The organism is Streptomyces sp. NPDC058239 (assembly GCF_042882185.1).
GTDB lineage: Bacteria > Actinomycetota > Actinomycetes > Streptomycetales > Streptomycetaceae > Streptomyces.
The window spans coordinates 1-88,138 of the sequence record NZ_JBHVWS010000015.1; the positions used below are offsets into that span (position 1 = coordinate 1).

The window sequence follows — 88,138 nt, forward strand, 5'->3', positions numbered from 1 at the left end:
GCGAATTCCCCGGTGCAGCGTGCAGGAGCCCCCGCATCAACTGAGCTGCTCAGTCTCATCCCACCCGCGCCCAACACTTACGGGACAGCTCTTAGGCGCGGCCGGCTTCATTCCCCTCTTCGGCGACGCCGCCAAGCTGCCCAAGCAACTCGACAACATAGCCGATGCTCTGAAGCTTGCGAACAAGATCCCCACTTCGCAATTCTCCAGCAAGCTGGACAGCATCTCCGGGCATCTACAGATGAGTGACCTTACTGCGGCTAGGCGTGAACTTCAGGGAGAGGTGGTCGCCCGGAAGGCAAGCGGGACGCCATGGGATCATGTCCACGAGGTTCGGGACGCACAGAACGGCCTGCTCAAGACAATCGGTTCCATCAACAAGAAGCTGTCTCATCCCAAGACCAGCAGTGCCGATCGGGATCTCCTCGTCGCGGACCTGGGACGAGCCAGCAGAATGTTGGACCACTCAGAGCAGTTCGTCCCACGAGGATGAGTGGAGCATGAAAATCACACATGACGAGTACATGCGGCAGCTGACCGCGCGGGCGAAGCACGGAAGTATTCCTCTGCACGAGGTCAAGGGAATCGCCCGAACTATTACCGAGGGCCGGGCCGGACGCGATCTACATAGTCTGTTGTACGCGGTGGCCCGAGCGGGTGGGCCCGCGTACGAGTCTCTGGTTGCCAGCTATCTCATCTATCCCGAGGACCCCGAGGTCTCGGCGCTTGCAGTGCAGACGCTTGCGGGGCATTGGCGGGTAGGTGCGAAATACTCGAAGCAGATCCTCGAATTGCTCAGCTCCCCCGAGTGGGACCTGAGTGACGACGCATTCATGGCCGCCATTTCGGGAACAGGGGAGATCTTGCACGACGGGTTCCAGGCCGAGCTCCTCCACGCTCTGCTGAAGCTCGGGGAGGAAGGACGAGGTGAGTACGACGACGATCTCATGCAGAGAATTTCAGTAGAGGCGATCGCCCGCGCGTTGGGCTTCAGCCACGCCGAGTCGATGAGACCGCCTGAGGGAGTCACGCGTTCGGAGTGGTCGCAAGGCCTACTCAGGGCCGCACGCGACAGACTGAACGAGGCTGCGTATACGCCCAGAACTCCCTGATATCGAGCGGGTTCCGGCAGGAAGGTGTCCTGCCGGAACCCGCGGGCGTCTGTCACCGTGGGTAATTCTGCGCAGCGTAGCCACCCGTCTCATTCAGGCACAGCCATCAGGTTGGGTTGCGTGATTTCGCGCTCGAGCGGTGGCGCTCCGAGTCGAGTGACCGCGGGGACTTCCTTCGGCTGCGTCATGTGCGAGATGGTGGCCGACTGGTCCCCGTTCGGCGACCGGCACTCTGACGCTGTCGCGCTGGCCAAAGCGCACCAGCGCGGTTCCCAGGCAGCAGTCGGCCGACTACGACGACGAGTCGGGTGTTGGCATCGATGACGACCTGGTGATTGGTGGAGTACCGGTAATTCTTCGGCTGCTCGGCGGAGATGCTGCCGTGGGCGGTGGGGCGCTCTGCCTCACCGGTATCGGCTGCCTCGGCGGCGGGTTCGCGGTGGCGGGCGGCGTGGCCATTTGGGACTTTGTCGAACGGGTCCCTCTTCCCCGCTTCGGCTGGGCGCACGTAGACCTTGCGGGGGATGGCCGACCCCTTGGCCCACCGGCCTGCTTCCTCGAACTCCTGATCGGTTGCGCCTGCCTCTTCCGCGCCAGGTGGTAGAAGATCCAGGACGAATTCGTCGACGACCCCAAGAACGCAGTGGCGGGACCGATGAGCCTCCGCGACCAGGAGGGGGAGGACGAGATCGTCGACGCCGAGCTCGCCGCGATGAGCTTGTCGATCTCGGCGATCTGCTCGTTCAAGGCCCGATCCGGTCGGTGGCCCACGCGGCCAGGAGCGCCCCACGCTTGATGCCCTGTCGGCCAGCCGCGTGAGCTGTTTTAGGCTCCACCAGGCGCCTGGTGTGAACGCCCAGTACATCCGGCTGGTGGGAAGCAGGGGCGGACGCAGATCAAGAACGAGTCGGTTCCGAAGGACCCGGCCGTCTGCACAGCTCCACTGAGCGGGCAATGAGCGGGGCGGCAGCAGGAACAGCGCGCAGCGGGCATCGGTATCCCCCAGGACCGGGCCCCACTGCTTCCGGGGAATGCCCTGTTCGTATCGGTGTTGCAAATAGTCGGCGCAGACTTCCGGGCTCACTTGCACTGCCTGGACATCCATCCCGACTACCAGAGGGCGGCTCTGAAGCCATCTCAGGACGGGGGAGGTGCGGTTCTGTCGTTCGGGCATGCCCCTCGGTAGCAGCTTCAGCGGGTCAGCCGGGGAGGTATGGGGCCGGCGTCCCGGGAATTCCTGTGGCTTTCCTTCTGCTGGCTTGTGGTTTCGTCCGGGAGGGATCGGCGTCCTGGAAACGTCCTTCAAGCGCAGGATATCCCGCGGATATCCGCCTATTGCAGTGCCCAGGCCTGTTTGTGCTGTGAGTGGTTCCACGCCCTCATCGCCGCACAGCAGACCTGTTGCGAAGGCCAGGCCGACCAATCCGCAATCGGAAAGGTTCGTGGCGGTGCGAAGCTCATCAAGTGCCCGGGCCACGTCGCCCCGAGGATGAAGGCTGGACTGGGCGATAGTCGAGATCAATTCGGAGTCTGGCACGTTGTAGCGCAGGCCACGCCAAACCAGCCGAGTGAGGGCATCCGGACGGTCCGCCAGCGACGTGCGCCGTGTCAGTTGCACAGTTCCGCCGGCGAGGACGCAGTACACGAGCGCACGGTCAACGTGTACGCCCGCGGTGATGCGTGCATTCCGCAGATGCCCGTGGACAGAGGCCCTGCTGACACCCAGTTCAGCGGCGATCTCGGCCACGGCGAGACCGGCAGCACGGTACCCAGCGATCTCCCGTTGCCGGGCGGACAGGCAGAGTTCCGGGCGCGGTAAGGGGCGCATCGTCCTCGGCTGAGGGACCGGGGCGGGCGGGGGAGGCGACATGGCGTTCCTGGGCAGGGTGAGGGTGGTTGACGGGAAGGCACACGCCCCACGGCCGGTGCCGTCCGCGTGCGTGGTGCAGGTGGCGACGTCCGTGCGGTGCTCACCGGCCACGCTGCGCCTGCCCGTCGACTGCGGAGCCGGCCGGGTCCTGGCGGGCGGGCTGCTGCACTTTCGAAAGACGGTGTCGGTCCCCGGTCGCCATCCAGATCCCGGTGATGCCTGCGAGGAGCAGGCTCAGCAGGAGGGCGGCCACGAGCGGAACCACCATCAGCGTGGTGATCACGTTGTAGGCGACGTGGGCGATGACGAGCGGTGTTGCTTTCCGGTAGCGGAGGAAGAGGAACACCGCTGCGGCGCCGAGCGGGATACCGGCGGCCATTGGCCAGCCGACGTAGGCGTGGGGCAATACGCGCATCAGCACACTGACGGCCACACATTCCCAGACCGGGCGGCGGGCCGCGGCAAGCACGGTTGCGGCCGTCGCAGTGACGAGAAGTTCCTCCACAACACCTGACCAGATCCCCAGCGCCAGGTGGGCGCCCAGAGTCGGTGCACCGGCGGCAACGGACTGGCTGCTGTGCAGCACCGGGCCGGGGAGCAGCGCGAGCCACCTCCACAGGAGCATGCACGCGATCAGACAGGCCGCGTAGGAGAACCCGACGAACCAGGCAGTCGCCCACTGACGCTCTCGCGACCGGATTGCCGGCTGGCCCCCGCCTGAGCCGTCACCGGCACGGGCCCTGATCTCTGCTGCCAGCATCACCCACACCGCGAGCTGCGCCAGCAGGCCCACACTCCGTGTGGGTTGCCCGTCTGCGCTCAGCAGGCCGTGCTCGTCCACGGTAAACAGAAGCGCAGCTATGAGCGGCACAGAAATCCAGACCGGTGACCGCATGGGCAGGCCCACGTTCTTACGTGTCGTCAGCAGGTGGGTGGTCCAGGTGATGGCACCGACGAACCCGGCCGCTTCTATGAGAAGTCCGGCCGTAGCCGTCCAGTGAGGGGTGTTGCCGCCGGCCAGGTTCACGAAGGCGATCACGGCACTCCATGCCTGACCGGCGCCGACGAGAGCGTAGAGCGTGACCACGGTGCTGTATGCCCGGGAAGGACTCGTGGCCGCGTTGATGAGGAGGCCGGCGCGCCGGGACGCCTGGGAGGTGGGAGGAGACGACGACATGGTTCCTTCTGAGACGTGTGTGTATGGAGTTCGGCCGGGCTGCCGGGTCGTGCGGTCCGTCACGGACAGGAGAAGAAGAGCCGGCGCTGGGAGATGGCAGAGTCGGGCGGGGGTAGCGGAGCATGTGCGGTCGAGGGGTACCGCGATCCCGTCCTGGAGGTGCGGAGGTCGGAGAGCTCCTCCGCGTGGCCTGAGCCTGGTGTGCAGTCGACGGTGACCGTACGGTTCAGATCAGCCCCTGCCGCATCGCGTACGCCACCGCGTGCGACCGGTTCCGCAGTTGCAGCCTGGTCATCACCGAGTGCAGCACGTTCTTTATGGTGCGCTCGGAGTAGGCCAGCTTCGTCGCGATGTCCGCGGTGTCGTACCCCTCCGCGACCAGGCGCAGCACATCCACCTCGCGCGCCGCGAGACCGGTGAAGTGCAGCCCGCGCGGACCGAGCACCTGACCCTGGAGGCGGCCCACCTCCTCCAGCAGCCGTCCCAGCAGGTCGGACGGGAGATGCCCCTCGCCCCGCGCCACCGTCCCGATGACCTGCACCAGATGCTCCGGAGTCGCCTCGGAGCGCCTGACCACACCGGCGACACCGCACTCCACGGCACTCACCAGCTTCTGCTCGTCGATGTCCGTGGTGACCAGGACGGTACGTGAGGTGCTGGTGCGCTGGATGCGGCGCAGGAGGGTCAGTGTCTTCTCGTCGACGGCATCGGTCACGACGACCACAGCATCGGGAACCTCCGGGGCGTCATCGACGCCTGGGTGGGTGTTGAGGACGGTGACCTCGGGCCGGTTGTACAACTGCCCGGTTATTCCGGCCAGGGAGACGGGGTCACCGGCATGGACGGCGACGGACACTCTCTGCACGGTGGAGGTCATGTTGGCTTCCTTATGTTCGGCCGGGTCAACGGTCGGGTCAGGACAGACGGCTGAAGTGGCTGCGCAGGCGTTCGACGTCGGAATCGCTACGCAGGCTGCGGAACGCGGCCAGCGACAGCGCGAACCAGTCGACGGCCTCTACCGGTGTGCCGTGCTCCTCGGCGTTCAGCCCGAGAATCTCGTGCGTGCGCGCGGCCCACCAGGGGGCACGGCAGGCGATGAATTCCTCGTGGGCATGCAGAGCGTGTGCCCGGGCAGCATCGAGGTCCCCGGTGCAGGCGAGTGCCAGGGAGAGGAACGCCTCGGCGCGGGCGGCCTCGTAGGCATCGCTGACGGCGGTCAGGATCCGGTGAGCCTCGGTGAGCCGGGCTGCGGCCTCGGCCGGGAGGCCGTGTTCCTGTTCCCACCGGCCCAGTTCGACATCAGTGAGACCCACGCCGCGCTGGCAGTCTTCGGCGTCCCAGATGTCGCGGGCGGTCAGCAGGTGCTGCCGGGCATCGGCGGGAGTGGCTCCAGGCATGCAGCCCAGCTCGTGAAACGCCTGAGCAGTCATGTGAATGTCCTTGTCCGCCACCGCCGAGCGGAGCACGGACCAGAACTGCGTCCGGGCCCAGGTGTGTTCGCCCATCTCGCGAAGCCCGGTGCCGAGAGCAATCGCCATCACACGGGCAGCGGCACGGTCGTCGCATTCCTGCGCAGCCTTCAGACCGAGCTCGTGGACCTCGATCCACCATCCGTAACGGCGGTGAACCTTCCAGGCCGGCTGCATCGCGTGGACGAGCGAGCACGCCTGCCAGTACATGCCCGCTTCCATGGCGGCACGGACAGCGGCCATGACGTTGGGCATCTGGTTCTCCATCCACGCCATCGACTCGGTCTCGGACGCGAACTGGACCGGCGTGGGCGACGTGGTGTACCGGCGGGGGAACACGGCGTGGCTGGGGGTCACAGGAGCCTCGACGGAACAGGCGGTGACGAGCAGCCAGTCGAGCAGAGCCGGCAGGACGGACTCCTCGGTCTCTCCCTCCGTTCCGGCCCGGTCACGTACGTAGTCCCGTGCGGCGGGCTGGAAGGAGAAGACCGGTCCACGCCCTTCCTCTGCACCGTCCTTGGTCAGGAAGGTCGCCTGGGTCAGGGTGTTGAGCAGGGACCGGGCGGTGCGGAGGGAGGCGCCGCCCAAGGCGATGGCGAGGCCTTCGTCGATCGTGATCGTGCGGGGCAGGAGCGCGAAGCGGCGGCACGCGTTCTGGGCCCGCGGGGGAAGGGCGTTGTAGGAAGCCTTGTGGGTCATGGTGATCGTGCCCTCGGTAGTGGGTAGGCGGCATGGGGAGCGGCAGCATGCTCCGGTGGCGGCTCGCGCGACCGCGGTGGGCCACGGCCCGCGCGCCGGGGCGTCGCAGGACCTGCGGTCATGCGGGTCACCGCGCGCGAGACGACACGCGGCTCCGTCAAGGAATCGCTGATTCCGTTTCGTCCGCCTCAATCCCGTTGCGCTGCCTCGGGACCGCGGAAACGGCGGTCTGCAGAGCGCGCTGCCGTTGATCGGCGGCAGCAATCGCGAGTGCCGTGCCGATCAGCGGCACATGGCTGAAGGCCTGCGGGACGTTGCCCACCTGGCGCTGGAGCCGGGAGTCCCACTCCTCCGCGAGCAGGCCCAGATCGTTGCGCAGGGACAGCAGCCGCTCGAACAGCTGGCGGGCCTCGTCGATCCGGCCGATCATCGCCAGGTCGTCCGCCAGCCAGAACGAGCAGGCCAGGAACGCGCCCTCGTCGCCCTCCAGGCCGTCGACGCCCGCGTCCTCGCCCGAGGTGGGGTAGCGCAGTACGAAGCCGTCCTCGGTGGACAGTTCGCGCTGGATCGCCTCGATCGTGCCGATGACGCGCTTGTCGTCCGGGGGCAGGAAGCCCATCTGGGGGATCAGTAGGAGCGAGGCGTCCAGTTCCTTCGAGCCGTAGGACTGGGTGAAGGTGTTGCGTTCCGGGTCGTAGCCCCGCTCGCAGACGTCGCGGTGGATGTCGTCGCGCAGTTCGCGCCACCGCCCCAGCACACCGGGGGCAACGTAGGCGCCGCCGGACTCGATGAGCTTGATGGTGCGGTCGACGGCAACCCAGGCCATCACCTTGGAGTGGACGAAGTGGCGGCGCTGCCCCCGTACCTCCCAGATGCCCTCGTCCTGCTCGTCCCAGCAGTCTTCGAGGAGGCTGACGAGCCGCAGCCACAGGTCGGTGGACGGGACGTGCGGTGTCGGATCCGGCTGCCGGGCCAGGGACAGGAAGTCGATGACCTCGCCGTACACGTCCAGCTGGAGCTGGCCCGCCGCGCCGTTGCCGACCCGGACCGGGCCGGAGTTCTCGTACCCGGGCAGCCAGTCCAGCTCGGCCTCGCCCAGCTCGCGCTCGCCCGCGATGCCGTACATGATCTGCAGGTTCTCCGGGTCGCCAGCGACCGCCCTCAGCAGCCACTCGCGCCAGGCGCGGGCCTCCTCGCGGTAGCCGGTGCGCAGCAGGGAGGAAAGGGTGATCGCGGCGTCACGCAGCCAGGTGTAGCGATAGTCCCAGTTCCGGGAGCCGCCGATGTCCTCCGGCAGGGAGGTGGTCGGCGCGGCGACGATGCCGCCGGTCGGCGCGTACGTCAGGGCCTTGAGGGTGATCAGCGAGCGGACCACGGCCTCGCGGTAGGGCCCGTGGTACGTGCACTGCTCGACCCATTCGCGCCAGAAGTCCCCGGTCGCGTCCAGCGAACCCTCCGGGTCCGGCAGGGCCGGCGGGCCGTGGTGCGAGGGCTGCCAGCTGATCGTGAACGCGATCCGGTCACCCGGCGCCACCGTGAAGTCGGAGTACGTCGTCAGGTTCTCGCCGTACGTGTCGGCGGGGGTGTCCAGCCAGACGGAGTCCGGGCCGGCGACGGCGACCGTACGGCCGTCGACCTTGTGCACCCATGGGGTGACCCGGCCGTAGCTGAACCGCATGCGCAGCTCGGAGCGCATCGGCACCCGGCCGCTGATCCCTTCCACGATCCGGATCACCTGGGGCGCCCCGTCACGAGGCGGCATGAAATCGGTCACTCTGACCGTTCCGCGTTGTGTGTCCCATTCCGATTCCAGGATGAGGGAGTCCCCGCGGTATCGGCGGCGGTCCGCGGACGGCGGCTCCGTCCCGTCCTCCCGCGCCGGTCCCAGGCGCCAGAAGCCGTGCTCCTCGGTACCCAGCAGTCCCGCGAAAATAGCGTGCGAATCGAAGCGGGGAAGGCACAGCCAGTCCACTGTGCCGTCCCGGCAGACCAGGGCGGCGGTCTGCATGTCTCCGATGAGTGCGTAATCCTCGATGCGCCCGGCCACGTGCGTCCTCGATTCATTGTGGGTGTGTGGTCATGGGGGAGCGGGTGTCGATGAGACAGGGGCCCGGTCTACATGGGGGGATTCAGCCAGTGCGCGGTCGGCCGGGTGACGAGCCGTGCGGCCTTGTACGCGTCGGCGAGTGACACGATGGCGGTGCTGCGGTAGGCCATGTCGCCGCGGGATATCACCAGTGCCGCGTCCGGTGTTGCGGGGTTCGCCAGGTAGAGCGGCAGCAGAAGCTGTAGTTCTGCCTTGCCCGGCTGCCACGCGGGGACCGCTGTCCCCGGGTTGCGTTTCGCGATGTCGATGGCGCGGTTCACCGCACCCTCGAGCGCGAGTTCCAGACCGAGGGGGATCTCCCTGAGTGCGGCCGGGAACAGACCGGAAACCATGGGGGTGAACTGGCGGGCGACGAAGGTCACGGGCAGGTCCCAGTCCAAGACGTAGGCGTGAGGGTCCTGCGAGTACGCGGTCGCTTGGGGGAGTTCGGTGTACGCGTCCAACTGAAGTGCGCCCGCCACCCGCCATCCGGCCAAAAACCAGTCCTGTCGGTCGGCCTGGCGGTTCGGCCGGAAGAGGCCGTAGATGTCTTCGTGCCGTGGTGTGACGAGCCGCGTGTTGAAAATGCACGTCTGGCTGTCGGAGCTTGGCACGACCGAGTCCGTGACCAGAGACTGCTCGAAGGTCCAGGTCACGTAGTGCTTGAGCACCGCGAGCGAACCCCGCTCGGCGGGCGAGAACCTGTCCCAGGGCTCATCCACGGCCATCCGGGCGAGCTCGTCGAACGAGTCCGCGGACCCGGTGCCCGCCTGCCGCTCCTCTGCGGGACGGACGTGGCCGAGATAGGCGAAGACGCTCAGCTGGCCACGCATTGACGAGTTCCCCCTCCCGCCGAGCGCGGAACTCCCGGCGCCGGAGGGCGTGCTGCCGGCGGGGAGGCTGTGCGGATAGCCGGAATCCGTAGCGGTGATCGACGGGGTGGTGCGCAAGGGTGACACAACAGCCTTTCGAGGCGGAATGGGTGCGGTGTGGACTGCCGGGCGGATGCTCGCCCGGTCAGGCCGTGGTGAACGGGTGTGAACGGGGTCCGGGGCGGACTGCGCCGGCAAAGTGCCCGGATGCCTCTTTCTTCTGCTTCACGTGTTCCTGACGGGTGGCGGGGTACCAGCGACGCCCGACATCGCAGGCGCGTCCTTGACCAGGGCCCGGATACCGGGTATCTCACGGGACTCGTGCTGCAGCAGATGGGCCGTGCCGCCGTCGGCGGTCCGCACCGTGCGGACCGGCTCCCACGCGAGATGTTCCGACAGATGCAGGGCCAGCTGGGACGGAGCGACCCGCATCCGGACCCACGCGTGTCCGGTGCGGGCGGCCCGGTCGCTGGCCCACGACGTGATGACCCAGCTGAGCCGGTCCGCGGCCAGTGCCGGATCCGTGATTATCCGGACCAGGCCAACAGCACGCTGCGCCGCTTCGCGGGCAGTCCAGCCGTCATGGGATGTCTGATCGACGATCGTCGCCGTGGCGACGACCGCCCCGTCACAGGTCAGAACGAACGGCACTGCGGCCGCCGTCTCGGCCGCAGTAAGGGGGCAGTAGCGGATGAGGCCAATCCCTTTGTCCTCGGCCCACCGGACCCGTGCCCTCCACAGGGCGGTGACCGCCGACCGGTCGTCCGGCAGCATCTCGCGTATCTCGTACACAACATTCCTTGGGAATTTCGCTCTGGACAGGGGTTGACGGGCGGCCCCCCCGCTCGTTCAGGGCGTCGTCAATGCGGGCCGACCAGGGACCGGGGCGTTGGCAGTCCACTGCGGGGATCCTGTCGGTGATGACGGAGCTGACCGCATGGGTGCCGTTCTCCACGGCCGGCCTCGGGCGGACCGCCACCCGGCGGGGAGCGCTCTGCCGGGTAGTGGGCGTAGCGTCTTGTTTGTCACACAGACCCTCCAGCCCGCTGGGAGAGGGGCGGGTGGGGAGCGCAGGGGCGCGACCAGTGCTCATGTCATTGTCCTCAGCCGGGTCGCCCATAGCTCCGGCGCGGACATCTCGCGCTGACTCGGAAGGAGGAGCCCGTCGCGCCATACCTGGTTGAGGCGCTGGATGCCCACGCTCTGAACCGCCGCTTCCACCAGCTTGCAGCCCACCGTGTACGGGAACTGCCGCGCCGCATACATGTCGGCTACACGTGGATCTCCGGCAACCCGGAGGTAGTGGTCGGAGCGGGGCGCGGTGTCGGCGTCGACCGGAGTACCGAAGAGTTTCCGGGTCATCTGCCGGTCGGCCCAGCGGGCGTGGCCCTCCTCCAGGATCGAGATCGCAAGGCGGGGCGGGGCCGAGCGTGAATCGGCCCACCGTGTGCCGTGCTTCGAGGCCCGGTTCTGTGCGTGGTGCACCAGTTCGTGAGCAACCACCTGAGTCAGGTACGTCTCGTCCGTGGACACCCCGCTGTGCAACAGCCCCTCCGGCGTCAGGATTGTCTCGGAGAGCAGGTCCGGCCCAGACAGCGTTGCGCCCATCACCAGGTCACGCAGGAGCGGCGCCGTTCGCCGGAACGCAGACCGAGCGGCCGCTTCCCTGCGCACGACAGCCAGCATCTTCCACCACGGCTGCCGAGCGCGGAGTGCCGTGAATGCCTGGTTCATCTGGGACACCTGTTCGGACTGCCAGGTCTGCGGGCTGACAATCCGGAAGATCACCAAGTGCGGCAGGTCCAGTTCCGTCGTCGGTTGCACCAGCGGCACGACCTCGGTGAGGATCCTGTCGACGCGGTGCTGGAGAGTTGCGTTGGTCCCCGTCTCGTCGAGGACCTCGATGTCCGTCATGCTGCTGCTCCCGTACTGATGGCCTGGCCGCTGCGGCGGGTCGCAGAGGCCCGTTGGAGGGTCGTCTCCGGGGACCTGTACTCAGGTCCCCAGAGACGACCGGTCTGGGGTGTGGCGGTGGATGGTCAGTGGTGTGCGTGATCCGGGTGCAGGGCGATGGCCGCGTATGTGCCCGTGGCGTGGTCCGGGAGGTGTGCGTGCGGGTTGCCCTGGTGGTAGCGGGACAGGGCGACTACTCCCGGTCTTCTCAGAGGCCATGGGGCGAGCAGTTGTGCGATCTCGGTCCCAGAACGCGGATGGAAGGGGAGTTCGGCCTTTGAGAGGTGACGGGCGGCGGCTGCTGCTTCGCGCTCGCAGAAGTCGGCCGTGACGTGGGTCATGGAGATCGCGCTGCCCGGCGGAGCCCAGGCCCTCACCTGATTGAGCACGAAGCCGGCTTCCGCCGCGCTCGTCGCACCCAAGGCGCCGCCGTGGGCGAGTATGCCCACCGGTTTCCCGGGGTCCAGGCTCTGCACGGCCGGGGCTTTGAGCACACTGAAGATGTTCCGGAAGTCCGCGTGTACGAAGGGGTGACTGCGCGGGCGTGCCGTCGGGCACGTTCGCGTGTGACGGGCCATCGCCATGTCGGAGTCGACGTGGACGACCCTGGCTCCGGGTACGGAAGCGCACACGGGTTCGTGCAGTTCGTCGGATGTGGTGCCGGTGGGCAGCAACCCGGAGCCCAGGTCCAGGAACTGCGTGATGCCGTACTCCGACGCGAGGGCCGCGACGGTCAGGTGCCCGTGGACGCGGTTGATCAGCACGGCCGTCTCCAGCCACGGTGCCACTGCTCTCACACGGTTGGCGACCTGCCTGTCTGCAGGGTAGTTGTGGCGTCCGCCCAGCAGGTAGTTGGCGATGCGGGCCGAGGACGGGCGGCTGGCCCAGCTGTGAGTACGGTCCGGGCCGTGGTGAAGGGTGGCGGGACCGGTGCTGGAGCGTTGCCCGGCGGTGTCGGCGAGTTGCTGGCACGGGTCCGGTGTCCGGGTTGCATATGTGTGCCTGGTGGTGGTCATGCGGCTGCCCCGGTCGCGGGCAGCGGGGAGGGGAAGCGCTGCGACCACTGGTCGTGCTCGGTGCCCAGAGTTTCCTGTCCCAGCCGCAGTATCTGGATGTCTCCGGTGCCGGCGGGCGCGTACGTGTGCTCTGCGTCGCGGAAGAGCCGCTCGATCGGGCGGCTGGTCATGAGACCGGCCGCACCGTGGACATCCATGGCAGTGCGGGCCGAGTCACGCACCAACTCGACGTTAACGAGCTTGGCGTTGATGAGGAGTTCGTCGCACGGCTTGCCATGGTCCAGGAGGCGCACGGCCTCGTACGCGATGCTCCGGGCAGTGGTGAGGCGTGACGTCAACAGCCCCAGCTTCTCCCTCACCGTCGGCAGTTCCGAGAGAGGACGGCCGTAGAGAACGCGCTTCTGGGCGTAGGCGATTGTTTCGTCCACGAGGGCCTGGTGAATTCCGAGTGCCACCGCGGTTAAGTTGGGCCGGCCGTAGAGCACGCTGGAGGAGTAGGCGACATCGAGGCCGTCTCCAGGGGCGCCGAGCAGGTTCTGTGCCGGTACCCGGCAGTTCTCCAGGATGAGCTCGCCGAAGGAGAACCCGCGCAGTCCCATGGAGGGTATGTGCTCGCCGACGGACAAGCCGGGCCGGCCGGACTCGACCAGGAACGCCGACAGGCCCCTAGGCCCCGCCTTCTTCGAGGTACGCACCACAATGCCGTGCAGGTTCCCGACGTGGGAGTTACCGATGTAGCACTTGCGGCCGTTGAGCACGTAGTCGTTGCCCCGGCGCTGCGCTGTGGCCTGCATGCCCAGGACATGGCTGCCGGAGTCCGGCTCGGTCACCGCGATGGTCGGCAGGACGGTCCCGGCGGCGATCTGCGGGAGCCAGGTCTCCTTCTGCTGATCGCTTCCGAAATGGAGGATCTTCGCCATGCCGAGCTGGGACGCCTGCACCGCCGCGCCCATCGCGGGGGACACCTGGGCGATCTCTTCGATGATCAGGGTCTTGGCGACATGGCCGACGCCCATCCCTCCGTACTCGGGGTGAATGGTGGCACCGATCCACCCCTGCCGGGCCATCAGGGACACCAGATCCCGCTCGACGGCGCCGCTCTGTTCCATCTCCGCCACCCGCGGAGCGACTTCGCACTCGGCGAAGGTGCGCACCGCCTGGCGAAGCTGTTCGTGCTGCGGTGTCAGATACAACCCCGACATCGTGGGCTCCCCTCCCTGTTCGGTGACGTTCGTTGTTCGGTCGCGCTGGTGGTCCTCACCGCGGCAGGTATCCGGCCCGCCTGTGGATGAAGTCCAGGACGGCGTCCCGGTGGGACTTGATGAGCGCGAGCATCGCCTGGCCCTCGCTCTTGGGCTGACTTTCGCGCCCGACGAAACACACCGTGCCCAGCACGACGCCCTCATGGATCAGAGGTGCGCCGGCGTAGCTGCGGATGCCGATCAGGTCGGCCACCGGGTTGGACGCGAAGCGCGGGGCGACGTAGACGCTGGGCAGGACCAGCGCGTTTCGTCTCCGCGCAACCTCGGGGCAGTAGCCGTGGTCGAGGGGCATGCTGCGGCCCACGGCCGGCAGCTCGCCCCCCGGAGGGGTGGCCAGCCCGAAGAACTGCTGGTGCCGCGTGCCGAAGATGTTGACCATCGCGTACGGGACGGCTGCGGCAAGGCTGAGGCGCACGGCGAATTCGTCGAGCTTGGGATCGGGGCCCGTGAGACCGAGGGCGTGCAGCAGCTCGGACCTGCGCTTGTGATCCGGCTGTAGGGCGGGCGTGGTCATGCGTGCGCTCCGAGGCTTGGGGTGGTGGCATGGGTACGGGACACCTGGGTTTCGATCCGCAGTTCGATCAGGCAGATCAGCACGTCCAGTGCGGATGCGTAGTTGCGGGCGTCGCAGATCAACACGGGGACGGATTCCGGGAGCCGCAGGGCATCGCTGACCTCGTCCGTGCTGTAGCGCAGAGCGCCGTCGAACTGGTTGACGGCCACGACGAAGGGGGTGCGGCGCTGTTCGAAATAGCCGATGGCAGCGAAGGAGTCCGTGAGACGGCGGGTGTCGGCCAGGACCACGGCGCCGACGGCTCCGTGGCAGAGGTCGTCCCAGGTGAACCAGAACCGCTCCTGACCTGGGGTGCCGAACAAGAACACTTCAGTGTTGAGACCCTCGAGGCTGATCTTGCCGAAGTCCATCGCGACCGTCGTTGTGGTCTTGGCCCCGATTCCGGTCAGGTCATCGGTGTCCTGACCCGCGATGGTCAGCGACTCTTCGGTGATCAGCGGCCTGATCTCGCTGACTGTGCCCACCAGCGTGGTCTTGCCGACACCGAAGCCGCCCGCGATCACGACCTTCAGCACCTTCGGTGCTGCATGACTGCGTTCGGACTCAGACCAAGCGTCGTAGGCCGGCAACGACTGCCTCCAGGAGGTGATTGTCTTCGTGCGGGGCAATATCGGCGGGAGCGGTGAGGACCAGCGCTCCGAGGTCGAGAAGGTCGCAGACCAGGACCTTGGTGACCTGGACGAGCTGGCTGCGCAGTCCCGCGAGCTCGACAATGGACCGAGGCGAGATGAGGCAGAGCAGCCGCATGGCCTCGGCCTCGGAACCGATGTCGGCAAGACCGGTGGCAGGCCCCGGGCTCAGCAGGGACGTCAGCTGCAGTGCGTACTTCGGGCGTGTGCGGCCCGCGGTGATCGTGTACGGACGCACATCGTCCAGGGCACTGTCGTGCCAGGCGCTACGGCGGGGAGCCACGTCACTGCTCCTGCCCGCCGGGCCGGGCCCTGGTGCTCAGATGCTCGTCGAGGCTCTTGATCAGGATGGTCATTTCCCAGCCGATGGCACCCGGATCCGCATCTTTCCCGGCGATGACTCCCAGGCGCGTGCCGACAGTTGAGGTGTGGCCGGCGGATCCGGCGCTCATCACGAACAGCGTCTCGGTCTCGCCCTCGATGACGAGCTGCCGCACACCGTCTCGCAGAATCCCGCGAGCGAGCGAGTACAGCCCGCTGATGGCTGCGGCCAGCCTGCCCTCCGCCCCGGTGTCGGCTTCGTCGAAGTAGGAGGTGTCGGTCCCGTCGTCGGCGTAGGCGATCGTCAGGCCATCGGGGGCGACGAGCACTACGTGGTGGGCATGGGGAGTACGAGACAGGAATCCGGCCAGCAGCCCGTCGAGCGTTGTGCCGCTGGTAGGAACGGTGTCGGGCATGAAACTCTCCTGGTTCTCGTGAGTGGGGGGAACGGGGGCAGGCGTCAGTCGCCGGCCGGGCGTGTGCGTTTGAATCGCGCCATCAGATCGGGACTGGGTGGACCGACTGGCTCCCGCGGTACGTCCAGGGCCGGTGCCGGGACGTGGCCGGCCGGAGCGGCCTCGCGGCGCGGAAGTGCGGGCCTGACGCCGCCATCACCTTGGTCAGGACGGCCGTGCGAATGCCCGGTGTCGTCCCCGCCGGTGGTGCACTGGGTCTGCGGGAGGCGCCGGGGAAGCCCGGCCACGGGATGCTCCGGACCTGCCGACACTGTGAGACCACCTTGCGCGGGCACCGCGGCCGGCGTGTGAGAAGGGGCTGCTGCGTGGCTCGTGGCCGACTGCTCCGCCGGTGTGACGAGCAGCCTTCCAGGAAGGACAACAACTGCGCGTATGCCGCCCATCACATCCGGGTACAGCTCGATGACGACGCCGTGCCGCTTGGCCAGCAGCGCGGCGACCAGCAGACCGATCTGCCCTTCTCTGAGGCGACTGCGCGGGTCGGCCCCTTCCGGGCGCGCCAGCAGATCGTTCAGAGCGGCGCGCTTCTGGGCGGTCATGCCCGGGCCGCGGTCGACGATCTCGATGGCCAGTCCGTCCGTCACATGGCTGGTGCGTACCTCGACATCGGTCGCCGAGAACCTCGTGGCGTTCTCCATCAGCTCGGCCAGCAGATGCACGACGCTCGGGCTCACATAGCCGGGCAGGGCGACGGGCTGATCCGAATGCACGATCTGCACACGGGGGTAGTCCTCGATCTCGCCGGCCGCCATGCGGAGCACGGTGGCGACCAGGACAGGCTCGACAGTGCGCGTCGGTAGGTCTCCGCCCAGCACCGCCAGACTCTCCGCGCCCCGGCGCATCCGCGTCACCAGGTTGTCGATGCGGAACAGCTCACCCAGCAGGTCGGGGTCCTCGACCTCACGTTCCACTTCGTCCAGGACGGCCAGGGTGCGGTAGATGAGCGAGTGCAGGCGCGCAGAGATGGGCCGGAAAATCTCGGCCAGCTCCGCCTCCTGGTTCAGCAGATGATGCTGGTGGGCGGCCGCGGCAATCACTGCCTGCCATGCCACGGTCTGGCCGCGCGCCAGCGCCTCGAAGACATCGGCGTACAGGTCGCCGGTCTGCTGGAGCGGCGGCGGCGGGGCGTGATGGACGCGGACGCGTCCTTGCTCCACCTCCGAGGCCGCCCAGGCGATCTGCTGCCGGCCTATTTCGATCAGTCCGGAGATCTCCTGCAGGGCCTGCTCGGCCCGGGCCCTCCCAACCTGGGCTTCCTTCAAGCCCTTTTCGGCCTCGGCACGCTGCGACTCTGTACGCGCGAACGCATCGCGGGCACCGCGGGAGCGCAGGTACATCCGCCATGTCGCGGCGCTCGCCGCCGAAGTCCCGGCCGCGACGGCGACCGGCATCGGCAGCAGACCGAGACTGTCGGCCGCCCACGCGCAGCCCACCACAGCCGCGGTCAGAGCACTGGACGTGGCTGCGGGAGGAAGAGGGAACCCACTCCCGGAATGCAGCGCCCTGTCGGCTTTGCTCGCGGTCCGGCGGCGGCGTCCTGAAGCCGGCCGTGTGCGGAACACATGCTCAGGCACAGGTCACCTCGAGGGGACGGCCCCCGGCAAATACGGACCAGAGTGCGGCCGCGGACTTCGGGGATCGCGAGCGGCTCAGACCGTGGTGCAGTGCCGAGCGTGCGGTCACCGGCGCATAGTCAGAAGAGCTGTGGGACGGGAGGAGCCAGAGACGAGCGGCGCACTGCACGCGGGAAGAAGTCTGCTCAGGGTCAACGCACCACCACTGCCCTTGCGAGAGGCAGGCCGAGTGCGGAGCACCCCAGGTGTCGGCGGTGCCCGCCTCGACCGGAATCAGCAGAACGCCGTGCGGCCTGCAGTAGAGGATCGGGCCCACGGGCTCCCCCTCCATCCGCAGTCTCTCGACCGCGGGCAGCCCGATCCCCGCACTTGTACGGACGGTGTCGTGGCGGGGCGGCAGCACCGCCGGGCGGGGCTGCTCGGCAGTGGCGATATGCCAGGACAGGTTCGTGCTCAGAAAGGGAGACATCGGGACTCCGGTCAAGGCCTTCACCATCGAAGGGCGCGGCAGGTAGTGAGCGGAAGCCGCTGGAGAAGCAGCGGGAATGACGGAAGGGAGGCCACCGGAGCCGGCGAAGGGGCCGTAACCGACGGGGGACGGTGGTAGGTGGTTCGGGAGTGGATCTCGTCTGAAACCAAGCCTGATCTCCCCGCCGCGAAAGCGGTACGCCAAACCTTGGCCACGTTGTGGCCATGTCGAGGGCAGCCGACAGCGAACCTCCGCGTCCCTGCGTTCATTTCAGGGGTCACAAGAGCGGAGAAAAGGGTCGATCGGGTAGCGCCCCACGCGCTCCCTGGCGGTATGCGGGGAGCGTGGCCATAACGTGGCCATCTTCATTGAAGTGCTCGACAATGCTTGTTGAGTTGTACTCGCAAGGGCGCTGTTTGTGTCCTTTGTGATGCGTTTCTCGTTGCGGGACTCATTTTGTAATCGAGGTCCGAGCCGGGGCTCCGGGCACGGTCGGAGAAGTACTGGGCAGGGTTTGCCGGTGAATCGGTGGCTGCACGCCCACATCGGCAGTGGTGAACAGCGTGTGGGGCGGAGCGTTCCCCGGTGAGACCTGTTGCTGTCCATACGGGGGCGTGCACGGAGCCGCTGATGGGTGATTCCGGCCTCCAGACCGGCCGGGCCGAGATCACGGCAGCCGATATGGCCACAACATGGCCAAGGTTTGGCGTACCGCTGCCCTGCCTCTGTCGGGGAGGGTTAGCAGCGGGTCGATTTCCCGGCCCACGCCACACGGCGTCTCGAAGAACAAGGAGACGAAGGTGCCGTCGACAACAGCCGAATTCATCCGGGGCCGGAAATTGGGACAACTGGTTGACCATCACGCCTTCGCTCTCAAGGCCAGGAGTGAACCTCTGGCGTGGGCCCGCGAGACGGTTCGCTGGCTGATGAAAGACCGCTCTGACCAGGGACGGATCGACGACACTGTTCTGGTCGCCACCGAACTCCTCACCAACGCGATCCGGCACGCGGGCGGGCCGGTGTCCTTCACCCTCGACCTCTACGAGGAGGGCGTCACCGTGGGTGTCGTCGACTGCGGAACCGATACCACTGCCATTCCAGCAGCTCCTGTCAGCCTCTTGGCCGACCTGAACGAGGGGGAGGCCGATGCCATCGACAGGCTCGACCTACCTGAAGGCGGACAAGGTCTGTTCTTGATCTCTGCGTTCGCCAATGCATGGGGTGTCGAGCTTGTCCCGGCCGGCAAAGTTGTGACTGCAGCCCTCTACTTGCGCGGGAGCAGTGCGTGAGCGATTCCGATCTTGGCGTCCGCCACCTGTGCCGGGGCATCGTCACCAACCCGCTCGGCCTCCACTGCAACATGTCCACTGGCCGCGCGCCGCACGACGAGTCGGAACACATCAATCAGTTCCTGGGGGGCCTTAGCCGCGCGGTTGAGCGGGGGGCGACGCTCTTCGACACCTCCGACTCCTATGACTACGGGCACACGGAACGGGCCATCGGCAAGTTTCTGCGTCAGCATCCGAAACTGCCCCTCCAACTGAGCAGCAAGGTAGGGCAGTTGCGCGGCAGTGCTGAGCACCCGTATGCGGGCCGGCACATCCACCACCAGCTTGAGCAGTCGCTGGAAAACCTCTACGCCGAGCAACTCCACCTGTACACGTTGGACAGCTTTGATTTCGGGCCCGATGACCGGTACTTGGGCAACGCCATCGACGTGATGCGCACGCTCCGTGAAGTGGAGTCCATCAAGGCGATCGGTATGCGCGGGCCGTCTGTCAGCTACGTCGCATCCCCCGAGGAATGGGCGGCAGAGGCTGAACGGTTCCTGTATCTGTTCCGACTGATCAAGCCCGATGTGGTCTGGACGCGATTCAACGCCTTCACCCCAGCCGTTTCCATCGAAGGGGATGACTTGTTCACCTTCACTGCCAGGCACGGCGTCGGCCTGGTGCTGGCAGCCCCCTTGGGCCTTGGTCTTCTTACGGGGAAGGCGTCGTCGCGGGCAGAGCTCTCCCCGAGGCACGCACGACTCATACCTCCACACATGAAACAGGTCGATGAGGGACTCCAGGGGCTTCGCGGCCACTCCGGCGACGCTCCAGGCGCTCTGACCCAGCTGGCCCTCCGCTCTTCCTTGCAACGCGGGGAACAGTGCGTGGTCGTTGTCGGCTTCGACAACGAGCAGCAGGTCGAGGAGAGCTACCGCTGCCTGGGGCTCCCGCTCACGCCAGAGGAGCTCGGGGCCGTCGACGACGCCTATGCCGACTTCCGGACTCGCCTCCACGAGAAAGTGACACGCTCGCCCACCAAGGAACTGCAGGCATGACACCGCACCCCAACAGAGCCGTCGCAGTGGGCGGCGCTGGTTGCCGGGGGTAGGCGACATCAGTTCAGGTCTTCGCCTTCCTGGGGGAGGAGAAGCGAGTTCGGGGTATGGACTCCCCTTTGCCTCGGTTCCGACACGGGCAAGCCTGTGAACCAGCGCGTCTGGCCGTCGCCGATGTTCCCGCACATGGGCGCTCACTCGCAGGGGGTATCGAACGGCAGCGCTACGGGTTGCTGGAAGAGGTGCTCCAGGATTCTGCCGGTGTCGCGCTGGGGGCAGGCTCCGCACTTCGCCGGCCATCCACCGGTCGAAGTACGACGAGCGATGGAGACATCAGCGAGGCAGCGGTCCCCGGTTTGCCCAGCCAACTCCTGTCCCGCCTATGCGAAGTGGCTGCTGAACGTCTTGCTCGTGGTCCAGCACCGCTCCTGCACCATCCGGCGGAACAACGTCATCCGATTCCCCCGTCAGTCCAGCCCGCCTGGAAGGGAAGCATTGTGCCCGGACCGGGTACGCAGGGCAACGCTCCGTACGACGCGCCAACGGTAGGCCGGTGAGGAGCTGGTGGTGCGCCAGAGCTCGACGAGATCCACACGGTTGATCTCCAGGGACACGGGGGCGAGGGTTCGCAGGCGGGCGACGCTCTCGATCACGGGCGCGGCGGGCCGTTCCCGGTTGTTGTACTGGATTCCCAGATGGGGCCGGAAGGCAGCGGTGGGCTTGCCGCCGGGTACTCCGGCTTGATGGCCGATCGCGCAGAGGGCGGCATGCAGACGGACGAGCGGCGACCAAGGGGTGAGGGTGAAGCGTACAGCCCCGCGTGAACCGGCAAGGGGATGGGCGGCGATTCGGAAGCTTTCCTCAGGCAGCTGCTCGGCCAGTTCAGCGAGAAGTCGCAGCTGCTGGTTCGACACCCTGTCGGTGCTGCCGACACGGGTCAGCGTCACGTGCAGACCGTCCGCAGGAACGGGGTCCATGCTCAGGTGCGCGAGTTCGTTCTGACAGTGCCTTGTACGGTCGAGCAGGTGGAGGGCCTCGGGGAACGTGAGCATCCAGTAGTAGGCGCGGCGTCCCTTGCCCCATCCGGGACGCTCCCAGTGGTTCGTCATCTGCTTGACCACAGTGAACGCATGCCAGTCGTGATCGACGAGCAGCCCGGGATCGACGAGGTCGGGGGGCGGGTGCAGCGGGAACGCCGAAGGATGGACATCCAGTTCGGGCGTCACGACTCTCCTTACTGCTGTGGCGCGAGCTCCGGGCCCGGGCCACTGATGATCGGTTTGGCTTGAGGGTGTGAGCGCCAGTTTCGAAGCTCCTCGGCATACTGGCTTACATCAGCCTCAGCCTGCCAAGGCCTCGCTCGCTCGTACAGTTCATTTGCCCTTTGCCACACGGAAGTGATGGGCGCGGTGGTTCCTGCGTGAAGCGCACTCTGTCCGAGAGCCATGGCCTGTTCAATCTCCGGCTGTTTGTGCTGAAGGAGGGCCGTGGCGACGTCGAGACGGACCAGGGCGCGGCTCCACTCGGAATCGGAGTTCTCGATCAGGCTGTCAATCAGTTCTGCACAGGACAGAACCTCGGCTGTGTCATCGAGGGACAGCCGAGCGGTGATCACGTTGGCCAGGGTGCGGGCCGGGCTGTAGGGCGCGAAGGAGATGCATGAAGTGATCCCAGAGGGAAGGCCAGCCAGCCTGTCGGAAAGGTCCAGGGCTTTGCCGATGGCTCGCTCCGCGCCCCTTCGGTCGCCTAGACGGGCCAGAGCACGTGCTCGTCCGTTGGCCAGGAGCCGGATGGCTTGATGGCTGGTCGGCGCCATTTCGATTCCGGCTGCCGCCGCAGCGTCGGCTTCGGAGTATCGACGCTGGTAGTAGAGGCTGAGCGACCGGGTGCCGGCAGCCCACATCTGCAGCTGTGTATCGCCGATGTGCTTCGCAAGGACCTCGGCCTCCGTGCAATATGCCTCCGCTACGGTGGGCCCTGATCCGGCGTTGACGGCCATGTAGGCCAAGAGGCCCGCAGCACGGCTGGTCAGCCCGAACAACTCGGCCCGGACCGCCGGTAGATGTTGCCCGCTCAGCAGAGTGTGGAGCGTACTTCGGATCATTCGAGCCTCACCGGCGAGCGCCTGAGGGCCACTGGTCTCGTAGCGGTCCACGATCCCCTGCAATTGCCCACGGAAGTGTTCCAATAACGCCGCATCCACACTGGACCGGGTCAGTGACTCAGTCTGGGCAGCGACTGACAACGGGTCGTCGAACATGCCTGTCTGGGAGGAAGCAAGGGGCCGCGAGCTCTGCCGAACCGCTGGCAAGGGCACGGCCGCCATCAGCATCTTGCTGTCCGAGGTGTGGAACAGCTTCGCTACGGGTTGCTGGAAGAGGTGCTCCAGGATTCTGCGGGTGTCGCGCTGGGGCAGGCTCCGCACTTCGCCGGCCATCCACCGGTCAAAGGTGCGACGGGGGACAGAGATCTCCCCGAGGCGGCGGTTCCCAGTTTGTTCAGCCAGTTCCCGCCCCGCCTTCGCAAAGTGGGTGCTGAACGTCTCGCTCGTGGTCCAGCGCCGCTCCTGCACCATCTGACGGAACAACGTCGGCCGCATAGCCTGTACCTCCGGGACGTCGGCGGATCAGTCGTGCGGGCCCGCCATTCTCTGCAGCTTTCTCAGTACTGAAGGCATCAGGGACCAGGCCGAAGAGCCTGATGCACGCGAACCCGAGAAGATGCTCCAGGACCATCTGGGTCTCGCGCCGGGGGAGCACCTCCAGTTCGCCAGCCATCCACCGGTCGAAAGTACGCCGGGCGACCGCGGCCCCAACCGGTCGGCCGGTACCTGTCACAAGCGCCACTTCGCGGGCCGCTCGCGCGAAGTGCGCGGAGAAGACAGCCCAGCTATCCCAGCGCTGCTCCTCAAGGAGTACCCGGAACAGTGTTGGGCGGGTCAAGACGACAGTCCTCCTGGGACAAGCCAACCGAGACAGCGACAGCCACGACAGGCGACAGCTTCTGCACGCACTGTGACCTGGCTAGGATGCTCCTAATCAACTGTGCTTGACAACTAGCTGAGCAAAATTGCTTGCACTTTTGGTTGTGATACGAGGCGAGCGACGGCACACTGTCGGCATGTCGACTAAAGCGCCCCCGACCTCCATGGTCCGGTCCCAACTGGGCGCCCTGCTGGCCCAACTACGGGTTGAAGCCGGGCTGCGCCAGAGCGAGGCCGTGACCAAGGCCGGCGTCCTGGACAAGGGCGGGCTGAGCAGAGTCGAGGGCGGTACCCGAGGAATCACTCAGCCCACCGCCGAGCGCCTCCTGGACTGCTACAACGTCACCGGCGAAGGAGTACGGAACGAGATTCTTGAGCTCATCCGTCTTGACGCGTCACTGAGGCGGAAGCCGCAGTGGTGGAAGAGGCACAACGACGTACTCAGCCCGACCGCCTTCGACAACTACCTTGGCCTGGAAGCGGTGGCCAGTGAGGTCAGGAACTACGAGCCGCTGGTGATTCCGGGCATTCTTCAGACTCCCGAGTACGCCAGCGCCGTCGTACCTGCACTGCGTCCGGATCTGACCGAAGCCCAGGTCCGGCGGTTCGCTGAGATCCGGGCCGCACGCCAGCGGCGCATCCTGGCCGCCCCCTCGGACCAGGGCGACGGACCTCGGCTGACAATTCTCGTGGACGAGCGGGCGGTCGAGCCTCCCGCAGCCGGGCCGGCTGTCATGAACCGTCAGTTTCAACACCTCATCGACGCGGCCGACCACCCTCGAATTACGCTTCGGATGAGCCTCAAGTCCGTCGGCCTCCACCCAGGACTCACGGGCGGCTTTGTGATCATGAAGTTCCCCTCGCACGCGGTCCGGGACGTTGCGTGCGCAGAACTCATGAGCCGCTCCGTCTACCCGCAGGACGAGGACGAAGTCTCCCGCTACCACAACGCATTCGACTGGCTGTGGCAGCGGGCGCTCACCCCCACCGAGACCCAGAATCGTCTCAGAACAGCGATGGAGGAGCTTCAACAGTGAACCCCAGCAAGACCGTCACCACAGGTACCCCTTGCAGCAGCGACGGCGTCCGGTGGCGCAAGTCCTCATACAGCGGCGGGTCCGGAAACTGTGTCGAGTTTGCCTTGGCCCGACCTGGCCAGATCTTGGTCCGGGACAGCAAAATTCCCGGTGGTGCGGTGCTGTCATTCCCTGCTGCGGCGCTGACAGCCTTCCTGACCGTCGTAGTCCAGGAGGAGAACCCACCCGCATAGCCATTGCAGCGCCGTAACCTGGCCACACACAGGTGGTCGAGCAACGAGCACAGCTCTGACGGCTTCGTCCTGACCGTGGACGAGGACGGCTCAGCAACCCTCGTCGTCCCGACGGGGCAGCGCGTAACGGTGCTGACAGCCGCTAGCTGAACCACGAGAGCTTCGGGCACGTCCGGCAAACGGTCTTGCCCGAAACTGCTGCGGGGCGGTGCGGGCCCGATCAGGTTGGCCCTCAGCAGAATCGCGCCCCGGAAGACCTGGCCCGGCGAAGGGACTCAACCCAGTCGTGGTTGTGGGCGAGGATGCTGCCGTGTGCAGTAACCCGACGGCCGGCGGTCGGCGATGGGCAGTGCGCAGTAGCGAACACAGAGCCGCATCAACAGCGAGCGACGGGGAACCTCCTCCTCCTGCCGCAACGGGCCGCGCCTCGGCAGCGCTCCGCGCCCCACCCCGGACCACATCGGGCAGCGATATGGCCACCGACCCAGTCGGTCGGCGGCCATATCTGAGCGAACTGCCCGGCGGCAGGAGCCGCCCACGGCCATCTACGTCCGTGCCAGGTGCTGGTGCGCGCCGGCTTCGACCGCAGTCACACACTCGGTGAACGCCTCGCGTGGCTTCTCCCACGGGTCGGGGACGTCATTGTCGCCCAGGTAGAGCTTCAGTTCCGGACCAGACTTCCAACCGGCCAAGTCCCGCAGGGCCTCCAGGATCCTGGCGTCCATGGCAAGCACCACGTCCGCCCAAGCGAGGAGGCCCTCGCTGACCTGGACCCCACGATGGCCGCTCAAGTCGTAACCGTGCTCGGCCGCAACCTCGATCATGACGGGGTGGGCATCGCGGCCTACGTGCCAATCGCGGATGCCGGCAGACCGTACTTCGACAGCGTCACCGCCCCGCGCGGCGAGCACGGCGGCCGCCAGCGGTGCCCGGTAGTGGCAGCCCATGCACACCGTCAGAATCCGCCGGGGCCGGTCAGCGGTCACCGGGACTCGACCTTCTCAACCTCGATGGCCAGGACCCCGAGCGCTTCCTTCTCGGCCGGGAAGATGTCCCGGATCGCGCGCAGCTGCTCCTCGGGGGTGGTCGTCGGGTTGATCGCGGCCGCGTTCTCGTGGTCGAACATTTCTGTGAAGGACGTGTACCGGGTAACGCGCTTCACCCGGGTGAGCGTCGCCTCGTTGCGGCACGTGAAGCGGATCTGGTCACCCTGTGGGGCTCGAAAAGTCGTCGCTGCAGGTCACGCGGCGTATTGATACTCGTTGATGACGCCGCCGAGGACCCTGGTGCGGAGCAGGCTTCGGTCGTCGAGGTCGTGCACGATTGCGGGCTGCTCGGTCGCGCCGGGCGGTAGCTGTTGCCGGGATCGGTGCGGCCTGTGTCCGTTGTAGTGGTCCTGGTAGTCAGTCAGGACCTTCCTGGCGTGGCTCTCGCCCAGGATCAGAACGTGGTCGAGGGCCTCGCGGCGGATGGTGCCGATCACGCGTTCGCAATGCGCGTTCATGCGCGGTGCCCGGGGCGCGCTGAGCAGCACCTGAGTGTCCTCGGCGGTGAAGACGGCATCGAAGGCGTCGGTGTACTTGCTGTCGCGGTCGCGTAGCAGGAACCGTGGCCCGGTGCCCCGCTCGCCGAGGTCGGCGGCGATGTTCCGGGCCTGTTGTGCCGCCCACTGCGCGGTGGGGTGTGCGGTCACCCCGGTGATGTGCAGTCTCCGGGTGCCGTGCTCGATGAACGCCATCGCGTACAGGCGCTTGCCCCAGGCCGTGTCGATATGGAAGAAGTCCGCGGCAAGGATCCCCTGAGCCTGCGCCGTGAGGAAGTCGCGCCAGGTGGGGCCGGAGCGGCGCGGGGCCGGGTCGATGCCTGCTGCGTGCAGGATCTCCCAGACCGTGGAGGCCGCGATGGGGTGCCCGAGTCGGGCCAGTTCGCCCTGGATGCGGCGGTGGCCCCAGCGGGGATTTTCATCGGCCAGGCGCAGCGCGAGACTCTTGAGTGCGGCGGCCGTCCGGTGCGGGAGCCGCGGGCGGAGTAGTCCCACTTCCTGGCGATCAGTTTGCGGTGCCAGGCCAGCAAAGTGCCGGGGGTGACGGGGAAGACGGCGGCCCAGCGGCCACGCGGTATCAGCGAGCTGAGGGCGGCGAGCCAGAATCGGTCGGCCGGCTCATAGCGCACCCTGCCCTCCACATGCCTGCGCAGGATGGCATTCTCGTGCCGCAGCACCAGCAGTTCGGCATCCTTGGCGGAGTCTCGACGCAGTAGGACCGCGGGGACGGACAACAGCGCGCGGGCGGTGCGGTAGAGCAGGGACACGATCATCAGGGCAGCATTACAAGTCCCCACCGACGACCCTGGAGGCGGGTGCTGACCAGCAGCGATGACTTTACGAGCCCCACAGGGTCTCGCTTTGGCCGGCCGTGCCGGAGCCCGGGACTCAAGCCACTCGATCCCTTCCCCGAACAGGCGGCACCGTGGACAGCCGTTTGCGTAACCTGCAGCTCGGTCAGCCGTGTGCGGTACCCCAAAGTGAGGGCGAGCGCCGGCCGCCGCATCTGTCTCCGCGACGCGGCCTGACACCTCACAACAGCCCCCTGGACCGCGCCCCGTACGAAGCGCTCGTCACCGCCGTCCTCGCGTGGAAGGACTCGCACCTCGAACCCCGCAACTGGTACCCAGGCGGCCGGCAGCGGCGGCTCGCGACGGCCCCGCAGGCCGCGGCCTCGGCCGGGTGCCGGTCCCCGTCCGCGCCTGCGCGGGGACGCTCCGCCCGGCGACGCCGTGTGACCCGCCTAGGGATGGCCTCCGTTTGACAGAGCTCAGGGCGACATAGTTACTTAAAGTGCCAAAATAGTTACTTTGTGTGATCGATGGTGATCGTGCCGTCCCCCTACGAATCTGCCGCTGCCCTCCACCCCACGCGAGGAGCCCCACCGTGACCACGACCCCCACCCGTCCCACCGCCGTCCCGTCCATCGAGCAGCTGCCCCAGCCGGAGCTGCGCGGGTCCACCGACATCCAGGGCAACATCCTGGCCGCGTTCAACAAGGACTTCATGGACTTCCGCTACCTGCGCTTCCCGGACGCCGCCAAGGGCCGCGGCTGGCTCTCCGCGATCCTCAACACCGTCGCCACAACCAACGAGACGGAAGACTTCAACGAGCAGTTCTCGCTGGCCCGCCGGGCCTTCGGTCGCGACCCGTCGATCACCACCGTCCGCTGCGGGGTCTCCCTCACCTTCGAGGGCCTCGTGACGATCGCCAACAAACCCGATCAGATCAAGAAGGACCTCAGCACCTTCACGTCGTTCTGCGCGGGCGCGGCCGCACGGGCCAAGGACCTCGGGGACACCGGCGAGAGCGCCCCCAAGGCCTGGTTGTTCGGGGCCGGCACCGGCGACAAGGCCGTGCACGCGGTCCTCATCGTCGCTGCGGACACCGAGGCGCTGCTGAAGGAGAAGCTGAAGAACCTCGACACGGTCGAGCAGACCCACCAGATCACGCGCGTCCATGCGGACGAGGGCCGCACCCTGAAGGGCGATCTGAAGGGTCACGAGCACTTCGGCTACAAGGACGGCATCTCCCAGCCCGGCGTCAAGGACTTCCACCGCGAGGACGCCAGTCGCGAGGGCTTCCGCGACAACCACGCCGGGACCGAGCTGATCGAACCCGGCGAGTTCGTCTTCGGCTACAAGAGTGAACAGGGCGACCGGAAGGCGCCGGCGTGGATGAAGAACGGCTCCCTCCAAGTGGTGCGCCGCCTTCGCCAGGATGTCGCCGGCTGGAACAAGGCCGTGGTGGACGGCGCCAAGAACTTCACCGGCAACATGGACGCCAGCCGGCTCGGTGCCTGTCTGGTCGGCCGGGCCAAGGACGGCACACCGCTCGCCCCGCCGTGCAGCGCCGTGACCGGCCTCGGCTCGGACCGGAACGGTTTCGACTACGCGAACGACCCCATCGGCCGGCACACCCCCTGGGCCGCGCACATCCGCCGCACCCATCCGCGTGCCTTCGCCGGAATCGTCGACAAGAAGCCGAAGAGCCACCGTCTGATGCGCCGCGGCATTCCGTACGGCCCTGAGTTCAAAGGCGGCCCGGACGACGGCAAGGACCGCGGGTTGATGTTCGTCTGCTACGGCACCTCGCTGGAAGAGCAGTTCGAACTGGTCCAGCGGCACTGGTCCAACGACGACGCGTTCACCCCCGGGGAAAGCCAGTCAGACGAGGTGGTCGCCAACGGCTTCGACAAGGTCACCGGCCTCGCCGGCAAGGCCTCGATCGAGCTCGCGGACGGCACCTTCGGCACGGTCGACATGAAGCGCTTCGTCCGCACCGCGGGCGCGCTCTACGCCTTCACCCCCTCGATCAGCACGCTGCGGCTGCTCGCCGAGGGCGAGGACCTTCCCAACAAGTCAATCGGCTCCTGAGCGGCGAGGAGAAGCCATGAACGAGAGACCCACCGTCGAGGGCACGCTCAACGACCGCGCCCGCCAGCAGACTTGCTGGCAGCTGGCCCGCGAGCTGCTGCTGGTCGGTCCGGACGACAAGGACCTGAAGCTTCGCTACCTCGACGTCCTGATCAAGGAGGGCATCCCGGAGACCGACGAGCCCAAGGACGTGCTGATCGTCGGCGCCGGGATCGCTGGTCTGGTTGCCGGGAAGCTGCTCAAGGACGCCGGGCACAACGTCACCATCCTGGAGGCCAACGCCAACCGGGTCGGCGGGCGGATCAAGACCTTCCGCTCCACCGATGACGAGCAGGACGGCCCGTTCTACGACCCGGTGCAGTACGGGGAGGCCGGAGCGATGCGGCTGCCCAGCTTCCACCCGCTCACCCTGGCCCTGGTCGACAGACTCGGCCTGAAACGGCAGCTGTTCTGCAACGTCGACGTCGATCCCGACACCGGCAACCAGAACACGCCCGTCCCGCCGGTGGTCTACGAGTCCTTTGAGGACGGCAAGGTCTGGAAGTACGGCGAGGACAGCCCGGACTTCCGCGAGCCGGTCAAGCGCTTCAACAGCTGGATCCGCACCAACCGGATCCAGGCCCGCCGCAGCGAGTACGCCGCCGACCCGAGCAGCGTCAACGAGGGCTTCCACCTCACCGGCGACGAGGTGCGGATCACAGCCGGCGAGATGGTCAACCAGGCGCTGGAGCCGGTCCGCGACTACTACTCGTACATCGAGAACGGCAAGCGGGTGCGCAAGCCGTTCGCCGAGTGGCTGGACGGCTGGGCCCGGGTGATCCGCGACTTCGACGACTACTCGATGGGCCGCTTCCTGCGCGAGTACGCGGGTTTCAGTGACGAGGCCATCGAGGCGATCGGCACGATCGAGAACATGACGTCGCGGCTGCACCTGTCCTTCTTCCACACCTTCCTGGGCCGCAGCGACATCAACCCGGACGCCACCTACTGGGAGATTGAGGGCGGCAGCTGGCAGCTGCCCTACGCCCTCGCCGATGAGCTCCAGGACGAGCTCGAAATGGGCGAGCGGATGATCCGGATGGAGTACTGGGACCCGCGCCGCGACGGCGGGGCCGGCCAAGACGTCGGGCCGAACGGGCCCCAGGTCGCCGTCCACACCGTTCCCGAGGGCGACCCAGAGGCCGAACCCACGGTATGGAAGGGCGACTTCGCGATCGTCACCGTCCCGTTCTCCGCGCTGCGGTTCGTCCAGGTCTCGCCCCCGTACTCGTACAAGAAGCGCCGGGCGATCATCGAGACACACTACGACCAGGCCACCAAGGTGCTGCTGGAGTTCTCCCGCCGGTGGTGGGAGTTCACCGAGGCAGACTGGAAGGACGAACTCGACTCCATCGAGCCCGGCCTGTACGAGTACTACCAGCGGACCGGCGAGGAGGACGCCGAAGCGGCCGCGCTGGCCGCCCACAACGGGCACCGGCCACCGCCCAATCTACCGAGGGTACTGCTCGGCGCCCACCGGAGCGTGGACTCCAGCCGGATCAGCCAGGAGCAGTTGGAGGTCTTCCAGCACACTCCGCTGCGCCGGGCGATCGTGCGCCCCGCCACCAACTGCTTCGGCGGCGGTTCGACCACCGACAACCCGAACCGCTTCATGTACTACCCCTCGCACCCGGTGCCCGACAGCGACGGCGGCGGCGTGGTGCTGGCCAGCTACAGCTGGTCGGACGACGCGGTGCGCTGGGACTCGATGGCCGACGCCGAGCGGTACGTGTACGCGCTGCGCAACCTCCAGTCGGTGCACGGCCGGCGGATCGAGGTGTTCTACACCGGCTACGGCCAGACCCAGAGCTGGCTGCGCGACCCGTACGCCTTCGGCGAGGCGGCGGTGTACACCCCGCACCAGATGACCAGCTTCCACCTCGACGTGGTCAAGCCGGAGGGCCCGGTGCACTTCGCCGGCGAGCACGTCTCGCTCAAGCACGCCTGGATCGAGGGCGCGGTGGAGACCGCCGTCCGCGCGGCAATCGCCGTACACGAGGCACCCACACCACCACCCCGCGCCAAACCGGAGATCCGACCCGAGGCGCGGACCGGCCGCGCACGCAGAGCGGAGGTACTGAGCTGATGAGCGGCAACAGCGAATGGACGGTGGGCCGTTACCTGGCCACGAGACTTGAGCAGTTGGGCATCCGACACCTGTTCGGGGTGCCGGGCGACCATCTCGGCCCGTTCCTGACGATCATGCACGCCACCACCGGGGTGCGCTGGGTCGGCACCCCGACCGAGATCGGTGGCGGCTACGCCGCCGACGCCTACGCCCGGGTGCGGGCCGCCGACGCCGACCTCGCCAAGGGCGAGCAGGGCGTCGCCGCAGTCGCGGTCACCTACGGCGTGGGCGCGTTCAGCCTGCTCAACCCGATCGGCGGCGCCTACGTCGAGTACGTGCCGGTAATCGCGATCAACGCGGCGCCGTCGTACGAGCAATGGATCAACTACCAAGCGGTCGGTCTGCTCACCTCGCACATGAGCCAGCGCCGGGAGAGCAATCTGGAGGTCTACCGGCAGGTCACGGTGGACGCGCAGGTGATCTCCAACCCCGGGCTCGCGCCCTCGCAGATTGACAGCGCGATCACCGCCGGCCTGACCGAGCGCAGGCCGGTTTACCTGGAGGTGATGGACGACCTCTGGAATGCCCCGTGCGCCGCACCGCAGGGCGAACTCCGCCGCCAGGAACGACCGTTCACAAAGAAGAACGAGGAAATGCTCGCCAAGGCGGTGGAGGCCTCGGTGAAGCTGGTCGAACGGCTCGGCACGCCGGTGCTGTGGGCGGGCGAGGAGATCGAGCGCAACCGGCTGGAGCGGGAGCTGGTCTCGCTGGTGCAGCTGACCGGCATCCCGTTCTGCACCACCGTCGGCGCGAAGTCCGTGGTCTCCGAGAACACCCCGGGCTTCACAGGCGTCTACAACGGCAAGGCGAGCCTGCCGGAGGTACGCAAGGCCTTCAAGGCCGCCGGGTGCCGGATCGGCCTGGGCACCTGGTCGACGTCGAAGAACCTCGGCGGCGAGAAGTCGATCGGCGACGACTGGATCGTGGCCGCCCACGAGGGCGTCAGCGTCGGCGCGCAGTACTTCCCGGACGTCCAGCTGGCGCGGTTCGTCCCGGCACTGCGGGACGCGCTGGGTGTCACTTTCGGCAAGCGGGCGTTCGAAACCGACCTCTTCGCGCTGGCACACGCCAAGGACCGGCAGGTCCCAGCGAGCACGACCGCCTTCCTGACCAGCCTGAGCAGCACGGACTACCCCGAGGAACTCACGTACGACGGGTTCTTCCAGCACATGAACGCCTTCCTGCTGAGCCAGGCGCAAGGCGACGGCCCGGAGGCCACCTCGCCGTTCACGGTGGTCTCGGACGCAGCGTTCGCACTGCTGGGCTCGATGAATCTACAGATGGCGGAGCGGGCGAGCTTCGTGGCACAGAACAGCTGGCTGTCCATCGGCTACTCGGTCGGCGCGGCCACCGGGGTGGCGCTGGCCCGCCAGCAGCCGCTCAAGCGGCCGCTGGTGTTCGTCGGGGACGGCTCGTTCCAGGAGATCTGCCAGGAGCTGTCCACGCACGTGCGCCACCACCTCCGGCCGGTGGTCTTCGTCCTGGACAACGAGGGCTTCTACGGCATCGAGCAGATGCTGGTCAGCCCCTGCTACTACAAGGAGAAGCCGTCCGACGGGGCTGACTTCTACAACGTGCTGCACCCGTGGCAGTACGAGAAGCTGGCGGAGGTCTTCGGCTCGGAGAAGGACCGGATGCACGGGCGGGAGCTCACCACCCACACCGAGCTGGAGTCACTGCTGCTCGACATCGCCGATCCGGGCAGTGACATCAACCACGCCCCGATCCTGGTCCGGGTCCGGCTCAACCGGCACGACTACCCGCGGGCCCTCCAGTACAAGATCGACGAAAAGTGCAAATAGCCGCCGTACGGCGCACCGGCCCCGGTCCAAGGATCGGGGCCGGTGCGCGCTGCGTCCGTGCTCAGCGAACTGATGGTCCGCGCCCCCTGGCGCAGGACCGGCACCGCCCGCCAGCTCCACGACGAACTGCTCGCGGCCCGGCCCGAGTTCGCCAAGGCGAACAGCTCCCCGAGTGGCTCGACGCCGTCCGCCAAGACGACCCGCCCGGCCTCCGCACCCTCGCTGCGGGCCACGATCGCGACGTTGTCGTCGCCGGCCTGACCCTGCCCTGGAGTTAGGCGTCGTCAAGGGCCACGTCAACCGAATCACGATACTCAAACGCCAGATGTTCGGCCCAGCCGGCTTCGCCCTACTCCGTCAACGCGTCCTGCTCTACTCGTGAAGCACAGGTCAGACCACACGGTCAAGGAGCCCGAAGCCCTCCGGGAACAGTTCCAAGAACTCCCGCCGCACGGGGTCGGACTCCGCTTCGGCCATCGTCCCGAGCAGGTCGATCAATTCGCTCCGCTGGCCGCTCGACAACCGTCGCCCAGGCGATCGCACTCGCTGAGGGTGCCGTCCAGGAGCACGTAGTCGGGGTTGTGCTCGCGCAGGGTCTTGAGCATGCCCGGCGCCCGGCCGGCCAGGAGGTGGACGACCGCGGCGGTGTAGGCGTGGGCGGTGCCCACGGATATGCCGAAGCCGGCCGCGATCTCGGCGAGGCTGTCGTGCCTGCGCAGGCAGGCGAGAGCGACGAGAGCACGCTGGTGTGGCGGGAGGTTGCAGCGACGGTCACCCTCACGGGTGACGATGAGCATCGTGACCCACTCGACCAGCACATGAGGCAGGTCGAGTGCGGCAGGATAGGGAACCAACAGGGCTCCTGGCCGGCAGGTTGAGACTTCGAACACCTCACCCAACGGCTGCTGGCGAGGAGGGCGGCTGGCGTCGCCACCCAGACCTGCGCCGTCGGGATTCGGCGTACAGCTGCCTGTGCCGGGCACACCGCGAGAAGCGGACAGTCGACAATCGGTGCTCGCTTGCCCGAGGTGTCGACGCGGAGCCTGTCTCGGCAGGGGCGCTCATCCATCGAGAGCGGCGTGGCAACGGGACCGGAAGGTTCCAGAAGACTGTCCAGCAGACAGATGTCGGTCGTGAAGGCAGCTACCTCGTCGTTGCCGTCCGGGAGGGGCGTCGCCTGGCCGTTGTCCGGTACGTAGAGAAGGTCGTCCCAGTAGCGTGCCACGTGCGCGGGGCGGTTCCTGTGGCCGATCAACGGGACGGCGTCGATGCCCAGAGTCCGGAAGAAGCGGACCTTCTCCAGCGCGTTCCCGACGGAGGAGACCAGGTACCCGACCCTGAGCCCGCGGGCGGTACAGATCTTGACCAGAACGTCGTTGAAGGTGGTCTTCCCCGAGTTCATCAGGCCCACGACCTGAGCCAGTCCGTCGATTGTGAAGACACCGAGGCCGTCTGTCAGGCATCCGGCTTCACTGTCCGTGCGAGAAAAGACCATCCTCTCCACACGGCCAGTGAAGTTCTCCGTACGGTATCGCTCGCTTGTACTGAGCCGCTGATCCATCTCCTTGGCCGCTTGGCGGAAGTCGTCCTCCGTAAGTTGTGGGAAGGGACGCCTGGTTCTGTGCGTCTTCGGTTCCAGACGACGCTCGGGTACGGTCTCCTCCAGCCAGTCAGGAATCCGGAACCGGACGATGCTGCCGTCCGCTCGCTTGAGCCGCACCCGCATCCCCGGTGACGCGGGTTCATGACCCGCCTCCACCTTGTAGGCCACGGGCACCGACATCGCATCCCGGTACGCCTGCTCCCGCTCCGGCAGCGTAGAACTTCCCCGACGACGAAGCACGCTGCCGTGGACCACGCGCGTCCCGGCACCCTCGTCAAGCTCGAACAACCGCAAGTGGGCAGGCACCTTGCAGTAGTCATTGAGACGCAGCCTCCACTGTCCGCCCCGCGCCGTAGGCCCCATGCGGCGACGCACGTTCCGCACGACCGTCTCGGTGCCGGCACCCGGCAGGGTGTACCCGTCGAGCAACTTGCGCATCAGGGTGGCCGGCTGGCCGGGCGCGTACTCGGACAGGAAGAACAGCCCGAGCTCGACCCGGAAGAACTCACGAACCGACAAGAAGGGCTTGATGGCCTCGGCCACGCCTGACGACGACGCCTTGCTTTCCAGCGCTTCGAGCCAGCCTTCAATATCCCGGCTCATCGGCGTCGCCGCCCGTCATGCGCCAGTGCGGCGGCGACGAACGCATTCTCACTCATGATCTCGATGCCCTGTACGCGCCCTTGCAGCGAAGTGGCGAGGTCATCCACGTAGTCGGGCTGTTCAAAGCGGTGCTGTGCGATGACGAGGATCCGCCGCTGCGACGCAGCACGTGGGTTCCAACGAAACGAGCGCCCGAGAAGTGTGGCGCTGGCGTGATCCTTCACGTCGGCGGCCCACCACTCACCGACTCCCATCTTCCCGGTACCTTCGAAGTCGATGGCCACGTCCACCGCGTCCATGCCCCACCAGGGGCGCAGGCGCTGTCCGAATTCCGGCTCCAGGGCAGCAAACGTCCGTTGCTCGGCCAGCCCGGGATCGTGGAAGAAGCGCCGAACAGCCCTGTTCTGCACAAAGTATTCGGACATGGTCTCCACAGTTCGGGCAACCGGACGTCCCGTGCAGCCCGGCGTGCCGCAGTCACGCTGACCGGAGACCGGGTTCTCGCAGCCATCGCAGAAGCTGAGTACGACGGCGCTGCTGGCCGGCTGAGCCCGGTAGCACTGACTGAACCAGTGCTTCACCCACGGCTGCCCGTTGGCGTCCTTGGCGGGGAAGGCCCGTAGCAGACCCAGAAGATCGATGTCGGAGGCGACCGCGTGCTTCGTCAGAAAGCCCCGGAGCTGAACGTAGTTGTCCTGGACCTCCCGTTCGGTCTCCCCGTTTCGGTCGGCCACGGCGATCATCAGCTCTTAGCACCGATTCTCGACCAGTTCCGCTTCGGGGTCCTTGGACAGCAGGAGCCGCGCGGCTTGTTCGGCAAAGGCCGACGGCCGACCGTTCTCGATCAGAAGGAGCTCGGAATCGCTCTGAGCGATACACAGAGACAGGGGCCATTGCCCGAGAGGCACGCGGCACAAGCGGAAAACATCCGCATGCGAGCCCACCTCGCGGCAGCCGTCCTCCAACGCCCTCCAGAGCAGGCGCGTTACACCGGCCTTCCATGCCGAGGGAAAGCCCGTGGGGTCGCCGGACGGCTGAGCTGAGCTCCACAGCGCTTTCTGCTGGTTGGCCTGAATCCCCGCCAGACCCGCTGCCAGCAGTTCGAGCGTCATGTAGTCGTCGGCCAGGTCGGGAGACACCTGCTTCAAACGTGACAGCCGTGCCGGATCCCCCGGCAGCGTTGCGGGGGCGGCCAAGAGAACCCCTCAATGATCACCAAATGCCACTGAATCATAGCAGAGAGTAGTCGATGGCTGCTGTCGGAACCGCCTGTGCGGCGCATGGTTCCGGGGCTTCTTGTGGCAACGCGGGCCGACTTGTCGAGTCTCGAAGGCCACCGCAAATGGGCTGTGAATGCCGGGGAGCGGCTCGTACGTGTGCCGAGAAGACCGCGATCTCGAACGGCCAGCCGGTTCCGTCCCCAGGGCTGCTGAGAGAGGACGTCCCAGCAGGTATTGGGGCTGGGGGATGACCGAGGGGCAGGGATGCGGGAGATCGGGCTGCACTACGGCCGGTGTCATCAAGCCGGGAGGCAAGGCGGAGACCACTACCGTGCAGGAGACCTTGGACGAGACGGGTGTCCCCTGCGCGGTCCGGCAGCACCTCGGGAACCGGCTTCACCCCGTGACCGGAGTGCTGTGCGAGTACTTCCCTTGCGAGTACCTGGCGGGCGAAGCAAGCAACACCGACGCGGACGAGAACATCGACGTCATGTGGGTCCCCAGAAACTCGGTGCCCCGCTTCATCCCCGTCGATACGATCTTCCCACCCATCCTGGCCGTCCTGGAGGAGCAGACGTGACGCAGCAGAACACGGACGAGCGTCCGGGCATCGCCGCGGCCATCGTTGTCCACGAGAGGTGCGTACTCATGGTTCGGCGCCAGGTCAGCGAAGGCCAGCTCTCGTGGCAGTTCCCGGCCGGTGAAGTCGAGCCGGGCGAGGCCCGCGAAGACGCCGCCGTACGAGAGACCCAGGAGGAGACCGGGCTGGAGGTGGCCGCCGTGAAGCTGCTGGGCGAGCGGATCCACCCGAAGACGGGTCGGATGATGTCGTACACGGCCTGCGAGGTGATGGGCGGCACCGCCCATGTCGCGGACACCGAGGAGCTGGCCGAGCTCGCTTGGGTCGCCCATGGCGAGATCCCGCAGTACGTGCCGTACAGGGTGTTCGAGCCGGTGCAGGAATACCTCGACGCAGCCCTGACTGCAACCCGAGAGGGATTCGGTCAGCAGTCTCATGTCCATGGCAGGCACCCTAATCAGGTGCACTGACAAGGGCGTCGCCTATTCAGTGGCGAGGGGCGTCGGAGCACTCTTTGGTTCTGTGTCGGCGATACTGAGTGGAGGCAGGGCAGCTACACACGGCAGAGTGGCATGGTGACTGAGCTGAGGGCACACACCCTGACCTGGGCGGAAGTAGATCCGTCGCGACACCCATTCGAGCTGGACGAGGGTGCGGCGCGGGAGTTGGCCGGTCTTGTCGCACCCCTGCTGCCCAGCCCCGAGGCGGCCGACGAATACCGCGGACGCTCGCTGGCCCGCGTCACCGAGTTCCTGGTGGACCGGTACGGCCGGTGGGCCTGCGGGTGGAACTGGTCGGTGGGTGAAGGCGACACCGACGGCGGGATCGTCGGCGTGTGGTGCTGCACGTCTCATTCGGTGTCGACGGCGGACGCGACCGCTCCGTTGGTCGTCGCGGCCCTGCTTGAGTGGCGTGATTGGCTAGAGGATCTGACAGAGCGTTTTGCCGCCCTGGCGCTGCCTTCGAGTTCGGCCGTGTCCTCGGCCTCGGTGGATCCCTGGCATTGGGAGCGGGCCTGCACGCGGCTGGTCACCGCGGTGGCCGACCGCACGCAGGCCGAGAGCGGCTGGTACGGGCACTGCGAGCAGGTGCTCGGATGGTTCCTCGCGTACAACGGCATCGATGAGGAACGAGCCAAGGAGATCGTGGAGGGCGCGGTCGGCGGCCGGTTCGGCAGTTGGATCGCACCTGACGTTCCGGTGATCGACGCGGTGAGCTCGCGGTTCGCCAGAGGCGTGGGCGGAATCAGATGACTTCCGGGCCCGGCCAACCGAAGGACAGCCTTGCCGACTGGCTGCTCATCCGGACGGAGATCTCCTGGCCATCCTGGCGCGACGCATGCCCCGTCTCTGGAGCACCGGCCCGCGACGGCTTCCGGAATTTCTTTCTTCATGGCAACGCGAGGCGGGCAGGACAGCGAGGGAACCGCGCGAGTACTGACCGCCCTCGACTTGGCCTTCGCCGACGCGGAGCAGGGCAGGCCGCTGACCTTCGCCCTCATGGCGAAGTGGCAGCGGACCGTGCTGGGCCACGACCTCGTTGGTTTCCGCACTATGCCGGCCTTCGCGAAGGGCGGACGGGAGCGCTACGGCCTCGCACCCGATACGCGGGCGCGATTCGAGCGATGTCTGTCCGAGAGCTCTCAACCTGGTCTGCCCCTCCCCCCACGCGCCGCCCGCACCTACCTCGACATCCTCTTCTTCCATCCGTTCGAGGACGGCAACGCCCGCGCGGCCATGCTGGCGTTGGCCTTCGTCCTGGCACGCGAAGGCGTCCTCCTCGACCAGGTTCACCCATTGCAGACCACGCGCTGGGCCGACGACGCCGAAGGCGCGGCCGATCTGGCGGTGCTGCTCGGAATCCTGATCACCGCGGCGGAGCGGCGTCCGTCCCACGGGAGGCAGTCATGAACGAACGCGACGTCCTGCTCAACGAGCTCGCGCAGGGGCTGCGCCCTATGTCAGAGGGCATCGAATGGTTCGACGGCCTTGGCCAGGAAGAGCAGTCCGAGGTGCTGCTGTTCCTGCGCCATCACTGCGTCCAGGCTCGCGCCGTCGCTGAGGACGCACCGGAGAGCATCTGCCGTGCCGGGCTGCGCCCGACGCATACGCCCGCAGTGCTGATCTCACGAGGCCGGATCGACGAGCAACTGGGAAAGATCGCCAGCCTCACACCCCTCGACGAACGCCGCAAGGCGTTCAGGCTGCTGGTCGCAGTGCTCTCGATCGCCGACGCGCGGCGCCGCGAGCGCTTCTCCCCCAACGGCTGCAGTCACTGGTGGCACAGACTGTCCGTCGTCTGACAACCCAGCGCCGTACCTCTGAAGACCACTTCCCGGTTAAGCGCTTCTGGGGAGCGGATCAGTCCCACCAGAAGTCCCAGTAATGGGCCCCGGTGATCCGCTCGGCGTATGCGGCCAGCGTGTACGGCCGGCTGCCTTGCCAGATGTTGTCCGGGCAGAAGGCGAAGTGCTCGGCCGCGACCAGGAGAGCCTCATGCTCGTCCACCGGTGGCGCGGCGATGCTGAGGTGCAACGTGGAGAACCCGACCGCGACGACACGGGCGCCGAAGCGGTGTTCCCAGTCACGGAGGACGGCGGAGAACTTCGCGGTGTCGTTGTCGTAGTTGCAGGGTCCGTCCCAGCCCACGACCGCCAGCGCCTCCGCACCGGACGCTGCGGCGACCAGCCCCAGACGTGTCTGTGGGCGGTCGGCGAGGAACGCCTGCGCGTACTCGGAGGCCAGATGGTCGGGGTTGATCGCGGTCTCCCGGCTGGGCGCGAGGCCAGGCCAGGTCTGTCCGAACGGAGCCGTGACAGCGAGGCGCCTGTCGGTGTCGAGCATGTCGTCGTCTTCGTCGACGGCCGTGTAGGTCGCCCACCACTGTGCGAGGAGGCGGGCAGGGTCGTGGCTTGCCGGGGAGGACATCTGCTCGGGGAAGATTCCCCCAGATCCCCACGGGCGGAATTGGCCATCGCTCGGATCCAGCGAGTGAAGCAGCAGCGGCCACAGACCAGCGCGTGTGTGTTCGGCGTACACCCGCGTCCACAGCTCGCCCGTGGCCGAACCGTCACTGAGCCATAGAGGCTGCGCTTCCCCATCTCCCTCATCGGACGTGATCATCCGCCCAGGCGGAAGTGGGGAGTCGATGACGAATCGGGGCTCGACGTGCACGGGTGGATGCTAGCTGCGGAGGATTTCCGTAGGACTGGGTGGGGGCGGCTTGCGGTGCTCACGCCTCACCTCGACGAGCCCCTGGCCATACTCTGCTGCTGTCGAACCGCGAAGGAGACGTATGAGGCCCTCACCCGGCGTAGGCATTCACCCTGACCTTCCCGGCACTCTCGTTCACTTCACGGGACGCCCTCGAAGCATCGACGACCGTCCCCCGGCTCATGCGATTGGGACTGCCGAGGATCGACTGGTGGGCATCCTCCGTGAAGGGAAGATTCGCGGGAGTGTGCCGTACCGCCAGAGCCAGGCTGTGGTCTGCCTGGGCGAGCCCTCCGATGCCGCTCGTCGGGTCCTGCTTCGCGACGGCATTGGCCCGCGCGGGCCGTACGAGCCTTGGGCGCTTCTACTCGACCGCGAGGCTCTCAGAGGACGTTCTGAGCAGCTATGACCGTCTTGTGGTCGCCTGATCGTGTGCGTTTGGGTGGTTCAGGCCGGTCGCGCAGCTTGGTCCTGCTGGGCTATTCGGGTGAGCGACCGCAAGCCCTACAAGAGCGACTTGTCCGATGAGCGGTGGGCGCTGATCGAGCCGCTGATTGCGGCCTGGAAGGCCGACCACCCGTCCCCGACGGGACATCAGGGCCGGTACGAGATGCGGGAGATCGTCAACGCGATTCTTTACCAGGGTAGGACCGGCTGCCAGTGGGACTACCTCCCGCACGATCTGCCCCCGAAGTCGGCCGTCTACTACTACTTCGCGGCCTGGCGCGACGACGGCACGGACGTGAAGATCAATGACCTGCTGCGCTGGCAGGTCCGGGAGAAGGCCGGGCGGGCGGAGGATCCGAGCCTGGTCGTGATCGACACCCAGAGCGTCCACGCGGCAGTGAACGTGCCCGCGGCCACGACCGGGAAGGACGCGGCCAAGAAGGTGCCCGGCCGCAAGCGCGGGGTGGCGGTGGACGTCCTCGGCCTGGTCGTCGCCGTGACCGTGCTGGCCGCCAGCGCCCACGACAATGCGTTCGGTGTCGCGCTGCTCGGCCAGGTCGCCCCCATGGGCACTATCAAGAAGGCCCTGGTGGACCAGGGCTTCAAGAAGACCGTCGTCGAGCACGGCACCACGATCGGCATCGACGTCGAGATCGTCGAACGCAACCCCGCGGACAAGAGCACCGGCTTCGTCCCGCAGGCCAAGAGGTGGATCGTGGAGCAGACGCTCGGCATCCTCATGATGTTCCGGCGGCTCGTGCGGGACTACGAGAGCAGGCCGAAGTCCTCCGAATCCAGGGTGCGCTGGGCCATGATCGACGTGATAGCGCGCAGACTCACCGGCCAGACCGCGCTCACCTGGCGCGGGTGACCACGTGGACGCCCAGGTCGCGCCGCTCCTGGAGCGGATCGACGCACGCGAACGCGAGCTCGGCACAGCCGCGGAACAGCTCCGCACGCAGATCGATGAGCTCACCGCGCGCCTGCGTGAACTCGACGAGGAGATCGAGAACCTGGCGGTGACCCGCAAGACGCTCCTCGCCCTTCCGCCGAGTGCCCCAGGGCCGACCGAGGAGCCGCCCACCCTGCCGACCCACCCGGCCTACCAGCAGATCCTCGACACCTTCGCCGAGACCCACGGGGCGAAGCGCGCTCGCGACCTGTGCCAGGCCCTGGACCTCCCGCTCACGCCGAAGAGCATCGAGAGCACCCGGCACAAGCTCAAGCGCCTGGTCAGCCTGGGCGTCCTTGCCGAGACCGAACCGGGCCTGTTCGTCCAGCGCCGCCCGTAGCCGCCCCCGCATGAAGCCGCACGTCACGGCTGCCGCACTCGTCATCCGGCTCACGACGCGATCGCTAGTGGCCCGTCGCGCGGAGCCACCGCATCGTTGTGATGAGCTCCTCGCCGAAGTCTTCGCACAGCGCGAGCAACTCGCGACCGGTTAACGAGTCGGGCAAGCCTGCGGCGTCGGGGAGAGCCCGGAGAGCGCCGTGGCAGGCGGATTCGACGGCGAAGTTGCGTGACGCGAAATACCCCTCGCCCGCCTGGTACGCCAGGTTCGCGAGGTAGTCGCGGTGGGCTTCCTCCGAGGGGTGCGAGTAGAACGAGCCCTCGACGAGGTCATCAAGGTAGTTCGCCAGGCCGGCCGAGCCCTCGACCACTCGCTCTGCTACGTCCACGCCAGGCTTGTCCAGCAACTCGCCGAAGGTCAGCAGGCTGCTGATGGTCTCCAGCTGGAAGAGCTGGACCGTGTCCGGGTCGACTTCAGACGTGAAGAGCGGGGCCGTACACAGCTCGGCGATCGCTTGCTGGAATGCACGATCCGACTGTTCACTCGCAGGTGAAGCTGCCAGTTGGAACAGCGACTCCAATGCAGCCTGATCGACACCCCACTCTGCATCGAGCTCGAACGCGAACACGGGCGCACGCCACCGCCACAGGGCCAGGACGGCAGCCTGACGCTGATGGACGGGCTTCAGGTCCGCCAACCGCTCGATCTGCACCACGTCCTTGAGCCGACCCTTCTGATCTACCGATCCTCGCCCGACCCCTCCAATCGGGACACTGTAGAAGCCTCCGAAGGACCACGCGATCGCCCGAACAGCGCCTCACCCCCCGGTCAACGCCAGAGTCGGGCATACCGGTTCAGAATGCCCTCTCATAGCCGCTGGCGCCCGGCCAGTGCTCTATCTCTCGGACGAGGAGTTGCTCGCGACTGATGGAATGCCAGCCCGATTCCGCAGTCGGCGAGTGCGCTACGAACCTGGCTCCGCGGATTGGCTGCACGAGCGCGAATGGCGGCTTACGTTCAACGACGACGAAACTCCCGACTTCGTACTCACGGCCGATGCCGTCGCGGGCGTCATCGTCGGCGAGCAGGGTTGGATGCCTCCGAGTAACTTCGATGAGCAACCCCTTCCTCACGAGCTCTTCAACTATCCAGAGGCTCTCGATGCGAAGCCACGATGGTGGTGGGACGGCAAGGATCTCGTGGCAGACGGAACATTCGCACTACGCGAGCGGTATGAGTACGAGAAGTGGTTCTTCCTCGACTTCATGGGCCTCATCTGAACGATGATCGTCCCCTGTGGATGATGGTGTTGTGACGAGCATCAGTGGCGACCGCTGCTGCAAGCAGTCGTCGACGCCGTCGGCGAGTCACTGATCACCACGATCCGGCGCACCCTCGACGACACCCTCACCGACCTCGCAGAGGACGCCGACCTCGAGGACGCCCTGGTCACGTTCTCGATGCGCATCGCGACCGACATGCTCGGCTCAGCGGAGTACGCGACGCTGCAACGACTGGTCCGGACGGAATCCGGCCACCTGCCGCACCGGGGCTACAACTCCATGGCCGACACCCCCGACGAGGCACTCGCCGAGCGGCTCGCCGCCCTTGCCGCGGCCGGGCTGCTCGACGTCCCCGACCCTCGACTCGCGGCCGACCAGTTCATCGCGCTGACCTTCGGCGTCACGCTGGACAGGCTCGGTTCCGCGAATGCCGCGGAGGACACCCGCGTGCGGCCACTCGTCGTCGAGGGAGTGCGGACCTTCCTCCGGGCCTACCGAACCATGTAGGAGGCTGGGCAGCACGAAAGAACACTGCACCGTCAGCCCCGGTCACGAAGCCGCCGCCACTTTCCGGGCAATATCCCGTACGCTGCCGAAGCCGAGCAGATCGTCGCCCGGGCGTACCTGTCCGAGACGCCCCTCGCGCGGCACACCCCGACGTCGTTCCGCGACGACACCCCGCTGCCCGCGTACGGTCCGCCACCGGCCCACCGGCCCACCGGCCCACCGGCCCACCGGCCCACCGGCCCACCGGCCCACCGGCCCACCGGCCCACCGGCCAGACCGGCCCACCGGCCAGACCGGCCGACGCAGACGTACGGCCGGCACCGAGGAGTACACAGCAACAAAAGCCGCAGAAGCAGGCCACGCAGCAACGCCCCCCGCGCCCGCCGAGGAGATGTCTGTCGCCCCCGTGCACGCCGAGCCGCACGCCCGTACCCCGGAATCCCCCGACCGACCACTCAGGTCGGTTTGAGTATGCGCGCTCATGTCCGGCGAATCCTCGCGCGGGGAGTATCGGCACAGCGTCGGATCAGAGCGGCGCGGACCCGACTCAGTGCTGAGACAGTTATGGAGAATCCCATGTCCCGACGTGTTGCCTTGTCCGTTGTTGCTGGTGTCGTTCTTCTCGGTGGTATTGGTGCCTTCGCTTTCGCCCAGGCTGCGGAGCAGGCTCCGGTGCTGACGCACAGCACTGTTCGCCACACCGCTCCCGACGGGGACCGGGACGGCTCGCTGGCCTTCGCCACCGATGTCACGGCTTCCTCCGGTGTCAAGAGTGTGAAGGTGCTGGCCTGGCCGCAGGACTCGTCCCTGGCCAAGAAGGGGCTGACCGCCAAGGACATGGCCGCAGTGGAGTCGGCCGTTTGCAAGCCCTCCGGTCAGGACACCGTGCGCTGCACCTATACCGCCGAGGTCACCAGTGCCGACGCCGAGTCGTCCCCGCGCGGTGCCTGGCATGTCGCCGTCCTGGCCACCGCGCAGGACGGCACCACGACCTTGGACACCGAGGCGGCCGGTTTCATCGTCCGGTGACCCGGACGCGCACGGGGTCGAGAGCAAGTGCCGGCGCCGACGCGCGCCCGTACGCACTTCCCCGGCAGTGGCAAACAGGTTGCGATGCCGGACGGCGAACGGCGACGGATGACAGTAGGCGGTGAGGAGTCCGAAGTCAGCCAGCCGCACGGCAGCCCAGGTGCCCATGACTTCACCTGGCTGACCAGGCGCGCCCGAGTGCGGGTTCAGGTTTTGATCGACCTGCCGGCCTGCCCCGTCGCGGTCACTGCCGGATTCTCCGATGAACATGCCGGCGATCTGCTGGACGGTCTTCTCCCGCTCTTCGCAGAGCCGTTGGGCGAGCGCGGTCTGGCCATCGGTGAGCCTGGGCCGGCGCCCGCCGCCCCGTCCGCGGGTTCGTGCGGGGGTTTGAGCCCGTCGTTCGTATTCGCCACGATCAGTTCTGGCTGAAGCTCGGTGAGCACTGACAGCACCCCGAACATCACACGGCCTTCCATGGTGGCGGTGTCGATGCCCTGCTCGATGACGTGCGGCCCGATGCCGCGCTCGCGTAGTTCGGCGTCGAGGGTCACCAGGTGCAGCACAGAGCGGGAGAGCCGGTCGGGCCGGGCCACCTCCAAGGTGTCGCTCTCGCGCAGCAGTTGCATGACGAGGTCGGGCTTCGGGCACTGCTCTCGGGTGTGCCGGCCGGGGTTCTCCTGCGACGGCGCCCGGCCGCGGCACGCCCGACGATTCAGCCCTGGAGGGAAGCGAGCCAGGCGGTCAGCAGACGGTTGACCTCCTTGGGACGCTCCTGCTGGATCCAGTGCCCGCAGCCGTCCAGGATGTGGGTAGAGGCCAGGCCGGGGAGGGTGGCTGGGTAGGCGTCGATCGCGTCGGACATCCAGGTGGTGGAGGCGTCCAGGGCGCCGCCGATGAACAGGGACGGCTGCTTGATCGGGGCGCCGCGGTGCGGGGCGAGGTCCTCCCAGTCGCGGTCCATGTTGCGGTAGCGGTTGAGGGCGCCGGTCATGCCGGTGCGCTCGAACTCCCCGGCGTACACGTCGAGGTCGTCCTCGGTCAGCCAGGCGGGCAGCTTGCCGCCGGGGAAGCGGTCGCGCAGCCGGCCGCCGGCGCGGGCCACGAAGTGCGGGTCGGGCTCGCCATGGGCGGGCATGGTGTCGGCGGACAGGGCCGCGTAGAAGCCCGCGAGCCAGCCCCGGACGTCGGGCTCCATCTCCGCTTCGGCCCGGCCGGGCTCCTGGAAGTAGGAGACGTAGAACTCCTGGTCGCCGCCCATCTGCGCGAAGATTTCGGTGGGGCGGGGGCCGCCGGGCGGCGCGTAGGGGACGCTCAGCAGTCCGACGGCGCGAAAGACCTCGGGGTGGAGCAGGGCGGAGGCCGCAGCGATGTTGGAGCCCCAGTCGTGGCCGACGACCACCGCGTTCTCCTCACCGAGGGCGCGCACCAGGGCGACGTTGTCCTCCACCAGGTCGAGCATCCGGTAGGCGTCGGTGTCCGCGGGCTTGGAGGAGCGGCCGTAGCCGCGCACGTCGAGCGCCACGGCTCGGTATCCCGCTGCCGCGAGGACCGGGAGCTGGTGGCGCCAGGAGTACCAGGACTCGGGGAAGCCGTGTACGAGCAGGACCAGCGGGCCGGTGCCCTGCTCGACCAGGTGCAGGCGCCCGGCGGGGGCCTCGATGGTTCGGTGGCGCAGGTCGGCGGACGGCTCGGGGTGCATGGACTTCTCCTCGGTTCGCGGGCGGACGCGGTTACCCACCGATCATGCGACGCGGCGGCCGCCCGACGCGAGCACCCTTGCCATCCTGGCAAACTGGCAGGACAGGGCGGTGGAGGTGGCACGGCCGGAGGGAGTGGGGCGACGGTGAGGGACGACGGCACAGCCGACACGCTGGCGGCGATGGGCCCCCGGCTGCGGGCCGCGCGCGAGCAGTGCGGCGCCACACTCACCGCCGTCAGCTGCGCGACCGGCATCTCGCTGAGCACGCTGTCGCGGATCGAGACCGGCCGGCGCAAGCCGACCCTGGAGGTGCTGCTGCAACTCGCGAAGGCGTACGACATCTCCCTGGACGAACTGGCCGGCACCGCTCCCGCCCCCGCGGCCGAGCCTCGCACCCCGATGCCGCAGCGTTTCGGCGACGACAAGGCGGTGCTGCCGCTGACCCGGTACGTCGGCGGCCTGCACGCCCACAAGCACGTCCTACCCGCCGTCGACGCGCCGCCGGCGCGGCCGCGGCAGGTCTCCCACGACGGCTACGAATGGCTGTGCGTCCTGTACGGGCGGCTGCGGCTCGCACTTGGCGAGCAGGACCTCGTCCTGAGTGCCGGGGACGTCGCCGAGTTCGACACCCGCACCCCGCACGGAGTCGCGAACGCCGGCCCCGGAGAACCGGTCGAATACCTGATCATGTTCGGGCCCCAGGGAGAGCGCCTACGACCGCGCACCCCTCCAGCCCCCGGCCGCGGGGCCCGGTAGTGCGGAGCACAGCGTCCTGACCGCAGGGTGCCGGGCCGGGGATCTGCCGTTGGGGACCCACGGTTCCTGCACCACGGAGGAGCGGGAGTTTTCACAGGTCACCCGGTGTGCTGGAGGCGGGTTACCACTGGCAGTGGACGTGGGTGTCGTGGTTCTTGTCGCCCGGCCCGAGGACCAGTGTGGCGCCGAGCTTCCGGCAGGCATTCATGAGCCCGCGGTGATCGGCCTTCTTGCCCACGTGGCGGCCGATGATCCAGGTCACGTCGACCGCGCGGCCCGCGTAGTGCTTGGAGGTGCGGCTGTGCTTTCCGCCGACGAACTCGGAGATCTCGAACTTGTAGTGGTACTGGGTGCCGAGCTTCAGGACACCGTTGAGCATCCGTGTGTCGAGCGCGACCCGCGCACCCTTTGTGGCCCCACGGGCTGGTCTTGGCCAGGCGCCCGTTGGAAACGTCGACCAGATTCTGTTGTGGGAGAGACACCTTCTCGGTATCGCTCACGTGCGCCTTGGCGTAGGTGATGCCCTTCGCGCTCAGGACGGAACGGGCCAGCCGGGCCGACTCGCTCGCCGGCTTCGCGGGTGCGTGGTACACGAGTTCGCCGCCTTCTGGCAGGGGGTGGTTCGGCTTCACCGTGTGGGCCGCATCGGGTGTTCCTGGAGTAGTCGCTGTTGTTTCCAGGCCATGGCCGCAGCGAGTGTGGTCGTGGCGACGAGCAGGGATCCCATGGCGCGTGTTGCACGACGGTTGCGCAGGGTGCGGCGGTGTGTGGCCATGCCGGCGGCGAGGAAGTCCGATTCGAGGGGCGTGAGTTCATCCCGGCGGGCATATGAAGCGTGTGCGTCGAGCTGGGTAAGGCGAACCGGTGAGATCCGCACGCCGGGCTCCCGCCCGACTGCTTCCCAGGCGCCGGCGGCCTCGGTCAACCAGCGCTGAAAGCGAAGTTTCTCGCGGTCCTGCTCGATCCAGGCGCTCAGTCGGGGCCAGGCGTTGATCAGGGCTTCGTGTGCGAGGCCGGCGGTGGCCCCGTCGAGAGTGATCAGCCGGGCCCGGGTCAGCGATTCCAGCACCTTGTCCGCTCGCTGGCCGCCGCCCAGGGCTGCAAGTTCGGCCCGAGTGACAGAGCGACGGGTGTCGGGGGCGCCGTCGGCTCCTGGGGTGATCATCCGCAGCAGGATCCGCTGTGCAATGTTCGCCTGGATGGTGTCGAGCCGCGTGTAGACGCCCTCGGCGCTCTGGGCGATCGCCCCTTGCAGACCGCCGGCCTGTTCGTAGGAATCCAGGGTGAGTGTACGGCCGCACCGCCGGTTCCAGGTCTCCAGGAGAGCATGAGACAGCAACGGCAACGCGAAGCCGTTGTCTGCGACATCGGCGGTGAGCCGGGCCGTCAGAGCACGCTCGACGACCAGCCCGTGTACCCGCGCCGGTCTGACGATGGCCTCACGCAGTTCGGCAGGGCTCATGCGGGTCACGGTCAGGCTTGCATCGCGGATGACCGCGGCGAGGCCGGAATACTCCAGACAGCGCGAGGAGAAGTCCGCGCGGACACCCAGGACAACGCGGAGACGGCCGGCCGGCTCCCGGGCCGAGAGGAGAGCCGCGACGAACTCCTCCCGCTCGACCGGATCTTTACACAGCGTGAAGAGTTCCTCGAACTGGTCCACGATCAGGCAGGTGTCGGACAGATGGGCGTCCGCGGACGACAGGAGCGAGCGGTGCGTGGCGAGCGGGCGCTCGCCGGGGGTGATGATACGGATCGCCGCAGGGCGTGCCGGACCGCTCTCCTGCTGTCGCAGCCGGGGCACGAGTCCCGCACGGAGGAGAGAGGACTTACCGCTCCCCGAGGGCCGAGAAGTGCTGCCACACGTTGCCGGCGGGTGAGGGCCCACAGGTCGTCGGCGAGTCGCTCACGGCCGAAGTAGAGAGCGTGGTCGGTGTGGTCGAACCGGGCGAGTCCCTTGTACGGGGGAATCCCCTGACCGAGGTGCTGTGCCGTGAGTTCCTCCGACGCGTGGCGCCAGCGCGCCTCCCACGTGTCGGTGCTGCCGCCGCATGCCTCGACGTAGGCGAGGAGGACGGCGAGGGTGGGCAGTTGCTTGCCGGCCGCAGCCCGGGACAGGGTGGCGACCGAGTAGGAGCAGCGACGGGCCATCTGATGGTGCGGGGGGCTGCCGGCGTCATGACGGAGCTGACGCAGGGCGCCCGCCAGCCCGGCGACCGGGCCCGCCGAAGCGTCGAGCGGATTCTCGTGTCGGCCCATGGCACTCCTGCCTTTCCCCGTAGCGGCCTCTGAATAAATCGCGCCGTCGTGTCGCCCGCAAGAGGAATTCGCGCCGTGGGCGGACCGGCTGCTCGCACCGTTCGCCATCGTCGACAGCGGAAGATTGTTTCATCGCGCGAGAGGGCCTGCGCAACAAACTTCGGCAGCCCGACACTTGGACGCGATGGGGGACCGCAGGACTTCCACCTGCCAGGAGCACGGGCTCTCGACCGGGCGCGGTCGTGGATCCATTCACGTTCGACGCCTCGAGGGCCCTCGCTCTGTTCAGCGGAGACAAGGATCCACGCATTCATATGCGGACCCACCGACTCGGCACAGGGTGAGCACCAGCGGCTACAGGGCTCCGGCCCGTGCCAGGCGACGACCGGTGGATCCAAGGGAACGGAGGACACGGATGGACGGGGCGGATCTGGCGGCCGCGGCGGTGGACGCGGTGGCGCGAGCCGCGGCTGCCGCGACGACCGCGGCCGGCGGAGCGGCCGGCGGCATGGTCATCGACCTGGTGCGCGGCCGACTGCGGGACGTGGCCCAGGGAGAGGAAGCCGTATCGGAGGTCGAACGGACACCGGACGACTCCGACGCGCGGTCGCGGTTGCGGGAGAAACTGTCGGAAGTACTGGCCGAGGATCCGGCGTTCGCCGCGTACCTGGCGAGTGTCCTTGCCCCGCCGAAGCCGACCGAGCAGCCCACCAACGTGGGTGGCATCAGCATTGACCGTGGGGGCCGGGCTCGCGGCACCTTCGTGCTCGGCAACCAAGCAGTCACCAAGATCCGCAAGGGCGACCCGGGCGCGCTCGTGGCGGTCGTCGCGGTGGTCGTCGTGTTGGCCCTGGCCGTGTACGGGCTGGCCCGGCTCGCGACGGGCGACGAAGGCGCGCCGGTTCCCGGCGCCGGGCACCGGGTCACCGTGCTCAAGGACACCGCGACGGTCAAGGCCATCGCACCCGACCTGCACGCCATGCCGACCGGCTGGACCAGCACGTCCACGACAAGTCTCGCGTCAGGTGGCGAAGCCTGCTCCGAGATGTCGGAGAAGCAGCAGTGTGCGGGGATCCTGAGCGTTGCCCAGTCAGCCTTCCATAACCCCTACGACCAGTCCGCCTCCTTCGCGGTGATCGCCTGCGCCTCGGCCGATGACGCCCAGCGCGTCTACGACGACATCGAGCAGCGGATGGGACGAAAGAGCGAGTCCAAGCCGCTGGCGATACCGGCCTTCGGCGACCAGGCGTACGCTCTCGAACTCTCGAAGGGGGAGGGGCAAGCGTTCGTTCGCGTGGGCACCGTAGTCGCCGCCGTGCGGGAGGAAGGTGCCAACGATGACTACGAGGTCGCCACACTGGAGGTGCTGGCGCAGATGGTGGCGGAACGCGCCCAGGAAGCCCAGGACGGCCACACCCCCACCGCACGGGCGCAGGCGACCTGACGGCCGCCCGGTGGGAGGCCTCCCGACGCGCGGTGTCCCGGCACCGACACGGCGTAGCGGCTGCCGGGGGCTTTGTCGGACCTGCTGGAGCGTGGGGGCCGCGATGCGGTCACTACCCGGGCGGTCGCCGACGCCGCTGGCCTGCAGCCGCCGGCCCTGTACCGGCTGTTCGGTGACAAGGAGGGGCTGCTGGACGCGGTGGCCGAGTACGGCTTCACCCGGTTCCTGGCCGCCAAGCAGCAGATCGATCCCGCCCCGCAGGACCCGGTCATGGAACTGCGCGACGGCTGGGACATCGTGGTCGAGTTCGGGCTGGCCAACCCCGCGCTGTACACGCTGATGTACGGCGAACCCACTCGGTCCACCGCCGTCTTCCGGATCGGCCTCGAATTCCTCATGGAGCGAATCCGCCGCATCGCTGCTGCGGGCCTCTTGCGTGTGGAAGAGGGCCTCGCGGCCCAGATCGTCCACGTCCCGGCGGCGCCGTCCTGACCTGGCTGTCCGTGCCCGAGCCCGAGGGTGCGGACGTCCATCTGTCGACCGATTGATGAGCAAGATCGATCAGCGGAGATTCGCAGCCGGATCAGGCCCATCAATCAGTGTCAAAACGTTGGCGTGCACAAGGACGGCGCCGCCGATCTCCTCGCCCCTGTTCCAGCTGGCTTTACAGAGCAGTAGTCAACGTGTGGTCGTGCTGTTCGTGACCGACGGGGCGCGGTGTCGTTGCCTGGTTGATCTGATCTCTGATTGACCCGGAGCGTGCTTCATGTCTTTTACCGCAGCTAGCCGACTTGCCGCAGTGTCCTCCGCTGCGATCGCCGCCGTTTCGGTGTGCCTGGGCGCGGCCTCGGCTGCCGAGGCCGCCGAGCCCGCGCAGGTGCAGGCGGTGGAGCAGAGCGCCGCCCCGGTCGGCGACGACCCCGGGGCCTCCGTTCACTTCGTCCCGCTGGGCAGTCTGCTGTTCTCCGACCGGGCCGTAAAGACCAGCGTGAGCCCGGTGCGATGGGATCGCTGACCGAACGCCTCCACCGCGCCCGGACCGCCGGCATTCGGGCCTACCAGGCGCGCCTGCACCCCGACACACCCAATCCCGCCGGAATTACGTCGACAGCCTCCGGGGAAACAGTCGCAGAGGCGGGTGACGGCGTGAACGGGTTCGATGTCCTCGCCGCGATGATCGGCCTACCGGTGAGCACATGGCGGTACCGGTGGGAGGACGACAAGGTGCGCCACCTGGGGCCGATGGCACAGGACTGGCGGGCCCACTTCGGACTGGGAGCCGACGACAGGACGATCTGCTGCACCGATGCCAACGGCGTCGCGATCGTGGCGATTCAGGCACTTCACCGGCAACTCACCGACCTTCAGGCTGAGGTCAGGGAACTCCGGGCACAGAAGGCCGAACCGGCAGGACACGCGCCTGGTGCGGAGACCCAGCGGGTCTGACCATCTCAACCGCCGCGCCTTGCTGTGGCTGGGTGCAGCGGCTGCAGGCCGCTCGTCCAGGGCCAGCAGCCGGGTGTGGGGGACGGCGGCGTGGGCCAGGCGCAGATGGCCGGGCCAGCCGGGCCGGGAGGTATGGGGCACGGCCATCTCGGCGACAGCAGGGCCGCGTCCACGGCCCGGGTGCTCTCCTCGCGCAGCACGGCCGCCACCACCGACCAGGTGGCCACATCCAGGGCGATGGTCAGTTCCGGGCGCACCGCGCGGCCGTCCTCGCCGACGGCCATCACGTCCAGGCGGGTGGTGTCGACCTGTAGCGGTCGACCCGTGGCGTGAGCACCCGCCCCGTCTCGAACCGCTCTTCGGGCAGCGGCAGCAGCAGCGGGCGCTCGTCCTCGAAGTACTCATCGATGGTCCGGGCCCGCGCGCCGATCCGGCGCCGGCCGTCTGCGCCGAGTCCGGCGGGGTGACCTTCGTGGACTGGGCCCACGCCACTACCGGACCCGCCTGCATCGACGCCGTCTCCCTCGCCCCCAGCTCGTCCTCGCCGGACACCCCCCGCAGGACATCGCCCGCCTGCTGGACGAACACCCCGCCACCGCGACAGACCCCCTGGCCTCCACCGCGTTCCTCGCCGCACTCACCGGCCACTGGCACCGCAACGCCCGCCAGCCCGCACCCCCCGGCGCCCCCGGCCTCCGCGCCTACCAACACCGCGCCGCCACCGCAGGAATCGCACTTCTCGCGCTTCGCGTGAGCTGAACTGCCTGCGCTTCGGGGCCGTCCGGCCTGCTACGGAGGTGCTCGCGCTGATCGATACCAGGCGGCCTGGCCGACAGTGCTCAGTCGTCGATGCTCGGGTTGCTGGCCCGCGCGATGCCGTCCAGCTCGATGTCCATGGCTTCGCGCTCGGTGGTCCACTGGTCGATGAAGTCCCGCACTTCCTGCACCTTGGCGGGGTCGTCGGCCTCTTCAGGATCCATGAGGACGAATCCGGAGTGGCCGTCGGATCCGGGCACCTCAACGACCCGCTGGTCCATCTTGCCGGTGAGCAGGATCGTCAGCACGGTCGCGGACTCGCGATTCATCTCAGGCGTGAATGAGGAGTCGTCATCGGAGCTGATGGTGCCCTCGTGGCCTTGAGCCAGCAGATGGAACGCTTCGTGCAGAGCCTGGGCCAAAGCCCCGTACTGGTCCGGGTCCATCCGAGCTTGGAGCGTTTCCATGTAGAGAGCCACTTTGACCGCATGGTCATTTTCCTCGGGGGCGGCGTCTTCGTCGTTCATTCACACAGCCTGGTCCGGGACACCGCCCCCGTCCAGGCCCGCACACAACTTCGATCTACGGTGCGAACACGGTGACCCTCATCAAGACTGGTCAGGTGTGGTGGCGGGTGTGCGGGTCGCACCGGGGCGGGGCGTGACGGGGTGTTCGCCTGGCGAGAGAATGCCGCTATGAACACAGACGCCGGAACCTGGCCGGTCTGCCGTGGGGCGCAGCATCTCACCAAGTCCGATGTCGACGGCCTTTTGGCCTGGGTGTCCCCGCACCTTGCATCAGCCGAGCACCGAGAGATGCTGAGCCACGTCACAGCCACGCTATGCAAGGTGATGGACCGACGTGACAGCGAGACCAGCACCACCGGGCAGGCCCTCGCCGCAGTGGCTGCCGAGTGGAGCCTGCTCCGCAGAATCGCGTACGGGCACGTGATCTGGGCAGGCCCGTTCGTCTACAACGGCCCACATACCCGACGGAGGGCCTGAGCCCAGGAAAGATGGCCCGTACCGGACAACAGGCCGCACCCGGGAAGCTGCCCCGGCCCCGGGAGAGGCGGCGCGGGCTCGGGCCCGGATACCAGGGCATCAGTACCGAGCCCTGAACCGCTCGCACCGGCACCCTACGGTGCGCTGAGTTCGTCGACGATGGCCCGCAGGACGCCGTCCCCGGCCTGCGCGGTCGTGGTGTTCACGGGGACTACCACGCCGACCACCAGATGCTGCGGGGTACCGGATCCGGTCAGGAGGGCAGGGGCGGGCTCCGTGGTGACGATCCGCAGCATGTCGTGATCGGGCGAGCCTTCGAGACGGTAGCCATCGGGGAGGCGGGACAGCCAGCGGGCTCTTCCCCGCGTTGTGCCTGGTGACACTCCCGAGCGTGCAAGGGGCCCACGAGCAGAATGCAACTACCTCTCCAGCTCGGGTACCGCGACCCTACCCAGCCGTCCAGCGCACGCAGACAGTCGGTCGCTACCGGTCAAGGTGGGCGGGACTCACCCACCGGCCTGGATCAGTCAGACGGCAGCCTGTCTTCCACGGTGGCGCGTCGCTTCGACAGCACGGTGAAGGTCCTTTCGTCGACGAGGCACGTGCAGCGGCTTCATGGCGAAGGCGCCGGCATGCCTTGCGCCTCAGCGGCTCCGTGACAGAAGGGCTCCACGCAGCTGTCGGCAGGCATTCGCCCACGGCAGACACGAAAGAACTCCAAAGGACTGGAAACCTCCGCCGGGAGCATGTCAACGTACAACGTCCCGGAAAACAACAGGTCAGAACTGCCGCCCACACCGGGCGTCTTCTGACGTCGCCCCTACCTAGGAGGTCGCCTGCCGGATTCCGCTATTCGCTCCGCCCGCTTCACTTCCCCTGTCCTGTGCGGGCTCGGCGCACTGAGCGCTTGGTCCGGCCAGACGGCCGGTGACTACGGCGCCGTGTCCACTGGGCTGTGCGTTTGCGTCTGCGCGGCCGGCCTGTTCGGCGAGGATCTACTGCAACGCAGCTATCGCCGCGACCGGGCCGTCCTCGCACACGTTGCAGCGCACCCCGGTTCTGCAACTCGACACGTGGCCCGTGCCATTAGGGCTCCTGAGTGTGTCGTAGCGCGAAATCTTGACCGACTCACTGATGACGGTCTGCTGGTAATCGTCACGGACGGCGCGACCCCCGCCCTGCGCTCATACCGGCTGGCTTCCTAGCCGAAGCCAGCGTGGGAGCAACCGGACTCTGGCGATGTGGCACGCAACATAGACCACGATCGCCGGTTAGCCAAACCGGCGATCGTCGCGACCATTGAGGAGTTCGCAGGGGCTGCGCTTGGCGGTGGAGCTGTGCGGACGCGGTGAACTTCCTTGCCAACGCTCAACTGAGTTAGCTCTGTTGTGCCGCCCAGTGTCTGGCGACTCGTTCAAATCTTCAGGGGAAACATGGCTCGCCCTCCCGCACTCAAACTCGCCGAGGTCCTGGCGGAAATCCGAATGAGCCCGTCAGCGTTCTACCGCTTGCGCGCTCGCGGTCATGCGCCCCGAATGATCAAACTTCCGAATGGTGAACTCCGCTGCCGCCGCGTCGATCTAGACGCGTGGTGGGAAGCGTGTGAGAGGGATACGCCTGAATGGCAATGAGCTACAGAGTTCGATTTTGGGACACCCGGGAGCGGCCCGACCGTCGCAAGGGGTTCGAGGTTCGATGGACCGTCAATGGGCGGGAGAAATCCGAGTCCTTTCTCACGAAGGGCCTTGCGGAGAGCCGACGTTCCAAGCTCGTGACTGCCGCGCGCGACGGCGAGCCGTTCGATACAAGGACGGGCCTGCCGGCCTCCGAGCTCCGGGCCCTGAAACAGCGCACCACCTGGTATGTCCTGGCGAGGGAGTACATCGAGCAGCGTTGGGACCGTACGCCGGGAAATACACGTCGGACGCTTGCCGACGCTCTCGCGACCATCACTCCAGCCTTTGTTGAGCCAGAGCACATGTCCCGGGCACCTCGTGAACTGCGGAGGGCACTGTATTCATGGGCTTTCAACAAAAAAGCCTGGAAGGGGGATCCGCCCGAGGAGTGGCAGGCAGCACTGGATTGGCTGGAGCGCCATTCGTTGCCCGTGAGCGAGTTGGCGGAGCCCGATGTGCTGCGCCGGGGACTCGACGCTCTGTGCCGCAAGGTCGATGGGGCAGCCGCTGCAGCGAAGACCGTGAAGCGCAAGAGAGCTGCCGTCAACGAGGTGTTCGGGGTCGCAGTGGAACGTGGGTACTTCACCCAGAACCCGCTGACCGGCCTGCGGTGGTCTGCGCCGGAAGTTGCCGACGAAGTCGATCCGGACTGCGTGCCCAATCCGGCGCAGGTGGGCCGCCTGCTTGCTGCGGTCAGGGCTCTGCCCGGTCGAGGCCCGCACCTGTACGCCTTTTTCGGCTGCATGTACTACGCCGCGATGCGTCCTGCTGAGGTTATTCACTTGCAGAAGCCCCAGTGCCGACTGCCAACGACTGGATGGGGGCTCCTCAACCTGAAGGGCGGGGTCGTCACGGCGGGGAAGGAGTGGACGAACGACGGTGCCGTTCACGAGGTCCACTCACTGAAGCGACGCGCGGCCAAGGCGACGAGGCCCGTGCCTATCCCGCCTGTGCTGGTGCGCATGCTGCGCGAGCACATAGAGAGTTTCGGTGTCGCACCCGATGGACGTCTGTTCCGCAATGGTGCGGGAAACTACGTCGATACTTCCGCGTACAACATCACATGGGGGCGTGCGCGCGAGGCCGCACTGACTCTCGACGAACACGCCCTTGAGCTGGCGAAACGCCCCTACGACCTGCGCCACGCAGGGATCTCATTCTGGCTTGCCTCCGGTGTCGACCCGGCAGAGTGTGCGCGCCGCGCCGGACAGAGCATCCAGGTCCTCTTCCGCTACTACGCCAAGTTTCTGGCCGAGGCGCGGAACCATGCCAACAGCCTGATCGAGGGGTCGATGCGAAGGTGGGAGGGGCAGGACCGCAGTGCAGAGGACACATGAGCCGGGCCTTGGCCCGGAAATGCCCCGGAACAGCTGGTCAGAGGTGGGATAGCAGTGGGAGATATCGGGAGTTTCTCCGTACTTCACCCCGTGGCTTAGATGCGCTCCATGGAGGGCGCCTGACAGGTGAAACACCTGTTCAGGCGCCCTTTTTTGACGTCTAGAAGAAGCCCAACTTCTTCGGCGAGTACGACACCAGAAGATTCTTCGTCTGCTGGTAGTGCTCCAGCATCATCTTGTGGTTCTCGCGGCCGATCCCCGATTGCTTGTAGCCGCCGAAGGCGGCATGGGCCGGGTACGCGTGGTAGCAGTTCGTCCAGACCCTGCCTGCCTGGATGGCACGGCCCGCCCGGTACGCGGTGTTGATGTCGCGGGTCCATACGCCCGCCCCGAGGCCGTACAGCGTGTCGTTCGCCGTTCCGATCGCGTTGTCGAAGTCCGAGAAGGACGTGACCGCCACGACCGGGCCGAAGATCTCCTCCTGGAAGACCCGCATCCGGTTGTCGCCCTCGAAGATGGTCGGCTGGACGTAGTAGCCACCCGCCAGCTCCCCGTCGTACTCGATCCTCTGACCGCCCGTGAGGACCTTCGCGCCCTCCTGCTGGCCGATGTCCAGGTACGAAAGGATCTTCTGCAACTGGTCGTTGGAGGCCTGGGCGCCGATCATCGTGTCCGTGTCCAGCGGGTGTCCGGGCACGATCTTTTCGGTGCGGGCGATGCCCGCCTCCAGGAATTCGCTGTAGTGCCCGCGCTGGATCAGTGCGCGCGACGGACAGGTGCAGACCTCGCCCTGGTTGAGGGCGAACATGGTGAAGCCCTCGAGGGCCTTGTCGCGGAAGTCGTCGTCCGCGTTCCACACGTCGTCGAAGAAGATGTTCGGCGACTTGCCGCCCAGTTCGAGCGTCACCGGCTTGATGTTCTCGGAGGCGTACTGCATGATCAGCCGCCCCGTGGTGGTCTCACCGGTGAAGGCGATCTTCGCGACACGGGGGCTGGAGGCGAGGGGTTTGCCGGCCTCCGCGCCGAAGCCGTTGACGATGTTGACGACGCCGGGCGGAAGGAGGTCGGCCACCAGCTTCAGCCATACGTGGATGGAGGCCGGGGTCTGTTCGGCAGGTTTGAGGACCACCGCGTTGCCCGCCGCGAGCGCCGGGGCCAGTTTCCAGGTCGCCATCAGGATGGGGAAGTTCCACGGAATGATCTGCGCGACGACGCCCAGCGGCTCGTGGAAGTGGTACGCGATCGTGTCGTCGTCAATCTCGCTGAGCGATCCCTCCTGGGCGCGCAGCGCACCGGCGAAGTAGCGGAAGTGGTCGATGGCCAGGGGGATGTCTGCGGCCAGGGTCTCGCGTACCGGCTTGCCGTTGTCCCAGCTTTCGGCGACCGCCAGTTCCTGCAGGTGCGCCTCCATCCGGTCGGCGATCCTGTTGAGGACCGAGGCGCGGTCGGCTGCCGCGGTGGCTCCCCATGCGGGGGCCGCGGCGTGTGCCGCGTCCAGGGCCCGTTCGACGTCCTCGGCACTGCCGCGGGCGATCTCGGTGAAGGGGCGGCCGTTGACGGGGCTGGGGTTCTCGAAGTACTGGCCACGGGCGGGCGGGACGTATGCGCCGCCGATCCAGTGGTCGTAGCGGGACTCGTACGAGACGATGGCGCCCTCGGTGCCCGGCGCAGCGTAACGGGTCATCTCTGTGGCCTCCCGGATCCGGTGCCGCCCGCCGTTGGACGGCCCTTGGCGTGAGGGTAGGCAGCGCGACGTTGCAACCCCGTTGCGTGGGCGGCGGGGGAGCGGCTACCGCTGCTCGGTGTCCAGTGCCCGGGCCCTGGCGAGGAGCGCGGGCCGCTGTCCCGCGGGCACGGCCGCGGCGAACGCCTGCCAGACCGGGAGATCGTCCTCGCCCCAGGGGCTGTACGCCCAGTCGGCCAGCAGCCCCGGGTCACCGCGAGCGATGAGCGCTGCCCGCAGCTGCTCGTCGAGCCGGCGCCGCAGACGGATGACAGACGGTGCCTGCGAGCCCGGCAGCAGCGGACCCGCGTAGGCGCTGAGTGCCGCCGCCACCGCCCCGGATGCCAGTCTGCGCGCCACTGTGTCGAAATCGGCGTCGACCGGCGCGGAAAGACGGTAGGGGCGGGAGAGGAGGAGTTCGGGGCCGAGCAGTCGCCGCAGTCGTGAGAGTTCGGCCCGCAGCGTCACCGGGGTCACCGACTCGTCCTCGTACAGCTCGACGAGGAGTTCGTCGCCGCCGAGGCCCTCGGGGTGGCGGGCCAGCGTCACCAGGATCTCGCTGTGCCGCCTGCTGAGCGGGATCTTGCGGCCTCCCGCGACGAGCAGGGCCTCGTCCCGGCCGAGCGCACTGAGCTGTACGGTCTCCCCGGCCGGCGAGGGCGCGAGGAGTGCCAGCTGCGACTCGGCGGCGCGTGCCACCGCCTGTACGAACGCCAGGCTGTGCGGATGCGCGAGCCGGTCCCCACCGGTGATGTCCACGGCGCCCAGGACCCGTCCCGTGTGCGGGTCGTGGAGCGGCGCCGCCGCGCACGTCCATTGCTGGACCGGCCGCAGGAAGTGCTCGGCGGCGAAGACCTGCACCGGTCGGTCGACGGCGATGGCGGTACCCGGCGCGTTCGTCCCGGCCACGGACTCGGCCCAGCGGGCGCCCTCGACGAAGTTCATCCGGCCCGCGGCCCGTCGGGTCAACGCGTGTCCTTCGACCCACAGCAGTCTGCCGTGTGCGTCGCACACCGCGAGAAGGTGTTCGCCGTCCGTCGCGTACGCGCTCATCAGCTCACGGATCAGCGGCATGGCGGGGGCCAGAGGATGCCCGTCCCGGTACGGCCCGAGGTCGTCCGCGCCCAGCTCGACCAGGGCCGTACCGTCCGGGCTGACCCGGGCCCGGGCCGAGCGCCGCCACGACTCGCCGACCACCGGACGCACCGGCCGCTCCAGCCGTCCGGCCGTGGTGAACACCTCGTGTGCGTGCCGCAGTTGGCCGAGCCGTTCACCGGGGTCCGTATCGGCTGCCAGGGCCACCCAGGGATCCGTCAACTCACCCTCCCGTTCAGGGGCGTCGTGCACACCCCATCGTGGCCGCAGTCGACGTCTGCGACAACCACGGTGCGGAGAGCAATCGGACGCGGCGGCGAAGGTGCGTCAGCCGGTTCCGTAGAGGTTGACGAGACGGATGTAGCGCACCCAGTCCCAGTTCGGGCCGGGATCGGTATGGTCGGTGCCCGGGACCTGGGCATGGCCGAGGATGTGCGCACGGTCCTTGGGGATGCCGTAACGGTCGCAGACCGAGGCGGTCAGCAGCGCCGACTTCTCGTACATGGCGTTGGTGAAGTACGAGGGCTGGTCCACCCAGCCCTCGTGCTCGATGCCGATGCTGCGCGTGTTGTAGTCCCAGTTGCCCGCATGCCAGGCGATGTTCTGTTCCCGGACGCACTGGGCGACATAGCCGTCCGCCGAGCGCACCACATAGTGCGCGGAGACCTGTTTCGCCGGATTCTGGAAGATGCCGATCGTGTTCGGAAACGTCTCCTGGGTGACATGGATGATCACGTACTGGATGGGATACGCCGAAGGGCGGGTCGACGCCGTGAAGTTGGACGTGGACGCGGGTGTCCAGTGGGCGAGCGGATAGTCGGTGTCGCCTGCCGCCGTGGAAGCCGCGGCACGGGCGGAGGCCGGGATCAGCGCGGCGGCCGCCGTCGCGGCGGCGCCCTGAAGGATCCTTCTGCGATGCATGAACACTCCTGTGGGGGAAGTGGATCAGGGGCTGGACAGCAGTGCCGCAGTCTCCCGCAGATGACGGTGGAGTCCGTGATGGGGATCGCCTGTGGGCAGCCACTTTTTGCGGATCTTCGCCACACAGGTGTAGTTGGTGTCGCACACATTGGCCAACGGCGCCTCACCTGCCTGGCTGACCAGCTGATAGGCATCGAGTTCGGACAGGCCGTAGTCGCGCGCCAGCCACTGCACCAGGTCCAACTGCGAGATACGGAAGGCATCTTCGAGCGGACGGGCGGAGCCGGTCGACATCAGATGAGTGTCGGACTCGATCCGCGGCCACGGTGTCGTGACACCTTTCAGCAGCTCGACCAGCACCACCGTGTTCATCGCGCATTCCACGGCGACCCCGCAGGTCTCGCCCTCGCCCTGACGGGCATGACCGTCCCCGAGGCTCAGCAGCGCACCCTCGACATTGACGCCCAGATAGCAGGTGACGCCCGCCCTCATCTCGGGTGTGTCCATGTTCCCGCCGTGCGCGTCGGGAACCAGCGCGGAGCGTACCTCCAGATTGGCCGGCGCCACCCCGACCGTGCCGTGCATCGGATCCATCGGCAGCTCCACCTGGATGTCACTGTCCCGGGCGCTGAACAGACAGGTGCGGCGAGCCCGGTCGAGCTGCCACATCCACACCACCTCGGGCAGCGGAGCCTGCAGTGACGCCGTGGTGTGCGTGGAGGTGAGCGCCCCGAAGAGGGGCACGGTAGTCGAGGCGGCCCAGTCCCTGGCCGGTTCGACGGACACGAAATGCACCGCGACCGTGTCGCCGGGCTCCGCACCCACCACATGGAAGGGGCCGGTCTGCGGGTTGAGGAAGGGGAATTCACAGACCTCGGAGACCAGGTCCTTCTCGGAGCGCACCCGGCCGGCGAAGCAGTCCTCCGTGTACACATCGAGGAACGTTCCCGGCTCGATACGGGCGACCGGCGCCGCTCCGCCGAAGGTCCAGGCGTATTCGCCCTCCTTGGGGCGGACGGTCAGGATTCGGGGGTCGTTCATCGCTGCACTGCTCCTGTCTCGGGTTCCCCGGCCGGCTCCGGGTCGTTGTCAAGATGGATCCGTCCGGTCTGTGCCACCCGCTCCGGATGTCTGCGCAGCAGCACCGCCAGCACAACGATCCCGATCAGCATCCAGACACCGACGACCGGACCGGCGTACGAGACGGGCGCACTCAGCTCGGAGACGAAGTCGAAGGCCGGAATCCCGGCGGCCGTCAGCAGCGCGGGGACGAACGCCGCGATGCCCAGTACCGGGAAGAGCAGATGGAGCACGGGGCTGAACGCGTCGCGCCGCCGGCGCAGGAAGTACCCGGCGCAAGCCAGATTCACGACGATGTACACACCGATGATCACCGTCACGATCACGGTTGCCAGCAGCACGAACGCGGTCACCGGGTCGTAGGCGAAACCCAGTCCGAGCGCCGCGCCGACCGCGATCACGAACTGCACGCCCACTCCGGTGACAGGGGAGCGGCGGCGCGGATGAAGCCGCGCGAAGGCCTGCGGGAACACCCCGATGCGGCCGAGGGCGAACGCCGTCCGGGTCGACACATTGGCGCACGCATTGGCGTTGGCCACGGTCGAGTTGACCACCGCGAGGAAGAGCAGCACCCAGAACAGCCCGAATGAGGCGCGGGCCACGCCCTCCCACGACGCCGCGCCCGAAGCGCCGAATCCGGCGAACCTGTCGGGCCCGAAGTATACGGACATTGCATAGGTGGTGAGGACGTACACCAGGCCGATGGAGAGCGCCGCGCCGAGCACCGCACGCCGCATCGTGCGCCGCGGGTTCTTCGTCTCCTCGGCGAGTGGCGCCGCGGCCTCGAAGCCGGCGAAGGCCAGCACGGTGTAGACCGATCCGGCGAAAATACCGCTGATGCCGTCGAAGCCGTCCGCGGTGTGCGAAGTGCCGAACACCGACAGGGTGTTGTCCGAGCCTGCCTGCCCGATGAGCAGTACGGCGAAGGCGACGAAGACGAGCACCTCGAAAATGCCGAGCACGGTTCCGAACCGTGCGGAGGCCCGTACTCCGAAATACCCGGCGAGCGCGATGATCACCGCACCCAGCAGCGACCACGGCCACCACAGGTCCGCCGGGTAGGACGACCACTCCTGGTGCAGGGTGCCCGCTGTGGTGAAGCCGAGCTGAAGAAGCAACAGCGCCGGCACCAGCGCCTCGACGAAGACATAGCCCCAGCCGACGAGAAAACCGATGGCCGGATGCAGCCCCTGGGCGGAGTAGGTGGCTACCGAACCGGCGGCAGGCAGATGGCGCGCCAGTTCCGCGACGCACGACGCGGTGAACAGGCAGGCGACCAGTGCCACCACCACGGACAGCGGCAGACTGCCGCCCGCGAACGCGGCTCCGGCCGGAATGGACGCGGCGATGGCGGCGGCAGGCGCCATCGCCGTGATGCTCTGGAAAAGGACTTCGCGCAGCCCGATGGCATCGCGCAACAGTCCGCTGCTCGAATCCCCCGACACCCCGTGGCTCCCTTTGTCCGATGACCGGAAGGTGTTCTCCGATGTACGGTCGAGCGTCTCGCGCGCCCTACCGTACGGGCGCCGCGCAAGTGGCGGAAGACGGCAGGAGCCCGAATTCGGGTGCGTGGGCGGGGGGAAGCCGCCGGATCATGGACGCGGACGACCCCGGCACATGGCCAGGGCTGCCGTGAGAAACGGATGCGGGGACGGCGAACGGGGAACGCGGGCTCCGCGACCGGGAGAGCCTGGGTCGTGTCGCACACGCCGCCGTCTCCCTCAATGCACGGTCACATCGAGTTGGACGCAAGGGCGGAATGTGACGACGGGCGGGGCCGGACGTCGTGCCCGGCCCCGCCCGTTCGCCGCTGAGCGGCCCCGATGATGACCTCAGCGACCTCAGCCGTCCGACACGCTCGAGCCTCCCAGCGCCGCCGCCGGATCGTCATCCGCCGGACCTGCCGGAATCCAGCGCCCGCTCTCCTTGCGGTACGGCCACCAGCGCCCGTCCTGCCCGTACCGCAGCTGTACACCGTCTTCGACAGCTGTCCAGCGATTGCCGGCCGATCGCAGCCGGGGCTGCTCGCCCTCCTCCCACGCTTCGGCGAGCCGGGCCCGGGCCCTGGCCAGAGACTCCGGATCCGGCGTCCATTCCTCATCCAGCACGGTGAGCGCAGCCGCCCCGCCGTACCGCCAGGCACGCACCGCCGCATCGAGTTCGGCTCGCGGCCGCCCCGATGCGGCTGCCAGCCGTGTCGCGATCCAGGGCTCGGGCCGGGTGTTCGCGACCAGCCGCACGGCATCCTGCTGCGGCGTCAAACCGGTCGGCAGCGGTTGCTGTTCATGGCCGGGGGAGAGAGCGTCCGCCAGCATCCGGTGGGCACGTGCCGCACTGTCCGTCGCCAGCAACTCCAGTACCGCCGGATCGATGCCGGGTTCCGGTTGGGTCTGCGTGTCCAGCGACGGCGCAGAGCCGGGCTCCGCGGGCAGCGGCGGGGGAGCGGGCAGCGGAGGCAGGATGTCCCGCGCGGCGAACGCCTCGTCCGCCCGTACGCCGCGGTCCTTCGCCTCGGTGCCGGCGGCACCGGACCCGTCGGAGAGGGCGGCAGGGCCGAACGGCCCGTGCCCCTGAGCGCGGGCCGCGATGCGCTCCTGGAGTTCGTCCAGGAGCCGCCGCTCGCCGCGCCCCCGCATGAGCAGCAGGACGAACGGATCCTGGTCCAGCAGCCGCGCCACCTGGTAGCACAGGGCGGTGGTGTGCGGGCAGTGGTCCCACGCCTCGCAGGTGCACTCCGGGTCCAGATCGCCGATCCCCGGCAGCAGTTCCACACCTGCCGCCGCAGCATCCTCCACCAGGTGCGGCGGCATCTCGCGGTCGAGAAGTGCCGCAATGTGCCCCGCTCTGTCGACGGCCATGTCCAGGAACCGCTCCCACTCCGCCTCGCTCAGCTCCTGGAGGAGCACATCACTGCGGTACGCGGACGAGTCCCGGCCCCGGACGACCGCGGTGATCCGGCCGGGCCTTACGGAAACCGCACCGACCCGGCCCTCGCGGGCGAACCTCCGCCCCCTCTTGAGCTGTTCGCCGTCCAAAGCGGTGTCCTCCAGGGCCTTCAGCCATGCCCCGCCCCACCAGGACTCCGCGAAGCCGCGTCCGCGCGCGGGTGGCAGCGCGGCGAAGGTACGTTCCTGTACCGGCGGCTGGGCATCGCTCCCGTCGCCTTCGTATTCTTCACGGTCGTATATACCGCTGTCGTATTCGTCGGTCATCGCGTGCCCCCTCGCAGCTCCACCAGATCGGCCAGTTCCGCATCCGTCAGTTCGGTCAGCGCCGCCTCGCCCGAGCCGAGCACCGCGTCCGCCAGCCCCTGCTTGCGGGCCAGCATGTCGGCGATCCGGTCCTCGATGGTGCCCTCGGCGATCAGCCGGTGCACCTGTACCGGCTGGGTCTGCCCGATCCGGTACGCGCGGTCGGTGGCCTGCGCCTCCACCGCCGGGTTCCACCACCGGTCGAAGTGCACGACATGGCCCGCCCTGGTGAGATTGAGTCCGGTGCCGGCCGCCTTCAGCGACAGCAGGAAGACCGGGGCCTCGCCCGCCTGAAAGCGGTTCACCATCGCCTCCCGCTCCGCGACCGGTGTACCACCGTGCAGGAACTGCGTGCGCACCCCGCGCGCCGCCAGGTGCTGTTCGAGCAGCCGGGCCATCTGCACGTACTGGGTGAACACGAGCACACTCGCGTCCTCCGTCAGGATCGTGTCGAGCAACTCGTCCAGCAGCTCCACCTTTCCCGAACGGTCCTCGATCCGGGGCTCCTTCTCCTTGAGGTACTGCGCCGGATGGTTGCAGATCTGCTTCAGGGCCGTCAGCAGCTTCACGACCAGGCCCCGCCGGGCGAAGCCGTCGGCGCCGGAGATCGCGGCCAGTGTCTCCCGCACCACCGCTTCGTACAGCCCCGTCTGTTCCGCCGTCAGGGACACCGTGCGGTCGGTCTCGGTCTTCGGCGGCAGTTCGGGGGCGATGCCCGGATCCGATTTGCGACGTCGCAGCAGGAACGGCCGCACCAGCGCGGCGAGCCGCTCGGCCGCCGCCGGGTCGCCGCCCTCCGCGGTGCGCGCATAGCGGGTACGGAAGGTGCCGAGCCGGCCCAGCAGGCCGGGCGTCGTCCAGTCGAGGATCGCCCACAGCTCGGACAGGTTGTTCTCCACGGGGGTACCGGTCAGCGCTACGCGTGCCTGTGCGCCGATTGTCCGCAGCTGCTTGGCCGTTGCCGAGTACGGGTTCTTGACGTGCTGCGCCTCGTCGGCGACCACCATGCCCCACCGGATCTCCGCGAGCTTCGCCGTGTCCAGCCGCATCGTGCCGTACGTGGTGAGGACGAACTCGCCGTCCACCAGGTCGGCCAGGCTGCGCGATCCGCCGTGGAAGCGGCGTACCGGCGTACCGGGCGCGAACTTCTCGATCTCCCGCTGCCAGTTCCCCATGAGCGAGGTCGGGCAGACCACGAGCGTCGGCCCCGCGGCCGATTCGATGGTCTGACGGTGCAGATGCAGAGCGATGAGTGTGATGGTCTTGCCGAGCCCCATGTCGTCGGCGAGACATCCACCGAGGCCGAGCGAAGTCATGGTGTGCAGCCAGTTCAGCCCACGCAGCTGGTAGTCGCGCAGTGTGGCGGTGAGCGCCGGGGGCTGACCGACCGCCTGCTGCCCACCCTGCTGCCCGCCGGACGCCGGGTCGGCCAACCGGCGGCGCAGCTGCTCCAGCCAGCCGGTGGCCCGGACGCCGACCCGACGGCCGTCGACCTCGGTGGAACCGGTCAGTACGGCTCCGAGCGCATCGATCGGAGTGACCTTGCGGTCCTGAGTCTCGCGGGCGCGCTGTGCCTCCTCGGGGTCGATCAGCACCCACTGGTCGCGCAGCCGCACCACCGGCCTGTTGGCCTCGGCCAGGCGGTCCAGCTCGGCGCGGCTGAGCTTCTGGTCGCCCAGCGCGAACCACCAGTTGAACGTCAGCAGCGCATCGGCCGACAGGAGGGGCGGAGTGTCCGAGCCGGTGCGGACGAACCCCTGGTGTTCCTGACTGTCCTCGTCGTCGGGCGGGCCGATCACCGCACGTGCGGTGAGCTTGCGGGCCAGTTCCTTGGGCCAGTGGACCTGGACCCCGGCCGCGGCGAGTGCCCGTCCTGCGGGGCCGAGGAGTTCGCCCAGCTCTTCGTCGGCCGGTTCGATGGAGCCGGGCACCGCGGCCGACAACAGCGGAGTCAGCGGTGGCCAGGCACGGGCGGCCCGGCGCAGGGCCAGAAGGGCATCCATCCGGGCTCGGGGGCCGAAGGCGGCAGCGGTCGGCGCGGACCCCGCCCAGACCTCGGCGGCATCGGCCACCAGCGCCGGATCGCTGACGCTGTGGATCTGCAGAACAGCACGGAAGGACGGCCCGGCGGCCGGTTCGTCGTCCTCGCCCGGGGCTGTCAGTCCGGACACCTCCACCCGCAGCGAGAGCCGGACGCCCGCATCGTGCCCGGCCGCGACATCGGTGGCCCAGGCCCGTTGACCGGGCAGATGCTGAGGCGCGTCGACGGCGAACGCCGGGCCGCCGGTGGCGAAGGCCGCGGCGGGGGTGCGCGGCAGTCCGTCCGCCACCGCGTCGAGGAACGCGCGCAGCAGCAGCTCGGGATCGGGCAGCAGCACGGGCTGCGCGGTTCCGTCGAGCGGTACCGCGTGGGCCAGGGGCGGCATCGAGGCCGCGAGTGTACGGATCCGCGACTGATCGTCGGCGGTCAGCGGCCCGGCCCGCCAGGCATCGTGGTCCGTCGGACTCAGCCCTGGCAACAGCAAGCCACGGGCGGCGAGTTGCAGAGCGAGGAGCGCAGCGGCACCCCAGAACGCGGCGGCGCCGGAGGCATGCGCCGAGGCCCGCGCCCGTGTCAGTACGGGCAGCGCGTCCCGGACCGGAAGCAGCAGCGCCGGCACGGCGTACGTTCGAGCGTCGGCGCCGACGACGGTCAGCTCCTCGACGGAACCGGGACCATCGGGCGGACTGCTGCCGTCCGGACGCCAGAAGGCGATACGGCCGGTACGGGAGGGATCCGCGGGCAGGAAGACCACGGAGCAGCTGGAGAGTGCGGAGATCTCAAAGAGCGTTGCCGCAGGGAGCCTGTGCACAGCGATGCGAATTCCTCAAATTTGACTAGTGGGCTCGGGTCGCCGAGGGTACTCCACCGATGCACACCCCCGTGAGCGGAATCGCCGTGATCCAGCCCACTTTCGGATGGCTCGGCCGCCCCCGTCGGCTACCGGGCGCGACCGAGCGTCACGCCCAGGGGTGTAGCCAGCACCCCCCTGGGGGGAGGGGGCTTACCCCCGGAAATCCCGGGTGGTGGCGCCATGGCTGCCGCACCTCTCGTCACCGTACGTTTCTACAGGTCAACGCAGCTTTCCAGAGACCGGAGACCAAATGCCCCAGGCCGTAGCCACCGTCGTGGAGGGCACCCGTGACGGTGCTGGAACTGCTGTAAGTGTCGGCGGTGCCGGAATCGCCCAGAGCCAGGGAAGCGACTTCGCGCCCCTCCTGCGCGCGGTCAAGGGACAGGGACTCCTGGAGCGGCGCACCGGCTGGTACGCGATGGGCATCGCCACCAACCTGGTCGCACTGGGTGCCGTGCTCACCGGCATGTTCCTCCTCGGCAACACCTGGTGGACCCTGCTGCTCGCATTGCCGCTGGCGATCTTCTGGTCCCGCACCGCGTTCGTCGGACACGACGCCGGACACGCCCAGATAACCGGCGACCGCAGGGCGAGCCGGGCCATCGGCCTGGTGCACGCCAACCTGCTGCTCGGCATGAACGAGGCGTGGTGGAACGACAAGCACGTACGCCACCACGCCAACCCCAATCACATCGACAAGGACCCGGACGTCGGCGTCGGCGCCCTGGTCTGGACCCAGAAGCAGGCCGCCCAGCGCGAAGGCTTCGCCCGCTGGCTCACCCGAAACCAGGCCCGGCTGTTCTTCCCGATGCTGCTCCTCGAAGGCATCGCGCTCAAGATCTCCGGCTTCCAGTACCTGCGGCAGCAGCCCGCCCGGGAACGCACCCTCTCCGCACTCCTCCTGGTCGCTCACCTCGGTCTCTACGCAACACTGCTGCTCACCGTCATGTCCCCGGGGAAGGCCGTAGTCTTCGCGCTGTTGCACCATGCGCTGTTCGGACTCCACCTGGGCATGGCCTTCGCACCGAACCACAAGGGCATGGAGATGCCCGATCCCGACGGCGACCGTTGGGGCCACCTCCAGCGTCAGGTACTCACCTCGCGCAACGTACGCGGCAGTGCCCTCACCGACTGGTTCCTCGGCGGGCTCAACTACCAGATCGAGCACCACCTCTTCCCGAGCATGCCCCGACCGCATCTGCGCCTGGCACAGCCCATGGTGCGCGCCCACTGCGAGGCGCTCGGCATGCCGTACACGGAGACCGGGCTGATCGAGTCCTACCGGCAGGCACTCCAGCACATGCACGAGGTCGGCGAACCCCTCAGGTGAGGACTTCGGCCGGCTGGAACCGATGGACGGGCACAGGCGTTCTCACAGCAGGAGCGGCCTCGGGCCGCGAAGGAGGCGTGGACGATGTCGAACAGCGCAAAGATCGCCATCGGGGGAGTCGTTGCGGCAGTCATCCTGATGCCGTTCATCGGATTCTGGCTGTCGCTGCTGGTCCTGATCGGAGTTCCGGCGGTCGCTTATCTGCTGCTGGATCCCGGTCAGCGACGCAGGCTCCGCAGGATCACCCGCAAGGAAATAGGCCGCTGACCACATGCTGAAACAGGGGGGCTCCGCAGTGAGCGGGACAGTGACCGTGGTGAGCAGTAACGAGGAGTATTCCTTCACCAAGCCGAACCGCAAGAGTGTCACCCTGCTGGCCGGGCTCGGCGTGGAGGGAGATGTGCACGCGGGAGCCACGGTCAAGCACCGGTCCCGCGTCGCACAGGATCCCACCCAACCGAATCTGCGCCAGGTTCACCTCATCCACGAGGAACTGTTCGGCGAATTGCGGGCAGCCGGGTTCGAGGTCGCCCCGGGCGATCTCGGGGAGAACGTCACCACCAGCGGTGTCGATCTCCTCGCCCTGCCCGTGGGCACTCTGCTGCACCTCGGCGACGAGGCGGTTGTCGAGGTCACCGGCCTGCGCAACCCATGCCTGCAGATCGACAACTTCCAGGACGGGCTCCTCAAGCGGGTCGTCGGCCGGGACGAGGCGGGCCGGATCGTGCGCAAGGCGGGGATCATGGGCATCGTCACGGTCGGCGGAGTCGTCCGGCCGGGCGACCCGATCGAGGTCGAGCTGCCCGTCGGGCCGCATCGGGCGTTGGAGCGCGTGTAGTCCGGAACACGTCCGAGACGTGGACCGCGCCTTCGGCCGGGTGGTCGGTGGTCCGGTCGAGTGTCGGTCTGCTGCCGAGTACCGGCAGCCGCGCTCAGATCGGCCGTACTGCGAGCGCGTCCAGTGCCTTCAACAGGCCGGGCAGTTGCGTTCCGCGCCCGACCGGCAGCACCTCGCCCGGTTCCTCGTCCAGCAGGATGAAGGCGATGTCATCGGTCCTGGCGACCAGTGACCAGCCGGGGCCGTCGGCGCGCAGCATTCGCGCGTCGCCCGTGGCGAAGGAGGACCGGACGCGGCCGGGCGGCGGTGGGGTGTCCACATAGGAACGCGCTTCCGCGAGCGCCCGCCGCACACCGGGGTGCAGTCCGGAAGGCGTGTCCTTCGCGGGGCTCTCGGCGGTGGCGTCGGACCCGTCGCTCCCGGCCTCGTTCTCGACCTCGGCTTCTGCCTCGCCCGCACCTCCAGCCGCAGAGTCGGCCTCGACGTCCACCTCAGCTTTGGGCTCAACCTCGGCTGCAGCGTTGAACTCGTCGTCCTGGTCCTTGCCCTTACGCCCGGCATCGGCACCGTCCGTCCCGGCGCCGGCGCCGTCCTCGCCCCCGACACCGTCCGCCCCGCCCGGAGCGATGAAGGCCGTCTCGTCGTCGGTCTGCTCGCGCCAGGCCGCCCACTGGTGCGCTATCTCGTCCGCACCCATGCGCCGCTGGGCCGGGCCCCACGACTCCGTGTCGGGCGGGGCCAGCGGCGCCGGATCGGTGCCCTCGGCCTCCGGGTCCGGCAGCGGATCGTGCGGGGCGGCCACTCCCGGAGCGGCGACCCCCACCGCGAGGGGCCAGCCGGGCAGCGCGCAGACCACCGAGCGGTCGTCGGGCGAGAGGTCGTACTCCATTCCGCAGTCCCAGGCCGCGATCGCGACAGCGACGAGCGACACGTCCTCGACAACGACGGTCCAGCGCGCACCACTGCTGTCCTGGCCGAGGACCAGCCCGTATCCCTCGTCGTACGGTTCGAGGGCGAGCGCCGCACACGCGGCGGGGTAGTCGTCACCGAGCACGCTCGGGAACTGCGCAGGTGTCACCAGCACCGCGGTGAGCACATACAGCGCGTCGTCGTCGGCGACTGTGTCGCTCGTCCCGGCCACGGCACCCTCCTCGTCCGTCATGGTTGTCCGTCGGCGCACCTTAACGAGTCGGTAACCCGATCGTCGAGGCCCTGACAAGGGAAGATGTGGTGCCGGACAAGGGGGGAAGACGTGGGGCCCCCGCGGTGCGGTGGACGGCGGGCCTCAGCCGGCGGGCAGGCCGAGCAGCGTACGGGCCACTGTCTGCGGCGACTCGTCGCGCTCGCGGGCCAGTGCGATGACGGCCCGGCAGGCCAGCTCGCTGACACCGAAGGAGAGCGCCTCGGGCGACACCCAACTGCTCGCCTCGTCGATCCGCGCCTGATCGTCCTCCACGGATGCCGAGACATAGGTGGCTGCTGCCTCGAACAGATTGTGCTGCTTGTGCCGGTCTTCACCGGGAGGTGCTGCTGACCGCGCGCCCTTCCGGTCGGAGGAGACTGCTCTCCGCAGGCTGCCGATTATGTCGATCACGGAGACCGCCCTTCCGAGGAACTGCGAGCGCATGACTTGCTCGTACACACTGACGGTCTTCCCCGTCGACGTAGAGTTGGACCTCCGACCGAGGAAAGGGGGTAGCGCGGTGAAGCGGTACGACCGGCTGAAGGAGATTCAGCGTCTCGATCCGGAACGGGACTTCCTCCGGATCTACCGGATCACGGCAACCTACGAGTTTCCCTGGGACATCACCCGCGCTCTCGAACTGGCCCTGTATCGCACCTATGCAGTCCCCAGCATCGGCCGACTCCTGGCAGAGACGGCCGAACTGACGGACCGCCCGCAGAAGCGTTACGACGACACCGCGCTGCTCCTCGACACGGTCGTGGAGCACGGCTTCGAGAGCGACCCGGGGCGCACGGCCATCCGCCGGCTCAATCAGATGCACCGCAGCTACGACATCAGCAACGACGAGATGCGCTATGTGCTGTGCACCTTCGTCGTCATCCCGAAGCGGTGGCTGGACAGCTACGGCTGGCGCCGGCTGTCCGACCACGAACTCCGGGCGTGCGCCGCCTATTACCGGACCCTGGGTTCCCATATGGGCATCAAGGACCTGCCGGAGACGTACGAGGACTTCGAGCGCACCCTCGACGCCTACGAGGCCGAGCACTTCGGCTGGGACGAAGGGGGACGCCGCGTCTCCGACGCCACGCTGGACCTGATGGGCTCCTGGTATCCGCGCCCCTTCGCTCCCGTCGCGTGGAAGGCCGTCCTCGCGCTGCTCGATGATTCGCTGCTGCGGGCATTCCGCTACGAACGCCCGGGTTCCGCGGCCCGAAACCTCACCCGTGGCGCTCTGCGCCTGAGGGCACGGGCCGTGCGACTGCTGCCGCCCCGTACCACCCCGCACTTCGCCCGGCAGAACCCGGAGATCAAGGGCTACCCGGACGGCTACGAGGTTGACAGGCTCGGTACGTTCCCCACCCCGGGCATCCGCGGCTGTCCGGTCCCGCACGGGCGACGCCCCGGCGCTCCGGCCGAGTGAGCAGGAGCGGGGGAGCGCTCGCAGGTCAGAGCGTCCTTACGGCAAGGGCGAGGAACCGGTCGTCCTCATCCGTGTACGACTCGAGCCGCCAGCCCGAACGCGCCAGCAGCGGGCGGAGGTTGTGCTCGGCACGCAGGTCGGCGTCCGTGATCCGGCGGCCGTGGCGCGCGGCCAGGGCGGCCCGACCGATGGGGTGGAAGAGGGCCAGTTGCCCGCCCGGCCGCACCACCCGCGCCAACTCAGCCAGGTCCGGTCCGGGATGCGAGAGATGGGAGATCAGCCCAGCCGCGAACACCGCGTCGAGCGACTGCGGCCTCAGGGGCAGGCGGGCGACATCGGCGAGGAGCAGCGCTCCGCTCCGGTCGCGTCCCGCCCGTACCGCCGACTCCAGCATCGCCGCCGTGAGGTCAACGCCCAGGACCCTGCCCCGCGGTCCCACGGCCGCACGCAGGGCGGGCAGCGCCCGTCCCGTACCGCAGCCGGCGTCCAGTACCGCGTCACCGGGGCCCAGTGCGAGGGAGTCGACGGCGGCGGCGTAGGCGGGCCCGTCGTCGGGAAACCGGCTGTCCCAGTCCGCGGCGCGGGCCGTGAAGAAGTCCTGGACGTGTGTGTGGTCATCGGCCATACAGACATGATCGCTTAGTTGCCACCGGAGCGAAACAGAGCGAAACATCGGGAAATGGGGTGCATGTTCGAGCACTGCGTGATCGTTCGGGAACATCTCTCTGTCATATTTCAGCAGCTTTCGAAATGCGCCCAGGGCGCGCGCCCCCAACGCGACTAGCGTCCCCGATCCATGGGACACCTGGACCACGCCACCTTCGGCTGGCTGACACCTGCGCTGTCGTACGCGATGGCATGCATCGGCGCGGCACTCGGACTGAGCTGCACCGTGCGGGCACTCGACACAACCGGCCGTTCGCGCCGCAACTGGCTGATCACGGCCGCATCCGCCATCGGCTCGGGCATCTGGACGATGCACTTCATCGCGATGCTCGGCTTCGGCGTGACCGGTACCGATATCCGCTACAGCGTGCCGCTCACCCTGCTCAGCCTGCTCGGCGCCATGGCGGTGGTCGGCGGCGGCGTCTTTGCCGTCGGCTACAGCCGCGACCGGACCAGGGCGCTGCTGCTCGGCGGGTTCGCCACCGGACTCGGCGTCGCCAGCATGCACTACCTCGGTATGGCGGCACTCCGTCTGCACGGCACGATCCACTACGACCCGCTGAGGGTCGCACTCTCCATTGCCATCGCTGTGCTGGCCGCCACGGCGGCGCTGTGGGCGGCCCTCAACATCAAGTCACCCCGAGCCGTCGCGCTGGCCTCCCTCGTCATGGGGGCGGCGGTCAGCAGCATGCACTACACCGGAATGCTGGCGGTCTCCGTGCACGTCGCGCCCTCCGGAAAGGAACTTCCCGGGGCCACGACCATGCAGTTCATCTTTCCCCTGGCCGTCGGCCTGGGCTCGTACCTCTTCCTTACCTCGGCTTTCGTGGCGCTCTCCCCGACGGCCAGGGAACGCGCCGCCTACGTCTTCGCCGAACGCACCGCAGGACCCGCAGAAACGGACTCGTCCGCAGCCGCACAACACGGATTCACCGAGCGCGGGCCCGTCTACCGGTCACGACGTGGCGACGTGAGCGACCACGACGTATCGCCCGCCACCACGTCCTGACGCCCCTGCACCCGGCCGACCTGCACCTGCGACACACCCAGGCTCCACACCCGGAACGAGGAGGCCATGCGCCCACCCCGCACGACCCCGGAAACCGGCGCGACGGCGACCGCCCGGCCCACCGCCCCACCGACGCGCGGACGCCGTGCGCACGCGGGCCCGCCGGCCGACGAGCGCGCCGAGCACGACCCGAGGCCGCCGCTGACACACGACACATCCGCGCTGCGCGGACGGTGGACGCTGCGCCCCAGGACCGTACGCGCGAAGATCATCTCGCTGCTGATGGTGCCGGTCGTCTCGCTGCTCGCCCTGTGGGGTTTCGCCACGGTCACCACCGCCCAGGACGTGGCGCGGCTGCGCCAGTTGCAGCAGGTCGACGACGAGGTCCGGGCTCCCATATCCACCGCTGTCGCGGCACTCCAGAGCGAGCGCCGGGCGGCCATGCTCCAGTCCGTGGCCCCCAGCAGCGCCCAGGCAGCCGAACTGGAGCGCCGGACCGAGCGCACCGACACCGCGCTCGCCGCCCTGCGTCTCGACAGCGGCCACACCATCGCCGACACCGGCAACCTCCCGCCCACCGTCGCCGACCGGCTCGACCGCTTCCTGGGCCTCACCCAACGACTGCGCGCCGACAGGAGCCATGCGGGCGACGAGAAAACCGTGTACGACCAGTACACCGCGGCCGTCTCCGCGGCCTTCGGCGTCTGCGGCGCCCTCACCGGAATCCAGGACGACGCACTCGGCTCCGACGCCCGCGTCCTGCTCGAACTCTCCCGCGCCGACGAGATGCTGGCCCGCGAGGACGCTCTGCTGGCCTCGGCCGCTCGCACCGGAACGCTCAAGGGCGGTCAACTGCGCCTGTTCACCGGAGCGGTGGAATCCCGAAGGAGCTTCACGGAGACCGCGGGTGCAGATCTGCCCGCCACCGAGCGGGCCGCCTGGCAGAGGTTCACCGCCGGGGACGCCTACCGCCAGATCCAGGCCGCCGAGGACAAGGTACTTGCCGCGCCCGCCGGTCGCGATGCCGCGCAGGCAGTGCCCTCCGCCGACTGGGAACGAGCAGCGGACCGTGCACGGAGCGAGCTGCGCACCATTGACACCACCGCCGGCCAACGCGCCGCCGACCGGGCGAATCCGCTCGCCCGAGGACTGTTCAGTCCGTCCGGAGCCGCAGTACTTTTCGGCTGCGTCGCCGTCGCCGCCTCACTGGTGATCTCCGTGCGTATCGGTCGCGGACTCGTCGTCGAACTCGTCAGTCTCCGCAACAGCGCCCTGGAGATCGCCCGCCGTGAACTGCCCCGTGCCATGCAACGGCTACGTGCGGGCGAGGAACTCGACATCGGGGCCGAGGCCCCGCAGGGCCCAGCCACCCACGACGAGATCGGCCAGGTCGGCGAGGCACTCGGCACAGTGCACCGGGCGGCCCTCAGCGCGGCCGTCGAACGGGCCGAACTCGCCGACGGCATCTCCGGAGTCTTCGTCAACCTCGCCCGGCGCAGCCAGGTGCTGGTCCACCGGCAGCTCAACCTCCTCGACAGCATGGAACGCCGCGCCGACGACCCCGACGAGCTGAGCGATCTCTTCCGGCTCGACCACCTCACCACCCGAATGCGACGGCACGCCGAGAGTCTGATCATCCTGTCCGGCGCGGCGCCGGGACGGGCCTGGCGGATGCCCGTACAGCTGACCGACGTCGTACGCGCCGCCGTCTCCGAGATCGAGGACTACGCCCGCGTGGAGGCGCGGCAACTGCCCGATGCCGCGGTGAAGGGCACAGCCGTCGCCGACCTCACCCACCTGCTGGCCGAACTCATCGAGAACGCCGCGCAGTTCTCACCGCCCCACACCAAAGTGCGCATCAGCGGCGAGCCCGTGGGCAACGGCTACGCCCTGGAGATCGAGGACCGCGGCCTGGGCATGGGCAACGAACTCCTCGGCGAGGCGAACCGGCGCATCGAACAGGCGGAAGCACTCGATCTCTTCGACAGCGACCGGCTCGGCCTCTTCGTCGTCAGCCGGCTTTCCGTACGCCACCACATCAGGGTTCAGCTGCGCACCTCCGCGTACGGCGGGACGACCGCGGTGGTTCTGCTGCCAACGGCTCTGCTGCAGACCGCACTTCCGGCGGCCGAGGCGCCGGCCGCGCCGGGGAGCACCTCGGTCGAGCGCCAGGACGACCCGGACCTTCCGCCCTTCGGACCCGGACCCGGCCCCCGTGCGGTACGACCGCGGACCACCGCCTTCCCGGCGCCGGTACCCGCGCTCGAGTCCCGCACGCAGCCCGCTGCCGCGGTCACCTCGCTGCGCGGGCGTCCGGGCGCAACGGACAAGCACAAGGCCGAGGCCCGCTCGGAAGAGCAGCCCGACGACGGCACCCTGCCGCGCCGTGTGCGGCAGGCCAGCCTCGTTCCGCAACTGCGCGAGGAGCCTCGCCCCGACGAACCGCCACACTGCGACCCGAACGACAAGGACCGCCCCCCGGAGCGCACCCCCGAGCAGGCCCGGGACCGCATGACCGCCTACCGCAACGGCTGGGTGCGCGGCGGCGGCACCGCCTCCGGCACATCCTCGCCCCGCCCGGGCACCACCTACCCCCGTCCACGCAGCGAAGGAGACCATGCATGATCGCGAACGAGAGGACCGGGGTGGGCCACACCTCGGGCGAACTCGACTGGCTGCTGGACGATCTGGTGACACGGGTCGGCGAGGTCCGCCACGCCGTCGTGCTCTCCGGCGACGGCCTCGCGGTGGGCGCCTCCAGCGCCCTGAGCCGCGAGGACGCCGAGCATCTGGCCGCCGTGGCCTCCGGATTCCACAGCCTGGCCAAGGGCGCGGGGCGCCATTTCCGGGCCGGGAACGTACGCCAGACCATGGTCGAGATGGATGAGGGTTTCTTGTTCGTCGCGGCAGCGGGCGAGGGATCCTGCCTCGCCGTACTCAGCACGGCCTTCGCCGACATCGGACTGGTCGCCTACGAGATGGCCCGGCTCGTCAAACGGGTGGGTGAGCATCTGCGTACCCCGCCGCGGTTCGCCGCACCCCCGTCGGCTGTCGGCTGAGAGGGCGGAGACGGCCGTGTCCATGACCGACGAGGGTCCGGGAGGCATCCCGCGCACCCCGGGCCCGCACACACGTCCGGGCAGCCAGTGGTACGACGCCGAAGCCGGCCCGCTGGTCCGCCCGTACGCCGTGACGGGCGGCCGGACCGAACCGGGCCCCACCGGCGTGCAGTTCGATCTGATCGCACTCGTCACCTTCGACGACAACGCACCGGACGGCTCCGGGGAATCCCTGCTCGGCCCCGAGCACCGAGCCCTGCTCACCCTCTGCCGGTCGGAGACCCAGTCCGTCGCGGAGCTCTCCGCGGACGCCGACCTTCCGGTCGGAGTCGTACGCGTACTCCTCGGCGATCTGCTCGAAGCCGGCTACGTACGCGTCAGCCGCCCCGTACCGCCCGCACAACTGCCGGACGAACACATTCTTCGTGAGGTGATCAACGGTCTGCGGGCTCTGTAAGGGCACTTCGGTGACGCGGTCGGGCCGTATGCGGAGCAGGCGGGCCTCTCTCCTCGCCCCGGTGGAGGGAGGGGAGAGAGGCCGTGCTCGTCGACCGTACGGTGCCTCGGGGTCAGACGTTGACCCCGTAGTCGGATGCGATGCCGGCCAGGCCCGAGGCATAACCCTGGCCGACCGCACGGAACTTCCACTCCGCGCCGTGCCGGTACAGCTCGCCGAAGACCATGGCGGTCTCGGTCGAGGCGTCCTCGCTGAGGTCGTAACGGGCCAGTTCGATGCCGTTCGCCCGGTTCACCACGCGGATGAACGCGTTGCGGACCTGGCCGAAGCTCTGACCACGGCTATGCGCGTCATGAATGGAGACCGGAAAGACTATCTTCGCGACATCCGCCGGGACAGCCGCCAGGTCCACATTGATGGACTCGTCGTCGCCCTCGCCCTCACCGGTCAGATTGTCGCCGGTGTGCTGGACCGAACCGTCCGGGCTCGTCAGGTTGTTGTAGAAGACGAAGTGCAGGTCGGAGAGGACCTTGCCGGCATCCGAGCACAGCAGCGCGCTCGCGTCCAGGTCGTGATCCGCCCCCGTCGTCGTCCGAACGTCCCAGCCCAGGCCGACCGTCACTGCGGTCAGGCCGGGCGCCTCCTTCGACAAGGAGACGTTGCCGCCCTTGGCCAGGGTCACACCCATGAACTTCCTCCATTGATCCAGTGGTCCAGCGATTCGGTGATGTGGTGATCAGCGCTTCTTCGGCCGTCATACGGGCCAACGACGGTGCCTCGCCCGTGGTTCCCTCGCTTGCGCAATCCCTGAAGTGACTGACAGGGAGGGGCGCCGTACGTTGGTGTGCCGATGCCTCATGTGCGTGGGTCGGTACCGGGACTCACATCGGTCTCCTTCATGGCCTTCGCCTCACTCTTCAGGATCCGCATGGATTTGCCCAGGGCGCGAGCCGTGTCCGGCAACTTCTTCGAGCCGAACAGTGCGATGGCCACAATCGCCACGATCAACAGGTGCCAGGGTTCGAGGCCGTTGCGCAACATGAATGTCCCGCCCTTCCTTTAGGTGTCTTGGCCGGTGTTTCCGCTCGGGGTTCGCGGACAGTGCTTCAGGCTGGCTGTGGCAGGTCCGGTGATCCACTCGAAAAGCGATACTTGCTACATTGCGCAACTGTACAACCGTGGGGCGGCGGAGCGCATCCTTCACCATGGAAGCCGGACGGACGGGGTGGCCGATGACAGGAAGTCACAATTCAGCAGCGGGCGGGCGAAGGGGCAGCCGGCTGCGGCGAACAGCCGTGTTCGGGCTGTCGTTCCTCGTGCTGCTTGTCGGGGGCATCGGGTGGGTTTACCTCAAACTGAACGGCAGCATCGACACCTTCAGCGCGGACGGGATCTCGGGCGACCGGCCGCCCGGCTCGTCGAACGGACAGAACGTCCTGGTCATCGGATCGGACTCGCGCGCGGGCGACAACAGCAAGCTGGGCGGCGGCAAGGGTACGGTGGGGCGCTCGGACACCGCGTTCCTTCTCCATGTGTACGCCGACCGCAAACACGCGGTCGCCGTGTCCATTCCCCGTGACTCCCTGGTCGACATCCCGGCCTGCAAGATGCCGGGCGGCGAGTGGACCGCGCCGCAGCACGACGTGATGTTCAACGGTGCGTTCTCGGTGGGGGAGACGGCCGAGGGAAACCCGGCCTGTACCCAGAACACGGTCGAGCAGCTCACCGGCCTGCGCGTCGACCACACCGTCGTCATCGATTTTGCCGGATTCTCCGCACTGACCTCGGCCGTCGGGGGCGTTCCGGTGTGTCTGCCCCAGGACATCTACCAGCGAGACCTCAGCCCGAAGCGGCCCGCACGGGGCGCCCGGATCTTCGTGAAGGGTCCGCAGACAGTCTCCGGACAGCGGGCACTCGACTACGTCCGGCTCCGGCACGGCATCGGTGACGGCTCGGACATAGGGCGGATCAAGCGCCAGCAGGCATTTGTGGCCTCCCTCATCAAGAAGGTCAAGTCCCGGGGGCTGAACCCCACCACATTGCTGCCCCTCGCCGACGCGGCCACCGACGCGATGACCGTCGACCCCGGGCTCGGGTCGGCCGACCGGCTTCTGTCGTTCGCCATGTCGATGAAGAACATCGACCTGCACAACACCAAGTTCGTCACTGTCCCCTGGCGATACGAGGGCTCGCGCGTCGCGATAGTCGAACCGGACGCCGACGCGCTCTGGGCAGCGCTGAAGGCCGACCGTACGGTCGACGGCCAGGACGCCAGCGGCAAGCGGTCGGCCGAGGACAGAGGGGCCGCGAGCGGCCCGGCGTCGCCCGCGGCCGCCGCCCCGGTCTCCGGCACGGGCATCAGCATCGCCGTCTACAACGGCACCACGGTCAGGGGACTCGCGGCGCAGGCCACCGAACTTCTGCGCGCCCGAGGCTTCACCGTCACCACTACGGCCAATGCGAGCAGCCAGGACTACGCCACGACCGTCATCGAGTACGGACCGGGCCTGCGGAACGAGGCAGAGACCACTGCACGGCTCTTCGCCGGAGCCCGGACGACCGCGTCCGACACCGTCGGAATCCAGGTGATCCTCGGCAGTTCCTACGCCCGGAACCCATCGTTCGCACCCGAGACCCCGGCAACCTCCGCTGTGCCGCCCACCGTCGCCGCCGGGGCGCGGTCGGCCGACGACGACCCGTGCGCGAACCTCTCGTACGGCTGACTCTCCCGCGACGGTGGGAAGGCGACGCTCAGAGCGGTGCCGGGACCGTCCGGAGCTGCAGTGCCGGGTGACGGGGAGCCGCGAAGCCGTACGACTCGTACAGAGCGGCGCCGTCCCCCGTGGCGTTCAGATTGATCACCGTGACATGGGCCTCCTCACGGAACCAGGCGAGGAGAGCATCGAGGCAGACACGGGCATGCCCACGGCGGCGCCGGCGGGGATCGGTGCTGACATTGGAGACATGCCCATGCAGTCCGCTCGGATTCGCCGGGCTGGGGGCATGCGCGTCGCATGTCCCGACGGCGCTGGAGACGGTGCCGAGCTCGGGGTCGTCGACCAGGAAGGCGGCGAACGTGCCGGGCCGGCGCAGCCGCTCGGTGAACCACTGCGCGGAGGCCGCCCGCCACGGGGCATCGGCACCGCCCGTCTCCATCCCCATATCGGCCAGCATCAGTCCCCGCAGCCGTACCAACGCGGGCACATCGTCGAGCGTGGCGCGGCGAGCACGCACCGCCTGCCCGCCACCGACGCCCGTACGCATGCCGGACTCCGGGCGATCGATGCGCGAGAGGGTCATGAGAATCTCCACTTCCGTTCGTAGCGGGTACGGGCCGCCCACAGTCCGCACGTGTACAGGGCCAGCACCGTTGCGAGCAAAAGGAAATAGAGCGGTGGCAGCGCCCTCATGCCCAGCAGCGGACCGAGCGGAGTGAGCGGCAGCAGCAGGCCGACCACCGCAAGACCGGACGCTGCCGCTCGCAGCGGGCCGCCGCTGTGGCCCTCGGCAGTGCGACGGCCCGTACGGAGCAGCAGCATCACCAGAGCCTGGGTGAGCAGGTTCTCGGTGAACCAGCCGGAGTGGAACGCCTCCTGCCCGCCCGATGTCGCCGAACCGTGCAATGCGTAGGCCAGCACTGCGAACGTCGCCAGGTCCGCAGTGGCGTTCAGCAGACCGAAGCCCGTGATGAACCGGAGGAAATCGCGCGGACGCAGCACCGTGGGCCGCCGCAGCACCGCAGGTGCGGGCCGGTCGAAAGCGAAGGCGAGCTGCGCCACGTCGAAGCACAGGTTCTGCACCAGGACCTGGGCCGGAAGCATCGGCAGGAACGGCAGCATCAGCCCCGCGGCAAGCATCGCGATGACATTGCCGAGGTTCGACGAGAGAGTGATGCGCAGATACGTGGCGATGTTCCCGCTGCAGTGCCGGCCGGCCGTGATCGCATGATCGATGGCCGCAAGGTCCTTCGCGGCGAGCACCACATCGGCGGTCTCCCGCGCCACGTCGACCGCGTTCCTCGGGCAGATGCCGACATCGGCCGCGTGCATCGCGGGCAGATCATTGACGCCGTCTCCGAGGAAGCCGGTGGTGTGCCCGGCGGCACGCAGCGCGAAGACGATCCGGGCCTTGTGCTCGGGCGTGCAGCGGGCGAAGACGGTGGCCCGGTCCGCGGCCTTTGCGAGCTCCCCGTCCGACAGCGCGTCGATCCGTTCCGCGGAAACGACCTCACCCGGATCGAGGCCCAGATCCCGGCAGGCGCGGGCGGCGGTCCCCGGACCGTCGCCGGTGAGCACCTTCACGGCAACGCCCCGGTGTTCAAGCACATCCAGCGCTTGTGCGGCGCTCGGCGTGAGCGCGTCCCGCAGAGCGACGAACCCGAGGAAGGCCAGCCCCCGTTCGTCGGCCGTCGTGTACGTACCGAGCCGGGCGGGCCGCTCGCTCCGGGCCACCGCGAGCAGCCGCAGACCGCCTGCGGCCTCGCGCATGGCCAGGGCCCACAGCCGGTCCCGTTCGGCATCGTCCAGGGCACAGCGGTCGAGTACTGCCTCCACTGCCCCCTTCGTGACGAGGGTGTGGATGCCGAGCCTGCCGGGGCTGCGGACGACCGCGGTGGCGAGGCGCCGTACCGGATCGAACGGCAACGCGGTCACCCCGTCGTACGCGGACAGCACCCCCTCCTGCTCCTCGGTGGCGTCCAGAACCGCCTCGTCGAGTGCGTCGGGGGCGGGCAGTTCAGCGAGCTGCAGCGTCCAAAGCGAGTTCACCGCGGCCCAGTGCAGCACCTCGGGATCGGGCCGGCCCGCCCCGTTCAGCGACCGTTCGACGACCGGCCGGTCCTGGGTGAGGGTTCCGGTCTTGTCCAGACACAGCACGTCGATCGCACCGAGATCGTGCAGAGCGGGCAGCCGTTTGACGATCACTCCGTGGTCCCAGGCGAGCAGCGAGGCGCCCCTGGCCAGCACCGTCGTGACGATCACCGGCAGCATCTCCGGAGTCAGCCCGACGGCCACCGCGACGGCGAACGGCAGCGTCTCCAGACCGCGGCCGCGCAGCGCCGCGTTGGCCATCAGCACCAGGGGCGGGGTGAGCAGCATGAACCGGATCAGCGTCCAGGAAATCCCCTGCACCGAACGGTCGAAGGCGCTCGTGCCCCGGTGGCGCACCGAACCGTCGTACGCGGCGGCGAACCGGGTGTCCGCACCCGTAGCCGTCACCACCGCCGTACCACTGCCCGACGCCACGCTGCTGCCCTGGAAACACAGCTCGGGCCGCGCGAACAGTCCTGCCTCGCCACCGGACCCGGTGTCGTCGGTGCGGTGTCGGTCCGGAGCATCGACGGGCTGTTTGGCGACCGGCACCGACTCGCCCGTGAGGGCCGACTGATGCACGGTCAGGCCGCTCGCGCGCAGGAGCCGCACATCGGCAGGCACGAGATCTCCCGGACCGAGCCTGATCACATCGCCCGGTACCAGCTCCCCGACCGGCATCTCGCGCGCCTGTGGCGCGGCGTCCGGGCCGGTGCGGCGCAGCACGGTCGCGGTGGTCGCCACCAGCTCCCGCAGCGCGGCCGTCGAGCGGTCGGCCCGATGCTCCTCCGCGGAGCGCAACAGACAGCTGACGACCACGAGCGCCAGCGTCACGGCAGCCGTGCCCCACGAGGCCACCGCTGCCGAGACCAGACCCAGACACAGGAGCACCGAGGTGAACGGATCCCGCAGGCTGTGTACGAAACGGCGGGGCCAGGAGACCGGACGCCAGGCCGGCAGGGTGTTCTCACCGAACCGTGCCAGCCGTTCCTCCGCCTGTCCCTCCACCAGCCCGCGCGGCCCGCTGTCCAGCGAGCGGAGAACCTGCAAGGAGGTCGGTGCGGCAACCGGCGACGCGGGCGGCGCGACGCGAGGGGCGGCGCTCCGGCCGGCCTTCGCGCCCGCCATCGGCGCGATCACGGGGGACGACTGGTCGCGATCGGTGCTGCCGGGACCTGCGGCGGCATTGCTCTCAGGCACCGAGTTCACGGAGGCGTACGGGGTGCGCGGGCGCGTGTCCGGCGCGCTCGGCGAGCTGGCCGACCATCAGCCGGACGACTGTCACCACGTCGGGGTCGTCGACCAGATACACCTGCCGGCGCCCTTCGCGGCGTGACCGTACGAGACCGGCCAGTTTCAGCTTCGTCAGATGCTGGCTCACCGAAGGAAGGGTGCCGCCCACCCGGTCCGCGAGGCCGGTCACATCGCTCTCACCCTGGGAGAGGGCCCACACGATGTGCAGGCGCGCAGGCGTCGCCAGCAGGCCGAAGGCGGCAGCCGCCTCCACCAGTACCTCCGCGGGCGGATCCTCGAAACCGCCGTCGGCAGCTGTCGACACTCTTGCTCTCCCTGTCCGCGTGGGCCATTCGTCGCACCCGAAACACAATCAGTGTAGGCGCCGGACTGCTGCCGTCCGCGGGCCCATGCGTTTGTGAGCGGCCTGTGCGCTCACGACCGGGAACGGCAGGCGCACTCCGCCAGACGCATCGGATTGTGGACTCATCCGGGCAGTCAGTGAGCGGGAACGGTCACATCGCTAAAAAAGCGATCCTGTCCCACGGGGCAGGTTCTCGTTTGCCATGCTGTCGCCGTACTCATGCTGACGGTCCACGGAATCCGAGCCCTTCAAGACAGCTCTGACCTGCGTATTCAGCGTCTTGGGACTCACTGGTGAGAGAAGTGATCGATGCCTTCCGAGCACGCTGACAACACTCATGGGGAGACGGCCGGGGAGGCCGCGGAGACCGACGCCCTCGCACTGAAGATATTGGTCGCCGGAGGCTTCGGGGTGGGGAAGACGACGCTGGTCGGCGCGGTCAGCGAGATCCGGCCGCTGCGGACGGAGGAACTCCTGAGCGAGGCCGGACAGTCGGTCGACGACACCGACGGGGTCGACCAGAAGACCACGACGACCGTAGCCATGGATTTCGGACGCATCACCATCCGGTCCGGTCTCTCGCTCTATCTGTTCGGAACACCGGGACAGGACCGTTTCTGGTTCCTGTGGGACGAGCTCTCCCAAGGGGCACTCGGGGCTGTCGTCCTCGCCGACACCCGGCGCCTGGAGGACTGTTTCCCGGCCGTCGACTACTTCGAGCACCGCGGCATCCCCTTCGTCGTAGCGGTCAACTGCTTCGCGGGCGCCCGCGCCTATGGCGAACGCGACGTGTCCCGTGCCCTCGATCTCGACCTCGGCACGCCCGTCGTGCTGTGTGACGCGCGCGATCGGGACTCCGGCAAGGAAGTCCTGATCCGCATGGTCGAGTACGCCGGCCGGATGCACACCGCCCGGCTTCTCGACTCGGTGAGCTGACCCTCCCGGCGCACATCTGTTGTGCGCCAAGGGGCCAGGACCCAGCCACATGACCGAGGAATGCTTGCCCGTACGTGACCAGTGCGCGAGGCTTACGCGAAACGTGGGGCACGGGGAACGTATGAGCGGGGAGGAGCGGGGAAATGGCGCTGGACAAGGAACTGGACTGGCTCCTTGACGATCTCACGAGCAGGGTCGAGCACATACGGCACGCGTTGGTGCTGTCGAACGACGGACTGGTGACCGGAGCGAGCACGGGCCTGGCGCGTGAGGACGCGGAGCATCTCGCAGCGGTCTCGTCCGGGCTGCACAGCCTCGCCCGCGGATCGGGACGCCACTTCCGGGCAGGGAAGGCCCGGCAGACCATGGTGGAATTCGACGAGGCACTGCTCTTTGTGACGGCTGCAGGGGACGGCAGCTGTCTGTGCGTGCTGAGCGCGGCCGAGGCCGACGTCGGTCAGGTCGCGTACGAGATGACGCTGCTCGTGAACAGAGTCGGAGAGCATCTCGGTGTTGCCGCGCGGCAGGCGGGAAGCGAAGGAAACAAGCGGATCTGACCCGGCCGTGGGAGTTATCCACAGGCCGGGCGAGCGATGCCCTCCCGGGTTACGGTGCTCACAGAGAGTAATTGAATCTCACGGGGGAGTGCGTCATGACTGTTACCGAAGCTGTGTGTACGGAGACCGGACGCACGATGGCTGTGGGCACAGCAGCCCGGGAACTTCAGCTGAAGCGCGGCGAGTTCGCCATTGCCGTACATGTGGGTCTGGTCCGCGTGCTGGTGCAGCAGGGTGGCGGAAGGCCGAGGGTCCGCAGGGAGGAGGTCGACCGGCTGCGGTTGCAGGACGGGTTCCCGGAGGCGCTGCGGGACAGGGTGCACGCCGTAGGGACGGCGGAAGGCGCCCAACTGCTCGGGATCAGTCCGGACCGCTTCACCAGGCTGGCCCGTGCGGGATGCCTCGCTCCGATCACGTTCTACCTCAACCGGTACCGGGCGGTGGTCTGGCTCTATCTCGCACAGGAGCTTGCGGAGTTCGCCGCCAGGGAGTCTCAGCTCCTGGTGGGGAAGAGCCCGGCATGGGTGCGCAGCCGGTTGGAGGGAGGCGCAGACCTACGTGCGCACAACTGGCGCTCGCGTCGCATCGAACGACTGATGAGCCTCACGGAGGATCCCTGGGCCCGCGCGGCCGTGCTCGCGGGCACACTTGACCCGGTGCAGTTGGCAGAGGTGGTCGACGATCCGTACGAGCGCGCCTACCTCGCCAAGATCTGGCCTGAACCGGCCTTCGGGCCAACGGGGTCGCCTTCTGCGAGGGAGGCCATGCGGCGCCTGATGCAGGCCAACGAACCGGACGAGATGCTGTGGCGGCGGGTCGGCCTGATCATGGAGCTGGACAACGCCCGGGAGGCCCGGCCGGCTCCGCGTCCGGGCGACGAGCGGCGCTCCGTTCCCGGCGCCGGGAACAGCCCCGGGAACGGGCTCGGGCTCGAGAGGGGGCAGGAACCTGAGCCCGAACCCGCCTCGGTCTCCGAACCCGTCCAGGTCTTCAGCCCCGACCCGGTATTCGGTCCCGTCCCGGCGTCCGAGCCCGCACCGACCTTCGTTCCTGTACGCGATTGCGATCCGGTACGCGATCCGGCGCCAGATCCTGCACCTACGCCGACAGCGGCTCCGGAAGCCGCACTTGGGCTGCTTGCCCGGCTCGGTCTGCGCAGGCGCGCATCCCGGCGCCCTTGCCGGTAAACAACTCGCGCAGGGAGAACGGTACCGGCATCCTGGCCCACATGCTGATCAGGGAAGCCACTGCCGAGGACTGGCCCGCCATCTGGCCGTTCTTTCACGAAATCGTCGCCGCCGGCGAGACCTTCACCTACCCGCTCGATCTCGGTGAGGACGACGCCCGCTCCTGGTGGCTCCTCGAGTCACCGAACCGCACGGTCGTCGCAGTCGACGACGACGGGACCATCCTCGGCACGGCAAAGATGAACAACAACCACATGGGCAACGGCGCGCACATCGCCAGCGCCAGTTACATGGTCGACCCCAAGTGTTCCGGACAGGGTGTGGGCCGGGCCCTGTGCGTGTACACGCTGGAATGGGCTCGCTCATCGGGGTTCCGGGCCATGCAGTTCAATGCCGTGGTGGAGACGAACACCTACGCTGTGCGGCTCTACCGCTCGCTCGGCTTCGAAATCCTGGGAACCCTGCCCGAGGGGTTCAACCATCCGAAACAGGGATTCGTCGGACTACACATCATGTACCGCCCTCTGTGACAGCCGTCTTGTCCGTCATGTCCCGAGCGGTGGTGATGTGGTGTCAGTTGTGACGTCGCATGCTTCGTGGGGCGGGTGCGCGCGTAGTTGTCAGGGGCAGTACTGTGCGCCCCACCGCCATTCGGGCGATGAAACTTATGCGGAGGAAGAATTCATGACCATACCCAGGAGATCGTTGCGTGCTGCGGGGACACTCGCGGCCGCAGCGGTGGTCGGCCTGACCGGCACGGTCCTCTCCGCCGGCCCGGCCGCAGCTCACACCCCCACCTGGGCCGTGACCTGCACCGAGGTGAGCCTTGACCTGACTGCCTACAACGGCAACGTCACCAACCAGGTGACCGTGACCGTCGACGGCAAGGACCTCCTGCCCACCGAGACCTTCGGTAGGGAGCTCCACAAGAAGCTTGAGCTGCCCAAGCACGACAAGGAACTGACGGTTCACCTCGTCGTCAAGGCCGGCGACGGCGCCAACTTCTCGCGCGACGAGACCAAGATGGCACCGGTGTGCGAGGGCACCACCCCGTCGCCCGCGCCGTCCAAGGGCACGCCGTCGCAGTCGCCCTCCTCGGAGGCGCCCGCCGAGAGCGCCACGCCCAGCAAGGCAGCTTCGGAGTCCGCCCCTGCCGCGGCCTCTCCGAGCCCCAGCTCGCCGGACCTGGCCGAGACGGGTTCCTCGTCCGCCACTCCGATCATCGGTGGAGCGGCTGTGGCCGTCCTGCTGGCCGGCGGCGGCATCATGTGGTCCGTGCGCAAGCGACGTACCGCACAGCAGTGACGTAGACCGGTGGTCCTGGTGCAGGAATGCGCCAGGACCACCGGTCGAGGGGGGGGGGGGGCCCGGCGGGGGGGGCCCACCCCCCAGCGCGTGTATGTGGACCAGTGCGACCACGGGGAGGCCGGGGGGGGGC

General features: G+C 68.2%; 85 protein-coding genes and 7 pseudogenes. 42 read left to right on the top strand and 50 right to left on the bottom strand.

Annotated features, from left to right (window positions below; translation table 11 throughout):
* Positions 1 to 493 (top strand): polymorphic toxin type 28 domain-containing protein (locus tag ACFVYE_RS18155; RefSeq protein WP_389606317.1); only part of this gene is annotated, 493 nt, incomplete at its 5' end.
* A gap of 7 nt (positions 494 to 500) precedes the next feature.
* Positions 501 to 1,112, top strand: coding sequence for a hypothetical protein (locus ACFVYE_RS18160; protein ID WP_389606319.1), 612 nt, complete (start codon positions 501 to 503; stop codon positions 1,110 to 1,112).
* 265 nt (positions 1,113 to 1,377) lie between these two features.
* Here the strand turns inward: ACFVYE_RS18160 and ACFVYE_RS18165 are convergent.
* The 16 genes and pseudogenes from ACFVYE_RS18165 to ACFVYE_RS18240 all read right to left on the bottom strand — a co-directional run.
* Positions 1,378 to 1,482: pseudogene (locus ACFVYE_RS18165) on the bottom strand (IS5/IS1182 family transposase); the annotation flags it as partial.
* 1,323 nt (positions 1,483 to 2,805) lie between these two features.
* Positions 2,806 to 2,982, bottom strand: a pseudogene (locus tag ACFVYE_RS18170) (LuxR C-terminal-related transcriptional regulator); the annotation flags it as partial.
* A 100-nt stretch (positions 2,983 to 3,082) separates the two neighbouring features.
* Positions 3,083 to 4,159: a type II CAAX prenyl endopeptidase Rce1 family protein gene (locus tag ACFVYE_RS18175; RefSeq protein WP_389606321.1), complete on the bottom strand. Its 1,077-nt coding sequence runs from the start codon at positions 4,157 to 4,159 to the stop codon at positions 3,083 to 3,085.
* Positions 4,160 to 4,385: 226 nt separating this feature from the next.
* The gene (locus ACFVYE_RS18180) at positions 4,386 to 5,036 is read right to left on the bottom strand and encodes a response regulator transcription factor (protein WP_189281674.1); all 651 of its coding nucleotides are present in this window, start codon (positions 5,034 to 5,036) and stop codon (positions 4,386 to 4,388) included.
* Between the two features lie 37 nt (positions 5,037 to 5,073).
* Complete coding sequence (locus ACFVYE_RS18185) at positions 5,074 to 6,327, bottom strand: hypothetical protein (protein WP_389606323.1); 1,254 nt, start codon at positions 6,325 to 6,327, stop codon at positions 5,074 to 5,076.
* Between the two features lie 157 nt (positions 6,328 to 6,484).
* A complete protein-coding gene (locus ACFVYE_RS18190) occupies positions 6,485 to 8,374 on the bottom strand; it encodes a glycoside hydrolase family 15 protein (RefSeq protein ID WP_389606325.1) in 1,890 nt (629 codons plus the stop codon).
* A 68-nt stretch (positions 8,375 to 8,442) separates the two neighbouring features.
* Positions 8,443 to 9,246: a DUF3825 domain-containing protein gene (locus ACFVYE_RS18195; RefSeq protein WP_389606327.1), complete on the bottom strand. Its 804-nt coding sequence runs from the start codon at positions 9,244 to 9,246 to the stop codon at positions 8,443 to 8,445.
* Between the two features lie 264 nt (positions 9,247 to 9,510).
* The gene (locus ACFVYE_RS18200; RefSeq protein WP_389606329.1) at positions 9,511 to 10,077 is read right to left on the bottom strand and encodes a hypothetical protein; all 567 of its coding nucleotides are present in this window, start codon (positions 10,075 to 10,077) and stop codon (positions 9,511 to 9,513) included.
* Positions 10,078 to 10,374: 297 nt separating this feature from the next.
* On the bottom strand, positions 10,375 to 11,199 hold the full coding sequence (locus ACFVYE_RS18205; RefSeq protein WP_389606331.1) for a hypothetical protein: 825 nt from the start codon (positions 11,197 to 11,199) through the stop codon (positions 10,375 to 10,377).
* 125 nt (positions 11,200 to 11,324) lie between these two features.
* Positions 11,325 to 12,254 carry an SAM-dependent methyltransferase gene (locus ACFVYE_RS18210; RefSeq protein WP_389606333.1) on the bottom strand — a complete coding sequence of 310 codons (930 nt, stop codon included), beginning with the start codon at positions 12,252 to 12,254 and terminating at the stop codon, positions 11,325 to 11,327.
* Positions 12,251 to 13,456 (bottom strand): acyl-CoA dehydrogenase family protein, encoded by a 1,206-nt coding sequence (locus ACFVYE_RS18215; protein ID WP_389606335.1) that lies wholly within the window; start codon positions 13,454 to 13,456, stop codon positions 12,251 to 12,253. The genes ACFVYE_RS18210 and ACFVYE_RS18215 overlap by 4 nt, the downstream gene beginning before the upstream one ends.
* A 55-nt stretch (positions 13,457 to 13,511) precedes the next feature.
* On the bottom strand, positions 13,512 to 14,030 hold the full coding sequence (locus tag ACFVYE_RS18220) for a GAF domain-containing protein (RefSeq protein WP_389606337.1): 519 nt from the start codon (positions 14,028 to 14,030) through the stop codon (positions 13,512 to 13,514).
* The gene (locus ACFVYE_RS18225; protein WP_376293405.1) at positions 14,027 to 14,605 is read right to left on the bottom strand and encodes an ATP/GTP-binding protein; all 579 of its coding nucleotides are present in this window, start codon (positions 14,603 to 14,605) and stop codon (positions 14,027 to 14,029) included. Before ACFVYE_RS18225 ends, ACFVYE_RS18220 begins: the two co-directional genes overlap by 4 nt.
* A gap of 28 nt (positions 14,606 to 14,633) precedes the next feature.
* Entirely contained in the window at positions 14,634 to 15,002 is a 369-nt protein-coding gene (locus tag ACFVYE_RS18230) for a DUF742 domain-containing protein (RefSeq protein WP_376293403.1), read from the bottom strand.
* 1 nt (position 15,003) lies between these two features.
* Positions 15,004 to 15,456 (bottom strand): roadblock/LC7 domain-containing protein, encoded by a 453-nt coding sequence (locus ACFVYE_RS18235; RefSeq protein WP_389606339.1) that lies wholly within the window; start codon positions 15,454 to 15,456, stop codon positions 15,004 to 15,006.
* A 44-nt stretch (positions 15,457 to 15,500) separates the two neighbouring features.
* Positions 15,501 to 16,952: an ATP-binding protein gene (locus ACFVYE_RS18240; protein ID WP_389606341.1), complete on the bottom strand. Its 1,452-nt coding sequence runs from the start codon at positions 16,950 to 16,952 to the stop codon at positions 15,501 to 15,503.
* A gap of 1,407 nt (positions 16,953 to 18,359) precedes the next feature.
* Here ACFVYE_RS18240 and ACFVYE_RS18245 point away from each other — a divergent pair.
* Together ACFVYE_RS18245 and ACFVYE_RS18250 are read left to right on the top strand one after the other, a co-directional pair.
* Positions 18,360 to 18,848, top strand: a complete 489-nt coding sequence (locus tag ACFVYE_RS18245) for an ATP-binding protein (protein WP_389606343.1) — start codon at positions 18,360 to 18,362, stop codon at positions 18,846 to 18,848.
* Complete coding sequence (locus tag ACFVYE_RS18250) at positions 18,845 to 19,888, top strand: aldo/keto reductase (RefSeq protein ID WP_389606345.1); 1,044 nt, start codon at positions 18,845 to 18,847, stop codon at positions 19,886 to 19,888. Before ACFVYE_RS18245 ends, ACFVYE_RS18250 begins: the two co-directional genes overlap by 4 nt.
* Before the next feature lie 467 nt (positions 19,889 to 20,355).
* Here the strand turns inward: ACFVYE_RS18250 and ACFVYE_RS18255 are convergent, their stop codons facing one another.
* The gene (locus ACFVYE_RS18255) at positions 20,356 to 21,114 is read right to left on the bottom strand and encodes a 2'-5' RNA ligase family protein (protein ID WP_389606347.1); all 759 of its coding nucleotides are present in this window, start codon (positions 21,112 to 21,114) and stop codon (positions 20,356 to 20,358) included.
* A gap of 8 nt (positions 21,115 to 21,122) precedes the next feature.
* On the bottom strand, positions 21,123 to 22,487 hold the full coding sequence (locus tag ACFVYE_RS18260) for a hypothetical protein (RefSeq protein ID WP_389606348.1): 1,365 nt from the start codon (positions 22,485 to 22,487) through the stop codon (positions 21,123 to 21,125).
* A gap of 521 nt (positions 22,488 to 23,008) precedes the next feature.
* On the opposite strand from ACFVYE_RS18260, the gene ACFVYE_RS18265 reads away from it, so the two are divergent.
* Both ACFVYE_RS18265 and ACFVYE_RS18270 read left to right on the top strand, forming a co-directional pair.
* Positions 23,009 to 23,908 (top strand): helix-turn-helix transcriptional regulator, encoded by a 900-nt coding sequence (locus ACFVYE_RS18265; protein WP_389606350.1) that lies wholly within the window; start codon positions 23,009 to 23,011, stop codon positions 23,906 to 23,908.
* On the top strand, positions 23,905 to 24,141 hold the full coding sequence (locus tag ACFVYE_RS18270; RefSeq protein ID WP_327276458.1) for a DUF397 domain-containing protein: 237 nt from the start codon (positions 23,905 to 23,907) through the stop codon (positions 24,139 to 24,141). Before ACFVYE_RS18265 ends, ACFVYE_RS18270 begins: the two co-directional genes overlap by 4 nt.
* Before the next feature lie 545 nt (positions 24,142 to 24,686).
* Here ACFVYE_RS18270 and ACFVYE_RS18275 read toward each other — a convergent pair.
* The 3 genes and pseudogenes from ACFVYE_RS18275 to ACFVYE_RS18285 form a co-directional block, all read right to left on the bottom strand.
* Positions 24,687 to 25,127 carry a low molecular weight phosphotyrosine protein phosphatase gene (locus ACFVYE_RS18275; protein WP_389606352.1) on the bottom strand — a complete coding sequence of 147 codons (441 nt, stop codon included), beginning with the start codon at positions 25,125 to 25,127 and terminating at the stop codon, positions 24,687 to 24,689.
* The gene (locus ACFVYE_RS18280) at positions 25,124 to 25,342 is read right to left on the bottom strand and encodes an ASCH domain-containing protein (RefSeq protein WP_389606471.1); all 219 of its coding nucleotides are present in this window, start codon (positions 25,340 to 25,342) and stop codon (positions 25,124 to 25,126) included. The genes ACFVYE_RS18275 and ACFVYE_RS18280 overlap by 4 nt, the downstream gene beginning before the upstream one ends.
* A gap of 39 nt (positions 25,343 to 25,381) precedes the next feature.
* Positions 25,382 to 26,457 (bottom strand): annotated as a pseudogene (locus tag ACFVYE_RS18285) (integrase core domain-containing protein).
* A gap of 613 nt (positions 26,458 to 27,070) precedes the next feature.
* Here ACFVYE_RS18285 and ACFVYE_RS18290 point away from each other — a divergent pair.
* The 4 genes from ACFVYE_RS18290 to ACFVYE_RS18305 are packed head-to-tail and all read left to right on the top strand — an operon-like array spanning position 27,071 to position 32,791.
* Positions 27,071 to 28,561, top strand: a complete 1,491-nt coding sequence (locus ACFVYE_RS18290; RefSeq protein WP_389606354.1) for a Dyp-type peroxidase — start codon at positions 27,071 to 27,073, stop codon at positions 28,559 to 28,561.
* A 16-nt stretch (positions 28,562 to 28,577) separates the two neighbouring features.
* Positions 28,578 to 30,686: a flavin monoamine oxidase family protein gene (locus ACFVYE_RS18295; RefSeq protein ID WP_389606356.1), complete on the top strand. Its 2,109-nt coding sequence runs from the start codon at positions 28,578 to 28,580 to the stop codon at positions 30,684 to 30,686.
* Positions 30,686 to 32,530 (top strand): alpha-keto acid decarboxylase family protein, encoded by a 1,845-nt coding sequence (locus ACFVYE_RS18300; RefSeq protein WP_389606358.1) that lies wholly within the window; start codon positions 30,686 to 30,688, stop codon positions 32,528 to 32,530. The genes ACFVYE_RS18295 and ACFVYE_RS18300 overlap by 1 nt, the downstream gene beginning before the upstream one ends.
* A 42-nt stretch (positions 32,531 to 32,572) precedes the next feature.
* The gene (locus tag ACFVYE_RS18305; RefSeq protein ID WP_327278425.1) at positions 32,573 to 32,791 is read left to right on the top strand and encodes a hypothetical protein; all 219 of its coding nucleotides are present in this window, start codon (positions 32,573 to 32,575) and stop codon (positions 32,789 to 32,791) included.
* A 263-nt stretch (positions 32,792 to 33,054) separates the two neighbouring features.
* Here the strand turns inward: ACFVYE_RS18305 and ACFVYE_RS18310 are convergent.
* From ACFVYE_RS18310 to ACFVYE_RS18325, 4 genes and pseudogenes are all read right to left on the bottom strand, one after another.
* Positions 33,055 to 33,384: pseudogene (locus tag ACFVYE_RS18310) on the bottom strand (transposase family protein); the annotation flags it as partial.
* 812 nt (positions 33,385 to 34,196) lie between these two features.
* Positions 34,197 to 34,736: pseudogene (locus ACFVYE_RS18315) on the bottom strand (hypothetical protein); the annotation flags it as partial.
* Positions 34,733 to 35,479, bottom strand: coding sequence for a hypothetical protein (locus tag ACFVYE_RS18320; protein WP_389606360.1), 747 nt, complete (start codon positions 35,477 to 35,479; stop codon positions 34,733 to 34,735). The pseudogene ACFVYE_RS18315 and the gene ACFVYE_RS18320, both read right to left, overlap by 4 nt.
* 6 nt (positions 35,480 to 35,485) lie before the next feature.
* Positions 35,486 to 35,932, bottom strand: a complete 447-nt coding sequence (locus ACFVYE_RS18325; RefSeq protein WP_389606361.1) for a hypothetical protein — start codon at positions 35,930 to 35,932, stop codon at positions 35,486 to 35,488.
* Between the two features lie 313 nt (positions 35,933 to 36,245).
* On the opposite strand from ACFVYE_RS18325, the pseudogene ACFVYE_RS18330 reads away from it, so the two are divergent.
* The 5 genes and pseudogenes from ACFVYE_RS18330 to ACFVYE_RS18350 form a co-directional block, all read left to right on the top strand.
* A pseudogene (locus ACFVYE_RS18330) lies at positions 36,246 to 36,536 on the top strand (NUDIX hydrolase); the annotation flags it as partial.
* Positions 36,533 to 37,006, top strand: a complete 474-nt coding sequence (locus ACFVYE_RS18335; RefSeq protein ID WP_389606363.1) for an NUDIX hydrolase — start codon at positions 36,533 to 36,535, stop codon at positions 37,004 to 37,006. The pseudogene ACFVYE_RS18330 and the gene ACFVYE_RS18335, both read left to right, overlap by 4 nt.
* 102 nt (positions 37,007 to 37,108) lie before the next feature.
* The gene (locus ACFVYE_RS18340; protein WP_327276850.1) at positions 37,109 to 37,789 is read left to right on the top strand and encodes a hypothetical protein; all 681 of its coding nucleotides are present in this window, start codon (positions 37,109 to 37,111) and stop codon (positions 37,787 to 37,789) included.
* 138 nt (positions 37,790 to 37,927) lie between these two features.
* Complete coding sequence (locus ACFVYE_RS18345; protein ID WP_327276851.1) at positions 37,928 to 38,446, top strand: Fic family protein; 519 nt, start codon at positions 37,928 to 37,930, stop codon at positions 38,444 to 38,446.
* On the top strand, positions 38,443 to 38,838 hold the full coding sequence (locus ACFVYE_RS18350; protein ID WP_389606365.1) for a DUF5958 family protein: 396 nt from the start codon (positions 38,443 to 38,445) through the stop codon (positions 38,836 to 38,838). Before ACFVYE_RS18345 ends, ACFVYE_RS18350 begins: the two co-directional genes overlap by 4 nt.
* A gap of 58 nt (positions 38,839 to 38,896) precedes the next feature.
* Here the strand turns inward: ACFVYE_RS18350 and ACFVYE_RS18355 are convergent, their stop codons facing one another.
* Positions 38,897 to 39,463 carry a DUF4253 domain-containing protein gene (locus tag ACFVYE_RS18355; protein WP_322108290.1) on the bottom strand — a complete coding sequence of 189 codons (567 nt, stop codon included), beginning with the start codon at positions 39,461 to 39,463 and terminating at the stop codon, positions 38,897 to 38,899.
* A 772-nt stretch (positions 39,464 to 40,235) separates the two neighbouring features.
* Between ACFVYE_RS18355 and ACFVYE_RS18360 the strand changes: the two genes are divergently transcribed.
* The gene (locus tag ACFVYE_RS18360) at positions 40,236 to 41,066 is read left to right on the top strand and encodes an IS5 family transposase (RefSeq protein WP_389606367.1); all 831 of its coding nucleotides are present in this window, start codon (positions 40,236 to 40,238) and stop codon (positions 41,064 to 41,066) included.
* A gap of 4 nt (positions 41,067 to 41,070) precedes the next feature.
* The gene (locus ACFVYE_RS18365; protein ID WP_389606369.1) at positions 41,071 to 41,487 is read left to right on the top strand and encodes a hypothetical protein; all 417 of its coding nucleotides are present in this window, start codon (positions 41,071 to 41,073) and stop codon (positions 41,485 to 41,487) included.
* A 64-nt stretch (positions 41,488 to 41,551) separates the two neighbouring features.
* Here the strand turns inward: ACFVYE_RS18365 and ACFVYE_RS18370 are convergent, their stop codons facing one another.
* The gene (locus ACFVYE_RS18370; RefSeq protein WP_389606371.1) at positions 41,552 to 42,202 is read right to left on the bottom strand and encodes a hypothetical protein; all 651 of its coding nucleotides are present in this window, start codon (positions 42,200 to 42,202) and stop codon (positions 41,552 to 41,554) included.
* Between the two features lie 244 nt (positions 42,203 to 42,446).
* Here ACFVYE_RS18370 and ACFVYE_RS18375 point away from each other — a divergent pair, with 244 nt between their 5' ends.
* From ACFVYE_RS18375 to ACFVYE_RS18385, 3 genes are all read left to right on the top strand, one after another.
* Positions 42,447 to 42,767 carry a hypothetical protein gene (locus ACFVYE_RS18375; RefSeq protein WP_389606373.1) on the top strand — a complete coding sequence of 107 codons (321 nt, stop codon included), beginning with the start codon at positions 42,447 to 42,449 and terminating at the stop codon, positions 42,765 to 42,767.
* Between the two features lie 180 nt (positions 42,768 to 42,947).
* Positions 42,948 to 43,277: a TetR/AcrR family transcriptional regulator C-terminal domain-containing protein gene (locus tag ACFVYE_RS18380; RefSeq protein ID WP_389606375.1), complete on the top strand. Its 330-nt coding sequence runs from the start codon at positions 42,948 to 42,950 to the stop codon at positions 43,275 to 43,277.
* A gap of 576 nt (positions 43,278 to 43,853) precedes the next feature.
* Positions 43,854 to 44,306, top strand: a complete 453-nt coding sequence (locus ACFVYE_RS18385; protein WP_114248545.1) for a DUF5707 domain-containing protein — start codon at positions 43,854 to 43,856, stop codon at positions 44,304 to 44,306.
* 206 nt (positions 44,307 to 44,512) lie between these two features.
* Here ACFVYE_RS18385 and ACFVYE_RS18390 read toward each other — a convergent pair whose 3' ends face one another.
* Positions 44,513 to 44,935 (bottom strand): recombinase family protein, encoded by a 423-nt coding sequence (locus ACFVYE_RS18390; RefSeq protein WP_229846527.1) that lies wholly within the window; start codon positions 44,933 to 44,935, stop codon positions 44,513 to 44,515.
* A gap of 86 nt (positions 44,936 to 45,021) precedes the next feature.
* Positions 45,022 to 46,008, bottom strand: a complete 987-nt coding sequence (locus ACFVYE_RS18395; protein WP_389606378.1) for an alpha/beta fold hydrolase — start codon at positions 46,006 to 46,008, stop codon at positions 45,022 to 45,024.
* 180 nt (positions 46,009 to 46,188) lie between these two features.
* On the opposite strand from ACFVYE_RS18395, the gene ACFVYE_RS18400 reads away from it, so the two are divergent.
* Entirely contained in the window at positions 46,189 to 46,764 is a 576-nt protein-coding gene (locus ACFVYE_RS18400) for a helix-turn-helix domain-containing protein (protein WP_114249521.1), read from the top strand.
* 121 nt (positions 46,765 to 46,885) lie between these two features.
* Here the strand turns inward: ACFVYE_RS18400 and ACFVYE_RS18405 are convergent, their stop codons facing one another.
* Positions 46,886 to 47,143 (bottom strand): hypothetical protein, encoded by a 258-nt coding sequence (locus tag ACFVYE_RS18405; RefSeq protein ID WP_114248547.1) that lies wholly within the window; start codon positions 47,141 to 47,143, stop codon positions 46,886 to 46,888.
* Between the two features lie 249 nt (positions 47,144 to 47,392).
* A pseudogene (locus tag ACFVYE_RS18410) lies at positions 47,393 to 49,131 on the bottom strand (helix-turn-helix domain-containing protein).
* Positions 49,132 to 49,438: 307 nt separating this feature from the next.
* Here ACFVYE_RS18410 and ACFVYE_RS18415 point away from each other — a divergent pair.
* The 4 genes from ACFVYE_RS18415 (at position 49,439) to ACFVYE_RS18430 (ending at position 51,913) form a co-directional block, all read left to right on the top strand.
* Positions 49,439 to 50,467: a hypothetical protein gene (locus ACFVYE_RS18415; RefSeq protein ID WP_189282203.1), complete on the top strand. Its 1,029-nt coding sequence runs from the start codon at positions 49,439 to 49,441 to the stop codon at positions 50,465 to 50,467.
* A 72-nt stretch (positions 50,468 to 50,539) separates the two neighbouring features.
* Complete coding sequence (locus tag ACFVYE_RS18420; protein WP_389606380.1) at positions 50,540 to 50,959, top strand: TetR/AcrR family transcriptional regulator; 420 nt, start codon at positions 50,540 to 50,542, stop codon at positions 50,957 to 50,959.
* Positions 50,960 to 51,233: 274 nt separating this feature from the next.
* Positions 51,234 to 51,482: a hypothetical protein gene (locus ACFVYE_RS18425; RefSeq protein WP_389606382.1), complete on the top strand. Its 249-nt coding sequence runs from the start codon at positions 51,234 to 51,236 to the stop codon at positions 51,480 to 51,482.
* 131 nt (positions 51,483 to 51,613) lie between these two features.
* On the top strand, positions 51,614 to 51,913 hold the full coding sequence (locus ACFVYE_RS18430; protein ID WP_389606384.1) for a hypothetical protein: 300 nt from the start codon (positions 51,614 to 51,616) through the stop codon (positions 51,911 to 51,913).
* A gap of 5 nt (positions 51,914 to 51,918) precedes the next feature.
* On the opposite strand, the gene ACFVYE_RS18435 is transcribed toward ACFVYE_RS18430, so the two are convergent.
* The 3 genes from ACFVYE_RS18435 to ACFVYE_RS18445 all read right to left on the bottom strand — a co-directional run bounded on the left by ACFVYE_RS18435 (position 51,919) and on the right by ACFVYE_RS18445 (position 53,196).
* Positions 51,919 to 52,197, bottom strand: a complete 279-nt coding sequence (locus ACFVYE_RS18435; protein WP_198676994.1) for a hypothetical protein — start codon at positions 52,195 to 52,197, stop codon at positions 51,919 to 51,921.
* Positions 52,197 to 52,400, bottom strand: a complete 204-nt coding sequence (locus tag ACFVYE_RS18440) for a hypothetical protein (protein WP_382229502.1) — start codon at positions 52,398 to 52,400, stop codon at positions 52,197 to 52,199. The genes ACFVYE_RS18435 and ACFVYE_RS18440 overlap by 1 nt, the downstream gene beginning before the upstream one ends.
* 352 nt (positions 52,401 to 52,752) lie before the next feature.
* Complete coding sequence (locus tag ACFVYE_RS18445; protein ID WP_389606386.1) at positions 52,753 to 53,196, bottom strand: hypothetical protein; 444 nt, start codon at positions 53,194 to 53,196, stop codon at positions 52,753 to 52,755.
* A gap of 168 nt (positions 53,197 to 53,364) precedes the next feature.
* Between ACFVYE_RS18445 and ACFVYE_RS18450 the strand changes: the two genes are divergently transcribed.
* The gene (locus ACFVYE_RS18450) at positions 53,365 to 53,673 is read left to right on the top strand and encodes a hypothetical protein (RefSeq protein WP_114248552.1); all 309 of its coding nucleotides are present in this window, start codon (positions 53,365 to 53,367) and stop codon (positions 53,671 to 53,673) included.
* A 134-nt stretch (positions 53,674 to 53,807) separates the two neighbouring features.
* Here the strand turns inward: ACFVYE_RS18450 and ACFVYE_RS18455 are convergent, their stop codons facing one another.
* A complete protein-coding gene (locus ACFVYE_RS18455; protein WP_389606388.1) occupies positions 53,808 to 53,969 on the bottom strand; it encodes a hypothetical protein in 162 nt (53 codons plus the stop codon).
* 1,137 nt (positions 53,970 to 55,106) lie between these two features.
* On the opposite strand from ACFVYE_RS18455, the gene ACFVYE_RS18460 reads away from it, so the two are divergent.
* Both ACFVYE_RS18460 and ACFVYE_RS18465 read left to right on the top strand, forming a co-directional pair.
* A complete protein-coding gene (locus ACFVYE_RS18460; RefSeq protein ID WP_327271084.1) occupies positions 55,107 to 55,304 on the top strand; it encodes a helix-turn-helix domain-containing protein in 198 nt (65 codons plus the stop codon).
* A complete protein-coding gene (locus tag ACFVYE_RS18465) occupies positions 55,295 to 56,686 on the top strand; it encodes a tyrosine-type recombinase/integrase (protein ID WP_389606390.1) in 1,392 nt (463 codons plus the stop codon). The genes ACFVYE_RS18460 and ACFVYE_RS18465 overlap by 10 nt, the downstream gene beginning before the upstream one ends.
* 160 nt (positions 56,687 to 56,846) lie before the next feature.
* On the opposite strand, the gene ACFVYE_RS18470 is transcribed toward ACFVYE_RS18465, so the two are convergent.
* From ACFVYE_RS18470 to ACFVYE_RS18500, 7 genes are all read right to left on the bottom strand, one after another.
* The gene (locus ACFVYE_RS18470) at positions 56,847 to 58,370 is read right to left on the bottom strand and encodes an aldehyde dehydrogenase family protein (protein WP_389606392.1); all 1,524 of its coding nucleotides are present in this window, start codon (positions 58,368 to 58,370) and stop codon (positions 56,847 to 56,849) included.
* 105 nt (positions 58,371 to 58,475) lie between these two features.
* Positions 58,476 to 59,726, bottom strand: a complete 1,251-nt coding sequence (locus ACFVYE_RS18475) for a GAF domain-containing protein (protein WP_383977703.1) — start codon at positions 59,724 to 59,726, stop codon at positions 58,476 to 58,478.
* A 105-nt stretch (positions 59,727 to 59,831) separates the two neighbouring features.
* The gene (locus ACFVYE_RS18480; protein WP_383977706.1) at positions 59,832 to 60,425 is read right to left on the bottom strand and encodes an N-acetylmuramoyl-L-alanine amidase; all 594 of its coding nucleotides are present in this window, start codon (positions 60,423 to 60,425) and stop codon (positions 59,832 to 59,834) included.
* A gap of 24 nt (positions 60,426 to 60,449) precedes the next feature.
* A complete protein-coding gene (locus ACFVYE_RS18485) occupies positions 60,450 to 61,466 on the bottom strand; it encodes an acetamidase/formamidase family protein (RefSeq protein ID WP_389606395.1) in 1,017 nt (338 codons plus the stop codon).
* Entirely contained in the window at positions 61,463 to 62,950 is a 1,488-nt protein-coding gene (locus tag ACFVYE_RS18490; RefSeq protein ID WP_389606397.1) for an APC family permease, read from the bottom strand. Before ACFVYE_RS18490 ends, ACFVYE_RS18485 begins: the two co-directional genes overlap by 4 nt.
* Positions 62,951 to 63,346: 396 nt before the next feature.
* Complete coding sequence (locus ACFVYE_RS18495; protein ID WP_389606399.1) at positions 63,347 to 64,717, bottom strand: SWF or SNF family helicase; 1,371 nt, start codon at positions 64,715 to 64,717, stop codon at positions 63,347 to 63,349.
* The gene (locus ACFVYE_RS18500; RefSeq protein ID WP_389606401.1) at positions 64,714 to 67,608 is read right to left on the bottom strand and encodes a DEAD/DEAH box helicase; all 2,895 of its coding nucleotides are present in this window, start codon (positions 67,606 to 67,608) and stop codon (positions 64,714 to 64,716) included. The genes ACFVYE_RS18495 and ACFVYE_RS18500 overlap by 4 nt, the downstream gene beginning before the upstream one ends.
* 292 nt (positions 67,609 to 67,900) lie before the next feature.
* Here ACFVYE_RS18500 and ACFVYE_RS18505 point away from each other — a divergent pair, with 292 nt between their 5' ends.
* The 3 genes from ACFVYE_RS18505 to ACFVYE_RS18515 all read left to right on the top strand — a co-directional run bounded on the left by ACFVYE_RS18505 (position 67,901) and on the right by ACFVYE_RS18515 (position 69,818).
* Positions 67,901 to 68,980 (top strand): fatty acid desaturase family protein, encoded by a 1,080-nt coding sequence (locus tag ACFVYE_RS18505; RefSeq protein WP_389606403.1) that lies wholly within the window; start codon positions 67,901 to 67,903, stop codon positions 68,978 to 68,980.
* Positions 68,981 to 69,064: 84 nt separating this feature from the next.
* Entirely contained in the window at positions 69,065 to 69,247 is a 183-nt protein-coding gene (locus ACFVYE_RS18510; protein WP_383972319.1) for a hypothetical protein, read from the top strand.
* Positions 69,248 to 69,287: 40 nt separating this feature from the next.
* Entirely contained in the window at positions 69,288 to 69,818 is a 531-nt protein-coding gene (locus tag ACFVYE_RS18515) for an MOSC domain-containing protein (protein WP_383972332.1), read from the top strand.
* Between the two features lie 94 nt (positions 69,819 to 69,912).
* On the opposite strand, the gene ACFVYE_RS18520 is transcribed toward ACFVYE_RS18515, so the two are convergent.
* Both ACFVYE_RS18520 and ACFVYE_RS18525 read right to left on the bottom strand, forming a co-directional pair.
* Positions 69,913 to 70,980: a hypothetical protein gene (locus ACFVYE_RS18520; protein ID WP_383972316.1), complete on the bottom strand. Its 1,068-nt coding sequence runs from the start codon at positions 70,978 to 70,980 to the stop codon at positions 69,913 to 69,915.
* 123 nt (positions 70,981 to 71,103) lie between these two features.
* Complete coding sequence (locus tag ACFVYE_RS18525; protein ID WP_383972313.1) at positions 71,104 to 71,412, bottom strand: hypothetical protein; 309 nt, start codon at positions 71,410 to 71,412, stop codon at positions 71,104 to 71,106.
* Positions 71,413 to 71,521: 109 nt separating this feature from the next.
* Between ACFVYE_RS18525 and ACFVYE_RS18530 the strand changes: the two genes are divergently transcribed.
* On the top strand, positions 71,522 to 72,424 hold the full coding sequence (locus tag ACFVYE_RS18530) for an oxygenase MpaB family protein (protein WP_383972311.1): 903 nt from the start codon (positions 71,522 to 71,524) through the stop codon (positions 72,422 to 72,424).
* 25 nt (positions 72,425 to 72,449) lie between these two features.
* Here the strand turns inward: ACFVYE_RS18530 and ACFVYE_RS18535 are convergent, their stop codons facing one another.
* Positions 72,450 to 73,049, bottom strand: coding sequence for a class I SAM-dependent methyltransferase (locus ACFVYE_RS18535; RefSeq protein WP_383972308.1), 600 nt, complete (start codon positions 73,047 to 73,049; stop codon positions 72,450 to 72,452).
* 171 nt (positions 73,050 to 73,220) lie between these two features.
* Between ACFVYE_RS18535 and ACFVYE_RS18540 the strand changes: the two genes are divergently transcribed.
* From ACFVYE_RS18540 to ACFVYE_RS18555, 4 genes are all read left to right on the top strand, one after another.
* Positions 73,221 to 74,099 (top strand): MHYT domain-containing protein, encoded by an 879-nt coding sequence (locus ACFVYE_RS18540; RefSeq protein ID WP_383972306.1) that lies wholly within the window; start codon positions 73,221 to 73,223, stop codon positions 74,097 to 74,099.
* A 66-nt stretch (positions 74,100 to 74,165) separates the two neighbouring features.
* Positions 74,166 to 76,724, top strand: a complete 2,559-nt coding sequence (locus tag ACFVYE_RS18545) for a nitrate- and nitrite sensing domain-containing protein (protein ID WP_383972304.1) — start codon at positions 74,166 to 74,168, stop codon at positions 76,722 to 76,724.
* Entirely contained in the window at positions 76,721 to 77,158 is a 438-nt protein-coding gene (locus ACFVYE_RS18550; protein ID WP_383972301.1) for a roadblock/LC7 domain-containing protein, read from the top strand. The genes ACFVYE_RS18545 and ACFVYE_RS18550 overlap by 4 nt, the downstream gene beginning before the upstream one ends.
* A gap of 22 nt (positions 77,159 to 77,180) precedes the next feature.
* Positions 77,181 to 77,615: a DUF742 domain-containing protein gene (locus ACFVYE_RS18555; protein WP_383972329.1), complete on the top strand. Its 435-nt coding sequence runs from the start codon at positions 77,181 to 77,183 to the stop codon at positions 77,613 to 77,615.
* Between the two features lie 112 nt (positions 77,616 to 77,727).
* On the opposite strand, the gene ACFVYE_RS18560 is transcribed toward ACFVYE_RS18555, so the two are convergent.
* Positions 77,728 to 78,303, bottom strand: a complete 576-nt coding sequence (locus ACFVYE_RS18560; protein WP_389606407.1) for a TerD family protein — start codon at positions 78,301 to 78,303, stop codon at positions 77,728 to 77,730.
* A 167-nt stretch (positions 78,304 to 78,470) separates the two neighbouring features.
* Positions 78,471 to 78,656 carry a Sec-independent protein translocase subunit TatA gene (gene tatA / locus ACFVYE_RS18565; RefSeq protein WP_189280858.1) on the bottom strand — a complete coding sequence of 62 codons (186 nt, stop codon included), beginning with the start codon at positions 78,654 to 78,656 and terminating at the stop codon, positions 78,471 to 78,473.
* A gap of 191 nt (positions 78,657 to 78,847) precedes the next feature.
* Here tatA and ACFVYE_RS18570 point away from each other — a divergent pair, with 191 nt between their 5' ends.
* A complete protein-coding gene (locus ACFVYE_RS18570) occupies positions 78,848 to 80,338 on the top strand; it encodes an LCP family protein (RefSeq protein ID WP_389606409.1) in 1,491 nt (496 codons plus the stop codon).
* Between the two features lie 28 nt (positions 80,339 to 80,366).
* On the opposite strand, the gene ACFVYE_RS18575 is transcribed toward ACFVYE_RS18570, so the two are convergent.
* Genes ACFVYE_RS18575 through ACFVYE_RS18585 form a run of 3 tightly spaced genes read right to left on the bottom strand, consistent with a single transcriptional unit; the run spans position 80,367 to position 83,981 of the window.
* The gene (locus ACFVYE_RS18575; protein WP_389606411.1) at positions 80,367 to 80,915 is read right to left on the bottom strand and encodes a GNAT family N-acetyltransferase; all 549 of its coding nucleotides are present in this window, start codon (positions 80,913 to 80,915) and stop codon (positions 80,367 to 80,369) included.
* Positions 80,912 to 83,632, bottom strand: a complete 2,721-nt coding sequence (gene mgtA, locus ACFVYE_RS18580) for a magnesium-translocating P-type ATPase (protein ID WP_389606413.1) — start codon at positions 83,630 to 83,632, stop codon at positions 80,912 to 80,914. Before mgtA ends, ACFVYE_RS18575 begins: the two co-directional genes overlap by 4 nt.
* Positions 83,616 to 83,981 (bottom strand): metalloregulator ArsR/SmtB family transcription factor, encoded by a 366-nt coding sequence (locus tag ACFVYE_RS18585; RefSeq protein WP_114248576.1) that lies wholly within the window; start codon positions 83,979 to 83,981, stop codon positions 83,616 to 83,618. Before ACFVYE_RS18585 ends, mgtA begins: the two co-directional genes overlap by 17 nt.
* Before the next feature lie 348 nt (positions 83,982 to 84,329).
* Here ACFVYE_RS18585 and ACFVYE_RS18590 point away from each other — a divergent pair, with 348 nt between their 5' ends.
* From ACFVYE_RS18590 to ACFVYE_RS18610, 5 genes are all read left to right on the top strand, one after another.
* Complete coding sequence (locus tag ACFVYE_RS18590) at positions 84,330 to 84,956, top strand: ATP/GTP-binding protein (RefSeq protein WP_383972286.1); 627 nt, start codon at positions 84,330 to 84,332, stop codon at positions 84,954 to 84,956.
* 143 nt (positions 84,957 to 85,099) lie between these two features.
* On the top strand, positions 85,100 to 85,513 hold the full coding sequence (locus ACFVYE_RS18595; RefSeq protein WP_383972283.1) for a roadblock/LC7 domain-containing protein: 414 nt from the start codon (positions 85,100 to 85,102) through the stop codon (positions 85,511 to 85,513).
* A gap of 95 nt (positions 85,514 to 85,608) precedes the next feature.
* Positions 85,609 to 86,700 (top strand): DUF6397 family protein, encoded by a 1,092-nt coding sequence (locus ACFVYE_RS18600; protein ID WP_389606415.1) that lies wholly within the window; start codon positions 85,609 to 85,611, stop codon positions 86,698 to 86,700.
* A gap of 41 nt (positions 86,701 to 86,741) precedes the next feature.
* On the top strand, positions 86,742 to 87,230 hold the full coding sequence (locus ACFVYE_RS18605; protein ID WP_383972277.1) for a GNAT family N-acetyltransferase: 489 nt from the start codon (positions 86,742 to 86,744) through the stop codon (positions 87,228 to 87,230).
* A gap of 154 nt (positions 87,231 to 87,384) precedes the next feature.
* Positions 87,385 to 88,005 carry an LAETG motif-containing sortase-dependent surface protein gene (locus tag ACFVYE_RS18610; protein WP_383972274.1) on the top strand — a complete coding sequence of 207 codons (621 nt, stop codon included), beginning with the start codon at positions 87,385 to 87,387 and terminating at the stop codon, positions 88,003 to 88,005.
* Positions 88,006 to 88,138: the final 133 nt, after the last annotated feature.

Bases quoted from the DNA above. Each gene is read 5' to 3' on its own strand.
- ACFVYE_RS18160 (WP_389606319.1), top strand. From the start codon at position 501: ATGAAAATCACACATGACGAGTACATGCGGCAGCTGACCGCGCGGGCG.
- ACFVYE_RS18175 (WP_389606321.1), bottom strand. From the start codon at position 4,159: ATGTCGTCGTCTCCTCCCACCTCCCAGGCGTCCCGGCGCGCCGGCCTC.
- ACFVYE_RS18180 (WP_189281674.1), bottom strand. From the start codon at position 5,036: ATGACCTCCACCGTGCAGAGAGTGTCCGTCGCCGTCCATGCCGGTGAC.
- ACFVYE_RS18185 (WP_389606323.1), bottom strand. From the start codon at position 6,327: ATGACCCACAAGGCTTCCTACAACGCCCTTCCCCCGCGGGCCCAGAAC.
- ACFVYE_RS18195 (WP_389606327.1), bottom strand. From the start codon at position 9,246: ATGCGTGGCCAGCTGAGCGTCTTCGCCTATCTCGGCCACGTCCGTCCC.
- ACFVYE_RS18205 (WP_389606331.1), bottom strand. From the start codon at position 11,199: ATGACGGACATCGAGGTCCTCGACGAGACGGGGACCAACGCAACTCTC.
- ACFVYE_RS18210 (WP_389606333.1), bottom strand. From the start codon at position 12,254: ATGACCACCACCAGGCACACATATGCAACCCGGACACCGGACCCGTGC.
- ACFVYE_RS18215 (WP_389606335.1), bottom strand. From the start codon at position 13,456: ATGTCGGGGTTGTATCTGACACCGCAGCACGAACAGCTTCGCCAGGCG.
- ACFVYE_RS18220 (WP_389606337.1), bottom strand. From the start codon at position 14,030: ATGACCACGCCCGCCCTACAGCCGGATCACAAGCGCAGGTCCGAGCTG.
- ACFVYE_RS18235 (WP_389606339.1), bottom strand. From the start codon at position 15,456: ATGCCCGACACCGTTCCTACCAGCGGCACAACGCTCGACGGGCTGCTG.
- ACFVYE_RS18260 (WP_389606348.1), bottom strand. From the start codon at position 22,487: ATGCGGCCGACGTTGTTCCGTCAGATGGTGCAGGAGCGGCGCTGGACC.
- ACFVYE_RS18265 (WP_389606350.1), top strand. From the start codon at position 23,009: ATGTCGACTAAAGCGCCCCCGACCTCCATGGTCCGGTCCCAACTGGGC.
- ACFVYE_RS18295 (WP_389606356.1), top strand. From the start codon at position 28,578: ATGAACGAGAGACCCACCGTCGAGGGCACGCTCAACGACCGCGCCCGC.
- ACFVYE_RS18300 (WP_389606358.1), top strand. From the start codon at position 30,686: ATGAGCGGCAACAGCGAATGGACGGTGGGCCGTTACCTGGCCACGAGA.
- ACFVYE_RS18320 (WP_389606360.1), bottom strand. From the start codon at position 35,479: ATGATCGCCGTGGCCGACCGAAACGGGGAGACCGAACGGGAGGTCCAG.
- ACFVYE_RS18340 (WP_327276850.1), top strand. From the start codon at position 37,109: ATGGTGACTGAGCTGAGGGCACACACCCTGACCTGGGCGGAAGTAGAT.
- ACFVYE_RS18345 (WP_327276851.1), top strand. From the start codon at position 37,928: ATGGCAACGCGAGGCGGGCAGGACAGCGAGGGAACCGCGCGAGTACTG.
- ACFVYE_RS18350 (WP_389606365.1), top strand. From the start codon at position 38,443: ATGAACGAACGCGACGTCCTGCTCAACGAGCTCGCGCAGGGGCTGCGC.
- ACFVYE_RS18355 (WP_322108290.1), bottom strand. From the start codon at position 39,463: ATGTCCTCCCCGGCAAGCCACGACCCTGCCCGCCTCCTCGCACAGTGG.
- ACFVYE_RS18380 (WP_389606375.1), top strand. From the start codon at position 42,948: ATGCGCATCGCGACCGACATGCTCGGCTCAGCGGAGTACGCGACGCTG.
- ACFVYE_RS18385 (WP_114248545.1), top strand. From the start codon at position 43,854: ATGTCCCGACGTGTTGCCTTGTCCGTTGTTGCTGGTGTCGTTCTTCTC.
- ACFVYE_RS18390 (WP_229846527.1), bottom strand. From the start codon at position 44,935: ATGCAACTGCTGCGCGAGAGCGACACCTTGGAGGTGGCCCGGCCCGAC.
- ACFVYE_RS18395 (WP_389606378.1), bottom strand. From the start codon at position 46,008: ATGCACCCCGAGCCGTCCGCCGACCTGCGCCACCGAACCATCGAGGCC.
- ACFVYE_RS18400 (WP_114249521.1), top strand. From the start codon at position 46,189: ATGGGCCCCCGGCTGCGGGCCGCGCGCGAGCAGTGCGGCGCCACACTC.
- ACFVYE_RS18405 (WP_114248547.1), bottom strand. From the start codon at position 47,143: ATGCTCAACGGTGTCCTGAAGCTCGGCACCCAGTACCACTACAAGTTC.
- ACFVYE_RS18415 (WP_189282203.1), top strand. From the start codon at position 49,439: ATGGACGGGGCGGATCTGGCGGCCGCGGCGGTGGACGCGGTGGCGCGA.
- ACFVYE_RS18425 (WP_389606382.1), top strand. From the start codon at position 51,234: ATGTCTTTTACCGCAGCTAGCCGACTTGCCGCAGTGTCCTCCGCTGCG.
- ACFVYE_RS18435 (WP_198676994.1), bottom strand. From the start codon at position 52,197: ATGGCCGTCGGCGAGGACGGCCGCGCGGTGCGCCCGGAACTGACCATC.
- ACFVYE_RS18445 (WP_389606386.1), bottom strand. From the start codon at position 53,196: ATGAACGACGAAGACGCCGCCCCCGAGGAAAATGACCATGCGGTCAAA.
- ACFVYE_RS18450 (WP_114248552.1), top strand. From the start codon at position 53,365: ATGAACACAGACGCCGGAACCTGGCCGGTCTGCCGTGGGGCGCAGCAT.
- ACFVYE_RS18455 (WP_389606388.1), bottom strand. From the start codon at position 53,969: ATGCTGCGGATCGTCACCACGGAGCCCGCCCCTGCCCTCCTGACCGGA.
- ACFVYE_RS18460 (WP_327271084.1), top strand. From the start codon at position 55,107: ATGGCTCGCCCTCCCGCACTCAAACTCGCCGAGGTCCTGGCGGAAATC.
- ACFVYE_RS18465 (WP_389606390.1), top strand. From the start codon at position 55,295: ATGGCAATGAGCTACAGAGTTCGATTTTGGGACACCCGGGAGCGGCCC.
- ACFVYE_RS18470 (WP_389606392.1), bottom strand. From the start codon at position 58,370: ATGACCCGTTACGCTGCGCCGGGCACCGAGGGCGCCATCGTCTCGTAC.
- ACFVYE_RS18480 (WP_383977706.1), bottom strand. From the start codon at position 60,425: ATGCATCGCAGAAGGATCCTTCAGGGCGCCGCCGCGACGGCGGCCGCC.
- ACFVYE_RS18485 (WP_389606395.1), bottom strand. From the start codon at position 61,466: ATGAACGACCCCCGAATCCTGACCGTCCGCCCCAAGGAGGGCGAATAC.
- ACFVYE_RS18495 (WP_389606399.1), bottom strand. From the start codon at position 64,717: ATGACCGACGAATACGACAGCGGTATATACGACCGTGAAGAATACGAA.
- ACFVYE_RS18505 (WP_389606403.1), top strand. From the start codon at position 67,901: ATGCCCCAGGCCGTAGCCACCGTCGTGGAGGGCACCCGTGACGGTGCT.
- ACFVYE_RS18510 (WP_383972319.1), top strand. From the start codon at position 69,065: ATGTCGAACAGCGCAAAGATCGCCATCGGGGGAGTCGTTGCGGCAGTC.
- ACFVYE_RS18520 (WP_383972316.1), bottom strand. From the start codon at position 70,980: ATGACGGACGAGGAGGGTGCCGTGGCCGGGACGAGCGACACAGTCGCC.
- ACFVYE_RS18535 (WP_383972308.1), bottom strand. From the start codon at position 73,049: ATGGCCGATGACCACACACACGTCCAGGACTTCTTCACGGCCCGCGCC.
- ACFVYE_RS18540 (WP_383972306.1), top strand. From the start codon at position 73,221: ATGGGACACCTGGACCACGCCACCTTCGGCTGGCTGACACCTGCGCTG.
- ACFVYE_RS18545 (WP_383972304.1), top strand. From the start codon at position 74,166: ATGCGCCCACCCCGCACGACCCCGGAAACCGGCGCGACGGCGACCGCC.
- ACFVYE_RS18550 (WP_383972301.1), top strand. From the start codon at position 76,721: ATGATCGCGAACGAGAGGACCGGGGTGGGCCACACCTCGGGCGAACTC.
- ACFVYE_RS18555 (WP_383972329.1), top strand. From the start codon at position 77,181: ATGACCGACGAGGGTCCGGGAGGCATCCCGCGCACCCCGGGCCCGCAC.
- ACFVYE_RS18560 (WP_389606407.1), bottom strand. From the start codon at position 78,303: ATGGGTGTGACCCTGGCCAAGGGCGGCAACGTCTCCTTGTCGAAGGAG.
- tatA (WP_189280858.1), bottom strand. From the start codon at position 78,656: ATGTTGCGCAACGGCCTCGAACCCTGGCACCTGTTGATCGTGGCGATT.
- ACFVYE_RS18570 (WP_389606409.1), top strand. From the start codon at position 78,848: ATGACAGGAAGTCACAATTCAGCAGCGGGCGGGCGAAGGGGCAGCCGG.
- ACFVYE_RS18575 (WP_389606411.1), bottom strand. From the start codon at position 80,915: ATGACCCTCTCGCGCATCGATCGCCCGGAGTCCGGCATGCGTACGGGC.
- ACFVYE_RS18590 (WP_383972286.1), top strand. From the start codon at position 84,330: ATGCCTTCCGAGCACGCTGACAACACTCATGGGGAGACGGCCGGGGAG.
- ACFVYE_RS18595 (WP_383972283.1), top strand. From the start codon at position 85,100: ATGGCGCTGGACAAGGAACTGGACTGGCTCCTTGACGATCTCACGAGC.
- ACFVYE_RS18600 (WP_389606415.1), top strand. From the start codon at position 85,609: ATGACTGTTACCGAAGCTGTGTGTACGGAGACCGGACGCACGATGGCT.
- ACFVYE_RS18605 (WP_383972277.1), top strand. From the start codon at position 86,742: ATGCTGATCAGGGAAGCCACTGCCGAGGACTGGCCCGCCATCTGGCCG.
- ACFVYE_RS18610 (WP_383972274.1), top strand. From the start codon at position 87,385: ATGACCATACCCAGGAGATCGTTGCGTGCTGCGGGGACACTCGCGGCC.